A 115,343-nucleotide genomic window follows, 5' to 3' on the forward strand; every position below is an offset into this window, starting at 1 on the left:
GCCTTGGCAATCAGGTGCAGGTTCTGCTTCACGGGCAAGCGCAGATCAACCATGTCCGCAGCCTCGGGGCCCGTCACCAACTTCTCCATGTAAAACACGGCGGAGGGATCAAACATGGTGCCGCGCTCAGCCACAGCCAAAACGGCGAGAGCATTGTTGATGCCCATGGCGGTCAGCCGGGTGCCGTCAATCGGGTCAACAGCCACATCACACTCTGGTCCGGATCCGTCACCAACAACTTCACCGTTATAGAGCATGGGAGCTTCATCTTTTTCACCCTCCCCAATGACCACAACACCGTTGAAGTGGACAGTTGAAAGGAGCGAGCGCATGGCGTCCACGGCGGCACCATCGGCAAGGTTTTTTTCGCCAAAACCTACCCAGTGGCCACCTGCAATGGCGGCTGCTTCCGTTACACGGACCAGTTCCAGCGCCAGGTTGCGGTCCGGCTCATCGTCACCGACGGCCAATGATCGGGACAATTGCGAATAATCCATCTGTGCTGCTTTTTCAGCCACGTTTAAACCCCATTGTTCAGGTAGGCGCAGTTTTGCTGTGCGCTTTTGCACGCAGTCCTGGCGTTTTATTGCCTACTCAAGCAATCATAGGTGACTGCGTGAAACAAAAAGCCGTGAGGTGCGCCACAGCGCCTCCAGCGGGACGCTTTGGCTCTCCACATCTGGGAAGATGGGGAGGTGAGTGATTCCAGCCCTACCCCGCCCTTCAAGCCCACCATTGCCGCCGGAGCAGCAAAACGCGCCAATGCTTCACTGGTTGGCATGCTCTTGGCCATTTTCTCTACCATCGCCATTGTGTTGACTATTGTGTGGCTTAACCCTCAGCAAAAAGCCGAGAGCTACCGCATGGACATTGACGTCTCCGCGGTTGCCAAGCATGCCGCAGATACGGCCGGCTTTGCCCCTGTGGCCCCGCTTCTGCCCGATGGTTGGTACGCCAACTACGCTCGGTGGAACCCTGCCGGTGCAGATGGTGTGGCTTTTTGGGACGTTGGTTACGTCACGGCAAGTAACACTTTCATTGCCTTGCGCCAGTCCATCACGGCCAACCCCACGTGGACAGCAGACCAGTCTTCCAACGCCCCTATTACGGGCACTCGGGCCATCAATGGGCACGAGTGGGAAGTGCGTGATAAACCTAAAGGGGACCGCAGCTTGATCTTGAACTCCGGAGATAACACCGTCATTTTGACTGGTGCTGCGGATTTCGCCGATTTTGACTTCCTGGCCAAGGCCGCGACCGACTCGCTTAGCAACGGCAAGTAACGTCAGCAGCACGGCACCGGTTGGGGCTGGCACCACCAACCCCGCCGCCGGACCGGCACGCTCCAACTCCAGCTCCAGCATTTCAACTACGAAGGGCAACAACTCATGACCGGTGGAGAAGACGGCAACAGCACCGCAATCGCAATCGCAATGCACCCTCAAACTCCGGCGCAAGCCTGGGAGACGTTGATGGATGGCAATGCCCGGTTTGTAAGTGGCACCTCCAACCACCCCAACCAGGACGCTGCCCGGCGCACGTCACTGCTCTCCGATCAGCACCCCTTCGTCATGATCTTTGGCTGCTCAGATTCGCGCCTTGCCGCTGAAATCATCTTTGACCTTGGCTTGGGCGATGCTTTTGTGGTGCGCACGGCCGGTCATGTTGTGGACAACACCGCCCTGGGCTCATTGGAGTACGGCGTGGAATACCTGGATGTGCCGCTCATTGTGGTGCTCGGTCACGACAGCTGCGGTGCTGTCACGGCCACCAAGTCCGCCGTGGACACGGGAAAGATGCCTGCCGGCTTTGTCCGCGACCTCGTGGAGCGCATCACCCCTTCGGTGCTGGCGTCACTGCGCAAGGATCAGGGCAGTTCCGTCAATGACATGGTAGAAGAGCACGTCAAGCAGACGGCAGCCCGCCTGGTGGAAAACTCCCCCATTATCGCCAGTGCCGTTGCCCGCCAGCGCACAGCAGTGGTGGGCCTGACGTACCGCCTCAATGACGGCACGGCCGATCTTGTCTACAGCAACGGCCACATCCACGGCTAATACCCGAGCCTTAGTACCCCAGATTTAGCGCCCCCCACGCTGAGGCGGGGACGAGAGCGGCACGTACGTGACGCTCTTGTCCCCGCCTTTCGTCAATGGCTGGCCTGCGCGAATCCCCGGGTGGACACGGGCAGGGTTTTCGAACCTGGGGGCGGCGGCGATAGGGTGGATGTCATGACTGATACTGCCCCGGCCTCCGCACAAGAATTCCGTATTGAACATGACACCATGGGCGAGGTCCGGGTTCCGGCCAACGCCCTGTACAGTGCCCAGACCCAGCGCGCTGTGGAGAATTTCCCCATTTCCGGCATGACCTTGGAGTCAGCCCACATTGCAGCCTTGGCGCGCATCAAGAAGGCTGCCGCCACCACCAACGCCGAACTGGGTGTTTTGGATGCTGAGCTGGCCCGCGCCATTGAGGGCGCCGCCGATCAGGTAGCTTCCGGCACGTTTGATGGCGACTTCCCGATCGACGTCTTCCAGACCGGCTCCGGAACCTCCTCCAACATGAACATGAATGAGGTCCTGGCAACTCTGGCCAACAAGGCCCTGGCTGCTGCCGGCTCCGAAAAGGTGGTGCACCCGAACGATCACGTCAACGCCTCACAGTCCTCCAATGACGTGTTCCCCACCTCGGTCCACGTTGCGGCCACCTCCGCCCTGATCAATGATCTTGTTCCGGCCCTTGCTTACCTGGCTGAATCACTGGAGCGCAAGGCCGAGGAATTCAAGGACATCGTCAAGTCCGGCCGCACCCACTTGATGGATGCCACCCCCGTCACGCTCGGACAGGAATTCGGTGGCTACGCCGCCCAGATCCGCTACGGCATTGAACGCGTGGAGTCCGCCCTGCCCCGCGTGGCAGAGGTCCCCCTCGGCGGCACCGCGGTTGGCACGGGCATCAACACCCCCGCTGGTTTCCCGCAGCGCGTCATTGCCCTGCTCGCACAGGACACCGGCCTGCCGTTGACCGAGGCACGCAACCACTTCGAGGCACAGGCCAACCGCGACGGCCTCATTGAGGCCTCGGGCCAGCTGCGCAACATTGCGTACTCGATCATGAAGATCAATAACGATCTGCGCTGGATGGGCTCTGGCCCCAACACGGGCCTGGGCGAAATCTCCATCCCCGATCTGCAGCCCGGCTCCTCGATCATGCCCGGCAAGGTCAACCCCGTGATCTGCGAGGCCGCCATCATGGTTGCCGCCCAGGTTATTGGCAACGACACCACCATTGCGCTGTCCTCCACCAACGGCGCCTTCGAGCTGAACGTGGGCATCCCGGTCATGGCCGCGAACCTGCTGCAGTCCATCCGCTTGCTGACCAACACCTCACGTGTCATGGCGGATAAGATGATTGACGGCCTCAGTGCCAACGTTGAGCGCGCCCGCTTCCTGGCGGAGGCTTCACCGTCCATTGTGACGCCGCTGAACAAGTACATCGGCTACGAGAACGCCGCCAAGATCGCCAAGCACGCCATCAAGGAAGGCCTGACCATCCGTGAAGCCGTCCTGGCTCTGGGCTTCGTGGACCGCGGCGAACTGACCATGGACCAGCTGGATCAGGGCCTGGACGTCATGGCCATGACTCGCGCACCCAAGTAATTCCTGCACACCGCGCATTAAGTACTGCGCATTAAGCACCGCACACTCAGCACCGCCACGGAGGGACCCGCTGCACTTTACATGGAGCGGGTCCCTCCGCCGTTTCTAAAGGCCGCGGGCCTATGGCACAGCTCACCACGTATTGATTTTGCACTTTGCGGTTAATAGTGCAAACTTTTACTTTGTGACTGAAAGTGCAAAACTCTGCCAGGCCCACGGCCTGCGCGCCCGCAAACGCGAGGCAACCCGCTCCGCCATCACCAAGGCGGCGCGGATTTTTACTGCCCAGAGCGGCCTCAACGGCTTCACCATAGAGCAGTTATGTGAAGAAGTTGGGGTGTCCCGGCGGACGTTCTTCAACTATTTTCCGTCCAAGGAAGACGCCATCATCGGCTACTTGCAAGATGAATTTCCTGCAGATGCCATGGCTGTATTTCTTGCGTGCGGAAAAGCGGACAAGGACCCCGAAGGCAATCCCGCAGGTGAACCGTGGCCATTGAGCACCACCCTCGTGCAGGATTTATTTACCCTCGCCTGCGCCATGACGGAGCAAATGGACTTCTCCAGGGGACACATTCAGGATCTCCTGGCGGCCATGAAAAAAGAACCCCAGCTCATGATCAAGGTGATAGGAAGTGCCCATGCCCGTGAGCAGGAGTTCGCCGAACTGATAGCCCAACGCGAACAGCTTCCCGTAGACGATCCGATGGCGCGCATGGCAGCAGCCCTCTTCGGTACCTGTTCACAGCGTGCCAGCATGGCGTTCTTTTCCGAGGACAACACCTCCTCCTACGCCTGCCTCCTCGCCGCGAATATCACCACGGCCCAAAAACTTTTCACCTTGTCACACACCACCTTTGAAGGAAGTCCATGAGTACTGCACTCAAAGCAGGGGAACCCCTCCTGTTGACCCAAAAGAGGATCTGGATCATCTTCTCCGCGCTGATCGCCGGAATGATGCTCTCGAGTCTGGACCAAACCATTGTTTCCACCGCCATGCCCACCATTGTGGGCAAGCTCGGCGGTGTAGAGCACCAGACGTGGATCACCACCGCGTACCTGCTGGCCACCACCATTGTGATGCCCATCTACGGCAAATTGGGTGACATCCTGGGACGGCGGAACCTGTTCCTGGCCGCCATCGCCATCTTCACCCTCGCCTCCATTGGTTGCGCGTTTGCCACGGATTTCTGGGGCTTTGTGATCTTCCGCGCCATGCAGGGTTTGGGTGGTGGCGGCTTGATGATCCTCTCGCAGGCCATCATTGCAGACATTGTCCCTGCCAATGAGCGCGGCAAGTACATGGGCCCGCTGGGCGCCATCTTCGGCCTCTCCGCCGTTGCCGGTCCCCTGCTGGGCGGCTACTTTGTAGACCACCTGACCTGGGAATGGGCGTTCTACATCAACATCCCGATCGGCATTGCCGCTTTCATCGTGGCATTCTTTGCCCTGACGCTGCCCTCCAAGAAAGCCACACAGAAGATTGACTTCATGGGTGTGGTGTTCTTGTCCATCGCTACCACCTGCCTCATCTTCTTCACCGATTTCGGCGGTAAGGCCGGTGGCTGGACTTCACTAACAACGTGGAGCTGGGGCGCCGGCATGATCGCAGCCGTTGCCCTGTTCATCGTCACCGAGGCCCGGGCAGAAGATCCCATCATCCCGCTGTCCCTGTTCAAGAACCCCATCTTCTTGAACTCCACGGCCATTGGTTTTGTGCTGGGCATGGGCATGTTTGCCGCCATCGCGTTTGTGCCCACATTCTTGCAAATGTCCACGGGCACCTCCGCCGCCGTCTCCGGACTGTTGATGCTGCCCATGATGGTGGGCCTGATAGGCACCTCCATCTGGTCCGGTATCCGCATGACCAAGACCGGCAAGTACAAGGCCTTCCCCATTGCCGGTTCTCTCGTGACCATGATTGCCATGCTGTGGCTGACCACACTGTCCGCCGAGACCCCCATCTGGGTTATTTGTGCCCAGCTGTTCGTGTTCGGTGCCGGCATTGGCTTGATCATGCAGATCGTGGTCATCGTGGTACAGAACTCCGTGCCGCCTGCACAGCTGGGCACCGCAACCAGCACCAACAACTACTTCCGTGAAGTTGGTTCCGCATTGGGTGTGGCCGTTTTTGGTGCCATGTTCACCACCCGCCTGGCCGAGTCACTCACCAAGGTCTTCACCGAAGCTGGCGCGTCCCCGGAAGACGCTGGCAACTCCATGTCCAGCCTTGACCCGCAGGCGCTGCACCAACTGCCGCAGTCCATCCAGGACGGCATCATCAACGCCTATGCCGATTCCCTGGCCCCCGTGTTCTGGTACCTGGTTCCCTTCATGGCAGTGGCCTTGGTGCTGGCCATCTTCATGAAGGTTATTCCACTCTCAGACACCTCCGGCATGGTGGCCCGCGGCGAGGCCGTAGGCGGTGCCGAAGCCGAGCGTTTGGAGGCAGAGCGCACCGCGAACAAGGCTGCTTCCGGCAATCCGGCATCAGCAACGGACCCCAGCGGCACGGACACTCTCCTACTCGCCAAGGATGAGTCTGCGCAAGGCCCTGACAAACCGTAGTCCGCCCTGGCGAGGCGGGTGCCTAAGCCTCGCTAGCGCTGGAAGTGAGGTTCGCCATTGAAGGCGAGCGCCCGGTGAATACAGTCCAGATGGCCGGGGCGCAGGGGTGGGAGTGCGTCCAGGGCGAACCAGCCTACGGCGAGGGATTCGTCGTCATTGACGCAGGCCGTTCCGCTTACGTAGCGGGCAATAAACTCGATGTTCAGGAAATCACAGACATCGCCGTTGGGGAAAGTGACCGGCCCCACGGCCGCCACCCCCAGCAGGTGCTCAATCCGGGCACTCACACCGGTCTCCTCCAGTATTTCGCGCAGCATGCCGGGGCCCGGCTCCTCCCCCGGCTCCAAGATACCGGTAATGAGCGCCCAGCCACCGGTATCAGCCCTCTCGCCCAACAGCACCTGGCCGGCGTCGTCAAAAACTACGGCGCGCACCCCCGGGAGCCAGAGCGGATCATGGCCGATCTTTTCGCGGAGCTTGAGAATGAATTCCGGTGATCCCATGCGCCCAGCCTATCCCCAGGGGATGACACCGCTGAGGCAGCGGCACCTTCCATCTGGTGGCGGCTGACTCCGGAGACGGCCGCCCTGCGGGTGTGATCACCCCAAATGAGAGGACCGCTAACTGTGGCGGCGTGCGCTCAGGCAGGGAGCAGCAGCATGGTGGCCAGTGTGCCAGCGATCATGGAGGGGGCAAAGGGTATTGCCGTTTTGGCCGTGCCCTTGCGGCTCACAATCAGCAGCATGCCCCAAAGACCGCCGGCAACAAATCCAGCGGCAATCCCGAAAACAACATGTTGCCAACTCAGAAATCCCAGAAACAGGCCCAACACTCCTGCCAGTTTCACATCCCCAAAACCCATCCCGGCCGGATAGATCGCCCACAACAACCAATACAGACCAGCCATGGCCAGCGCTCCGCCGGCGGCCCGGAACGCATGCCCTGGTGCCTGAGCAGCTATGGCTGCCGTCAGCAGCAACGCCGCAACAATGGGATAGGCCGGAAGTACATAACGGTTGGGGAGGGTATGGGTGCGGATATCGATAACGCTCAGCACCAGGGCCAGCCACAGCAGATACAGGCTGGCGGCGAGAGCACAGAGCAGCGCCAGGGAGTTTCCTTCCCAGAAATCCAGCAGTCTTGTGACCATAAGCGCGATGCTACGCCATCGCCTCCTGCTGCGGGCCAAAATGGCCAGCCACGGGGCTAAGCTGTGGTTATGAGTGCCCCCACCTTCACTGCCGATGCCTTTCGACATCTTGCCCGCTCCTCCCCGTGGCGCTGGCAGAGCGTGCGCTTTGAACTGCATAGGAAGTTTCCCAGCTCCGCCTACGGTGGCTCCGGAAACTCGTGGGTGCCGCTAGCTGTGGCTGGCGCCGAAGTAAAGACTACTCCCGGCATTGATGAGCGCACGCGCGGGCTGGTCGAAGACAAAGATCCCACGTTGTCCATAAATTGCTGGGTGCGCCGTCCCGGAGCGTTGCGGGTAGAGACGTTGGAGGGGAAGTTGTTGGCCAGCACCACCAAGATCAACGAATCACGGGACTCCCTCTTTATCAGCGGAAACCGCAAACCGTGGCTGCTGCAGCCCTCACTGGTCAATCCAGTCAAAGATAGCCAAGGATTCGTGGTGCGCCGCCCCGAGGCTCGCTACGGCGAACCCGCCTATGGCTCCGGCCGGGCCGCTGCAGCCCTCGATCCGGTGGAACTGACAGGGGAACGCCCTGTTCCGTTGGAAGCACCCTTCGCCAATGTGGCTGAAATTGCGGACATCGCCGTGGTAACTCACCACGGCAGGGACGCCGTGGAAGCGGTGCTCACACCTAATTCCAGTTACCGTCCGCTCTTTGCTGACGCGCCGCTGCTGTTTCCGGGCCGCACAGCCGTCCGCATCGATCTGGAGACGGGGATTTGTGTGGCCTCCCAGTCACTCGATGGCGACAGTGCCGGGGCAGGGCACTGGATGGTGCTTCTGGGTATTGATGAGTACATGCTCGATGACCTTTTTGAAGAGGTCAGCATGGGCTTGACCGATGTCCGGGCCCACATCCCGTGGGAACTGGGCCCGGATCAGTAGCCTAGATCTCTGCCCGTTCCAGCAACTCCGTCACGAGCGCCGCAATAGGCGAGCGTTCGCTCCTAGTGAGTGTCACATGGCCAAATAGTGGATGCCCCTTGAGTGTTTCCACTACCGCCACCACGCCGTCGTGTCTGCCCACCCGCAAGTTATCCCGCTGAGCGACGTCGTGGGTGAGGACAATCTTGGATCGCTGGCCTATCCGGCTCATGACGGTCAGCAGCACATTTTTCTCCAATGACTGAGCCTCATCCACAATGACAAAGGAATCGTGGAGGGAGCGGCCTGCGCCCACGGGTTCATTTTCTCACTTTCGGAGCCCGGCAGATACCCCAGTTCCTGCCCTCCCACGGCGTATAGTGGCCGGAACACCACTACTTTGCGGTGCTCGTTCCGCATCTAACACTGCTTCCAGCCCCGCGCACAAGGCCAGGGCGCTCTTGCCGGTTCCGGCCCGCCCACCCAAAGAGACAATCCCCACCTCAGGATCCAACAGTAGGTCCAAGGCCAAGCGCTGCTCAGCGGAGCGGCCGTGCATATCTACGGTTGCTTGAAAGAATCAGGGAAGTGTTCACCGGTTGCACGTCAGCTTCGGGGATGGAGACGCCTTCATGGTTGTAAAGGCTCTGAATCTCAGCGTCCGTGGCCTGCACCTCTGCCACCCCAGTCCATCCCGAATCTGCCACGAGTTCATTGCGGTACTCCAGCCGCAGTGCCCTAGAGCAATGGTTGTGGCGAAGCCGCCATGAGCTGCGCCCAACTCATCCAAGAGCCGCAGTGCTGTGCGGGCAAAGTAGCCCAACTCGGGGTCGTGGCGCTTGCGTTCCAACTCGGCGACCACCACAATCGGCACCACCACCTGGTGCTCGGCGAAACGTGTCACCGCCCGTGGGTCCGAGAGTAAAACGGAGGTGTCAATAACGTACGTACGCAAGGCGGCCGTTGTGTGCCGGCGCTGGGATTGCTGTTCAAGGTTCATGGTTTCAACCACGTCTGCTCCAACCCTCCGGAGGGTCTAAGAACCTCCGGAAACCTCAGGGGCTCCTGGTGAGTGCCAGCTAATCCTGCCGTTGATCAGAACCGCCAGAACCAGGACGGCCACGGCAATCCACAAGGCGTTCAGATTAAGCGTCAGGTAGGCAAAGCCGCCGATGATGGAGCCTGCCGTCAGCGAGAGCCAGAGCAGGCCATAGCGCAGCCACAGCCACCGTTGCCCCCCGGTCAGTGCTGTGGCCAGATGCTGACCCATTTTCACCAACGTGCCTGTCATATAGGTCAGACCGATGCTGACCTCGCCGTCGCGCTCAAAAATGACGTTTTCAGCGCCCATGGCCAGCGCCATGATGGCCGGGGCAAGCCATCCCCCCAGCCCCAGATCAAAAAGTACGACGGCGCAGACCAGTGCCGCACTCACGTACAGCAGCACCGCCATCCGTTTACGGGACGGGACCATCCGGCGCAGGATCGAGGCACTCACCACCCCTATGAGAAACGCGGCCACCAGCCCGAAGGCGAGGGTGAAGCCCAGCCAGTTACCTTGGGCCAGTGCCGTGCCACCCCGTGTGGAGTTTCCGCTCATGAAGGAGACAAAGTAGCCGCCCAAATGAATGAATCCCACGGCATCAACAAATCCTGCGGCGCTGGAAAGGACGGCGGCAAGGAGTATCTCGGAGCGGTGATGGCTCTGCACTGCGCGCTGGCCTAGCTGCCGAAGCGCCGGCTGCGGCCCGCGTAGTCGCGCAGCGCGCGGAGGAAATCGATCTTGCGGAAGGCCGGCCAGAGCGCTTCGCAGAAGTAGAACTCGCTATAGGCGCTCTGCCACATGAGGAACCCGGAGAGGCGCTGCTCCCCCGAGGTACGGATCACCAGATCAGGATCGGGTTGGCCGCGGGTATAGAGAAATTTGGAGATGTCATCAACACTCAGAGAGTTGGCAACCTCCGCCATGGTGCGCCCCGCGGAGTCCGCGTCATGGAGGAGTTCCCGGACGGCGTCAATAATTTCACGCCGGCCACCATAGCCAATAGCCATGTTGACGTGGATGCGTTCCTGCGCCGGGACCCGTTCAGTCAGTGTGGAGAGCCGGGCGGCCAAATATTCGGGCAGTAGTTCCGGGGCGCCCATGGCGTGAACGCTAATGTCAGCGTCGGCGTCGAGTACATCCAGGGTGTTGGCGATGATGGCCATGAGCTCATCCAGCTCTTCGGGCGAGCGGCTCATATTGTCGGTGGAAAGCATATAGAGCGTGACCACCTTGATGCCGAGGTCCTGGCACCAGCCCAAAAATTCCAGAATCTTATCCGCACCGGCCTGGTGACCCTGGCTGGTGGGGGCATTGAACTGTTTGGCCCAGCGGCGGTTGCCATCGACCATGACGCCAATGTGCCCGGGCACGCTGTCCAGATCAAGAGATCTTGCCAAGCGCCGTTCATAGAAGTTGTAGAGAATCTTTGGCATCCGCATGGACGCGGTGGACAACCGCATGAGAATGCACCGGACCTTTGCGAATGATGGCCCTGCGGCCGTACGAATCTTGCTAGATCTAGATTACCCGCACGCACCGGGGAATCCTGCCAAGAAAAAGCAAAATACTTGTTACTCACCGGTAGCCCTATGGGTGCGCGGGATATGATTTTTGCCATGAGCACTCTTTCAAACACGGAACACAAGCCCTCTTGGCGCGGCTGGCTACATGCTGGAACTGCTCCGTTGGTTCTGGTGGCAGGCACCATTTTGGTGGTACTGGCACCGAGTTCCGAGGCAAAAATCACGTGCGCCATTTATGTATTTACTGGCGTACTGCTTTTTGGCACCAGTGCGCTCTATCACCTTGGCACTTGGTCTCCAAAAGCGAAGGCCACTCTTAAACGGCTCGATCACAGCAACATCATGCTGGTCATTGCCGGCTCCTACACGCCGCTGTCCTACTTGATGCTGCCCCGACCCACCGCCACGCTGTTGTTGTGGATGATTTGGATTGGCGCCATCGCCGGAGTCATCTTCCGTGTGGCCTGGGTGCGCGCCCCACGCTGGCTCTACGTCCCGATCTACGTGCTCTTGGGCATCACAGCCCTGTTTTTTCTCCCCGAATTCTGGGCAGCAGGGGTAGTACCCACGCTGCTAATTTGCCTGGGCGGGGCCATGTACATTGCCGGCGCCGTCATTTACGGGATCAAGAAGCCCAATTTCAGCCACCTCCACTTTGGCTTCCACGAGTTGTTCCATGCCCTCACTGTGGCAGCCTTCGCCACCCACTTTGTGGCAGTGGTCCTGGTGGTCTTCTCCTAGGCACCATATTCTGGGCACCGTCTTCTGGGCACCGTTACCTACCGGCCGTCTCCCCACAGCCGTCTCCGCAGTGCGCAGACGGCCGTTATTCTGCCTCGGCGCGGTGCGGGCGGCTTACGCGGTGCGGGCGGCTTACAGAAGCTGTTGGAGCTCTTCGGGGCTTTCAACGGGGCGCGCACAGACCATATTCCTGCAAACATCGGCCAGCGGGCTGCTAGCCGCGGTGCGCCCGGCCAGCAGTGGCACTGTTTGCGTGTCAACGCCATCCCCCACAGCAAGGGCCATCCCGGGCGATCCAGATAGCCATGCCTGGCGTATCAGTGCTTCCCGTAGCTCCCCAGGGGCTCCCACGATGGCTAGTTCCAACGGCCCGGCAGCTAGTGCTAGCGCGGCACCGAGCATTCCTCCGGCAGATCGAGGCGCCCGGGCGGCCAGTTCCGGAACTGTTGCCAGCATGCTCTCCGCCATGGCCCGATGCCGTGCGGATCCGGTGTATGCCGACCACGTGGTGAACGCCTCCGCCAGCAACGCCACCCCGCCTGTTGTGGCGTTGTCGAAGGGATCGGCACAACGCGATCCCTGCACCGGATGTCCGGCGGACGCAGCGCCCTGGTTGAACACCACGGAATCTACAATGAATTCCTGCTCCGCCGCCGCCACAAGTTCCCCGGAAAACTCAAACCAGCGGGTATCCCCCGTGGCCGCATACAGTGTCAAAAACCCGTTGGCGCAGGCTGCATAATCCTCCAGTAGCCCCTTGATGCCGCGGGCCACCCCGTCATGGGAAACCCGAGATAGTGTCCCATCCCAGTGGACAGAGTGCAGATATTCTCCCAGTTCCACGGCGGCCACCAGCCACGTGGGTTCCTCAAGTACCATGGCGCCTTCAGCCAGGGCACGCATGAGCATGGCATTCCAGGCCGCCACCACTTTATCGTCCCGGGCTGGCATGATCCGGGTGGCCCGGCGCCGCAGCAGGGCGGGCTTGAGCTGTTGCCATTGCTGTTGCTGGCGCCCAGTCAACGGCGCTCCAGGATGCAGCGGATGGGAATCACCGGCACCGGCGTCCGCGCTAATCCCCATGGCTTGTCCCACGGCAGCTGCCAGGTCCAGCGCGGCAGCTGAATTCTCTTCAATTTCACACGCCGCGTCCTGCAATTCCGTCATGTTCCACTGGTAGCTGGCACCCTCGTGGTGAACGCCCGAAACCACGGTGTCTGCATCCAGGGAGGACGCAAATGCGCCACCTTGCAGGCGCAGTTCCGTCAGGAGCCAGTGCACCGTGGCTGTTGCGGCCTCACGGGCTGCAGCGCCTCCCAGCGGCGCAACGGAAGGCGGGCAGGCTGCAACCCAGGAATTTTGATCTTCCAACGGCTCGCTCTCAAGCAGCCTTATCCACCGCACCAACACCTGCAGCAGCCCGGCATTGTCATACAGCATTTTCTCGTAGTGCGGTTCTGACCAGTCAGCTGTGACGCTGTACCTGGCAAAGCCGCCGCCCAACTGGTCAAACAGCGCCGAATGCACCATGGCGCCCAGTGTCCGCCCCGCCAAACCACGCGCCTGCGCGGCCGTTTGGGTTCCGGAGGCGGCCAATCTGAGCAGGAATTCAAGGCCCGGGGTGGGCGGGAACTTCGGGGCCTGACCCAGCCCGCCGTGACGCAAATCTTCGGCCGCAGCCATGGCCGCCAACGCTTTTTCGCCCGGCCCCAGCCAGTCCGGGCCCTGCCCTGTGGGAAGTTCCACGGCGTCCCGCACGTTTGTGTTCACCTGCCACAGCGGCTGGGCGAGGGTTTCGGCCAGGGACTGTGCTGTTTCTTCCACCTGGTCACGGCGCATTCGCCAGGCCTCTTCCACCGCTTCCAAAACCTGGGCAAAAGAGGGCTGACCACTGACGGGTTGGGGCGGGAAGTAGGTGCCGGCGTAGAAGGCTTTGCCCTCCGGGGTGAGGAAAACGCTCATGGGCCAGCCACCTTGGCCACTCAGTGCCTGGGTGGCGGCCATGTAGGTATCATCCACGTCGGGGCGTTCCTCACGGTCCACCTTGATGGAGACAAAATGCTGGTTCAGGTAGACGCCAATGGCGGGGTCTTCAAAGGACTCCCCCGCCATGACATGACACCAATGGCACGCGGCATAGCCCACTGAAAGAAAAATGGGTACATCACGTGCCACTGCTTCGGCAAAGGCAGCCTCGTCAAAAGGCTGCCAGGCCACTGGATTATGAGCATGCTGGCGAAGGTAAGCGCTAGGTTCACCCGCCAGCCTGTTCATAAGATCCGGCTACTTCTCGCCCGGGCCGGGGGTGTGCACGGGCCGCGGTGCGCCGCCGTCGTTCTCCTGCGTGGCATTCTCAGGAACAGAATTCTCGGGTGCACTCGCTTCGGGCACACTGTCCTTGAAGGCGTTCTGGTAGCTGGCCTTTAACATGTCAGACTCGGACATGATGGGGATGCCCAGGTACTCACTGGGGACTCCCGAGCGTTCTTCCTCCACCAGTGCACGGTAACGGACGCGGCGAACGCGTTTGACCATGTCACGGATCAAGAAAAACATGATCACCACAATGCTGAAGGTCATGACAAAGCCCAGCAGTCCCGGCGTGATTTGATCTTCGGTCAGGCCAGGGCGCAGGCCCGGCTGCGTAGGGATGGCAGGGTCAGTGTTGGCGAGCAAAATCAGTGTAAGCACAATCCGTCTTTCGTTTCATCCCCGGTGGCCAAGGTGTCAGCGGGAAACGTCCACTATCTATCGTAAGCCAGCAAAGAGGTCGTTCTCCGGCATAGTGGTTGGAACGCGGGATTCAATGAGTGAATAATCCTCCCACGGCCAGACTTTGCGTTGCATGGCCGGGCTGACGGCGAAGAAAAAGCCTTCGGGGTCCACTTGGGTGGCATGGGCACGCAAGGCGTTGTCACGGCTTTCGAAGTAGTCACCGCAGTCAATCTGTGTGGTGGTGGGGTGTTTACTGGCAGGCGGGGTATGCCCCTCAGTATCCGCTTCTAGCCAGGACGCGATCCGTTCAGCGTAGGGCGAGGCAAGGCCCGCCTCCTCCAGTGCGTAATGCAGTGAACGGAAACGCTGCGGGTTGAATGCCAGATCATAGTACAGCTTTGACGGTTCCCAGGCTGGCCCAGTCCCGGGGTACAGGGCAGGATCACCGGCGGCGTTGAAGGCCTCCACGGTTACCTTGTGCGCCATGATGTGGTCCGGGTGGGGGTAGCCACCGTTTTCATCGTAGGAGACAATCACATGCGGCCTAAAGCGACGGACCAGCCGGACCAGCGGGGCAGCGGCAATCTCCAGTGGTTTCAAGGCAAAGCAGTTGGCGGGCAGTTCCGGCAACGGTTCACCTTCGGGCAGCCCGGAATCGGCAAAGCCCAGCCATTGGTGTTTGACGCCAAGAATTTTTGCGGCCCGGGCCATCTCCATCCGGCGTGCCCCTCCCATGTCACGGGCAGAGTGCGGATCATCCTTCAGTGCCGGGTTTTGGATGTCACCACGTTCCCCGCCCGTGCAGGTGGCCACCATGACCTCAACGCCGGAGGCTACGTAGGAGGCCATCATGGCCGCGCCCTTGCTGGCTTCATCATCCGGGTGGGCATGAACGGCCAAAAGTCGTAGTGTCCCCACTTGTTCATTCATCTTGCTACTCACGTAAAAACTTCCTTCGATTCTTCGCTCACACAGGGACAACACGCGGTGGCAGAAAGAACGCTAAACTTGTCTTGGTCCAGCGCTCCATCTCTTGGGGCGGCCGGCCGCGGCAATCGCGGAACAGACACAAGTGGATGCAGTGACAAATTCTGATTCTTCAGCAGCTACCAGCCTAGCCAATCGTTACGGGACACCCAAGCGTAAGGTGTCCAAGAAAACACAAAAAATCATCATTGTTGTTGCGGCCGTGCTCGCCCTGACATGGATTTTGTGGGTCACCATTGGCGGCAACGCCGGGATCAGCAATAAAGATCTCAGCTACCATGTGGTGGATTCAACCTTGACCACTGTGGACTTCGCTGTCTCTAAAGATCGCGACGCTACAGCACAGTGCGCCATCAAGGCCATGGATGACACCTACGCCGTGGTGGGCTGGAAAGTGCTCACCATAGGACCCAACAGTAAGGACACCGGCTCCGAAAACGGCCGCACCACAATTGTCCGTGCGCAGCTACGCACTGACACTTTGGCCGTCACGGGCCTGGTGGAAAATTGCTGGATAGTGAAGTAGAAGTCACATCCCCCGCGTCAATTCTTGGGTTTATCCGCCTTATTGACTAAACTAGCTCTTATTACCATCTGCCCCGCTTGGTTGATCCCAAATTTTTACGGCGTATGGATTGCGCAACAACTGTGTTGCACAGGCATAAACGTTCAAGGGATCGGCACCGGCGGGGCCTTTGCTTTTGTACATTCAAGGAGAACTACGTGCCTACGACCCACAGTGCGCCTTCAGCATGGCTGACGCAGGAAGCCTTCGACCGCCTCCAGGCTGAACTTACCCGGCTATCTGGCCCCGGCCGCGCGGAAATTGTCAGCAAAATTGAGCAGGCCCGCCAAGAAGGGGACCTGAAGGAAAACGGCGGCTACCACGCTGCCAAGGACGAGCAGGGCAAGATCGAAGCCCGCATCCGTCAGCTCAGTGAGATGCTGCGCAATGCCCGCGTTGGCGAAGCTCCGGCTGATGATGGAGTTGTGGAGCAGGGCATGGTGGTGGTTGCCACCATCGCAGGGGACAAGACCACGTTCCTGCTCGGCAGCCGCGAAGTTGGCGCTGGCGATCTGGAAGTCTTCAGCGAGCGTTCTGCCCTCGGCGAAGCCATCATGGGTAAGCAGATTGGTGACAAGCTCAGCTACCTGGCCCCCAATGGCCGTGAGATTGCCGTGGAGATCATCTCCGCCAAGCCCTATGTAAGCTAAGGCTTCCCAGCACTAAAAATTGACCCGCAGCACACACCGAATCCGGCGTCTGCTGCGGGTCATTTTTCTGGGCTCTTGCTCACAGGGCACAAGAGCCCAGAACACTGGGGTTTAGTGAACTGGGGTTTAGTGCACCACGATGGGTTGGAAGCCTTCGGCACGCAAAGCGGTCAGGACCAGTTCACAGTGCTCATGGCCCTTGGTTTCTAGGTTGACGGTGATAGAAACATCTCCCATGGAGATGGAACCGCCCACGCGCGTGTGGTCCAAGCCTGTGACATTGGCATCATTTTCGGCAATGATCCGCGAAATGGTGGCGAGTGAACCCGGGCGGTCGTTGAGCATCATGCGTACCGTCATGAACCGCCCTGCCGCGGCGAGACCGCGCTGGATGACCTTGAGCATGAGCATGGGGTCAATGTTGCCCCCTGAAAGGACCACCACCGTGGTGCCCGGGTTTTCGATCTTGCCTTCCATCAGGGCTGCAACACCCACGGCACCCGCGGGCTCCACCACCATTTTGGAGCGTTCCAGCAAGAAGATCAGGGCCCGTGCCAGGGAGTCTTCGCTGACGGTGATGACGTCATCTACTAGTTCCCGGATGATGGAGAACGGCAGCTGACCGGGACGTCCCACGGCAATACCGTCAGCCATGGTGGAAACCTTCTTCAGCGGCACCAGGGCGTCAGCGGCTAGCGAGGGCGGGTAGGCTGCGGCGTTTTCGGCCTGCACACCAATGATCCGGATCTCCCGGCCCAGCTCTTTGGCACGCGCCTTGACGGCCACTGACACACCGGCCAACAACCCGCCGCCACCAACACCCATGATGATGGTGTCCACATTGGGCACCTGATCCAGAATTTCCAGGCCAATGGTGCCTTGTCCGGAGACCACGTCCACATTGTTGAACGGGTGCACAAAGACGGCCCCGGTCTCATTGGCGTAGCGCTCAGCCTCGGCCAGGGATTCATCCACGTTGTAGCCGTGCAGCACCACTTCGGCGCCGTGGCCGCGAGTGGCGGCCAGCTTGGGCAGGGCCACGCCCAGGGGCATGTAAACGCGGGCCTTGATGCCCAGCGCCTTGGCCGCCACAGCCACCCCCTGTGCATGGTTACCGGCCGATGCCGCAACCACGCCACGGGCACGTTCCTCTGCGGAGAGCTTCGCCATGCGCACATACGCCCCGCGCACCTTGAACGATCCGGCCCGCTGCAAATTCTCACACTTGAAAAACACCTCAGAGCCCGTCATTCGCCCCAGCGCACGCGAGCTCTCGATCGGTGTCAGGGCAATAATCTCCGCCAACAACTCCCGTGCCTCTTCTACATCTGCAAGGGTGACGGGGAGCTTGCTGCTTGCGTTCACGGTAGTTTTCTCTTTCTCTGCGAAATGGTGGTGGAGCAATTTCACTGCCTGTGACGGCGGGGAAATCTTGAAGGGTTCGTGTTGATGTTCCGCTCCGGACCCCGGGTCAGTCTCGTGATTCACCCTCAGGGAAAGCCGGGGAGGCAGCGGTGGCCGGGGTGGGCTCGGGCGGCCCGGCGGTGGGCTCACCGCCGTCGGGCACTAATTGCGGGATCCCATACTTTTGGCCAATCTCTACATCATGCTCCCAGCCTCGGTTGGCAATGTAGCGGATAAAGGAGTTAGCCACGGCCAGTAGGGGAACCGCGAACAAGGCACCCAGGATGCCGGCAACGCCGGAGCCAGCCGCCACGGCCAGGATCACGGCTACGGGGTGCAAGGACACTGCTCGGCCCATGATGAAAGGCTGCAGCAGATGGCTTTCCAGTTGCTGGACGAGCAAGACGATGCCGAGCATGATCAGGGCGTTGACCCAGCCGTTAGCCACCAGCGCCAGCAGCACAGCAACAGCACCGGTGACGAGCGCACCAACTACGGGGATGAAGGAGCCAACAAAGACCAGTACGCCCAACGGCAGTGCCAAGGGGACCTGAATGATCGCAGCACCGGCACCGATGCCTACGGCGTCCACGGCGGCCACCAATATCTGAACGCGGGCATAATTGCCCAGCGACGTCCAGCCGCGACGGGCGGCGCCGTCCACGGCGGGCCGTGCACGGCGCGGGAAGAACTTCACCACAAACGCCCAAATATCCTGCCCTTCAAGGAGGAAGAACAGCAGAATGAACAGGGTCAGCAACAGCCCCACGGAGAAGTGAGTCAGGCTACTGCCCACACCCAAGGCGCCAGAAAGGATCGCGTTGGAGTTATTCTGCAAGCTTGCCAGGGCATCGTTGAGATACTCCGTCATTTGATCGTTGCTAAGGCCCAGCGGACCGGAGTTGAGCCACTCCTGAATCTGGATCAAACCCTTAATGGCTTGCTGGCTCAGGTCACTAAAGCCCACCACCACTTGCCGACCCACTAGGAACAGCGCACCCAAAACCAGAACTACCAGACCCACCTCGGCAATGGCCACGCTGAGTCCTTGGGGGACACCAATTTGCTTGAGTTTTTTCACCAGCGGGCGCAGCAATGATGCCAAGATTGTGGCGATCATAATGGGCACGAGCAAGATCGAAACCTGGCTCAATAGCCAGATCAGCATGGCTGAAACTATGAGGACAACGGCCATCCGCCAGGACCAGGCAGCGGCCACGCGCATGCCCACCGGGACCATAGAGGTTTCATTCTGGAGAGTGCGCTCATCGTGCTGCTTTGGGGGCGTCATAATGTAATACTTCCCTATAGCGCAAAAATTGTTAAAACGGCGTCCATTTTGACCGTTCCACAAAGGCTCAAAGGACGGAGTCAACACCCCAGTTCATGGTGAATCTCTCACCGGGTGCCAGCCAGCGCAGACCTTGACCGGAGTTGAACGCATTGGCCGGACCGGTCATGGGTTCCAGTGCCACGGCAAGGGTCCGTCCCGGAAAAATACTGGTGACGTACACGTGAACATAATCCACGCTGGAATCGTGCCACAGACTTACGCTGCGCCCGTCCGGGGCAGATAGCGTGTGCCGGGCTACGCCGTGGTCCGTCACCAGGTCGGTGAAGGCAGTGTCCATCAGGGAATCCCGGACGGGCCGGCCGGCCCGCAAGTCAAAGCGCCCTGCCACGGCTTGCGTACTCGTGGGGATCATGCGCTCATTCGCTACCAAGCGAGTGGCGGCGTGCACCGTCAGGGTCAGCTCCTGCGCCGGGACATCACCCAAAGTGAAGTAAGGGTGGGCGCCCAGGACGAAAGGGGCTTTCCGGGAGGAATCGTTAATGAGGGTCTGGGCCGTCCGCAAGTTGCCATCTGCATCAAGGCAATACCGCACCTGGTGACGCATCAGAAAAGGGTAGCCATGCTGTGGATGGATAACCGCTTCCAACAGCACGTGAGTCTCGCTGACATCCAAGGCGTGGTAGCCGGTATTGCGCAACAGGCCGTGAATGGCGTTGTTGCGATCAACTTCGGTAATGTCCATCTGCTGCGTGTGGCCCTCCAGCTCCCACCGCCCACCATCAATGCGATTGGCGAAGGGGGCCAGTGTGATGCCCGCCGCGCCGGGAGCAATTTCTTCTAGCCGGTAGCTCTCCACGAGCGCCACCCCGGACTTGTCATAGGCGCGCAGACCAGCAGCCAAAGAGGTGATAATGGCGGTGGCATCCCCGCGGCGCAATGTAAATTGTGTGCCTGTGGCTGCCCGGGGGGCCGCTGATTGGCCGGTGGTGGCGTCAATAGTACTCATGCTGATTAGGTTACTGCCTTCACTATGTTAAATGTGTTTTGGACCACGAGACATACTGCGGAAACCACAACAATAATGTAATATTTTGTTTGAAACTGTTATTTTTGATCGGTGATGGAAGTAGGGCTTTTCAATGCTTGCACCAGAGCGCCAAGCGCGCATCCTCAAAGAACTGCAATTGCACGAAGCCGTTCGCGTGGCTGACATCGCGGTACTTCTAAATGTCAGCGAAATGACCATTCGCCGCGATATTGAAACCTTGGACCAGAACGGGTTGGCCCGCAAGATCCACGGTGGGGCCATGCGCTTGGCCCGGCTCAGCGCGTTAGAGCCCGGCTTTCTGCTCAACGTGGACAAGGCTCTTGATGCCAAAGTTGCCATTGCCAGTGAAGCTCTTGCGTTGGTGCAGCCTGGTATGACGCTTGCCCTGACAGGGGGCACCACCACGTATCAGCTGGCCATGGCCCTGGCAGCGGAATTGGACAGGCTGCGGAATCTGACGGTTGTCACCAACTCCCTCAAGGCCGCTGAGTTGCTGTATAACCACCAGGGCAGCTCGGATCTGAAGGTCATAGTGACAGGTGGAGAACGCACCCCCTCTGAGGCTCTTGTTGGTCCTGTGGCACGGCTTGCACTGCGCAGCATGAACACCGATATTTGCTTCATGGGCGTGCACGGTCTGGATGTGGAGCGCGGCTTGACCAGCCCCAACTGGCTCGAGGCGGAAACCAACGCCGCCTTCATTGAGGCCACCTCACGGCTGGTTCTGCTGGCTGATAGCTCCAAATTCCAGGTACGTTCACTGGCCGCCATTGCCCCCTTGTCCGCTGTTGACACCATCATCACCAACAACGATCTGAGCCCGGCCACCGTAGAACTATTCTCCGCACGGGTCAGCCATTTTTTCGCCGCACCTCAAACGGGCGCATCCTCCCACCTCCCAACCGGAAAGATCTCATGACCATCGCCACCAGTACGCGCCTTGCCGACGGCCGGGAACTCATTTACTTTGACGACGGCACTCAAGCCAAGTCTCATAAGAGCCTTGACACGCGTCCCCTTGATGCACGTTCCCAGGAGAACACGGGAGAACTGCGCTTCGACGCGCTCACAGGAGACTGGGTGGCTGTTGCCGCGCACCGGCAGACCCGCACCTATTTGCCCCCGGCCAACCAGTGCCCACTCTGCCCCACCACGGGCGAGAATCTCTCCGAGATTCCCGATTCCGCTTATGACGTGGCTGTTTTTGAAAACCGTTTCCCGTCACTGGGCCCGGCGGTGGGCAGCATTCCGGAAAGTCCTCAATGGGGCACCATGGGACGGGCCTTTGGCCGCTGCGAAGTGGTGGCCTTCACCCCCGAGCACACAGGTTCCTTTGCCGGGCTCTCCGAAGAGCGCGCCCGCACTGTTATCGATGCCTGGGCGCACCGAACAGAAGCATTGAGCGCACTGCCGGGCGTCAAGCAGGTGTTCCCCTTTGAGAACCGCGGCCAGGATATTGGTGTGACATTGCACCACCCCCATGGCCAGATCTACGCCTACTCCTACGTCCCGCCACGCAGCCAAGTCATGGCCGCTGCTGCCCGGGACTTCTATGACGCCCACAATGGTGGCGCCACGCTGCTGGGGAACATCCTCACCAACGAATCCGAGTCCGGGGAGCGCATGATCGCCCAGGGCCAACACTTCAGCGCCTACGTGCCTTTTGCCGCGCACATGCCGCTGGAAGTCCATCTGACCCCGCACCGCCATGTCCCCGACTTTGCCGCACTCAACGATGCTGAACGCGATGAATTGGCCTCCATGTATTTGGATGTTCTACGCCGTCTGGACAGCCTCTATGACTCCCCCACACCGTATATTGCCGCCTGGCACCAGGCGCCGTTGGACTCTGTGCTGCGTCCGGCCGGACGGTTCCACCTGGAACTTACTTCCCCGCGCCGGGCTGCCGACAAGCTAAAGTTCCTGGCCGGCTCCGAGGCCGCCATGGGCGCGTTCATTAACGACACCACACCCGAACAAGTTGCTGCTCTGTTGCGTAACACCCCCGGGAGTCCCACATCCAGCAGCACATCCGGGTCCCTTTCCGGCATGGTCTCCCGCACCCAGAAAGCAGGTTTGCTATGAGCCAGTCCATCGATGCCACCGCGGTAGCGGCAGCGTTCACCGAGGCCTTTGGTGGCACCCCCGACGGCGTCTGGGCGGCTCCTGGCCGGGTCAACCTCATCGGCGAGCACACCGACTACAACGAAGGTTTTGTGCTGCCGTTCGCCATTGACCGGGCCGCCGCGGTGGCCATCAAGCTCCGAACCGACAACGTGGCCCGGCTGCGCTCCAGCTATGGCGAGGCGCTCACCGTGAGTGTTATTCTTGACACCCTCTCCCATGAGACCATGCAGGGCTGGACGGCCTATCCGCTGGGCGTTGTGTGGGTCATGCGCCAGATGGGCATCACCCTTGGCGGCTTTGATCTGTTCCTGCATTCCACGGTGCCCTCGGGTGCCGGGCTGTCCTCGTCGGCCGCCATTGAATGCGCCGTGGCCACGGCCTTCAACGAGCTGGAATCTGCCGGGCTGAGCCTGAACGAACTTGTTCTGGTGGGCCAGCGCGCGGAGAACGAGGTAGTGGGAGCCCCCACCGGCATCCTTGACCAGTCCGCTTCCCTGCTGGCCACGGAAGGCCATGGCGTGTTCCTGGACTGCCGCACACAGGAGTCCAAGGCTGTGCCGTTGGATCTGGACGCGGCGAATCTGCTGATTCTGGTGGTTGATACCAAGGTCAGCCACGCACACGCCACGGGCGGATATTCTGCCCGCCGCGCCTCCTGTGAGCTGGGTGCAGAGGTGCTGGGCGTCGCCGCCCTGCGGGACGTTTCTGTCAGCGGACTGCCCGAGGCCGCGGGTCTTCTGGATGAGGAGACGTACCGCCGCGTGCGCCACATTGTCACGGAGAACCAGCGTGTGCTGGACACCATTGCTGTCCTGGGCCACGCCGGACCCGGCGCCATTGGTGACTTGCTCACCGCCAGCCATGCCTCGATGCGGGACGATTTTGAAATTTCCTGCCCTGAGCTAGACCTTGCCGTGGACACGGCACTGGCTCATGGCGCGCTGGGTGCCCGCATGACAGGCGGCGGTTTTGGCGGCTCAGCCATCGCCCTGATTCCGGCGGCCAGCGAGGCCACGGTGCGTGAGGGCGTTCTCCAGGCCTTCGCAGCGGCCGGCTTCACAGCACCTGACATCTTTGCTGTGTCTGCGGCTCCGGGCGCCCGGCGAATCGCCTAAGCGCTCAGCTCATCGTCAACACAAAGGCCGCGCCCCACAGTATGTGGGGCGCGGCCTTTGTGTTGACGCCGGACTACTTGTTCAGGTGGTCCCGGTGTGTTTGCTGTGCCTGGGCGATTTGCATCAGGATTTCCTCGGAGTCCTTGTGCTTGTCGCGGTACTTAGGCTCCATGGTGCTGATGGTCTTTTCTTCGACCATCAGCATGCTGTACACGCGCTCCCGCTCAGCGGAATCAGCCGTGTAATCCAAGTCCAGGTAGTTATCCGCATGGCGGCGGGCGTTATTGAACACCGTCTGCGCCTTGCCGGACTTGCTCACCAGCGAGGCAATGATGGTCACTGCCAGGACTCCGATGATCACGGTCAGGGACAGCCCCGTGCCGATTTCAAACACCGGGACGGCCTCGCCACCGTTGATGAACGGCAGGTTGTTCTCGTGCAGCGCGTGCAACACGAGCTTCACACCAATGAACGCCAGGATCGTAGCCAGGCCGTAGGAAAGGTAGATCAGGCGGTCCAGTAGGCCATCTAGCAGGAAGTACAGCTGGCGCAGACCCATGAGGGAGAACGCCGTGGCGGTGAAGACGATGTACACGTTCTGGGTCAGCCCGAAGATGGCCGGGATGGAATCCAAAGCGAAGAGCAGATCGGTGCCACCAATGGCCACCATGACCAGCAGCATCGGGGTAAGGACCTTTTTGCCGTCGATCTTCGTGAAGAGCTTGTCGCCGTCGTACTTTTCAGAAGTATTGAAGAGCTTCTTGGCAAGCTTGATGATGAAGTTATCAGCGTCGTCGCCGCCGCTGTCTTCTTCCTTGAGCAGGTTTCCTGCCGTGATGAGCAAGATGATGCCGAAGATGTAGAACATCCAGGACCAGGTGTTGATCAGTGCTGCGCCGGCAAAAATGAAGGCGGTGCGGGCGATCAGCGCAAAGACGATGCCGAAGAGCAGCACTTTTTGCTGGTCTTCGCGGGGAACCTTGAAGCTGGCCATGATGACCAAGAACACGAAGAGGTTATCAACGCTCAGGGCCTTTTCGGTGATGTATCCGGCGAAGTACTCCCCGCCCATGGTGACGCCACCGAAGGCAAGCACCACAACTCCGAAGACTAGGGCCAAGCCTACGTAAATGGAGGACCAGATGGCCGCTTCCTTCAACGTGGGGATGTGCGCCTTTCGGATGTGGAAGAAGTAGTCAAAGGCCAACAAGGCCAAAATGACAACAATGGTAATGCCCCAGATCAGAGGGGATACGTTCATGAGCTGCTCTCGCTAGTTTCGAACAAGGTATGTAAGTGGTTTCAGTATGTAAACAACGCCCGGTCCAAGGGGCCGGGCGTTGTCAAAAGAAGGGGTGGGAGGGGCTAGTTATTGCCTCGCAAGATGGCCAGCAGGCGCAGGATCTCCACATACAGCCACACGAGCGTGACCGTGAGGCCAAAGGCGGCCGTCCAGGAATATTTGGTGGGCACCCCACGCTGCACACCCTGCTCAATGGAGGTGAAGTCCACAATCAGCGAAAATGCTGCCAAGCCGATCGCGAACAGGCCAATGACCACGCCGAACGGGATGTTTGTTCCCGGAATGTTCATGCCATTGATACCCCAAGGGGTGGTGGTGACGTTGAAAACCATGAGGAAGAAGTTAATCATCGAGAAGAGGGCGTAGCCAGAGAGCGCGATGATGAAAAAACGCGTCATCTTCGGTGTGGCACGGACCTTCGCGTTGCGGAACAGCACCAAGGTGACAAGGAAGACGCTCAAGGTACCCAGCACGGCTTGAACAACAATGCCCGGGTAGACGCCCTCTAGCAAGCCCGAGAGGCCACCCAAGAACAAGCCCTCAAAGAGTGCGTAGGCCAAGATCAGCACCGGTGACGGTTCCTTCTTGAAGGAGTTCACCAGCCCCAGCACCAGACCAATGATCATGCCGGGCCACATGAGGGCAGGAACCATCCACCCCAGAGCAGCACCCACCAGCACCAGGGTGAGCGTGAAGACTGTCTTCATGATGACGTCGTCGTACGTCATCCGGCCGGTCTGGGACGCATTGGCTGAGGGCTTGCTGTACATGTCCTGCAACTGCTGCGCGGAGAACTGCGCCTGGGCGGACATGGTGTCAGCTCCACCGTTGACGGAGCCGCGATATCCGGCCGGCGTTTCCTTGAAGTTCTTATTGTTGGCAAATACCGGGTTTCCACCAAGTGCCATCGTGCCTGTGCCTCCAAAATAGGGGGTGAAGTAATCTTCCAACTCTACCAAGCAGGATGCGTAGACGAGACAATTTGTGCCTTTTGGACGCTATTGACAGCTCATTGCCAGTATTCGTTCACCTAACGTTTACCTAACTCACCAAAACAGCGCTCCGCTGGGCGTTGTGCCCGTCACAGTGGCCTACTTGTCGCAGGCAATGCCATCCTTGTCACGGTCAAGCGGTCCCCGGTACCCCGGTTGACCAACATGCATGGGAGCAGCACCAGCAGCCTTGGCTTCGCTGCAGTTCGCATAATAAACTGCCGCTGGCACCTCAACTAGGGGCTGAATAGGCGGGGCTTGTTGGGCCTCGGCCTCCTCAGCCGCACGCCGGGCAGCCTCATTGGCCGCGGCTGTATCTGCCGCAACCTTTTCCGCAGCGGCCTTTTTCTCAGCAGCTTCGGCAACTACCCGTGCGGCTTCATCGGCGGCCGCCTTGGCCTGCTCATCTTGCGCAGCCTTTGTGGCTGCGACGGCCGATGCTTCGGCGCTGGCCTTGGCCTCGGCGGCGCCTTCTTTAAATACCTGGAACACCACGGTCTCGCCTTCGGCCACGAGTGCCCCGGATGCCGGGTCATGACTCTCAACGGTCCAGTTCTTTGGTGACAAGATTGTTTTGCCATCAACTGTGTCAACGAATGTGGTCTCGATCCCGTGGGCTTTCATCGCTTCAACAGCTAGCTCCAGAGATTTTCCCGCGTAGTTTGGAAGGGTGAAGCCATTACTGGCAGCGGTGCCGGTTGAAGAGGCCTCATCAATGTCCTCGCCAGTTCCACAAGCACCTAGCAATCCCATCAGGACAACCAGAATAATACCGCCGCACAGCAACTTGGCTCTCTTCGCCATTTTCTTCTTCACAGTCTGTCCCCATCAAGGCTTGAGCGTTACGAGTGATCGCCGACCAACACCTCATCGCCACGGAATATCAACTTGGGTGGAAAACGCCGGCACACAGCAAGAAGAAACTGAAATACGGCGGGAGTTGGCCTTCATCACGAGCATAGGACGGTGGCTCATGTTTAGTTCAAACGCGGGGTTGCGCAGTGGAATAAAGTTCGCTGAACTCGTAACAATCCACGCATTTACTCGCGGGAGGCCACAGGTGTGCACAAGCGGTGGCGCTGACTGGTGGTACCCCAGGTCGGACTCGAACCGACACTTTACAGATTTTAAGTCTGTTGCCTCTGCCATTGGGCTACTGGGGCTGATTTACAGGAGAATTCCTTTATGCTCTCGTCAACACTACTGGATGCACTGCCCGTCAATGAAACTGCGTGTCAGAGCGAGTTGAAAGGATCGGCGTACCGGAACACTCCGTGGCTTCCGGGTTCATAGTTGGCCAGGGGTAGCCCCATGAAATGTGAACCCCAGGACTGATCAGGTGAGACGATGCCCAGAGAATCGGCAGGGACAAAACCGAAGCGGGGGAAGTACTCGGCGTGACCTAAAAGGACCATAGTCCGCTCCCCCATGGCATTCGCCGCCTCGATGCTCGCGTTCATCAACGCCGAACCAACACCTTGTTTTTGATATTGCGGCAGCACTGCAAGGGGACCCAGACCCAATGATTGCGCTTCACCGATCCAGGCACGCGTGGTGATGACATAGCCCAGAATTTCACCCCGGTCTCCCTCCGCCACCAACGACAACAGTGGCATGTATTGCCGGGCGGCAAAGAGTTCCCGCACCAGTTTGGCTTCCATGAGAGTGGGGAACACTGCCTCCAGGAGGGCGTGGATCTCAGGCCGATCCCCTGCTTGCTCACGTCGAATGATCATCAGATAAGTCTAGTGCAGTAATTTTTTGAGCCCCTTGGCGCCATGGTGCCTTGGCAGCGTCAGGCCAAGACAGCGTGAGAGTGAAAAACGGCGACCCCCGCCTAGGCCTGTTTCCAGGGTGGGAGGGGTCGCCGTCGTATGTTTCTTAGAAGTGCTGGCTACTCGGCCGTGGCTTCTTCCTTCTTTTCAACCTTGGCTTCAGCGGGCTTGGCAGCCGGAGCTTCAGAGGCCGGAGCGGCCGGAACCTCAGCGGGCTTGGCAGCGGGCTTCGGGGCCGGGGTGGCAGCCGTGACGAAGGCCTTGCGCGGGTTGTCCAGGAATTCCAGCTGAGCCAGGTCGCGGCCAGCAAACATTGCCACGAACCAGTCCATGATGACGCGGAACTTGCGCTCCACAGTGGGCATGGCCAGCCCGTGGTAGCCGCGGTGTGCCACCCAGGCCAGGGGGCCCTTGAGCTGGATGCCCATGATCTTGGCAACACCCTTCCATTCACCGAAGCCGGCAACAGCACCAAGGTTCTTGTGCTTGTAACCCTTCATCGGCTTGTTGAAGCGGCTGGCCCACAGGTTCTTGGCAAGGCGCTTGGCCTGGCGGAGAGCGTGCTGGGCATTCGGAACACAGGTGCCATCGGGCAAGCCGCCGGTGACATCCGGAACAGCCGCCACATCGCCGGCAGCCCAGGCGTTGGGGATAACACCGAATTCGCCGGTGATCTGCAGGTTGGCGTTGACGGAGACGCGGCCACGCGGCTCGATCGGGAAGTCAGTGGAGCGGACCATGGGGTTGGCCATGACTCCGGCAGTCCAGATGAGGGTATCGGCGTCAAATTCCTGGGCAACACTCTTGTCCGGCAGGTTGATGAGCTTAATGCCCTTACCTTCGGCGTTGTCCAAGGAGGTGTTCAAGAGTACTTCCATGCCGCGGCTGCGGAGGTGGTCAACAACCCAGAGTGCCTGCTTCTCGGTGACCTCGGGCATGATCCGGCCCATGGCTTCCACGAGTACAAAGCGCAGCTCGGACTGCTCTACACGGTTGTTGAGCTTGACGGCGGCGCGTGCCATGTCCTCAAGCTCGGCGATGGTCTCGATACCGGCGAAGCCGCCGCCAACTACCACGAAGGTCAAGGCGCGTGCGCGCACGGCGGGGTCGGTCTCGGTGGAGGCCTGCTCAATAAGGGACAGAACCTGGTTGCGCAGTGCAACAGCTTCTTCAATGGTCTTCAGGCCGATGCCTGATTCGGCCAGACCCTTGATGGGGAAGGTGCGGGTGACCGCGCCAGCAGCCATGACCACGTCATGGTACGGCAGCTCGAACGGTGCGCCGCCGTCAACCGGGGCAATGACAGCCGTGCGGTTTTCGTGGTCAATGCTGGTCACGGAACCCTGGATGAGTTCGGTTTCCTTCAGGTGCTTGCGGTGTGAGACAACAGCGTGACGTGCCTCGATGTTGCCACCGGCAACTTCGGGCAAGAACGGCTGGTACGTCATGTAGGGCAGGGGATCAACAAGGGTGACGATGCCACCGAACTTTGCGATCTTCTTCTGCAGGTTAAACGCCGTGTAAAGGCCGACGTAACCGCCGCCAACTACGAGGACGCGCGGACGTGCTGAAAAGGTGGGAGTGATTGCCATATCTCTATACTACATTTGTTTGTGAAAATATTCACTAGGGAGTTTTTGTGATTCTCACCGCACCCTTTCCCAAAGGCACGACGGCGGCACTAATGCTTGGGTTTGTTGCCTTGCCGAGGGCGCAAGGAGGGCTCTGGCGGGGCCTCGGATGCCGCCCCGGAGCCAGAATCGCCACCTGACCCGCCAGCTTCTCCCGCAGCTGCCACGTAAGCTGACCCGCCAGCTTCTCCCGCACGCACGCGCCGCCGTGCCAGCAACAGATGCCCGCTGCCAGCAGCCAGGATGAGCACCAAAAGCCCTGCTGATCCCAACACCAATGCCTGAGGCAGGGGGCTGCCCAATAGCTCCGGCGTGATCGCCACAGGGACGTGGGCATCGCTCAGTGTTGGTTTGGGCTGAGGCCTGGAGGTCACGGGTGTGCCGCCCTCATTGGTGGGCGCCACCACGGCGCCGCGACGGTGCACACGGATCCACTCCGAGATGCTGCCCATGGGGTTATCCGTGACCTCGGGAACATCGGCGCTCAGGGCCGCTTCGGCGTCGAGAATTCCGTAGCCATAAATGGCGTTGGGGACACCCGCCCCCTTGGGCTTGGCTGTTGAAATGATCCTGTTGATGACCTGTGCGGCGCTCATGGAAGGATATTTGGAGCGAATCAGGGCTGCGACTCCGGAGACTATAGGCGCGGCCCCACTGGTTCCATTCCAGCTGGCGTACCCGCCGCTGGGCAGCCCGCCTGCCAGGTCCTCCGCCGGGGCACTGACGCCAATGCTGATCCCCTGCGAGGAGGAATCGATGCTTGCCGTGCCGTCTCGATCGAGACCGCCCACGGCCAGGACACCCGGGATGGTGGCTGGAGCACCCACTTGTTCGCTGCCTGATTTGCGGTTGCCTGCCGCGGCCACAATGAGAACATCGTTGGCTTCTGCGTAGGCAAAGGCGTCATCCCAGCTCTGCGGCCAGGCTGTGGATGAACTGCCCAGGGACATGTTGATAATCTTGGCGCCCTGGTCCACGGCCCAGGTCACGGCTGCCGGAATCTGGTCATCAATGTTTTTTCCGGACGGGTTTTCGCTGCCCAGCCACACCGAAATGCTCAAGAGTTCAGCTTTTGGTGCCACGCCGATGACCCCGTCCGGCCCGGCCCCCACGGTAGCTTTTGCCTTGGCAGTGCTGCTGGCTTTTGGTGCAGCCTTTGATGGACTGGCGGTACTGGCGTTGTGTCCGCGGCCTCCCAGCATTGTTGCCACAAGCGTGCCGTGCTCGGGTTCGGCGCCAATGCCCTTGGTGCCTTCTTTGTTACCTTCACCGGACATGTCGATCCCGCCCACCACGGCACCTTTGAGGTCTATATGGTCCGCGTCAATGCCACTGTCGATGATGGCAACTTTCACACCCTCCCCCTGCGAGAGTTCCCACGCCTTTGCGATCCCTGACTGTTGGAGCCAGTACTCGCGGTTGCGGATGTCATCGGCGGATGCGGCGGGCGCCCCCACTACGGCCAGTGAGCCGGCCAGGGCAAGCGTTATCAGCGCGGCAGCGACAGCGCGCAACCGTGGGGCTAACTGCATGTGGGCTCGTTTCAGTAAGGAATGGATGTCAGCTTCGGGCTGCACCCAAGGCAATTCCATCCAGAATATCGTGTTCACTGGTGGTTGCCGATTCCACGCGCCCGCCGTTGAGCTCTGACACCCGGCGCAGCACCGTTCGCCAGATCAGGGCTCCGGCGCCAATGACGTCTACACGGCCCGGATGCATGAAGCCAAGCTCGGCGCGCTGGGCCCGTGTCATGGACAGCAGCGAGGTGGCCGCAGCATCCACTGTTTCCAGAGGTACTACGGCGGCATGAATCACCTCGCTTTGGTAGCTCTCCAACCCCAGGGCGTGCGCCGTGATGGTGGTGATGGACCCTGCCACACCCACCACTTGGGTGACGTTGGCAAGCGGCACCGCGGCGAGGACCTCCTGGAGTTTATCTTCGATGGCTGCCTCGGCAGCAGCAATTTCAGCCTCGGTGGGCGGGTCTGATTTCAAGTACCTTTCGGTAAATCGCACGCACCCCATGTTGGTACTCACCCCCGCCACAACACCCTTGCCGTCACCCACAACGAATTCTGTGCTGCCGCCGCCCAGATCAACAACCAGGACGCGGCTCTCCCCCAGTACTGGTAGCACGCTGACAGCGCCGGCGAAGGAGAGAGCCGCCTCTTGGTCACCACTGACAACTTCAGGTTCCAGCCCGAGCCGGGCCTTGATGCCGGCCACAAATTCGTCCCTGTTACCGGCGTCGCGGGTGGCGCTGGTGGCCACAAAACGCACCCGTTCCACGGCGTTGGCGGCGATGATGGCGGCGTAATCGTCCACGGCAGCGAAGGTGCGCACCAGTGCCTCAGGGGCCAGTAATCCGGTGACGTCAACGTCTTGTCCCAGCCGGACCACACGCATTTCACGGTGCACATCACTCAAGGACGCCCCACCCTGTGCTCCTAGGGACACATCAGCAATGAGGAGACGGATCGAATTTGTTCCACAGTCAATAGCTGCAACGCGCATCTTGATGGCCTTTCGGAAAAGCTGCGTGGACGTGCTGATTACGGGTTCTGCTGGTTTAAATGCTTGACGTGGCGGCTCAGGTCCTTGTGCGGGACGGGTGCGGCGTTGTCCCAGGCACCGGCACAGTAGCAGGACTCTGGCGTCCACCACTGGGCTACTGCGGCTAGGGCCTCGTCGCCCAGCGGGTTGACGCCGGGACCTTCGGCTAGTGCATGCCCAATGAGCACGTGAAGGCATTTGACACGGGTAGGCATGCCCCCGGCGGAGATGCCGGCAATTTCCGGCACAGGACCGGTTCCGGCGCGTTCACCAATCGCTTCGCGTGCTGCAATGTAGCTCTCATGCGCCAACTGGTAGGCGGCGGCCAGCTCCGTGTCCGTCTCCAACCGTTGGGTCATCTCGTTCATGAGACCGGCGGCTTCGAGCCGTGATGCCGCAGCCGTCAAGATGGGGTGTGTCAGGTAAAACGTGGTGGGGAACGGGATCCCGTTGCTGAGCCGGGGAGCTGTGGCTGCCACCAGCGGGTTGCCGCAGATGCAGCGGGCCGGTATTTCCACGACATCGCGCACGGGGCGGTTGAGCTGCCGGCTCAGGGTGTCCAGATCATGTGGCGTGGGGATGCGCCCATTCGAGGCGGAGCTGATGGTTTCGGGCACGGGCGGGCCTTTCCTGGAACTGTTCTCAAGCGGTGTCCGGCGACGGCCGGGGTGTTCAACCTATTATTTTAGCGTGCCGGGCGGACACCGGGCATCAGGGTGCCGCTGGCGCAGTGGGCTCAACCGCCGGGGCAGGCTGTTTGGCAGCGGGCTCCTTGGGCGTCACGGGCACCTGTTCCTTGGCGGAATTCTTGACAGCCTCCCACAGGCCAGACACCCACGGTTCCACTGTGACTTCAGTAGCTTTTTTGGCTGTTGTTGCTTCGGCCGCAGCAGACTTGGCTGCACCTACCGAGTCTTTGACTTCCTCGGTGCCGTTGGCCCCGTACACCCAGTACCCGGTTTCACCGGGCATCAGCATACTCACCCGTTCGCGGGCTTGGCGCTTGATATAGGCAGGATCATCCCAGCGTTGAAGTTCTGCAGCATAGGCGTCCTGTTGCGCCTGCCGGGAGGTAATGTCTTCTTTCAGCGTGGCAATTTCGCTGCGTTGAGTCATGAAGGTGTGCACGTTGGGAGCCAATAAGATGGTGAAAACGCCCATGGTGAGCACAAGTACCAGGATTCGCCCGGAAAATGATCTGGCCGGGACAGGGCTGGTGCCTGCCGTGTGAATCACACCGTCCTGGCGGCTGCGCCCGTTGGGCCCACTGGTGAGCTGGCGCTCACGCTTGCCACGGGGCGGGGCCGGGACCGAAGAACCTTCGGCACCAGCGCCGGAGCCGGGCGTGGCACCAGAGTCAGCTGCCGGCGTCGTGCTAGCCGACGTGGCATCAGGTTTTTCCGGGTCGTTATGAAGCCCGGATGTGAACTGTGCTTTGGGCACTGAAGGCCGTCGTGTGGCCATGCTTTCCCTACCTGCCTGCGCCGGAGATTCCCCGGCAGCAATTATTCCAACGCTCTCTCACCTTCGGGCCGTTTTATCCAAACGCTCTCTCACCTTCAGGCCGTTATATCCAAACGCTCTCTCACCTTCGGGCAACGCGTGGGTTAATCGCAGAAGGCCGCGGAAGCTGGCGAGGTGTGAATTCCACCTTAGCCAGCCCCCGCGGCCTTCGTTGCTATTTAGCCCTTGAAACGCGGGAAGGCGCTGCGGCCTGCGTAGCGTGCGGCGTCGTCGAGTTCTTCTTCGATGCGCAGGAGCTGGTTGTACTTGGCAACTCGCTCGGAGCGGGCCGGGGCACCTGTCTTGATCTGACCGGCGTTGGTGGCAACGCAAATGTCAGCAATGGTGGTGTCTTCGGTCTCACCTGAACGATGCGAGGTGATGGTGGTGTAACCGGCGCGCTGGGCCATGGACACTGCGTCCAGGGTCTCGGTGAGCGAGCCGATCTGGTTGACCTTCACCAGCAGCGAGTTGGCCGAGTTCTCAGCAATGCCGCGGGAAAGGCGCTCGGGGTTGGTGACAAAAATGTCATCGCCCACGATCTGGACCTTCTCGCCAATGGCCTCAGTCAGAGTCTTCCACCCTTCCCAGTCTTCCTCATCCAGGGGATCCTCGATGGAGACCAGCGGGTAGTCGGCAACAAGCTCAGCGTAGTAGGCGCTCATGTCCGCAGCAGTCAGTGCCTTGCCTTCGAACTGGTAAGCACCGTCCTTGAAGAACTCGGACGAGGCAACGTCCAGGGCCAGGGCCACGTCCTTGCCGGGCTCGTAGCCTGCGCGCTTGATGGCTTCCAGGATCAGGTCCAGGGCTGCACGGTTGGAGGGCAGGTTCGGTGCGAAGCCGCCCTCGTCGCCCAGACCGGTGGAGAGACCCTTTTCCTGCAGAACGGCCTTGAGGTTGTGGTAGACCTCAACGCCCCAGCGCAGACCCTCAGAGAACGTTGCTGCACCCAACGGGACAACCATGAATTCCTGGATGTCAACGTCGGAATCTGCATGTGAACCACCGTTGAGGATGTTCATCAGCGGAACCGGCAGTACGTGTGCGTTGGGTCCGCCCAAGTAGCGGTACAGCGGCAAGCCTGCGGACTCTGCAGCAGCGCTGGCCACGGCCAGGGAAACGCCCAAGATGGCGTTGGCGCCGAGCTTGGACTTGTTGGAGGTGCCGTCCAGTTCCAGCATGACGGAGTCAATCAGGCGCTGATCCGTTGCGTCCAGGCCCTCAACTTCGGGGGCAATAACTTCCAAGACAGCCTCGACTGCCTGCAAAACACCCTTGCCCTGGTAACGGTTCTTATCCCCGTCACGGAGTTCCATTGCCTCGAAGGCACCTGTGGATGCACCGGAGGGAACGCCGGCGCGGCCCATGGCGCCATCGCTGAGCAGAACCTCAACCTCTACGGTCGGGTTTCCACGGGAATCCAAGATTTCGCGTGCATGAATGGCTTCAATAAGTGCCACGTATCGCTCCTAATAGTCAGCTTTGTAGAGTAGATGTCGACCACGCTGTCGCCTCAATCCTAGCCGACGGCGTGATGGGGCACTCATTCAATACGCTCAAAGCGGGAATGTTGCTCCCGGGCGGTGCCCCATAACGAAATTTTGCGCAGGAGACTTCCCTCACCTTCGTAGCGATACATCGTTGAGTATCGCTGCCTTGGGACTGGCTACTGCCTGCTGGCGCCCTGGCTGCGCTCCTGGAATTCCTGCACGGCATGGCGCAGGGCCCTTTCGGGGTCTAGCCCCTGACCTTGCGCCGCCAGCACGACGCCGAAGAGCGCCTTTCCGAGGTCTTCTTCAGTTTCGATGGGGCTGGGTAGGGTCCCTGCGGGGACTGGCAGGGATGCCCGCCGGGCCCGCTCCACTGATTTTTGTGCCATGGCCAGCGCTGGCAAGGAGTGCGGAATTCCGGCAAAGGGGCTCCATTGCTGACTCGGGGCCGCCGTGTTCTGCCTTGAGGCGGCACGTTCCTGGGCCTTAACCCGCTCCCAGGTCTCCTCGATTTCGGCAATGGTGGCGGGAAAACTCTCCTGCAAGGTGCCGTTGGCGTGGAAGACGTGGGGACTGCGGCGAATCATTTTTTCGCTGAGCCCGTGGGCCACCATAGCCAAGTCAAATTCGCCGCATTCTTCGCCGAGGCGTGCGTGCAGCACCACTTGGAGCAAAATGTCTCCGAGTTCTCCGGAGATTTCACTGGAGTTTCCGTGCTCCAACGCCTCGATGAACTCATGTGTTTCCTCCACCAGATAGCTGGTGAGTGATTCATGAGTCAGTGCGGCCGTCCAGGGGCAGTGTTCGCGAAGTGCCTGGACCACAGCAACAAGGCGGGCCAACTCCACTTCTGTGGAGCGGGCCCGCCCGTTGTGTTCAGGCACGTAACTACTCGTCACGTCCGGCATCGCCTAGATCGGATGCGTCAAACGTTTCAAACTCCTCAGAATCTTCAAAGTCGTCCATCTCCTCCATGGCGTCCTCGAAGTGCTCAATGATGAAGTCCGCTAGCTGTTCGCGTGATTCGATGGGCAAAAACGATGCATGGACTGCGTTCAGGGTCAGTTCCAGCACCGTGTCCAGGCCGTAGCCGAAGGTTTCCACGAGCAGCCCGAACTCACCGGTCAGGCTCACGCCACTCATGAGCCGGTTGTCCGTGTTGACCGTGACGTTGAAACCCAACTGATGCAGCAGGTCAATGGGGTGCTCGGCAATGGTGGTTCCAAAAGCCGCAATGGCGCCCGTCTGCAGGTTAGAGGAGGGGCACAGCTCTAGCGGGATTTGGCGGTCACGCACCCACTGGGCCAAATCACCCAAGGTGAGCGTGCCGACGTCGTTCCCGTCCTCTTCTTGGACATCAAGGTGGATGTCCTCGGCAATGCGCACGCCGTGGCCCAGTCGCAGCGCCCGGCCATGGACCAGTGCGTCCTGGATGCTTTCCAGCCCCGCTCCCTCGCCTGCGTGCACAGTGGCAGGGAAGTTGTTCTCGGCCAAATAGGTGAAGGCCTCGGTAAAGCGGGAGGGCAGGAAACCGTTCTCGGCCCCGGCGAGGTCAAAGCCAACCACGCCGTTGTCACGGTGGCGGACAGCCAGTTGGGCAATCTCGGAGCCACGGTCGCCGTGGCGCATGGCGGTGATGATCTGGCCTACCTCAATGTATCCACCAGCCTCATCCACCGCGTCCATGCCTTCTTCAAGGCCTTCCTGGACAGCTTCCACGGCATCGTCGAGGGACAGCCCGGCGGTGAGGTGCTGCTCCGGGGCCCAGCGCACCTCGCCGTAGACCACTCCGTCTTCGGCTAAGTCTTCAACGAATTCCCGAGCGACCCGCACCAGGTCATCATGGCTCTGCATGACGGCAATGGTGTGTTCGAAGGTCTCGAGGTAGCGTTCGAGCGAACCAGAGTCAGCGGACTCGAGGAACCAGCTGCGCAGTTCCTCGGGGTCGGTAGCCGGCAATGTATGCCCGGCTTTGGCAGCCAACTCAATGATAGTTTCGGGGCGTAGACCTCCATCAAGGTGGTCATGCAGGGACACTTTGGGCAGCGATTTGAGATCGACACCCGGGAGAGAAATGCCTGTGTGTTCTGAAGTTGAGTTAGTCACAGTCCCACTCTAGGGATGCGGGGGGCCCTGCGCTAGTTTGACGGCGCTCTAGTGCCTGTTAGGCCCAGTTCCTACTTCTTCAATTTTGTTCCCCACGGGACTTAACAGCTCCTGCTGATCGGGCTCATTGATGGCGGGCACCGCAGGCGGGGCGGCCGCCGCGGGCACGGCCGGCACAGCAGGTACCACGGTTCCGGCGGGATCGGCCGCATCGGGTCCGGCAGGTCCGGGATCGGGGACAGCAGGCACAGCGCCGAGATCAGACACGGTTCCGCTCACAGCCACATCCCTGTTGAGCCCTCGCTTCTCCAAGATGCGGTGCACAAGCTTCATCGCATGGTCCACGAGGAAGCCGATGCCGATGGCAAAGACCACGGCAATGACTACACCCAGCAGCGGGTTATCGTGCACCCAGCGGCCGGCGAATGTTCCCACGGCCACGGAATAACTGGCCCACGTTAGAACCGCGATGCTGTCCAGAATCACGAATTGTCGCCACCGGAAGCGGGTGGCGCCTGCCGTGAAGTTGACAGCAATCCGCCCCACCGGGATGTAACGTGCCGTGAAGATCAAGATAGCCCCACGTTTTTCCAGTTCCTTGCCGGCCCACGCGAAGGCTTTGGCGCTGCGGGGCCAGCGCATCCACCGGAAGCGTTCCACCCCGAGCCTGCGACCCAGCCAATAGGCAATATTGTCGCCAATGATGGCACCGAAGGAGGCGCCCAGGATCAGCAGCCAAATATTGGGATACCCCTCCCGGGAGGCTATGGACGCCAGAGCTACTATGGCGGTTTCGCTGGGCAGGAACAGGAAAAACCCATCAATGAGGCAAAAGAGCGCCACAACAGGAATCACCCACCATTGAGCAGCGGAATGTTCAATGGTGACGTTGATCTGATCGATGAGGCCCAAAAAATCCACCGGGGACTTGTCCTCTCCTGTGATGGTTGCTTCCTTAAAGTTTCCCACGTTGGAGCAGCCCCTGTATCCACCCATCGGAGGATATTCCCTTGCCCCAGTCCCTCTTGAGAATGAGAGCCCTCCCCCGCGAGCATATGTCCCGGTTGCGGTGAATTTGCCTCGACCGGCATCACCCCACGGCTAACCACCAACCGCCAAACGGAGTAAAACATTCTATAGCGCAACAAAGGTGGCCCGGAAAGATTCCGGGCCACCTTTGTTGCTGGTGCAATCCCATCACCTGAGAGTGGTTGAGAGAGTGTTCCTCAAAACACCCCGTTAAGTGAGAGAGCGTTGGTAGTGGGGTTAGGCGATCCGGTCGATGATGAGCCGGTTCGCCGGGCGGGAACCTTCCGGGGCAATCGTGAACGCACCCTCGAGTGCTTCCTTGGCGCCCTGGAACTTCTCCGGAGTGTCTGTCAGCAGCGTCATCAGCGGCTCCCCTGCCCGCACCACGGCACCTGGCTTGGCATGCATACGCACCCCAGCCCCAGCCTGGACAATATCCTCCTTGCGGGCCCGTCCTGCACCCAGCCGCCACGCGGCAACCCCAACGGCCATGGCATCGAGTCCCACGAGCACGCCATCGGCCGGGGCATAAACCGTCTCCGACTCCCGAGCCACTGGCAGTGCTGCCTGCGGATCCCCGCCTTGGGCACGAATCATGCGCCGCCACACGTCCATGGCCCGTCCGTCCTTGAGCGCCGCTGCCGGATCAGCACCGTGAATGCCGGCTGCCTCCAGCATTTCCTCTGCCAGCCTGACGGTAAGTTCGACGACGTCTTCCGGACCACCGCCTGCCAGCACGTCCACGGACTCTTGGACCTCAATGGCGTTACCTGCGGTCAGACCCAAGGGTGTGGACATATCTGTCAACAGCGCCACGGTGTTAACACCTGCGTCTTTGCCCAACGCCACCATGGTCTGCGCCAGCTCACGGGCCCGCGCTTCGGTCTTCATAAACGCCCCGTTGCCCACCTTCACATCCAGCACCAACGCCGCAGTGCCTTCGGCAATCTTCTTGCTCATGATGGATGAGGCAATGAGCGGGATGGATTCAACGGTTCCGGTTACATCGCGCAGCGCATACAGTTTTTTATCCGCCGGCGCCAGGTTTCCACCGGCTGCGCAAATGACTGCGCCCACCTCGGAAAGCTGGCGCATCATGGCCTCGCGGCTCACATCTGCCCGCCAGCCGGGAATGGCTTCCAGCTTGTCCAAGGTCCCCCCGGTGTGCCCCAGCCCCCGGCCAGAGAGCTGTGGCACGGCTGCGCCAAATACGGCGACCAGAGGCGCCAGCGGCAAGGTGATTTTGTCCCCCACGCCGCCAGTTGAATGCTTGTCAGTGGTGGGCATCCGGGCCCCGGCCGGGTTGCGCAGAGCGGAGAAGTCCAGCCGCTCACCCGAGGCGATCATGGCCGCAGTCCACTGTGAAATTTCTTCCCTGTCCATGCCGTTCAGGAAAATGGCCATGTTCAGGGCAGCCATTTGTTCCTCAGCAATCTCCCCGCGCGTGTAAGCCGCAATGGTCCAGATGATCTGTGCAGGGGTGAGCTTGCCGCCATCACGTTTGGTGGCGATCACGTCAACTGCGGCGAAAGTTTCTTGGGCGTTCATGAGTGTTCCTTCAAGTTGTCGGGGCCGAAAGCGTCGGGCAGAATTTGATCCATGGTCTTGGCTCCTGAAGAAGTCATGATCTGGGTTCCCGCCGTACTGAATTCAAAGAGCAACTGCCGGCAGCGCCCGCACGGCATGAGGATCTCTCCAAATCCGTCAACGCAATAGAACTCGGTGATCAGGCCGCCGCCGCTCATCCGGGCGGCACCCACCATGGTGCATTCTGCGCAAAGAGTCAGCCCGTAGCTGGCATTTTCCACATTGCACCCGGAGACGATCCGCCCGTCCTCAAGCCTGGCCGCAGCCCCTACCGGATAGTTGGAATACGGCACATAGGCGTGGGTGAGTGCCGCGGTGGCGGCTAGGCGCAGTGGCTCCCACACGGAGCCGGCCTTCACAGCCATACCGGATGTCACAGGTACCTCAGACTTCTCAGGCATACCGCGCTACTCCTTAATATAGGGCTCGCCGTCCGCGGCCGGGGCCAGAGAACGGCCCACGAATCCGGACACGGCCAGAATGGTCAAAGCGTAGGGCAGCATCGCCAGGAACTGGCCGTCGATCGGGGTACCGGCCAGGGAGAGGATACTTTGAAGGTTCCCTGCCACACCGAACAACAGGGCTGCCAGTGCAGCACCGATGGGGTTCCAGCGGCCAAAGATCAGCGCCGCGAGGGCAATAAAGCCCAGCCCGCCGGTCATGTCCTTACTGAAACTACTCACCGCAACCAAGGTGAAGTAGGCGCCACCGATTCCTGCCACAGCGCCACCGGCCAGCACGTTGATGACCCGGGTGCGGTTGACGTTGATACCGACGGTGTCCGCCGCTTTGGGGTGCTCGCCTACCGCCCGCACGCGCAATCCCCAGCGGGTGCGGAACAGCCCGAACCACAAAGCCGCGACAAGGATCAGCATGAAGTAGCCAATGATGGACTGGCGGAACAAGGTGGGCCCAATGATGGGAATTTCAGAAAGCAGCGGGATCGGGAGGTTGGGAAGGTGAGCCGGCTGGTTGTAGATGGTGGCGCCGTCGACCTTGGTCTTCATGATTTTTTCGAAGAGGAAGCCAGTCAAACCGGACACCAGAACGTTTAGCACCACGCCAACAATGATCTGGTTCACCACATATTTGATGCTGAACAGCGCCAGCAGCACTGACACCAAAACACCGGCCACGGCGGCGGCGATGAGCCCGGCATAGGCGTTGCCTGTAATTGAGGCAACCAGTGCGGCCGTGAAGGCACCCGCCAGCAGCTGACCTTCAATGGCAATGTTGACCACTCCGGCACGTTCCGAGAGAACACCTGACATGGCGCCGAACAGGATGGGGGTGGTGATCAGCATGGCACCGGCAAACAGGCCCACCAGCGTGATGTTTTGTGTGCTGGTTCCGCCAATGATCCAAACCATCACTCCGATGACAAAAACCACGGAGAAACTTGTGATGACCCATTTGGCAATCTTGCCGGAGTCCCTGGTTTGGCGCCACGCCAGATACGTCAGGGCCACGGCGATAATGGAAACTAGGGTGCCCACGGCCTTGGCCGGAACTACCAGGTCAGGTACCTGCCACGCATCCGTATCTTGGGAGATACGGAACGTTGCCGTGCCGCTCGGTCCCAGAATAATGAAGACCACCACGGAGAACAAGGACAGTATGCCCAGCAGAATCGGCATCTTCCAGCTGCGGATGGCAACCGCGTCGGCAACCTTAGGCGTCTCACTCTTAGCAGTGATGCTCATATGTTCGCTCCTACACGGCGGGCTACCTTGATCCGGAAAATCGACCGGACCAAAGGAGGTGCGGCGATGAAGAGAACTATCAATGACTGGACCACGGCAACAATGTCAATGGAGACATCGGCATTGATGGCCATGGAAGTGCCACCGGCCTTGAATGCACCGAAGAGTATTGCGGCGAAGAAGGTCCCCCACGGTTTCGACCTGCCCAACAGGGCCACCGTGATGGCATCAAAGCCAATACTGCCGGCAATGTCTGAATCGAGGATTTTTTCGGTACCGGCCAGCTGGGTGACACCGGCCAAGCCCGCCAGGGCTCCGGAGATCAGCATGACGGTGATGTAGCCCCGAGAAACCAGCATGCCGGCCGTGCGTGCTGCCCGCGGATTTGCGCCAATGGCCCGGTACTCAAAACCGAGGGTTGAACGCTCTAACAGCCAGGAAACAACAAAGACGGCGATCACGGCCACTATCAGCCCCGCATGGATGCGGAAGTTAGGGCCCAGCAACAGCGGGAACATGGCACTTTCATGCATGCGCGGGCTGATCGGATTGGAACTGTTCGGGTCTTTGAGCTGGTTCTTGAGCAGATACAGCACCAAGGACACTGCAATGTAGTTGAGCATGATGGTGACAATGACCTCATGCGCCCCGGTGCGTGCCTTCAAGAACCCTGCGATCCCGCCCCAAACCGCTCCACCAACAGCACCAGCTACAATGACGGCCAGCAAGTGAATGCCCGGCGGCAGTTCAATCAAGAACCCTACGGCGCCAGCAAAAGTGGCACCCAAAATAATCTGGCCTTTGGCGCCAATGTTGAACAAGCCCACACGGAACGCCAAGGTCACGGCCAGTCCTGAGAGGATCAGCGGTGTGGCGAAGGTGAGGGTTTCAAAAATACCCAGCCGCCCCTTCCACGTGCGTGAGCCGGGATCATAGGTAGCACCTCGCCACAGCGCGCCATAGGCTTCTGAAACTGATGCCCAAACAGCTTTGAACGTTGCGGTGGGATCGCCAAAGAAATAACCCAAAGCGGTGGTAACACGGGCATCAGTGGCAGCGATGAGGATGCCACCAATAACAAGGGCTACCACTACTGCCAGAACAGAAATCATGGCGTTACCGCTCATAATTTCCCGTACCAGCTGGCTGCCACCCCCTTCTCGCTCCGGTTTGACGGGAGAGCCTGGGGCTCCGGGTACACCGGGTGTGCCGGGATTGCCGGGCGCTCCGGGTACTGACGTGCTGGTTGGTGTGCTGGAAGGCTCCGCGGCTTCCTCTGCAGGTTTGTTCACTTCAGGCCCGCTCATAGCTGCACCCCTTCCCCGGTTTCCCCGGTAGTTCCAGATTCTTGTTGCGATTGCATTTGTTCCGAAGCTTCTTCAGCGCTGAGCCCGGCCATCATCAAACCGAGTAGAGCGCGGCTGGATTTTCCAGGCACAATGCCCATGAGCCGGCCTGCAAAGAGCACGGCGATCCGGTCAGCGAGTTCAAGAACTTCATCTAGTTCGGTGGAGACAATGACCACCGGTGTTCCGGCATCGCGTTCTGCCACAATGCGCTTGTGCAAAAATTCGATGGAACCTACGTCAACACCGCGTGTGGGCTGTGAAGCAATGAAGAGTTTCAAAGGCCGGGACAACTCCCGTGCCAATACTACTTTTTGCTGGTTGCCACCGGAAAGCGTGTGAGCAGCATCCTGGGGTGACTGCGCCCGAATATCAAACTCTGAGACCTTATCTACAGAATTTTTGGCAATGGCGGAGCGGTTCAATGTTCCGCCACGGGAGTACGGAGCCTTTTTATAAAGGTCAAGGATCAGGTTTTCCGCGATGGAAAGTTCCCCGACCAGGCCATCATCTTGGCGGTCCTCAGGAACAAAACCGACACCGGACTCCAGCACCTGACTAACGCTTTTGCCTACCAGCTCTTTTCCGTCCAAAGTGATGGACCCCAGGACATGCTTATGTAAGCCCAGCACGGCCTGGGTCAATTCGGTCTGTCCATTGCCCTGAACCCCGGCGATCGCCAAGATCTCTCCTTGAGAGACGCTCAAGGAGAGATTATCGAGCAGCCGATGACCGGAATCGTTCATGACTGTCAAGTTGGAGACCTTGAAGGTTTCCGCACCGGGAGTAGCATCGGCTTTGTTCAACGTCAGGTTCACAGCGCGTCCCACCATCATGGCCGCCAACTCTGTAGTGGACGTATCGGGGGGCGCAGAACCAACCACCTTGCCCCGTCTAATGACGGTGATGGTGTCAGAGATCGCCTTCACCTCACGCAACTTGTGGGAAATGAAGACGATGGAGGTACCGCTGTCCCTGAGCTGTCCCATGATCTCCATGAGTTCATCAGTCTCTTGAGGGGTGAGAACGGCGGTGGGCTCATCCAGGATCAGTATCTTGGAGTTCCGTACCAGTGCCTTGATGATTTCCACCCGTTGCTGCACCCCTACGGGAAGATCTTCCACCAGCGCATCGGGATCCACATCGAAGCCAAATTGTGCGGAAATCTCACGAATCTTCCTCCGCGTATCGCCAAGATTGAGAACTCCTCCGAAGGAGGTGCTCTCCGCTCCCAATGCCACGTTCTCCGCGACAGTAAAGACCGGGACAAGCATGAAGTGCTGATGGACCATGCCGATTCCTGCCGCCATGGCGTCCGCCGGGCCGGAGAAGGAAACGGGGACATCATCAACTAAGATCTGTCCTGAGCTGGGTGAATACAGCCCGTATAAAACATTCATGAGCGTGGATTTTCCTGCACCGTTTTCACCCAGCAGACTGTGGATCTGTCCTGATTCCACCACTAGGTCGATGTGGTCATTCGCCACGAGGGTACCAAAGCTCTTGGTAATGCCCCGAAGTTCTAGTTTCAACGTTTTAGCCCGTCTGCGAAAAAATGGTCACGGCTGACAAACACGTGTGCTGGGGGCCGCCACCGGCGACCCCCAGCACACGCATCACATTACTACTTCGGGCTGGCCGCAGATTCGACCTTGATGGACCCGTCAATGATCCCCTTCTTGATGTCATCAAGTTGGGTCTTGAGGTCTGCACTGACAGCAGAGTCCAAATCGTGGAACGGGGCAAGTCCTACGCCACCGTTCTCCAGGGTGCCAATGTACGGGGTGGGGTCAAACTTGCCGTCCAAATCTTCCTTGACAACGGTCTCCACTGCTTCTCCCATGGTCTTGATGACTGAGGTTAGCAGGATCTCCTTGTAGGTGGGTGCTGTCAAGAAACCGTCGGAGTCAACCCATACCAGCTTCACATCCTTGCCGCCCTTGTTGGCGGCCAGGATGGCATCTCCTGCACCCTTGCCCAACGGACCGGCAACAGGCATGATCACGTCAGCGCCGTCGGCGATCAGGTTGTTGGTGTTCTTGGTGCCCTCTTGGACAATTTCAAAGGTGTTGGCGAACACGCCCTGCTGGGTTTTGGCGTTCCACCCCAACAGCTTCACATCCTTGCCCTGCTTCTCGTTGTAGTAGTCAACGCCCTGAGCAAAGCCATCCATGAAGATGGTGACGGTGGGGATGTTGATACCACCGAAGGTGCCTACCTTGCCGGTCTTGGAGACGCCGGCTGCAACGTAGCCAGCCATGAACGCGGCTTGGGCTGTGTTGTACACAATTGGTTTGACGTTGGGCAGATCGATGGAATTGTCATCGACGATGGCGTAGTGCAGATCCGTGTTGTCCTTGGCCGCCGTTGCGGTGGCTTCTGCCAGCAAGAATCCGACCGTCACGGTGAGGTTACAGCCAGCGCTGGCCATTGTTGCCAGGTTCGGTGCAAAGTCAGCGGTGGTGGAAGACTGAGCTTCCTTCATCTTGATGCCAAGGTCCTTAACGGATTTCTGCATTCCCTCATACGATGACTGGTTGAACGACTGATCGTCGAAACCGCCGGAGTCAGAGACAATGCAGCCAAGGAAGTCAGACGCGGCCGGGTTTTGTGAGCTCGACTCGCCACCACCGGGGGCGGGCGGAGCCTCGCCACAACCTGTCAGAAGCAGTGCCGTGGCACTCAACGCAATGGTGCCCACCAAGGCCCCGCGCTTGACAGTGTTCAAAAGCAAATTTTTCAAAGTTCCTCCATCGGTTGATCGCCGCACTGGAGGGTTGATGGACAACGCAACGCTATCAAGCCCAGCTACTAGATCAACGCTGACCTAGTGGATGAAGCAAAAGCGAATACCTTGACACACCCCAGCATTGCGGCACTACCTCATACCCTAGTGTGATTTCACAGCCAGCGGCCAGTCTCAACCATGTCCAGCCATCCATCGTTGGGTAACTGTTACACAACTGGCAAAATCCCTGCCGAGCTAAGCGGCGGTTGGCTCGCGCAGGGTCCGCAGGGCCGCGGCACACAGTACCCGGATGCCTACTGAGAGCGCCCGTTCATCAACAATGTAATCGCCCCGGTGCAGATCGTATTCCTCTCCGCCCGGAACGTGCGTGCCCAACCGCATGAGTGAGCCTGGAATGCCTTGCAGGAACCAGGCAAAATCCTCGCCGCCCATGGACTGCGGTGCCAGCACCACTGAATCATCCCCCAGTTCAGCGCGGGCAGAGGCCTCAATCAGCGCCGTCTCATGCTCTGAGTTCACCACAGGAGGGACGCCGCGCGTGTGCTCCAGATGAACGTCCACCCCGAAGGGTGCAGCACTCTGCTGGACCACCTCATCGAGCAGCTCACCTGCCGCATGCCACGCCTCACGGTCCAGACAGCGCATGGTGCCGCTCATGACACCGTGCACAGGAATGGCATTCGGAGCCGAACCAGCGTGGATCTGACCCCACACCACCGAGACACCGCTGCGCACATCCACCCTCCGGGACAGCACAGCCGGGACACTGATGGCAATCTGTGCTAGGGCGAACACCAGATCCTCGGTCAGGTGCGGGCGCGAGGTATGGCCACCGCGGCCGGTGAGCTCGATCTTGATGGTGTCCGAGGCACTGGTGATGGGCCCAATCCGGGTGCCAATCTTACCCACCTCAATACGGGGGTCACAGTGCAACGCCATGATGCGGGGAACGCCGTCCAGGGCACCCTGATCTATGCAGGACAACGCCCCTCCGGGCATGGTTTCCTCGGCAGGCTGGAAAACAATCCTGACCCGGCCACCGAGTGGGCTGTGCTCATGCATCCGTGCCAACACCAAGGCGATGCCGAGCATGGTGGCGGTGTGGAAGTCATGGCCGCAGCCGTGAGTCACCCCGTGGTTGCGGGAGGCGAAGGGCAGACCCGTTTCCTCAACGATGGGCAGTGCGTCAATATCGCCGCGCAACGCCGTGGCAATGGGTCCTTCCCCAATGTCCACAATGACCCCGGTACCGTCGAGGCGGCGGGGCGCCAACCCGGCGGACACAAGGTGTTCGAAAATTTTCTCCGTAGTGCGGAATTCTTGAAAGGATAGCTCCGGGTGGGCGTGGAGGTCCCGGCGAAACTCTAGGACTTCGGCCAGCACAGGTTCCAGCCACGGGCCTACTAATTCAGTTGCATCTGTTTCCAACGAGTAATTGCGCACACATCAAACTCTAACCACGTCAGAGCCGGGGAACCCCATTGACTTCGCCGCATTACTCCGAGCTTGAAGATCGGGAGCCCGTGGATGGGCCCACGCGCCCGAGGGCCCCGTTTTTTGGTCGCCCGCGATCAAAAAACGGGAGGGCGTGGGGACTAGAGGACGTCGGTATCTCCGCGGGCCTTGAGCCCGTCAACAGCCTTTTTTACCAGTTGCGAATGCGCCCTGGTAGTGACCAATAGTGCGTCCGGGGTATCCACAACCACCACGTCCTGGATACCGATCAGGGCAATGACACGCTTGGTATCGGTCACCACAATCCCTGTGCTGTCCTCCGTGAAGACTCGTCCGCCTTCGCCAATGACCTTGACGTTTTTATCTTCTTTAGCGCTGCTCAGGCGTGCGATCGCAGCAAAATCTCCTACGTCATCCCAGCTAAAATCACCAGGAATCACGGCCACGTCACCGGCGTCAGCAGCAGGCTCGGCCACCGCATAGTCAATAGCGATCTTGGGCAGCGTGGGCCAAACGCGGTTCTTCACGGCAATCCGGTCCGGGGTGTCCCACGCGGCCGCGATTTCCATCAGGCCTTCATAGAGGCCAGGCTCGTTGGCTTTGAGGTGGCGGAGCATCAGCTCAACCGGCGCCACAAACATGCCTGCGTTCCAGTTGTAGTCACCGCTGGCAAGGTACTCCTCGGCGATTTCCTGGCTCGGCTTTTCCACGAACTTGACCACGGTGTGCGCGCTAGGGGCACCCGCAACAATCAAGGGCTCGCCCGTGCGAATGTACCCGAACCCTGTGGAGGCATGGGTCGGTTTAATGCCGATGGTCACAATCTTGCCCGTAGCTGCGGTGTAGATAGCTTCACGCACGGCAGCCTGGAATTTTTCCACGGGGCTAATGACCTGGTCCGCGGCAAAGGAACCCATGATGGTTGTGGGGTCGCGCATGTACAAGATTGCCGCTGCCAACCCGATGGCAGCTCCTGAATCCTTGGGCTCTGTTTCCAACACCAAATTCTTGTCCAAAATTTCCGGGAGCTGGCGGCAGACCGCTTCACGGTGCGCATCTCCGGTTACCAGCAGCACCCTTTCACCACTCAATGGCTCTAAGCGGTCAAAGGTGGCGCGGATCAAGGTACTGCCACTGCCCGTCAGGTCATGGAGAAATTTCGGTGCTGCCGCCCGGGACAACGGCCAGAGCCTGGTACCAACTCCGCCAGCGGGAATCACGGCGTAAAACCGATCTAAGGGGTCGGTTGAGGCCGGTGTGGGGTCAACCAAATTTTGCGTATTCATCATGACCACCATAATCGATGCGTTTCAAATAGAGCCTTCTGACGCCGTGCAAACACACCGGCGAGGGCGAAAGACCCACCCACGGTAGTAGAAGACGGTAATGCCGGTTGTGCCGGGTGGTGGCACAAGCGGATGCCGGGCTGTTGTAGCCGGGCCCACCGCAGCCGTAGCTGACAGTGGTAGCCGGAGGTAAATGAAGGCAATTAAAGTCGGCACGAGGCCTGCCTTCTTCACCCAATTCTCCCAAATTGCAACGCCGTTGTGATTTGATGCATAGAGCAAGGAGTACCTAAGTTGAATATGCTGTTAGCTAAGCCTAAATTTAGGCTCAAGTATGAGTGCTCACGCCGTGTGCGTTTCCCCGCGTGGAACCACGCCAGCGCAACGGTGACGCAGGGAAGGTTTATTCAGTGCCGACAAAACCAGCTGGCACTCTGTACCGCGGCCGAGAAGGCATGTGGTCATGGGTGGGACACCGTATTACCGGTGTAGTGATTTTTATTTTCTTGTTGGTGCACGTTCTCGACACCTCTTTGGTGAGGGTTTCCCCTGAGGCGTACACCGCAGTCATTGGGGCGTATAAAAACCCCATTATGGGTTTGGGTGAAGCGGCTCTTGTCGCAGCAATTGTGTTCCACGCCTTCAACGGCCTGCGCATTATTGCCATCGATTTTTGGAAAAAGGGACCCAAGTACCAGCGTCAGATGCTCTGGGGCGTACTCGCTCTGTGGGCTGTGACGATGATTCCGTTCCTGATCCGTCACCTCACCATTGTCTTCTCCAATTTCTTCGGAGGGAACTAAATTGAGTACAAACTCCATCGCGTCCCCGCGCTCCAACAGCGCGCAGTCGCCCAAGTACAAGCGCAACAAGGCATCGCATTCGAGCTTTGAAATGTTCGCGTGGCTGTTCATGCGCCTCTCCGGTGTGGTCCTGATCGTTCTGATCTTCGGTCACCTCTTCGTCAACCTCATGTTGGGCGAAGGCATTCATGCGATCGACTTCGGGTTTGTTGCCGGCAAGTGGTCCGATCCGTTCTGGCAGATCTGGGACCTGGCCATGCTGTGGCTTGCCATGCTGCACGGCACCAACGGTGTGCGCACCATCATCAACGATTACGCTGAGCGCAATGGCACTCGGATGACTCTCAAGACGATCCTGTATGTGGCTAGCGCCGTCATCATCGTCTTGGGCACCCTGGTCATCTTCACTTTTGATCCCTGCCCTCCCGGCGCGGTCATCGACCTCCCGTCCTTCTGCCCCGTTCCTTAGTTTTAGGAACGTCCCCTTCCCGGGGCGGCAAGAAGTGAACACCAGTTTTTAGTGCAGTACAGAGAGAAAGAGCATCCAGTATGCAGGTCCACAAATACGACGTTGTAATCGTCGGGGCCGGTGGCGCAGGAATGCGTGCCGCCATTGAATCCGGACAGCGCGCCCACACCGCCGTCCTGACCAAGCTCTACCCCACTCGCTCCCACACAGGTGCGGCCCAGGGCGGCATGTGTGCAGCACTTGCCAACGTGGAAGAGGACAACTGGGAGTGGCACACCTTTGACACCGTCAAGGGTGGGGACTACCTGGTAGACCAGGACGCTGCGGAGGTCATGGCCAAGGAAGCCATTGACGCCGTGATCGACCTGGAAAAGATGGGTCTGCCGTTCAACCGCACACCCGAAGGCCGCATTGACCAGCGCCGGTTCGGCGGTCACACTCGCGACCACGGCAAGGCTCCTGTCCGCCGCGCCTGCTATGCAGCAGACCGCACCGGTCACATGATCTTGCAGACCCTGTACCAAAACTGTGTCAAGCACAACGTTGAGTTCTACAACGAGTACTACGTTTTGGATCTGCTGACGGTTGATGAGGAAGCCACCCGCGAGGACGGCACCGTCTACCTGCAGAAGAAAATTGCTGGCGTGGTCTCCTATGACCTGGCCACAGGCGAATTGCACATCTTCCAGGCCAAGTCAGTGATTCTGGCAACCGGCGGCGCAGGCAAGGTCTTCAAGACCACCTCCAACGCCCACACCCTGACCGGCGACGGCATGGGCATCGCGTTCCGCAAGGGCATCCCGCTGGAGGACATGGAGTTCTTCCAGTTCCACCCGACAGGCCTTGCCGGTTTGGGCATCCTGCTCTCCGAAGCCGCCCGCGGCGAGGGCGCAATCTTGCGCAACTCCGAGGGTGAGCGCTTCATGGAGCGTTACGCCCCCACCATCAAGGACCTGGCCCCGCGTGACATAGTTGCCCGGTCCATGGCCAACGAAGTTCGTGAAGGCCGCGGTTGTGGCCCGAACAAGGACTACGTTCTCCTTGATTTGACCCACCTGGAACCGGCTCACATCGACGCCAAGCTCCCGGACATCACCGAGTTCGCCCGCACCTACCTGGGTGTGGAACCGTACACGGAGCCTGTTCCCGTGTTCCCCACGGCCCACTACGCCATGGGCGGTGTTCCTACGAACATCACCACCGAGGTTCTGCAGGATAATGACACCATCATCCCGGGCTTGTACGCAGCCGGTGAAGTGGCCTGCGTTTCGGTCCACGGCTCCAACCGTTTGGGCACCAACTCGCTGCTGGATATCAACGTGTTCGGCAAGCGCGCAGGTGTAGCTGCTGCCGAATACGCCAAGGGTGCCGATTGGGTTGAGCTGCCGCAGAACCCGGAAGCTGACACCCGCGCATTGCTGGACCACATACGGACCTCCGACGGCGGCGAAAAGGTAGCTGCGATCCGCAAGGAACTGCAGGACACCATGGACGCCAACATGCAGGTGTTCCGCACCGCCGATTCGCTGAATCAGGTTCTTGGCGATATTGCCGGCTTCGAAGAACGTTATTCCCGCATCACCGTCCAGGACAAGGGCAAGCGCTTCAACCTTGACTTACTTGAGGCTGTTGAGCTGGGCTTCTTGCTGGAACTGGCCAAGGTCATGACGGTTGCTGCCCTGCACCGTCAAGAGTCACGCGGCGGTCACTACCGCGAGGACTTCCCGGACCGTGATGATGAGAATTTCATGAAGCACTCCATGGCTTATCTTGATTCCGGTGTCACGGCAGATAGCTCCAAGGAGCACATTGCTGGTATCCGTTTGGAGACCAAGCCTGTTGTTGTTACCCGTTACCAGCCCATGGTGAGGAAGTACTAATGAGCGCCGTAGAAGCTGAATTGCCGGAGCCGGCATCAAAGATTGAACTGCCTGTCCACCTCGGTGGCGGCGGAGAAATCCCAACTTTTGACGTCACCTTGCGTGTGCGTCGCTACGACCCCGAATTTTCGGAAGAGTCAAAGTGGGAAGACTTCACCATGACCATGTACGGCACCGACCGTGTGTTGGATGCCCTGCACAAGGTCAAGTGGGAGCAGGACGGCTCGCTGTCCTTCCGCCGTTCCTGTGCGCACGGCGTGTGCGGTTCCGATGCCATGCGCATCAACGGCCGTAACCGTCTGGCCTGCAAGACCCTGCTGAAAGACCTGGACACGTCCAAGCCCATCACGGTTGAGCCCATCAAGGGCCTGCCCGTTGAGAAGGACTTGATTGTGGATATGGAACCGTTCTTCCAGTCCTTCCGTGAGGTCATGCCCTTCCTGGTCAACCGCGACCACGCCCCCACCAAGGAACGTCTGCAGTCCGCTGAGGAACGCGCGCGTTTTGACGACACCACCAAGTGCATCCTGTGCGCCGCGTGCACGTCTTCTTGCCCCGTCTTCTGGACCGATGGCCAGTACTTCGGCCCGGCAGCCATTGTGAACGCGCACCGCTTCATCTTTGACTCCCGTGACGACGCAGGAGATATGCGTCTGGAGATCCTCAATGACAAGGAAGGTGTGTGGCGTTGCCGCACCACCTTCAACTGCACCGAAGCATGCCCGCGCGGTATCCAGGTCACCCAGGCCATTGCCGAGGTCAAGCAGGCAATCCTGGCCCGCCAGATCTAGTAGTTGCCGAACTACAAAGCGCCGCTCCCCTTGTGGGGGCGGCGCTTTTGTGTTTCCTGTACTTCTTACCCCCATTTCCCACAGTACGACGCCGGGAGGTGGGCTCACGCTGGCAAAGGTGAGCCCGCGCCGTCGTACTTGCGCTGACACTAGCGGGAGGTGGCCTCGAGTTCATCCAGGGCCTCGGCAATGTCATCGCGGGACTTGATGTTCAACTTCTGATAGATCTTCACGGCATGGGTTTCAGCGGTTCGTTTGGAGATAACAAGCTTCTTTGTGATCTGGCTATTGCTGTAGCCCAAGGCCAGGAGAAAGGCGAGCTGCTGTTCACGTGGCGTGAGAATTTGCAGCGGGGTTGCTGGCACAAAAAGTCCGCGGCGCGCCAACAGTCTGGCTGCATCCCCGCGGCTGGGAACACCGCCGGCAACAATGTGCTCACAGCTTGCCAAAAGTGGGGCCGCTAGCGGCGCGTCCATGCCGCGGGCCAGCCCCCGCGCTCTGTCAAGCTGCTCGGGGGTGAGCCCTCCGCCCGCACAGCACGCCAGAAGGTGCAGCGCCCGCAACTCCATGAGCGCAAAGTCGAAGGTCCCAGCCAGCTCAATGAGCGCCAGTGCCTCCGCTTCTTCGCCTCCGTTAGGCGCATACATTGCCGCGAGGAGCAGCGCATAGCGGGAGGGTAGTTCCAGTAGGCGGCTCTCACCCGTGGTGCGGTTGAGTAGTTGCTGACGCACTTGGGCGGAGGCCACGTGGTTGCCGTTGGCGGCATGGGCCAACGCAAGGGTTGCCAGGAGCATGCCCTCAGAGCCGGTACCGGAAAAGTCCTCCAGTTCAGCACAGGCCAAGGTCAGGTTCTGTGCTGCCGCCGGCCATTCACCATTCATGGACGCCAGCAGTCCCTGGCCAAAAGCCACAAGAGTCTTGCGTATCTGCACGTGTCCGGGGTTGCGTGAAATGGCAGTGTTCATCAGCCCGTAAATGAACGAGGCTTCGCGGACGTTACCGGTGAGCATGTCAGAAAGGCACCAGGCGCCAATAATTTCACCGGCCGCAAGGGGGTACTTGCTCATGGATCTCACAGCATGTGTCATTTGTGTTCGGGCGAGGGCGCGTGCCTGTTTTGCCTCCCCGCGCTGACCCAAAGAGATGATGCTGGTAGATGCCAGCGGAAGAAAATGCGGTGTTGAGCGGGTGGCCTTGTGGGTTTCGCTTTGCACACGGGCGGATTCCAACATGTTGCCGCCGTAGCTCAGGTGAATTCCCCGGGAGGCGCGGAGGCGAATTTTTGCAGCCTGAACGGGCAATTTGGAGGAACTTAGAAGTTCTTCTGCCCAGTCCAGGACCTTCAACGCATCCTCCCATCGGCCCTGCTGAAGTACATACGCATCAGCTAGCACCGTTGCCAGATCGGCGGCCAAGGCGTTGCGTTGCTCTCCGTCGGGGAGGTACACCACAGTATTTTGGGCACGCTGAGCATCGGCGGAAACGGCCTCCGGATTGTTGCTGAAGCGCTGCGCTTCAATCCGGCTGATGAATGCCTGGGCTCGGAGCGTGGCAGGCGCCCCGGCATGGCGCAGGATCAAGGTGGCCGTGCGGATACGGAAGGCATAGTCGGTGAGCATGCGCCCGTATCCGAAGGCTTCCGCCAACAACCACATAGGTACCTCAGTGCCCGCATCCAGCGCCCACCCCACCACCGTGAGTAACTCGGAAATGTCCCCCGTCCAGACATATTGTGCTGCTTGCGACCCTGATGCTTGTGGCACTGCTGCTTGTGGCCTTGCCGGTGCCACCCCCTGAGGGGCTTGCTGGGCGTAGCGGGCCATGGCGGCCGTGTAGAGGGCGAGGTAATGGTTTCTGCATTGGGCCGGGCTCAGCAGACCTTCCATGGCCTCACCAAAAATGGGGTGCGTGAGTGAAACGATTCGCCCTAGGTTTGCCGAGTTGTTGGATAGTCTGATGAGTCCGGATTCAGCCAGCGTCTCAAGAGCATCCAGGCTCACTTGCCGGCCAAGTAAGTCCAGCGGCACAGGAGCACACAGCGCCACTATCTCAAAGGCGGCTCTTTGCTCCGCTGAGAGCTGTTCAATTTCAACGCGGAGAATATCAGCTAGTGAGGTGCCTGCCGGCAGTTCTCCTGCCCATACCCACAGCCCCTGCCGCATTTGCAGTTGCTCAGAGGTTTTGAGCACACGGAGAAGTTCGTGCAGAAACAGAGCATTCCCGCCGGTCATTTGGTGCAACTTTTCAACGGTTTCCACCGCAAAGGCCCGATCAGGGAGAATGTTGGCGGCAAACTCACCCGTCTCGCTCAGTGAGAGCTCAGGGACGTCAATGCGCCGCAGAGTTCCGTCCCGCCATGCCCGGACAAGTGTCCCGGACGGGCCAGGAATGCTCCGACACGTGAGGATCACCCGGACATCGGTGCGGGAGAGGAGGTATTCCAGAACCGCTTCACTCATCTGGTCCAGTAGCGGCACATCATCAATGTGGATGATCAGACGCCCGGCTTTTGCGCCGGCCCGGCCTTCAAGCCCTGCGAGGTGGTCCAGGCAGGACTGGATGATATATTCACCCACACGCTCCGGGCGCTGAGTATCAAGGTGGTTCTCTTCTGAGAACACCGAGTCAAATACGGCCAGAGGGGTGCGTCGCGTTGCCTCCGTCGCGGCAAAAGCCATCACCTGCAGCCCTGGAGTCTGACTGCACAGCTTCTCAAGTGAATGGACAGCCAGCGAGGTCTTACCCACTCCCCCTGCGCCTACCAGAAGCAGGTTTGAGCCGGGCCGTCCAATATCTGAAACCACCTGCTCCACAAGCTGCTTACGGCCCAGAAACTCGCGCCGTCGCAGCGCCGAGTGCCGCAAGCTCATTCTTGACATATGCAATTATTCCATCCGGTGAAATACTGGCCGACTTAGGCAAAACGGATACTCTCGCGTTCATGATGAAGCCCGCTGTATTGCTTGCACATCCCACACTCAGATACGGGGCTTTTGAATGCCTTCGATTACTTCACTTCATACTAGTTCAGAGCTACCAAGCATTGACAAGAGATGACGGCGGACCAGGAACTAACGGGCACCCTTGCGGGGGCGCAGATCTGCCGCCAAAACAGCCGCAATAGCCGCCGAGATTAAGTACACCTGGCTGAGAAGGAAGAACCAGACAAACAAACCCAGGATCACGGCAAAGGGTGCCAAAAGTCTGTTATTGGTGATTCCGTTCAGGAGCAGGGCGCTGAAAAACCGCAGGACGGTGGCGCCTGCACCGGAAAACAGGGCCGCCAGTATCAGGACCCGACCCCGCATGCGCACCCTGGAGGCGATGCTGAACATGACCATGGCTACGGCCACATCCAAGATGAGCATCAAGGCGATCGAGCTAAATCGTGCCACCGCACCGGTCAAGAACGAGCCTATTCCCAGTAATTCGCTCACGCTGCCCATAGCTGCCGTGCTCAGCAAACCAAGGATGCTGGTCAGCACCAGTGCCACGGCCAGCACGAGGAGGGTCCCGCCGTCGCGCATTTTGGAAAGGACCGGGTTGGTCCGGTCCCTGGCCAAGCCCAGAATGGACCGGATGCCTTCACGCAGGCCGTTGATCCAGCCCATGGCGGTAACTAACAAGGCGGCCAAAGACACCAGCAGTGTCGCTCCGAAGCCGCCAGTGCCCAGGAGCTGATCTGGCGTGGCCAGCCCTCCAGCACCGGTGTCGATGAGCCCGGGCGTGCTCTCGGCAACCAGCTCGATCACGGCGTCGCGCAAAACATCATTGCCGGCCGCGAATATGCCAAAGATGGCGAACCCGGCAACCAGCATGGCACCGACGGAGAAGAACATCAGGTAGGCGTTGCCTGCGGCGAGGAGGGGGCCGCGGCGGCGCGTGTACAAGTTCCATACCCGGACCACAAAGCTCTGCCCCGCCCAAGCGTTGAGCCACTGAAACAGTGTGCTCAGCTGTGCAAACTGGTTCCCGCTGGCACGCGCCTTCCGAAAGGATTCGCGTTTCTGCACGGTCCACGCCGCGAGGCCAACGCGGTCCAAGGGGCTGGGCGGGGGCTTCTCCGGGGCGGCCAGGGGGCGTTTGGCAGCTATACCCGGTGCCACAAATCCCGGAAAATGTCCTGAAAGCTGGGCACGGCTAGGTTCTGGAAGTTCCTCCAAGAATCAGCTCCTCGCGCAGCGCCCAGCTACCGTCAATGAAGTTATAGAGCCCAATGCTGGCCACCTCAAAGTCCGCTTCAAAGCCTGCCATCTCGGCCTTGGCCTTAGCCATGGTGGCCTCGGACAGATCGTGGGCAATGGTCAGATGCGGGTGAAATTCAAATTCAAGCAAATGCTCCAGAGGACCCTGTAGCAGCTTGGTGTGCAACTCGGCACAATCTTCAGCGCCCATCTCAACGTTGAGGAATACCACGGAAGAGATGGGTTCAAAGGTCCCGGTACCCCGTAAAGAAAGATGGAACGGAGCATAGTCTGCGGCAATTCGGCGCACATGTTCTGCCGCCGCAGCCCACGATTCCTTAGTCCGCCCTGACACCAAAGTGATGTGGGCAGGCACAACAGGCATTTCCGGACCAGCATACTCGGCACGCTTGTGCGCTAAGTCCGCGGTCAGGGACGCGGGCAAGGAAATGATCACACCTAAACTATCGGCGTGCGGTGCCAGTGAACCACCGCTCTGCCCAATGCCCGGCACTACTATCCAACCGCCCCGAGCGGAGGCAGGAAACCTACCTTGGCGTAGACGTCAGCGAGGGTTACCGAGGCAATCTCGCGTGCCTTGGCCGCACCCTTTGCCAGTAACGCATCCAGCTCCGCAGGATCGTCAAGCAACTCCAGCGTGCGTGCACGGATGGGCTCCAGCCGTGCCACAACTGCCTCGGCAACATCAACCTTCAAATGACCGTACATTTTGCCTTCGTACTCAGTCACCAGCGTGTCCACTGATTTGTCCGTCAACGTGGAGAGGATTTCTAGGAGATTGGTGACTCCAGGCTTGGATTCGCGGTCGTGGGCGATCACCGTGTCCGCGTCGGTGACGGCGGACTTGATGCGCTTGGCAGTGACCTTGGGATCATCGAGTAAATTGATCAGACCGTTGGGGCCAGAGGCGGACTTGGACATTTTGGCACTCGGATTTTGCAGGTCATAAATGCGTGCACCCTCCTTCTGAATGAAGGCCTCGGGAACCACGAATGTCTCGCCAAAACGGTAATTGAATCGCTTGGCCAAGTCCCGTGCCAGCTCAACATGCTGACGCTGATCATCACCCACCGGCACCCCCTCGGGACGGTACAGCAGAATATCTGCAGCCATCAACACGGGGTAGGTGAAGAGGCCCACGCTGGCAACATCGGCCCCACCCTTGGCGGACTTATCCTTGAACTGGGTCATGCGCGACGCCTCACCGAAGCCGGTGATGCAGTTCAAAACCCACGCCAGTTGGGCATGTTCGGGAACATGTGATTGGACAAACAGGGTCGATTTTTCAACGTCGATCCCGCCGGCAATGTACTGTGCCGCCGTCTTACGGGTGCGGGCCCGCAGTTCTGCCGGGTCCTGCTCCACAGTGATGGCATGCATGTCAGGGATGAAGAACAGGGTCTGGTATTCGTCTTGGGTTTTTACCCAGTTGACGAGTGCTCCGAGGTAATTGCCAAGGTGCAGACTGTCGCCTGAGGGCTGCATGCCGGACAAGACGCGCGGGCGTTGGGTACTCTCACTCATGATGATTGATTCGTCCTTTAGAACTTGTAATCGACAACAAGCGGGGCATGGTCAGAGAAGCGCTCCTCGTAAGAGGCTGCCCGGTCCACCACACAGCTCTGAGCCTTCGCCGCTAAGCCTGGCGTGGCGGCATGGTAATCGATGCGCCATCCGGTGTCATTGGTGAAGGCCTGCCCTCGGTTGGACCACCAGGTGTAGGGTCCGTCTACTTCGCCAGCCAGCTCGCGTGCAACGTCCTTCCAACCAATTTCCTCGCCAAAGAACCTGTCAAAGTAAGCGCGTTCCTCGGGCAGGAACCCGGAGCGCTTGACATTGCCCTTCCAGTTCTTGATGTCTAGGGTTTTGTGACCAACGTTGAGATCGCCCACCACCAGGGCATGATCGCTCGCAGCAGCAAGTTGCGGCAGGCGCCCGATCATGGTGTCCAGGAAACGGAATTTGTCTTCTTGCTTAATGGTGCCAACCTCGCCGGAGTGGACGTAGGCGCTCACCACGGTCAGGGTCTGCGGCGTGCCATCGGATCCGTTGATCACATAGTCGGCCTCGACCCAGCGACCGGTGGTGGCAAAGTATTCCTCGCCAATACCAATGCGCGTGGCAACGGGTTCCAGAACATCCTTGCGGGTGGCGATCAAGACCCCGGCACGGCCCTTCGCCTCAGCCTCAGCATGGAGTACGTGCCATTCCTCGCCCAGGAAACCCTCAACAATGGCATCTGGTGCGCGGACCTCTTGCAGGCACAGAATATGCACATCTCGCTCGGCAAGCCAGGGGCCCATGCCGTTCTTGTAGGCGGCCCTGATGCCGTTGACGTTGACGCTTGCGATCCTCAATTGACCGTTTTCGATACCGTTGCTCACTTGTTCCACCTTACCTGCAGCTACCCGCAGATCCTTGTTGTGCCACCCCGGTGCTATTAGTCGATGATGACGCCGCTGACGGGCTCCTCACCGTCTCCGCTCTGAGCCGGACGGGTGGCGTTCCGGGGGTTTTCGCCTTGGCGTTCCGCGTTCTTCTTGAGCATGGCCGCATCCATTTTGGCTTCCTGCTCTTCCCAATTCGGGTTGATCATGCCCCGGCCGTTGGTGGCGGTGATGTCAATGGTGTCCAGCGCACGGGCCACCATTTCAGGGTCCTTGCCCAAGTATTCGTTGACGACGCCAATCTGCACGCTGATGATTTTGAAGGAATGATCCAGCTTCATTTCACGCGCCTTCTGCGCCGAGCGTGAGCCGGAGTCCTGCGAGACCAGGTGAGTGCCGCCGTCGGACGGGGCATTGGCGCTGTTTTGCTGCGCCATCTGAGCCTGTGCCAGTGCTACCTGCCGGGCGCCAAACGCTGCAGCTTTGTGTACCCCGATGTAGACGGCGGTGGAGAGCACCAGCCAGCCCAAGGCAATCGCGGCGATGACCCAACCGAGCACGGTGAAGTTGTTAGCTGCCATCACCACGGCAACGAGGAACACGATCGCCAGCACAATGGTGCCGAGGCCTGTGAATTTGCTGGGTTTCGACATTTTGCCAGATACAGGAGAAGTCATGGTTCCATTCTCTCAAATCCCGCGGACACTCCAGACCGCCTTCCACCAGCGGCGAACGCGGGTGCGGCCACCAGGGCGTTCACCGCTCCCAGCCCCGCTAACCTTCCGCGCCCGTCCCCCACATCCGCGCCCGTAAGACCGGTAGCGGATGTGGGGGACGGTAGCGGATGTGGGTGCTCCTCTTGCCTGGAGTTAACTTGTGCGCCACCACGGCAGTCTGACGTTGGGCAACTTGTTCACTGGCGCCGCCCCAGCACTCCCGCCGTGCGCTGAGCAACCGGATCCTGGACCTACTTAAACGGGTTCCAGGGCGCATCAGGGGCCAACACTGACAATCCGCCCCGCAACAGCAGGAAGCCCACAATACCCACCACCCATAGCAGCGTCTCCCCCGCAATTTTTCCCAACGTGGCGCGGACCCGCTGCAACAACGGATCCAGCCGGCGTCCTAAGAGCACACGCAGCAGCACAAGAACCAGTGCCGGGATCAGCATGAGCAAACAATAGATGGCAAGCACCGCAATTTCTCCAGGCAGCGCCAGCGTTGAGTTGGATAGGAACCTAATGGCCACCAAGTACGGAAGCATGGTGGGTAGTTCCAACAATCCTGCCAATAGCGCCAAGCCGACAATGCCGCCCGGGCTAAGCAGGGCCTTGGACAACCTCTTGTGCCATTTGATTTCGGCGCCTGCAACAGCAGCGCCGGTGCCCGTCCCGGCGGTGCCAGTCCCGGCAACGCCAGCAGACGAGTCCGCTGAGACGATGGCCCGCTGCTTCTCCCTCTTCGCCGGGTTCGGCGCCAACGCATACGCCAGCATGCCTGCCCCACCCAACAGCATGACCCACTGGATCACTGGGAGCTGTTCCAATGATCCACCGTTCAAACCGTTGAGCGCCCACTCAAGACCGCTGAGCATGGCGATTCCAATCAACAAATAAAAGAACGCCAGCACACCAAGGTACAGCAGGATCCGTGGAAGAATCCGGCGGGCTTCGGGGCGTAAGAGCAGCCAGAGCGGGATCAGCAATGTTCCTATGCTGGTGCTGTCAATAAGGGCCAATACGGCAAGTTGGGCATAGATGGCAATAGTCATGCTTCCAGCGTGCCCACGCCCTTCCCGCACCGCGTCGGCCAGGGGAACCACAACCTGTCATACCTTCGTCGCATGAATGCCGTGTTTGGCTTGCTGCGCCCGCTGTGGCACGGAACACTGGTGGCATGGTCCAATCCCCCGCAGCCACCCGTCCACTGCCGCTGTTGCGGCGCTTGGGTGGCAGATTCATGAGTCTTGACGTGCGCAATATTGGCAACATCAAGATCGAGGATATGGCCCTGTCCGGTGGCTACTTTGCTATTTTTTGGCTCCTGGAGGCGGTCAACCTCACCGCTTTCGGCAGCCTCAAGGTCGAAGCTTTCGCGTCCGCTTGGCCAGCCATTGCCGTGCTGGGCTGCGCGGGTGTATTGTTCCGCAGGACCTCCCCCACTGCCATGGCATGGATGTGTGGCACCGCAGCCGTGGGCTTGCTCCTGGCTGGTCAGGCCGGGGCGTTTTTGCTGATGTTCGAGCTCTTCTTCTCCTTGGTCCTCTTTGGGACTGCACGGGCCTCAGCGCTTGCATCACACGCCGCATGGGTTCTCTCCGCGCTATCTGTGGCGGGCGCCTTCGCTCTCTTCCGGGATGCCGGAATTGCCGTTGCCGCCGGCTTCATCGCCGTCCTCACTCTCCTGACCCCAGCGGAGTGGGCCGGGAACTTGCGCAAAGCCAATCAGCTTGCGGACAGTGAATCCGCCCGCGCCGATGCCGTCCAGGAGGCGTCCCGGCAACGCCTGCTGGCCGAACGCAACGCCCATGATTTAGCCCTGGAGCATGAAAGAGCGCATCTGGCGCGGGAGCTCCACGACGTCATCTCCGCCCGGCTCTGCGCCATTGCACTGCAGTCCGGGGCTGCGCTCCATGGCGCCCCAGAGGGATCGGGCCGCGTTCTCCTGCACCAAATCCGCGGTGAAAGTGTTGCCGGCCTGGAAGAACTGAACACCATGATCCGGCTCCTGCATACCAGAGAGGTTTCCGAGTCCCCGGGCAGGCTTGCTGATCTCGAATCTCTCACCGAGTCCCGCCGCGCTGCCGGGCTTGAGGTACATCTGGACAATGCCATGGACGACGGCGGACATCACCTACCGCTGTCCGTGCAGACCGCGGTGTACCGCATAGTGTCCGAGTCCCTAATCAACGCTGCCAAACATGCCCCGGGTCAGCCGGTGGATATTTCCCTTGCCGCCAGTGGTCCGGGGGAAGAGCTTGTGGTGAGCGTGCGGAACCTGCTTCCGAGTGATCCCAGCGGTGCCCCCACAGGAACAGGAACCGGCATCCCAAGCATGCATTTCCGTGCCACGCATGCCGGCGGAATGCTGAGAACCGGCCCCGAGGAGGAACACTGGGTGGTCCGTCTGCGGCTTCCGCACCAGCCCCAGGACAGCACCGATCCCAACGAAGGAGCGCGTGCATGAGCCTGCCCCGCTCCCCCGCCCCCATCACAGTGCTGATAGTTGATGACCACGCAGCCATCAGGCTCGGCATGCGCATGGTGGTAAACACTTCCCCGGACATGGAGGTAGTGGGCGAGGCCGGTGACGGTGCAACGGCACTTAGCATGGCACGGGCCCTGCGTCCGGACGTGGTGCTCATGGATTTGCGCATGCCCGGCATGGACGGCATCGAGGCCACCAAAACCATCACCGAGGAAAGGCTCGCCAGCGTCCTGGTGCTGACCACCTTTGACCACGACGCGCAACTATTTGGCGCGCTCCGGGCCGGTGCCTGCGGGTTCCTGCTCAAAACAGCCGAACCGGAAGCGATCACGGCAGCCATACGCCGGGTGCATGGTGGAGATCAGGTCATTGCCCCAGAGGTAACGGCCCGGATTGTGGCCGCAGCGTTGTCGGGCAAGCAGGCGCCGGTGCCGGATCCTGCCCCTGTTCCGGGCCTGGCGGAGCTGACGGAGCGCGAACGGGAGGTGTTTGCCGCCCTCGGCGAGGGCCTGAGCAACCACGTGATCGGGCGCCGTCTGGGAATCTCCGAGGCCACCGTAAAAACCCACGTCTCGCGGGTGCTCTCCAAGCTGGGCCTGGCGTCGCGGGTGCAGGCGGCGCTGCTGCACAAGTAGCAGCCCATCGCGCTCCCTTGCCGCCGGCCAACTTCGGGTCCATCATGGGGGAACGGAGCACAGAGGGCTCGCGCCTGGGTCAACAGGCACTGCGCCGCTCTCATGGGGCGGTTGCTGGGGAAAAGGAGAACGTCATGGGAGCAATAAGGAAACCCACCCGGTGCAGCATTGCGCCACCGGATTTGTTGGGCAGGTTAGCTGTGGAGGGAACACCTGAGCAGCGTGAAGCGGCCACCTGTGCACTGGCCACCTCCGCGGCCATGCGGTCCCAGCGGGCCGTGATGGGCCAGCTGGGCCGGCGGTTGAACATCCGCACCGGGTCCCTGGCAGGCGCCACCTTGGAGACGGGCGAACGGCTGAGCGTCTACGACAACCAGACACAAGGCCGGCAGTTCCTGCCCGGCGTTTTGGTGCGCGGCTGGGAGGCGCCTGCCGTGGTGGACACGTCAGTCAACCAGGCCTATGACGGCAGCAACGCCACCTATGAGTTCTACCGCGACCAGTTTGGCCGCAGCTCACTGGACGGGGTTGGCATGGAACTCGTCTCCACGGTCCACTACGGTGTCGGATTCGACAATGCTTTCTGGGACGGTTCGCAAATGGTGTATGGCGACGGCAGCGGGCGGATCTTCAAGATCGGCGCCCTGACCAGTGCCATCGACGTGATCGCCCACGAACTCACGCATGGTGTCACCGAGTTCACTGCCGGGCTCGTCTACAGCAAACAGTCGGGCGCACTGAATGAATCCTTCTCCGACGTTTTTGGTTCCCTGGTCAAGCAGCATAGCCTCAACCAGACGGCGGCAGAGGCCAGCTGGCTGATTGGCGAAGGAATCTTGGTCCCCGAACTGGGGGCGGCACTGCGTTCCATGATTCACCCCGGCACCGCCTACTCCGGGGACCGGCAGCCCGGGAACATGGCAGATTACGTGAACCTGCCGGACAACAACGATCCACGCAACGACAACGGTGGGGTGCACATCAACTCCGGCATTCCCAACCGTGCCTTCGCGCTGGCAGCAATTGCCTTGGGCGGACACGCCTGGGAAAAGGCCGGCCGGATCTGGTACGAGGTCCTGACTACCAGGCTGCGCCCCACTACACAATTTGATGCAGCCGCCCACGCCACCATTGATGTAGCGGGGATGATCTTCGGAGAGGCTGAGCAAGTTGCCGTCCACAACGCGTGGAAAGAAGTTGGAGTACTCTCATGAAATTGACCATCATCCGGGCCGGCGGCATTGCCGGAATCGTGGCCCGGACAGAGCTGGACCAGCAGGCCCTGCCGAAATCGGCGGCGAAGGACTTTGCCGGGGAAGTCAGCAGAGCTAGGCTCTCCGACCAGCCGCCACCTCCTCCCGATGTGCCAAGGCCCGACACCCAGTTATACGAACTCAATCTGGAATGGACTGGGCGCGAGGTCACGGCGCGCTATACGGATGACAGCCTCCCTGAGGACGTCCGGCTGCTCGTGGCCTGGGTGGACAGCCGTCCGGAGAGGGTGGAATCGATCGAGTTGTAATCCCGCGCCTAGTGCGCCACCGAGCCCTCCAACGCAGAAGGGAAGCTCCACGCCGGAACGTGCGTTCCGTCGTCGAGCTTCCCTTGGCAGCAACTACTCCTAGGCGCGCTCTGCGGCCTCCACTACGTTGGCCAGCAGCATGGCGCGGGTCATGGGACCCACACCTCCCGGGTTCGGGGAGATCCAGCTGGCTACCGAAGCAGCGCCGGGCTCCACGTCCCCGGTGACAACTGCCTTGCCGTTACCGTCATCTACGCGGGACACGCCAACGTCCAGGACAATGGCTCCAGGCTTCAAATCAGCGGCCTTGATCATGTGCGGGACACCGGCGGCGGCAACCACCACGTCAGCCTCGCGCAGCTCGGCAGCAAGGTCCTTGGTTCCCGTGTGCGCCAGAACCACTGTGGCGTTGATGTCGCGGCGGGTCAGCAGCAAGCCCATGGGCCGGCCAATGGTCACGCCGCGGCCAACAACCAGAACACGTTTGCCGTTCAGTGAAATGCCGTGGCGTTCCAGCAACACAATGCAGCCCTTGGGCGTGCATGGCAGCGGGGAGACCATGGGCCGGTTCACGTTCGCAACTAGGCGCCCCAAGTTCATGGGGTGCAGGCCGTCGGCGTCTTTGGCCGGGTCGATGGCTTCCAGCACCACGTCCTGATCAATATGGCCAGGCAGTGGCAACTGCACAATGTAACCGGTGCAGGAGGGGTCCTCGTTGAGCTGGCGGACCGCTGCCAGAACCTCGTCCTGGGTGGCTGTCTCGGGCAGGTCAATACGAATGGACTTGATGCCCACTTGCGCACAATCCTTGTGCTTTCCGCCCACGTACCACTGCGAGCCCGGATCCGAGCCAACAAGGATGGTACCCAGGCCCGGGGTGACCCCGCGTGCGGCGAGGGCCGCTACGCGTTCGGTCAGCTCGGCTTTGATGGCAGCGGCTGTGGCCTTGCCATCAAGAATCTGAGCAGTGGCCATTTTTACCATTCTTCCTGACCGGGGTACAGCGGGAAGTTCGCGGTGAGGGCCTTGACACGGGCGCTCAGTGCCTGAACATCGGCACCACCCTTGAGTGCTGAGGCGATGATCTCGCCAACTTCGGTGAACTCCGGTGCGCCAAAGCCACGGGTGGCCAGCGCCGGGGTGCCAATGCGCAGGCCGGAGGTGACCATCGGCGGGCGCGGGTCAAACGGAACAGCATTGCGGTTCACGGTGATGCCAACGCTGTGCAGGAGGTCCTCAGCCTGCTGGCCGTCCAGGACGGAGTTGCGCAGGTCAACCAGCACCAGGTGCACATCGGTGCCGCCAGTCAAAACGGAAACTCCTGCCTCGGCAACGTCAGGAGCGTTCAGGCGCTCAGCAATGATCTTTGCACCCTCCAAAACGCGGGCCTGGCGTTCGGCGAATTCTTCGCCTGCGGCAACCTTGAAAGCCACAGCCTTGGCGGCGATGACGTGCATGAGCGGGCCGCCCTGCTGTCCCGGGAAGACGGCGGAGTTGAGCTTCTTGGCCCATTCCTTCTTTGCAAGGATCACACCGGAGCGCGGACCGGAAAGGGTCTTGTGCACAGTGGAGGTGACCACGTCGGAGTACGGCACCGGGCTCGGGTGCAGGCCAGCGGCAACGAGTCCGGCGAAGTGAGCCATATCGGTCCACAGCAGGGCCCCCACTTCATCAGCGATGGAGCGGAAGGCTGCGAAGTCCAGCTGGCGCGGGTAAGCGGACCAGCCGGCGATGATGACCTGCGGCTTCTCGGCGATGGCCTGGGCGCGCAGCTTATCCATGTCAATGCGGAAGGTATCGGGCTCAACTTCGTACGCGGCAACTTCGTAGAGCTTGCCGGAGAAGTTCAGCTTCATGCCGTGTGTCAGGTGCCCGCCGTGAGCCAGGGACAGACCCATGATCTTATCCCCGGGCTTGATCATGGCAGCTAGCGCAGCGGCGTTCGCCTGGGCACCGGAGTGCGGCTGAACGTTGGCGTACTCGGCACCGAACAGGGCCTTCACACGCTCAATAGCCAGGTTCTCTGCCACGTCAACAGCTTCACAGCCGCCGTAGTAGCGCCGGCCCGGGTAACCCTCGGCGTACTTGTTGGTCAACACGGAGCCCTGGGCTTCAAGAACGGCGCGGGGTGCGAAGTTTTCGCTGGCGATCATTTCCAGCGTGTCACGCTGGCGGGCGAGCTCGTCCTTCAGAACGGCGGCAATCTCCGGGTCAAGCTCGGAGAGCGGGGCGTTGGTAACGGACTGGGTGGGTGAAAAAGACACTACAGACTCCTGAATTCTCAGCACGAAAAACTCTTCTTGAAAAGGTTATCGCCAAACACCGCGGTATTAGGCTTTTCGTGACCTTGCGTCCCAGGCGTACGATCGCATTGGTCTTGATTCGTGCTGCTCCCCGGTGGTGTCCCACCTCATCGCCAGTCGCAACTCCTCAATAGTAATACAGAGCCCCCATGGGACGGTAACGTTGGTAGGGTGACTGATTTAATTGCGCCCTCTTCGACTCCTGCCTCCACGCATGGCTACGTGCTGACCCTTTCTTGCGCTGACCAGCCCGGCATTGTCCATGCCGTTTCTGGTTCCCTCTTGGATGCTGGTTGTAATATCACCGACTCTCAGCAATACGGAAACCCGGATACTGGCACCTTTTTCATGCGTGTTGCGGTGGAAACTACGACGTCGTTTTCCAAGCTCCGCGAGCACCTCCAGATGGTGGCGGATCGCTTTGAGCTCAAGTGGACCCTGCACCGTGCCGGTGCCCCCATCCGCACCCTGATCATGGCATCCAAGGCAGCGCACTGCCTCAATGACCTGTTGTTCCTGCAGCGCTCAGGCACCCTTCCGGTTGAAATTCCGGCCATTGTCTCCAACCACAAGGACCTGGAACCGCTCGCCGAGTTCTACGGCATCCCCTTCTATTACATTCCCGTCACCCCCGAGACCAAGGCCAGCGCCGAGGAGGCTCTCCTCGAGCTGGTGGCCGAACTCGGTGTTGAACTTGTTGTTCTGGCCCGCTACATGCAGGTCCTTTCAGATGATCTCTGCCAGCGCCTGGCCGGCAAGGCCATCAACATCCACCACTCCTTCCTCCCCTCCTTCAAGGGCGCCAAGCCGTACCACCAGGCTCACGCGCGGGGGGTCAAGATCATTGGCGCCACGGCTCACTACGTCACGGCCGTGCTGGATGAGGGTCCCATCATTGAGCAGGAAGTTATCCGTGTAGACCACGGCCACTCGGTAGAGAAGTTCGTCTCCATGGGCCGCGCGGTGGAGGCTCGCACCTTGGCGCAGGCCGTCCAGTGGCACGCCGAACACCGGGTCCTGCTGGATGGTCACCGCACAGTGGTCTTCGACTGAGCCTTTGATCTGTCGCTCCCCGCAGCCCTCACTGCTGGCTGCGCGCTGTTCCAGAGGCCGGGATCAGGGGTGAACCAGCTCAATTCCCACCCAGGAGATACCGGTGACCAGCACGGTTGAGGCCGCGGCCAAGATGAACGGACGCGCGCCAACCTTGATCAGGCTGCGGATTTTAACCCCGCAGCCTAGGGCGAACATCGCTGCGGAGAGCAGGCTTGTTTGTAACAACGAGCCGGCATGTAGAACGTCCGCTGGTATTACCAGTGTGGAACGCAACAGGACCATGGCCAAGAATCCGAGAATAAACATCGGAACTATGGGGGGACGTTTTTCACCGGGTTTGCCATAACCGGCACGCCGTTGACGCACGCTGAGCACGGCCATAACCGGCGCCAGCATCAGTACCCGCGCCAATTTGACGATCACAGCAGCCCCCAGCGCCCCTCCCCCAATAATGCCTCCGGCAGCAACCACCTGGGCAATCTCATGGATTGAAGCTCCGGCCCACATGCCGTTGAGTTCCGCACTCATACCCAGCGCCTGCCCTAGCAGTGGGATGAAGGGAATCATGAGCGAGCCGAAGATGACCACCAGTGCCACCGCGGTGACAACATCCTCCTCCTCGGAGTCAACCACCCCCTCAGCCCCGGCCACGGCGGCTGCTCCACATATGGAGAAGCCGCAGGCAATGAGCAGCACCTGGGCCCGGCGCATCTTCAGCGCCGTGCCCAGCAACACCGTACCCAGAATGCCTCCAGCAACAATGGCAACAATGACAAGGAGCATCGGAGCGCCTAGCGCGAAGATGTCTGCGAGCGCCAACGCCAAGCCCAGGAACACGATGCCCCACCGGAGTAATTTCTTAGCTGAGAAGTCCAGCCCAGGCGCCAATACAGCCGGCAACCGGAGAGCGTTTGTCATGAGAATGCCCAGCACAATGGCGATGACGAGCGGACTGGCGCCGGAGAAGAGAGAATTTATGGCCATAGACACGGCTGCGGCCCCGGCACAAAGCGCTAATCCTGGCCCGTAGGACCTCACTAACGGCAGACGGGGCAGGAGCTTTCTTGTTTCAACAGTTGTTTGTGGGGCCCCAAGGTGGGCTTTAGTACGTGGAGTGGAGAACATATCTCCATGCTTTCAAGGACGGGGCAACCCCGGTAGACGGCACTTTCACATCACGCTATATGCTTTTGATATGAGCGATGACTGGCCGAATCTGCAAGTACTGGAACTCTTTGTTGCCGTGGTTGATACGGGCAGTGTGGGTGCAGGGGCGCGGAAGGCGGGTATGGCTCAGCCCAACGCCAGCCGTGCCGTGGCCGAGCTGGAAACCAGGCTCAAAACCTCCCTTCTAGAACGCAGCCCTCGGGGATCGGTTCCCACCGAGGCCGGCCTGGCTCTGGCTGATCATGCAAGGGAACTGCTGGATGCTGCCCAGAGTTTCACGGGCTGGCTGCGCTCCAGCCCCACTGGCGGGCGCGAAGACATCCGCGTGGGTGCCAGCATGACCATCGCCGAAACTCTCCTGCCGGCCTGGTTGGCGGAAGTCCGACGGCGCCGGCCAACCTTACGCGTTGACGTGCACGTGCTGAACTCTTCACAAGTACTCCATGAAGTCCAGCAAGGGGCCCTCCACGTGGGCTTCGTGGAGACTCCGAACGTCCCGGTGCGGGTCAATGCCATGGTGGTCCAAGAAGATCAGTTGCTGGTAGTGGTCCCGCCCAATCACCGCTGGGCCCACCACACCGGCAAAATCTCCTTGGCGGAATTAGCTCGCACACCCTTGGTTGTCAGGGAGCCCGGCTCGGGAACCCGCGAAGCGTTACAGGAGCTTTTTGCTGGCCTGCCCATGGCCGAGCCTGCGCAGGTGTTGGGCAGCAACGCAGCCGTCCGGGTGGCTGTCCTCTCCGGCGCCGGCCCCGCCGCCCTGAGCGCACTTGCACTTCACGAGCAGTTGGAGAGCGGGGCCCTACTGCGGGTCCCCTTTGAAGGCCAGGGCATCAGCCGCCCGCTGACAGCGGTGTGGTCCGGGGCGCAACGGCTTTTCGGAGCCGCAGCGGATCTTGTTGCCGTCGCCGCCGCCCAAGAAGGCCCGCACTGAATCCACTACTGAGGAATCCTATGGCTAGGCTGGTGGCATGCAAACACGTATTTTGGGAAGAACAAACCGCACCGTATCCGCCGTCGGGCTTGGGACATGGCAGCTGGGGGCAGATTGGGGCAATATCAGCGAGGCCGACGCCTTGGAGGTGCTTGGCGCTGGTGCCGATGCTGGCGTGAGCTTCTTTGACACCGCAGATGTCTACGGCGACGGCCGCAGCGAACAGGTGATTGGTAAATTTCTGCGCTCACGCGGACCGCAGCACGGCATCACTGTTGCCACCAAGATGGGCCGACGTATGGACCAGATTCCAGAAAACTATGTTTTGGCGAACTTCCGCGCATGGACGGACCGGTCCCGCAAGAATCTTGGCACGGACACCCTGGATCTGGTGCAGCTACATTGCCCTCCCACCGCGGTGGTGAGTTCGGATGAGATTTATGACGCGCTAGATACCCTCGTTGCCGAGGGCGCCATAGCCAGTTATGGGCTGAGCGTGGAAACCTGCCAGCAGGCTCTGGAGGCGATTGCCCGCCCCCACGTGGCCACCGTCCAAATCATCCTGAACGCGTTCCGGCTCAAGCCCCTCGAAGCAGTGCTGCCCTCCGCCCAGAAGGCTGGCGTGGGCATTATTGCGCGCGTGCCGCTGGCCAGCGGGCTACTGTCCGGAAAGTACACCGCCACCACCACATTCGCCGCCGACGACCACCGCAACTACAACCGCGACGGCAGTCATTTTGATGTGGGCGAAACCTTCTCCGGCGTTGACTATGCGCGGGGGCTTGAAGCAGCCACACGTTTTGCAGAACTCGCAGCCACGGCAGGGACCACCCCAGCACAGGCCGCGCTTGCCTGGGTGGCCCAGCTCGAGGGCGTATCTACGGTAATCCCTGGCGCCCGCTCCACGGACCAAGCCCAGGCCAATGCTGCTGCCGGATCCTTGCAACAGCTAGGCGCGGCCTTCAATACTGAGGTAGCCGCCATCTACAATTCATTACTACGAGCCGACATCCACCCACGCTGGTAACCCCCGGCCACTGAATAGTCACCACAACCCCCGAAGATTGGACAAATCATGAACCAACTCATTGCCCTTGACGGCAACACGCCCGACGTCCACGAAAGTGCCTTCGTGGCCCACACCGCCGTCATCATCGGGGCCGCATCGCTGGGCGCGGATTCCAGTGCGTTCTACGGTGTTGTGATGCGCGGGGATACCAACTCAATCACTGTGGGTGAGGGAACAAATCTGCAGGACAACGTGGTGTTGCACGCTGATCCTGGCTTTCCTACCAGCGTGGGCAATGGTGTCAGTGTGGGCCACAGCGCAGTGATCCACGGCTGCACGGTTGAGGACGACTGCCTCATCGGTATGAGCGCCACCATCATGAATGGTGCCATCATTGGTGCCGGATCACTTGTGGCAGGTGGAGCTGTGGTGCTTGAAGGCGCCATTATTCCGCCCGGCTCACTCGTAGCGGGGGTTCCTGCCAAGGTTCGCCGTGAGTTGAGCGCTGAAGAGCTCGAACATGTCCGTGAGAACGCACGTAACTATGCGGTATTGGCCCGCAAGCACAAGGCCCTCCAGAGCGAATAAGCGCACGCATGGCATCAGCACGTCTTGCACAAAACCAAACAAATTCCTGCACGTCGGGAACAAGAACGTGCCTAAACTCCCTGAATTGCAGACAGTGTGCGCCAAGAAAGCTGGCGCTGAATTACCCACTTATTCGCCCAAAAGCTCACGCTACACATTTGGGCTTAACGGTGAATCCTCAATCTCTGTGAATTGCGTTAATAAGTTGACCTCAAGAGCTTATGTGATGCACGCTACTATGTATGACTGACCATCTCCCCCTCACATCACCACAGGATCCCAAACCCGGCTCCCAGTCCGCGCTGCGGCATCGCAATGAACAGCTCATTGTCGCAACTCTGCGTGAGCTCGGTCCCCTCCCCCAGGCTGAGCTTGCTCGGACCACGGGTCTGTCCACAGCAACGGTCTCCAACATCGTCAAGTCCATGTGCGCAGAAGGGCTCGCCCACACCAGCCCTACCACCAGCTCGGGGCGACGCGCCCTGGCGGTTTCGCTGCTGGAGTCCCCCCACGTTGTTGTGGGCATTGATTTTGGCCGCAGCCACGTTCGGATCGTTCTAGCCAGCGCGGACCACCAGGTAAGAGCGGAAAAATCAGCACCCCTGCCAGTGGGGCATCTGGCCACCGAAAGCATCGCCACGGCCGCCACCATGCTGGCGGATGCCCTGGCGGAATCCGGAATCTCCCGCAGTGATGTCATGGGCGCTGGGATCGGGGTTCCGGGCCCCATTGACCACCGCACCGGAACCGTCATCCGTGGCGCCATCTTGCCCGAGTGGGTGGGCGTGAATATTGTGGCCCGTCTCGAAGAAGCCCTCGGCATGCCAGTATTTGCCGATAATGACGCAAACTTGGGCGCCCTGGCCCAAGTGACATGGGGTGAGCACAGCGCCGTCCGAGACCTAGTGTTCTTGAAGATCGGCAGCGGCATAGGTGCAGGCCTGATCCTCAACGGCGCCCCCTACTACGGACACACCGGCATCACCGGTGAAATTGGGCACGCCACCATCTTTGACCAAGGCCTGGTGTGCCGCTGCGGCAACCGCGGCTGCCTGGAAACCGTTGCCTCTACAGCGCTCATGATTGAACTCCTCAGCCGTGGGGAACCCCGCCCCCTCACCGTGCAGGACATCATTGCCCGCGCTACATCCGGGGATGCGGCGGCGCTTCGAGTCATTGACGACGCCGGCATGGCCGTGGGCCGGGCTGTGGCCAACGTGGCCAACATGATCAACCCGGAGATCATTGTGGTGGGCGGCCCACTCGCAGCCTTGGGCCACATCCTGCTCGATCCCATCCGGCGCGGACTGACAAGGCACGCCGTTCCCGCTATTGGCGAGGCAACCACCGTCGTCATGTCTTCCCTCGGCGATCGGGCCGAGGTGCTGGGTGCCGTTTCGCTGGCCCTAAACCACACCCGCAAGCACTAATACGCCCAAATAAGCACCAGCCAGCGCAGCATTCATGGTGGGAGGAGACAAAACGGGCTACTGTTACCAATCCGTTGCGTTAAATAATTGACTACAACAAGTGATGCAGGTAACTTTTGGGGAGCGGGTATTTAACCACCCACAAGATCATCATTTTCGAACAATTATTCACGGAGGAAAATATGCGACGTCGTCTATCGTTGCTTGCCGGAGTTGCAGCGCTGGGTCTGACCCTTGCAGGCTGCGGCGGAGGCGGCGACACACCCAGTGACAACGGCAACGCCAAGGATGCAACCGGCAAGGTTGGCGTCTTCACTTGGTGGGCTGATGGTTCTGAAAAGGCTGGCCTGGATGCCCTCGTTGGCGTGTTCAACAAGGACTTCCCGAACGTCACCTTTGACAACCTGGCTGTTGCTGGCGGCGCCGGTTCACAGGCTAAGAGCGTTCTGGCTGCCCAGTTGAAGGCTGGCAACCCGCCGGATTCCTTCCAGGCCCACGCAGGTGCCGAACTGCAGGACTACATCGATGCTGACCAGCTCGAAGACCTCAGCAGCTTCTACAAGGACAACGACCTTTCGTCGCAGTTCCCCAAGGACCTGGTTGACCGCCTGACCGTTGACGGCAAGATCTACTCCGTGCCCTCCAACATCCACCGCGCCAACGTGGTGTGGGCCAATGTTGAGGTCCTGAAGAAGGCCGGCATTGATCCGGAAAAGCCGGCTGAGAACCTTGACGGCTGGTTCGCAGACATGGACAAGATCAAAGCCACCGGGGTCATCCCGCTGGCAGTGGCTGGTTCCTGGACCCAGGTCCAGCTGTTTGAGAACGTCCTGCTCTCCAGCTTGGGTGTTGACGGCTACAACGGCCTCTGGGACGGAAAGACCGATTGGAAGAGCGCCGAAGTAACCACGGCCATCAAGGCCTACGAGAAGGCACTTTCCTACACCAACACAGACCGTGACTCACTTAGCGACTGGGCTCCGGCAACGCAGCTGGTCCAGGACGGCGCAGCGGCGTACAACGTCATGGGTGACTGGGCCGAAGCCAAGTTCGCTCAGGACGGCGATAAGTCCGGCGTCGATTACACCTACTTCCCTACCCCGGGAACCGCAGGCGTTTTTGACTTCCTGGCTGACTCCTTCACCCTCCCCAAGGGCGCCCCGAACCCGGCCGGCGCCAAGGCGTGGCTGACCACCATCGGCTCGGCTGAAGGCCAGACCGCGTTCAACAAGGTCAAGGGATCCATCCCGGCCAACACCACGGCAAAGACCGATGACTTCTCTGAGTACCAGAAGAGCGCCATCAAGGACTTCAGCCAGGACAAGATCGTTTCCTCCTTGGCTCACGGTGCAGCAGTGCCCGTTGCCTGGTTGAACGATCTGAGCACAGCTGTGAGCAAGTTTGGCGGCGACAAGAATGTTGATGGATTGCAGAGCTCCGCTGCAGCCATTGCGGCGAAGTTCGCCAAGTAATAACCACAGTGAGGTTGGGGGCGGCCGTGACTACCAAGTTGCGCCGCCCCCAAACCATGTGGTCCCGAATTTCTTCGGAAGGAGGCAAACTATGTTAAAGCGCGCAAAAACATGGGGCCCCAGCGTATTGCTGCTGGCCCCCACCATCATCCTCGTTGGCGTATTCGTCTACTGGCTCATCATTGAAAACTTCCGAGTCAGCCTGACCAACCAACACACCGCCAAACCGAGCAATAAGTATGTTGGTTTTGAGAACTACACCAACCTCTTGGCGGACCCCAACTTCCAGCACTCCCTATGGAACCTGCTGATCCTGACAGTTGTCTTCCTCGGCGGCACCCTCATTTTCGGCTTTTTGTGGGCCTGGATCCTGGAACAGCCGGCCAAGGGCGAAGGCTTCTTCCGCTCTGTCTACCTGTTCCCCATGTCAGTTTCCTTCATCGCCTCCGGCGTTGTGTGGCGCTGGCTGCTTTCCAGCCTGCAAACGTCCCAGCTTGGTGGTGAACGCACCACCGGCCTGAACCGCCTCTTGGACAGCGTGGGCCTGGGCGCCCTGCAAAACGACTGGTGGTCCAACCCCACCTGGGGTATCGCCGCTATTGCCGTCCCCGCCATCTGGCAGCTCTCCGGCTACGTCATGGCCCTTTTCTTGGCCGGTTTCCGCGGCATCCCGGACGAGCTGCGAGAAGCGGCCCGGATTGATGGCTGCACCGAATGGAAGCTGTACCGCCACGTGATCTTCCCGCAGTTGAGCCCCGTGATGCTCTCCGCCGTGATCATCATCGGCCACATGTCACTGAAGCTCTTTGACCTGATTCGCGCCATTGTTCCGGACGCCAACACCTACGACGTCCAGGTGCCCGCCACCATGATGTGGGTCAAATACATTGGCAGCGACTACGCCGATGCAGCAGCGATCGGAACCATCCTGTTGGTTCTGGTGGCCCTGGTTGTCATCCCCTACCTCTGGTACACCTCACGGATGGAGAAGCGCTAATGGCCACCGCCACAGTGAATAATAAAAACCGCGCGCGTTCCGCCCAGGACATGGCCTCCGACGCAAAACGCACCACCAAGCGCCGCATCAACCGGACCTTGAAGTACGCACTGCTGATCTTCTTCGTCATCATGGTCCTGCTGCCCGCCTATGTTTTGTTCATCACCAGTTTCAAGGGCACCGCCGACGCCGATCCCTCGCGCGCCTGGTACCTCCCCCAGGTGTGGGAAACAGGAGGCTGGGTCAAGGCCTGGACCACCCTGGCACCGTCACTGGGCCGCACCGTCATGCTGGTGGTCCCCTCCGCCATCATCTCCTCCTTCTTGGGCTCCATCAACGGCTATGTACTCTCCAAGTGGAAGTTCCCCGGGGCCAACATCATCTTCACGTTGATCTTGTTCGGCATGTTCATTCCGTACCAGGCCGTGATGATCCCGTTGACGCAGTTGGTCAGCGATCTCGGCGTTCCTCAGGGCATCCCGTCCCTGATGCTTTTGCACATTGTGTATGGCATCCCGATCTGTACGCTGATCTTCCGCAACTACTACGCCTCCGTGCCCGATGAACTGATCGAGGCCGCCCGCATGGATGGGGCCGGAATTCTACGCACTTATGGCTCAGTCATCTTGCCGGTGTCAGCGCCGGGCTTTGTGGTAGTGCTGATCTGGCAGTTCACGTCCGCCTGGAACGATTACCTCTTTGCCGCGTTCTTCTCCTCCGGCCGCAACGGCCCGGTCACGATCGCACTGTCCTTCCTGGCCGGCGGTCAGCTCACCGACTACGCCGCCTCCATGGCCGGGGCACTCATCGCCTCCGTCCCCACGCTCATTGTCTACATCCTGTTGGGCAAGTACTTTGTGGGCGGCCTGATGAGCGGTTCCGTCAAGGGCTAAACCAGCGTCCTGAGGCTGGCCAACAGCGAAAGGCCCCTCCCGCCGTCGTATATTTCCAAAAGGAAGTACGACGCCGGGAGGGGCCTTTTGCATGTCATCCCACCTGCCTATGAGGTTGCTCAGTTGCGTTTCTTGGGACGGCTGGCGATGGCCAGCAACGCTATCAAGGCGATACCTGCACCGAGCTGCGCCAACAGCCTCCCCCACGTCATGCCAGCGTTGAAGGCGTCAGAGCCGTGTGGGGCGGTGAGCCAGCTGATGGCTGTGATGCCGAGGCTGGTAATGATCAGCGTAGCGACGACCAGCACTATCACCCTGCGACCAACGCTCATGCGGTACCAAATCATCCTCATGGAGTAACTGTTTCTTTTCGGGCCGCTTCTTGGCGGGCAACTATTTCGGTAATCCAGATCGGCGCATAGGGTGAGGTGCAGTTGGGCGGTGTGGGATAGTCTTTGAGCACTTCGAGGCGTTCGCCGATAGCTAGTGCACGCTCGCGCAGCTCTGGGTTTTCAATGCCAATCTGGGCCAGCGCCGTGTTCATGGCCCATTGCAGGCGCGACGGGGCCGTTTTCATCTGCGCCTCAATGATCTCCAGCAGTTCCGGCAGGTTCAGCCCGTCCGGCTTTTTCACGATCAGTTCACTCGTCAGTGCCCAACCGGAGGCGGCCACAATAGGGTCGGGATCGGCAAACCAGGCCTGCCGCAACTCTTCCGTGTGGACGCTTTTCTTCACCACGTAGTTAATGAACCAGTCGTTGACCTTGGGTACGGATGCTTCCCGAACCATGGTTTCCAGCTCCTTGACGGTGAACGCCTTGGGCCGGCAGATCAGCAGGGCCAGCAGACGGGCTGCCGTGTTGCCCGTCTGCCACAATTCGCGGGACAGCTCGGGCTGGGTTTTCAGCGCTTTCGCGATGGTGCGCAAGGTGCCAAGGTTCACGCCGTGATCGTCCCCGCGGGATTCATTGATGGCCCGTGCTTGAGGATTCTCCAGCGCAGCGAGCTCCTGCAGCAACTGCTCAGCGGTAAGCTGTTCCACGGTATTGCCTTTCTTTGATCCATAGTCTCAAGCGTAATAGCAGAGGCCCACACCGTGGCCCGTCATGTTCCCCGCCCTACACCTGGCAACTGGCAGAATTGGCGCATGAGCATCCAACGATTCGTCGGCCGTCCCGACTGGTACACAACGTTCAATCCCGAGACCCTCACCGCAACCGGTGATGCCCTGCGCTGGGGAGTTGTCGCCACCGGAAACATTGCCCGCACCGTGACTGCCGATTTGGCACTTCTGGAGGACGCCGTCCTGCACGCCGTCAGTTCCCGCGGAGTAGGCAGCGCGGCCGGTTTTGCCACCGACTTCGGCTTCGCTACGTACTATTATGACGGCGGAGAGCACGGCACCGCCGCGGCTGGATACCTACAACTGGTGCAGGACCCGGACGTGGATGTTGTCTACATCGCCACCCCGCACGCCCAGCACTATGACATCGCCAAGGCTGCTTTGGAGCACGGCAAGCATGTTCTGTGTGAGAAGGCGTTGACCATCACCGCAGCTGAAGCACGGGCACTCATTGAGTTGGCCAGGGAACGGCAGCTGTTCCTCATGGAGGCTGTGTGGGCACGGTTTGTTCCCGGCTTCCAGCGGGCGTTGGAGATCCTGGAATCCGGAGAGATCGGCCAAGTGAAGTGGGTGCGGGCCGATCTTGGTTTCCCTGCCCCGATGGATGACAGCGCCCGCATCTGGGCGCCAGCTGACGGTGGCGGGGCGCTCTTGGACATCAGCGTCTACCCCCTGTTGTGGGCGTGGGGCACGCTGGGCGCCCCGGAGGCCGTGCATGCCACGGCGGAGTTGACTGCCTTGGGTGTGGATGCGCAAAACTCTCTGGCCCTGAGCTACGCCAACGGCGCCCAAGCCCAGCTGATGAGCTACCTTGGCTCGCATGGTCCCCGGGCCGCAGCAATTTCCGGGACCTTGGGGTTCATCGAAACCATTGGTTCGGTCAATAACCCCAAGGGATTGCGGATCGGTGTGGGCTGGGAAGAGGAGCGCGAAGAGTATTTTGAGCACCCCGGCAGCGGATACACGTACCAGCTGCGCGAGGTAACCCGCTGCATCCAGGCCGGGCTAACTGAAAGTGCCACCATGCCTTTGGCTGACTCCTTGGCCATCATGGCACTCTTCGATAACGCTCGGGAACAAATTGGTGTCAGCTACCCCAACGATTCCCGCACGGACCTCTAGCCCCACCCCACCGGCCCGCCTCTCATCCACGAACGCTCTCCCATCAATGGTTGAAAAATCAGGAACGCTATCTCACAAAGTGGGATAGCGTTGCTGAAAAACTCGCCATTGCTGAGAGAGCGTTTGTAACAAGCGGCTCGAAGGGAGGCAACCCATCCTTGGAAGTGGGGGTGGAAGTGGGGCTGGAAGTTGGTCAGCCTACTCCTAGGTAGGCTTCCTTGATCGCCGGGTTGGCCAGCAGTTCCTTTCCGGTGCCACTGTGCGTGATCTCCCCTGTCTCCAGGACAAAGCCTCGGTGGGCGCGCGCAAGCGCCTGATTGGCGTTCTGCTCCACCAGTAGCACTGTGGTCCCCTGGGAGTTAATCTCCGTGATGATCTTGAAGATCTGCCGGATGAACTGCGGTGCCAACCCCATGGACGGCTCGTCAAGGAGCAGCAATTTGGGGTGGGACATCAAGGCCCGGCCAATGGCAAGCATCTGCTGCTCGCCACCACTCATGGTGCCGCCAAACTGCTTTTCACGCTCCTTCAACCGGGGAAACAAGGTGAAAACCCGTTCCAGATCCTCCCCGACCTTGCTTCGATCCTTCCGGCCAAAGGTTCCCATATCCAAGTTCTCCAGGACAGTCATGGCAGGGAAGATGCCCCGCCCTTCCGGAGCCTGGGAGATACCCTGGACAACCCTGATATGGGCTTTCATTTTGGTGATGTCCTCACCCATGAACTTAATGGTTCCGTGCGTGGGGTTCAACAATCCGGAAATGGTCTTCATGGTGGTGGTCTTGCCCGCACCGTTGGCACCAATCAGGGAAACAATCTCCCCCTCATCCACGGTGAAGGACATGTCATGGATGGCCTGAATGCGCCCGTAATGGACGGAGACGTTCTCGAGCTCAAGCAAAGTCATCTTCGGGCTCCCCTAGATAGGCGGAAATAACGCGTGGGTCTTCACGGATGTCATGCGGTTTGCCATCGGCGATCTTCTTCCCGAACTCCAGCACCACAATCCTGTCCGTGACCCCCATGACCAATTTCATATCATGCTCAATCAGCAACACCGTATAGCCATCGTCGCGGATGGTACGGATCAGCGCCATGAGTTCTTCTTTTTCTGCAGGGTTAAATCCTGCGGCTGGCTCATCCAGGCACAGCACTTTGGGATCCGTGGCCAGCGCCCGGGCAATTTCGAGGCGCCGCTGGCTGCCGTAGGGCAAATGCCGCGACAACGTGGCTGCCTGATGGCCAATGCCCACAAAGTCAAGCAGTGCCATTCCCCGTTCAATGGCGTTGTGCTCCTCACGGACGTGCCGCGGCAGGCGCAGCAAGGCACCCACCACACTGGTCTTGTGCCGGGCATCCAAGCCCACCACCACATTTTCCAGAGCCGTCATCTCACCAAAGAGGCGGATGTTCTGGAACGTTCGGGCCAGCCCTGCACGGGTGATCTTGTGCTGTTTCATCCCATTGAGCAGGCGTCCTTCCAGAAGGACCTCCCCACTGGTGGGCTTGTAAACACCCGTCATAGCGTTGAAACAGGTAGTTTTCCCGGCACCGTTGGGCCCAATCAGCCCCAGAATTTCGCCACGTTTGATGGTGAAGCTGACATCATCCATGGCCACAAGGCCACCGAATTTCATGGTCAGGTTTTTGACCTCCACCAGATCCTCGCCGATCCCAACGGCGAAGTCCCTTTCCGGCGCCACCATCTCGGCAGTTTCAAGAACTACCCCACCTGCCGCCAGCGCAGCCGCGTCAACGGAGCCTGTGGGCTCTGGTGTTGCACTCATGCTTGCTCCCCTTCTGCTCTGTGTGCTGGCGTGGACGACGACGTATGCGCCCCTCCCCCTGTACCGGAACCTCCGGCGGCGCTGGGATTAGCGGACCCTCGGCGGCGCACAGCAGCATAGGCCGCGGTCCCGTAAGCCAGCAGCCGCTGCCTGGCTGGCAGCAAGCCTTGGGAGCGGTAAATCATGATGACCACCAGAGCCAGGCCAAAGATCAGGAACTTGTACTCAGCGATAGCAGTGAACCTCAAAGGAATGTAAGCCACCAGCGCGCCACCCAGGATTGCGCCAACCTTGTTGCCCGAGCCGCCCAAAACCACAGCGGCAACGAACAGGATGGAGGTGACGACGTCGAACTTTTGGTTGTTCACGAAGCCCACCTGGCCACCCATGAGCGAACCGGCCAAACCACCCACACCGGCACCGAGCGCAAACGCCCACACCTTGTACTTGAAGGTGGGAACGCCCATGGTTTCTGCTGCGTCCTCATCTTCGCGGATGGCAATCCAAGCACGGCCCACACGGCTGCGTTCAAGGTTGCCCACCAAGAACAACACGATGATCAAGATGACAAGTGTGAGCCAGTACCACGGGGTGCCATTGGAGTTTGCAAAGATGGGGATGCCATCAGCGCCAATGCCCGGGGGATGGCCCACATTCTGGAAACCTGGCTGACCCTTCATGGCCGGAATGAGAGTGGCCAGGATGCGGACAATCTCACCAAAACCTAGGGTCACAATGGCCAGGTAGTCCCCTCGCAGGCGCAGCGTGGGTAGACCCAGCAGCACGCCCACAAACATGGAGACGGCAATAGCCACCGGGATGGTCCAGAGGTACGGGATCTTGATGAACGCCGAATCCGGGCTGGTCAGCATGGCCGCCGTGTAGGAGCCCACGGCGAAGAAGGCAATGTAGCCCAGATCCAGCAAACCGGCGTAGCCGATCACAATGTTCAGACCCACTGCCACGAGGGCGAAGATGGCCATGGCCTGGCAGGCCAAGGGCCAGTCGTTGCCGGGCTCGGTGGTGATCAGTGGCGGGTTGATCACGGGGAGCAGGAATGCCAGAATCACCACCGGGATCAGGATCAGCCACTGCTTTTGTCGGGGCATTTCACGCCAACGGTCACTCCAGCTACCAAACTTGCGGTTGGGCCGGGGAACGGCACCGCTGGAACCCGGGGGAACCCCCGCAGATTCCATGTTGGCAGTTTTTTGCTCGGATTTGGCTGTTGAGAACGGCTTGGGTCCGTCAACCATGCTCATGCCTTGCTCCTTCCCAATGAGGTGCCCAGAATTCCTTCGGGTCGGAACAACAGCACCAGGACGAGCACCATGAATGCCACCACGTCAGTCCATTGCGAGTTACCCAACAGGATTTGCCCGTAGTTACCAATCAAGCCCAGCAGCAGACCACCAAGCAGTGCACCACGGACGTTGCCAATGCCGCCCAGAACAGCAGCCGCGAAGGCTTTGATGCCGAGAATGAACCCACCGTTGTAAACTACGCCGGAGGGAATTTTCATGACATAGAACAGTGCAGCGGCACCAGCTAGAATCCCGCCAATAACAAAGGTGGTGATAATGATCTTTTCCTTGTTGACGCCCATCAGCGTAGCCGTGTCAGGATCCTGTGCCACCGCACGGATACCGCGGCCGGTTCTGGATTTACTGATGAAACGCTCTGTCACAACCATCATGATCACGGCTGCTGTGACGATCAAGATCTGGTCCGAGTAGATGATGGTGCCGAAGACCTGAAAAACTGGTTTTGTTTGGAACATGGTCAGTGCCTGCTCTGGAACGGGACCACGCCACAGGAAAATCAAGTACTGGATGGTGAAGGAAGCACCAATGGCTGTGATCAGGAAGACCAAGCGGGGCGCGTTGCGTTTGCGCAGCGGTCTATAGGCCAGCCGCTCCAAGAGAAATGCTGTCAGGGCGGAGGCCACAATGGCCGCTATCAGCGCCAAGAGTAGATTCAAGATGATGGCTCCAACGCCCAAATTGGGGGCAGAGGGGCCAAAACCCAGGAAACTCAGGGTGAAGAAAACCGCGTAGCAACCCATGATGAATACTTCGGAGTGGGCGAAGTTAATGAGGTTCAGAACACCGTAAACCAAGGTGTAGCCGAGGGCCACGAGGGCGTAAATGGAGCCGAATGTCAGCCCATCAAAGGTGGCTGACCAGAAGTTCTGCCCCAGCGAAACAAAATCAAGAGTAATCCAGTCGTTGGACACAGGCGCGGCCATGAGGATAGTTGGAATCATAGGATTGTCCGTTTCTTGCGGGGTGCCGTGATCGGTTGCCTCCACGGTCCCTGGAAACCGCGGAGGTGGGCTGATGAGAAAATTGCATGAACAATGCTGTGGGCCGGTTTTACCCAACCCACAGCATCCTCACTTTGCAGAATTACTCCCCGATGGGACCAATGGGAACGATCTTGCCGTTCTCCACCTTGTAACCGTAAACAGTCGGAGCCTGCAGCTCGCCCTTGTCATTCCACTTGTAGTGCTTGCTCAAACCATCAGCATCGTAGTTCTTCACCCAGTCCAGCAGACTTGCCCGGTCTTGGTTGCCTGCATCAATGCCAGCTAACAGAACTGTGGTGGCGTCGTAGCCCTCAATGGAATACGTGCCCGGATCCATGTTTGTCAATGACTTGTACGCCTTGGCGAACGAAGGGATCAACTCACCCGGAATGCAAGGGCAGGTGAAGAAGGCGTTCTTCGAAGCATCACCTGCCTGCTTGATGAACTGGTCATCCTTCAAACCGTCCGGACCAACAAATGTCCCCGTGTAGCCCTTGGCCACCAACTGCTGATCAAATGGCGCACCCTCAGCGTAGTAACCGGAATAGAAGACTGCGTCTGCGTTGGAGTTCATGATCTTGGAGATCGTGGCCGAGAAGTCTTTCTGACCCTGGGTGACCTTGTCGGTGCCAATCAGGGCATCCCCCAAAGCATCCGAGGTGGTCTTGCCCAAACCAATTCCGTATTCGGAGTCATCTTGGACCAGATAAACCTTTTTAGCTCCAAGCTTGCCCGTCATGAACTTCGCTGCTGCCGGTCCCTGGACTGCGTCATTGCCTAGGCCGCGGAAGAACGTTGTCCAGCCGTTCTCGGTCAGACCAGGGTTGGTAGCTGCCGGGGTGATGTGGACCATCTTGACTTGTTCGAAGATATTACCTGTTGCTTTGGACTCACCGGAGAACGGCAACCCAACAACACCAATAATGCTCTCTTCCTTGGTGGCCTGCGTGACGGGGCCGGTGGCCTTATTCGGGTCCCCTTCAGTATCAAACTTCTTGAACGCTACCTGGCAGTCCGGGTTGGCCGCATTGTGCTCATTGATGGCGAGCTGAATACCTTGGAAAATGTTGATGCCAAGTTGTGCGTTGGCGCCCGTCTGTGCGCCAATATAGGCCAAGGTGGTGGTGGCTGGGCATTTGGCCTTGCCATCCCCTGCCGGCAGAACGGCATTCTTGGGTGTTTCAATGGAGGTCAGCGCGGGAATATCAACGGCCGAGCTACTGCCTGCAGCCGAGGAACTTCCGCCCTCCGGTGCAGCCTGATTGGCGCAGCCGCTAAGCAGCAGCCCCATGGTGGCCACCGTCGCCAACGTTGTCATAACTTTCTTGCGATTCATGTATTCGCCTTCCGGGTGCGCATCATCAGCCGTGCAACGCCGTCGTTACACGTAGCCAATGGCTCAGTGACTCGACCCTACTCCGCAGTACGTGATCTACGACACATTACTGCGTAAAGATCTGATAACGGATCTTTTATTGCGCCATAAAGGCACGACGGCGCGTCCCCGGCAAGAATCTCACACTGCCCAAAAACAAAAAACCCGCCTCCAAAAGAAGCGGGTTGATTGCTGTGACAGCGGTTCTCGAGCCAATCGAACCACGGTGGCCTAGCCAGCCAGTGGTTTAGCCAGCCAGTGTTGAGATGGCGGCATTCAGAAGGGCCGAGGGGCGCATGATAGCGGCAACCTTGGCTGAATCGGGGCGGTAGTAGCCACCCAGATCAACGGCGGTTCCCTGCACGGCGGCGAGTTCGGCGATGATGGCGTCCTCGTTGGCGCTTAGCTCAGTTGCCACTGCGGCGAAAGCTGCAGCCAGCTCGGCGTCCACGCTCTGGCTCGCCAGTTCCTGCGCCCAGAACTTGGCCAGGTAGAAGTGGCTGCCACGGTTGTCGAGTTGGCCAACCTTGCGCTTTGGGGACTTGTCCTGAAGCAGGAACGTGCCGGTGGCGCGGTCCAGGGTGTCGGCCAGGATCTGTGCGCGGGCGTTGCCTTCGGTCACCGCGAGGTGCTCGAAGCTGACGGCCAGAGCCAAGAATTCTCCGAGTGAATCCCAGCGCAGGTGGTTTTCCTTTACGAGCTGCGAGACGTGCTTGGGAGCAGAGCCACCGGCACCGGTCTCGAACAGGCCACCGCCAGCGATCAGCGGAACAACGGAGAGCATCTTGGCGCTGGTGCCCAATTCCAGGATCGGGAACAGGTCTGTCAGGTAATCGCGGAGTACGTTACCGGTGACGGAGATGGTGTCTTCGCCGCGTCGGATGCGCTCCAGGGTGAAGGTGGTTGCCTTCTCGGGTGACATGATCTGGATGTCCAGGCCATCGGTGTCGTGGTCCTTCAAGTACTCGTTGACCTTCACGATCAGGTTGGAATCATGCGCGCGGGTCTCATCCAGCCAGAACACGGCGGGAGTTGCGGAGGCTCGGGCGCGGGTGACGGCCAGCTTGACCCAGTCGCGGACAGGGATGTCCTTGACCTGGCAGGCACGCCAAATATCACCGGCGTCAACGTTGTGCGCGATCAGCACGTCGCCGGCTGCGTTGACGATCTGCACGGTGCCGGCTTCGCTGAGCTCAAAGGTCTTGTCATGGCTGCCGTATTCCTCGGCCGCCTGAGCCATGAGGCCCACGTTGGGAACCGTGCCCATGGTGGTGGGATCGAAGGCGCCGTGTGCGCGGCAATCCTCGATCGTGGCCTGGTATACCCCGGCGTAGCTGCTGTCAGGCAGAACAGCCAAGGTGTCATGCTCGGCGCCGTCGGCACCCCACATGTGGCCGGAGGTACGGATCATGGCGGGCATGGAGGCGTCAACAATCACGTCCGAGGGCACGTGCAGGTTAGTGATGCCCTTGTCGGAATCGACCATGGCCAGGGCCGGGCCGTTCTCGTAGCCGCTCTTGATGGCAGCCTCAACACCGGCGCGAACGTCCTGCGGCAGATCAGCTAGGCCGTTCAGGATGGATGCCAAGCCGTTGTTCGGGCTCAGGCCGGCAGCAGCAAGCGCTGCACCGTAGTTGGCGAACAGTTCCGGGAAGTAAGCCTTCACAACATGACCGAAGATGATCGGGTCGGAGACCTTCATCATGGTGGCCTTGAGGTGAGCCGAGAGCAGGATGCCCTCTTCCTTGGCGCGCGCTACCTGTGCTGCCAAGAACTCATCCAGTGCTGCGGCGCTCATGAGAGTACCGTCAACAATTTCGTTGGCGAGGACCGGGAAGGAGTTCTTCAGCACGGTGGTAGTGCCGTCGGCTGCCACGAACTGAATCTTGATCGAGTCATCAGCTTCGATCACAACGGACTTCTCGTTGTGGCGGAAATCGCCCGCATCCATGGTGGCAACGTTGGTCTTGGAGTCTGCGCTCCAGGCACCCATGCTGTGCGGGTTGGCCTTGGCGTAGTTCTTGACCGAGAGGGGCGCACGGCGGTCGGAGTTACCTTCGCGCAACACCGGGTTAACGGCGCTGCCCTTGATCTTGTCGTAACGGGCGCGAATGTCTTTTTCTTCATCCGTGGAGGGGTCATCCGGGTAGCTGGGGAGGGCGAAGCCCTGGCCCTGCAGCTCGGCAATGGCGGCTTTTAGCTGCGGGATGGAGGCGCTGATGTTGGGCAGCTTGATAATGTTGGCGTCCGGGCTCTTAGCCAATGCGCCCAGTTCTGCTAGAGCGTCTTCGATGCGCTGGTCTTCGGCGAGGTAGTCGCCGAAGACAGAGATGATGCGACCGGACAAGGAGATGTCGCGAGTCTCCACATCAACACCTGCCGTGGAGGCGAACGCCTCAACGATCGGCAGGAGTGAGTACGTGGCCAACATGGGCGCTTCGTCTGTCAGGGTGTAGATGATTTTGGCCATGGGTGAGCGCTCTCCTACGAAAATTCAGTGGATTACTTAAGAATCTAGTGTGATTTCTTTCCGTATCTAACTTACCCGAGACAGTGCGTTTGCCCGCTATCGGCGCCTTTTGGTGACTGCACACGGATAATTCACCCCGCCCCTAAAGACCGTAGTCACCGCGTGAGGTGAGGCTCATCTACTGTGCGCAGCGGCTCACTTGAGGCTACTTTGGGAACATGGAACTTATAGGGAAACTCGCAACCGCCATCAACGCTCAAATTACGCTGGAAATCCAGGCCTCGGTGGTTTACCGCCAACTCGCCATTGAAATGGATGTGCTTGATTTGCCCGGCATCTCCGGCTGGTTCTTGGCTCAGTCAGCCGAGGAATTAGTGCATGCACAAAAGTTCACCAACCATATGACAGACCGTAACGCCTCCCCCAAGATTGGTGATATTACGGCCCCCAACGTCACCACCACCACGGTACTGGAGGCTTTCGAAGCGTCCCTGGCGCACGAGCAGAAGGTCTCCGAATCCATCCGCAACCTTTACCGCCTGGCCATGGCTGAAGGTGATATTGATTCAATCCCGCTGCTGAACTGGTTCGTTGAGGAGCAGTTGGAAGAGGAAGCCAGCGTCGGTGAGATCATTGGCCGCGTCAAGTTGATCGGCACAGATGGCAACGGTCTGCTGCGGCTAGATGCAGAGCTGGGCTCTCGCAAAGAGGCCAGCGAATAGCCCTCCCCCTGAACCAGCCGTGAGCTTTGGCGGCTTAGAAGTACTCAAAGCAGCTCAAAGCAGCCAAAGCTCACGGATCGAATTACGCACGGATCAAATAGCAGCGTTTTAAGGTTCTAGCGCTGCCACATCTTAATCACAATTCCCACCAGCAAGGCCAGGAACACCAGCGAGCCAGCGCCAATGATCAGCGTGGCTAAAACGCCCGGCTCCCACAGCCATGCAAGGCCCATGGGTTAGTGGAAGAAGTGCCGGGCACCGGTGAAGTACATGGTGATCCCGGCAGCGTTAGCCGCTTCAATCACTTCTCCGTCGCGCACTGACCCGCCGGGCTGGACTACGGCGCGGACACCGGCGTCGAGCAGGATTTGCAAACCGTCGGCGAACGGGAAGAACGCGTCGGAGGAGGCTACCGCGCCGATGGAGCGCTGGGCCGAAGCACCCTCGCCACCTGAGGCACCGCCGGCGCCGTCAACATCGGATTCCACCGTTACGCCCAGTGTGTTGGCACGCTCAACGGCCAGTTTGCAGGAGTCCACGCGGTTGACCTGGCCCATGCCAATGCCCACTGCGGCTCCGTTGTTGGCGAGCAGAATGGCGTTGGACTTGGCTGCACGCACTGCGGTCCAGGCGAACTTCAAATCAGCCAGGGTCCCGGCATCGGCCGGGGCGCCTGCGGCGAGTGTCCAGTTGGCGGTGTCATCGCCCTCGGCGTCAACCCTGTCGCTCATCTGCACCAGCATGCCGCCGGAAACCTGGCGAACCTCTGCCGGGTAGCGGCCGTACCCTTCGGGCAGGGCCAGCAGGCGGATGTTCTTCTTGGCCGAAAGGATCTCCACTGCTTCGGGCTCGAAGTCCGGGGCAATAACAACCTCGGTGAAAATACCGGCCACGGTGCGGGCCATGGCCGCGGTGACGGTGCGGTTGGCCGCAATCACACCACCGAATGCTGAGAGCGGATCGCAGGCGTGAGCCTTGGCGTGGGCATCGGCAATGGGATCCACGGCGTCCGGGGAGGCAACGGCCACACCGCACGGGTTGGCGTGCTTGATAACGGCCACAGCCGGTACGTCAAAATCAAACGCGGCACGCAGGGCGGCGTCAGCGTCAACAAAGTTGTTGTAGCTCATGGCCTTGCCGTGCAGCTGGTCCGCCTGGGCAATGCCGGCAGGTGCAGCCTTGTCCACATACAGCGCGGCCTGCTGGTGCGGGTTTTCACCGTAGCGCAGCACCTCTGAACGCTCCAGGGAGTAGCCGGCGTAGGCGGGCCAATCGATGACGCCGTCCCCGTCCGCATCCAGGAACTGGGCCGAGGTCCAGGCAGCAACAGCGTTGTCATAAGCGGCGGTGTGGGAAAAGGCTGCGGCGGCCAGGCGCTGGCGTGCGGCGAGCGTGAAGCCACCTTCCTGCGCTGCGGCAATGACGGCGCCGTAGCGGGCGGGGTCAACCACAACAGCAACAGACGGGTGGTTCTTCGCGGCGGCGCGGACCATGGAGGGCCCGCCAATATCAATCTGCTCAACAACGGCGTCCTGTCCGGCACCAGAATTGACGGTGTCCACGAACGGGTACAGGTTCACTACCACCAGATCGAAGGGCTCAATGTTCATCTCTTCGAGCTGGTGCACGTGGTCCGGCAAGCGGCGGTCAGCCAGGATGCCTGCGTGGATCAGCGGGTGCAGGGTCTTCACACGGCCGTCCAAGCATTCTTGGAAGCCTGTCACCTCTGAAACTTCAGTCACGGGCACACCGGCTGCGGCGATTCTTGAGGCAGTAGACCCGGTGGAAACAATGGCTACACCGGCGGCGTGCAGGCCCTGGGCCAACTCCTCCAGACCGGTCTTGTCGTAGACCGAGATCAATGCCCGGCGGATGGGAACACGGTTAAGGGGAACGCTGGTCACGTTGAAATCTCCGTAGGTGGCTCGATGATGGCGACACATAAAGTTTAGGCCACGTAAGCGCCGGTAGGATCTCAATCATGACTTCCAGTGATCTGCTCACCGCACCGGCCCCCGCTCAAACCTCCCCCGCAGGACTCACCCCTGCTGTAGAAGGGCAGTTGCCCGAGGACCTTAACCGCCTGATCAACTCGGTTATCCTCCCCGGTTTTGTTGGCACAACCGTGCCACAGTGGCTGGAACGGGCGCTCGAGAACGGTTTGGCCGGCGTGGTCTATTTTGGCCACAACATTGATCCGGACTCCCCGAAGCAGGTCTCTGCGCTCTCTGCCGCCATCCGCGCAGCCAACCCGAACGCTGTGATCGGTGTGGATGAAGAAGGCGGCAATGTCACCCGCCTGCAGTCCCGTGACGGCTCCACCATCCCCGGGGCGGCGGCGTTGGGAGCACTCAACGAACTCAGTACAACGGAGGCGGCGGGCCGCGCCATTGGCCAGCTCTGCCGCGACGCAGGCATCAACTTGACCATTGCACCGGTGGCTGATGTGAACACTAACCCGCTCAACCCTGTCATCGGCGTGCGCGCGTTTGGCGCCGATACCGCCTTGGTCAGCGCGCATACTGCCGCTGCCGTCCGCGGTATCCAGGAACTGCGTGTGGCTGCCTGCGCCAAGCACTTCCCCGGTCACGGGGACACTGTTGCAGATTCCCACATGGACGCCGCCCGTGTGGATTTGACCATGGCGGAAATGGCCCAGTTCCACCTGCCGCCATTCCGTGCCGCCGTGGAGGCCGGTGTGGCGTCCATGATGAGCGCACACATCATCATCCCTGAGTTGGGCGAGGCCCCGGCAACTCTGACTCCGGCGGCGAGCGCTCTGCTGCGTGGGATGGGGTTCGACGGCGTGTTGATCACCGACGCGCTGGACATGGCTGCCGTGCGTGTAACGGTGGGCCCGGGCGAGGGCGGCGTGCTGGCGCTCCTGGCCGGCAACGATCTGCTCTGCGTGGGCAACCCGCTCAACGCCTACACCACGGGACGCGATGATGAGTCCTGCTATACCGAGGTCTTTGACGCCCTGCACGCCGCAGCGGTCTCAGGACGGCTGCCTGTGGACATCCTGCGCCGTGCGGCCGGACGCGTTCAGGCCCTGGCGCAGTGGTCTGCCGGGGAGGTTGCCGCGGACAAGCACGACGCCGTTGACTGGGTTTCCGTCGCTGCCCGCGCCACCCGCACGGACTCGCTAGGCTCCGGCTCGCTGGGCAAGACACCGGTGCTCGCCGGCTCCGGTGTGCTCACCTTGGTGGATGCGCGCACGGGTCACAACATGGCGGCCGGTCCCACCGAGAACTTCCTGGCCACGGCGCTGCACCACTACGCCGTGACCGCAGTGAACGCCACCGAGCTCTCCAGCGCTGAACTGGAAGTGGCGCTGATGCAGGCCCGGGGAGCTGTGCTGGTTCTTGTTGATTCACTTGAATCTGCGGAGCAGGCACAAACTCTGGAACTGGTCTTCGCCACGGCTCCGCAGGCGGTGTGCGTCAACGCCGGGTTGGCACCGGCTGAGCCCACCCTGTTCCCCGCCCTCCATGCCCACGGTTTTAGCCGCGTCACTGCCGAAGCCGTGGTCCGCGTTCTGGAAACCGTTTAACCCCGCGGCTGCCCTAGGCCCTCTGCACTAACCGCCCTCCCGCAAGGAAGAACACCGTGAGCACCCCTGAGAACACCTTCGACGCCGTCCGCGCTGAGATTGGCCAGCTCGTCACCGAAGCCAGCAACCCGAAGTACCCGGATCTGGCCGCTCTCTCCACCCAGGAGCTTGTAGCGGCCATGAATAGTGAAGACGCGATGGTTCCGGCCGCGATAGAAAAGGCCCACCACGTCATCTCCTCCATCATTGATGAGGTTGCTGCGCGCATGGCCCGCGGCGGGCGTCTGATCTACGTTGGTGCTGGCACGCCCGGACGCATGGGTATTCTGGATGCCAGCGAATGTCCGCCCACCTTCGGCACCGACCCCTCCCTGGTGGTAGGTGTCATTGCTGGCGGTAGTGCAGCCGTAAACCAGGCCGTTGAAAATGCCGAGGACAGCGAAGAGGGCGGAGCCGCGGACATGGCAGCCCTGAAACTGACCGCCAACGATTCCGTTGTGGGTATGGCCGCCTCCGGCCGCACCCCCTACGTCATCGCCGCCATCCGAGCCGCACGCGCAGAGGGCGCATACACCGTGGGATTCGCCTGCAACAATGGCTCCCCCCTCGGTGCCGCGGCCCACACCGCCTTGGAGATCGAGGTGGGTCCGGAATTCTTGGCTGGTTCCACCCGGCTGAAGTCCGGAACCTGCCAAAAGCTGGTGTTGAACATGATCAGCACCATCACCATGGTCCGTCTCGGCAAGACCTATAAAAACGTCATGGTGGACTTGCGCGCCACCAATGCCAAGCTCCATGCACGCAGCGAGCGGACCCTGATGCACGTCACCGGCGCCGATGCTGCCACAGCCTCAGCTGCCCTCACCGCGGCCCATGGTCATGTGAAGGCTGCGATCCTCTCGATCATGACGGGCCTGCCCGCAGATCAGGCCCTCTCCCTGCTGGCAAAGAATGCCGGTTTCTTACCAGCCGCCATCGAGGCCGGCAACCAGTAAGCACTTCTTCTCTCAGCATCCCTTTCACCACCCGAGTCCGATTGGAGGCACCCACCATGAGCCCCTCTCACCCCCACTTCGCAACGGAGCTGCGCAGCCGGCTCCAACGCCTGCTCGAGGCAAGCGTCAGGGACGGGGTGGCACCCGCAGTGGCCTGCGCCGTCGTACTCCATCAAGGCAGCGGAAATGACAGCGGCGGAGCGGGCGGGATTGAACTGCCCGTCCTGACAGCGGGCCAAGCCACCCGCGGCACCTTCTTTGATCTGGCCTCGGTCACGAAACTGTTCACCACGGCCACGGTGCTAGCCCTTGTCAATGATGGGCGGCTGGCTCTGGATGCGCCCATTGGCCGGCATCTTCGCGCTTATGCGGCCGGGGAAAAGTCCACGGTGACGCTGCGGCATCTGCTCACCCACACCTCGGGCCTGCCGGCGCAGTGGCGGGGCTGGCACACAGCGATATCAGACGGGAACGGATTTCAGCGCAAGGAACTCATTGCGGATCTGCTGACCACGCCGCTCACCGCCCCGCCGGGGACCCGGTACGAGTATTCCTGCGCCGGATTCAACACGATCATGGTACTGGCCGAGCGGGTGACAAAAACCCCGTGGGCACAGTTGGTGAAAGAGCGGGTCCTGTACCAGCTGCCCACCCACGGCATCACCGGAAGTCCGCGCATTGAGCAATGCGCCCCCACCGAGTATCAACCGGAGCTGGGACGCGGGCTGGTGCGCGGGATTGTGCATGACGAGGCGGCGTGGTCTTTGGCCGGGCTCAGCGGCAACGCGGGCATGTTTGCCACAGCAGACGGGCTGCGCGTGTTCGGCTCCGCCTTGCTGAACGGCCTGCCCGGCATCCTCTCCCCCGGATTGGCCGCCGAAATGTGGCGGGATCAGCTGCCCGGAATACTCGCAGAGCACTTCAAGGTAGCCGGTCCCGGTTTCGGCCAGGGTCTGGGCCTGCGCATCAACGAGCAGCCGTGGATGGGGGCTGCGGGTACGCAGGCTCGCGGGCATACTGGATTCACCGGCACCTCCCTCCTGGTGGATCAGGAGGCGGGGTTGCTGATCTCCCTGCTCAGCAACCGGGTCAACCCCAGCCGGGACGGCTCAGATGCAACGGTGCTGCGCCAGGCTGTGTCCGAGCTCGTCTACTCTTTTGCCCAGTGATTCGAAAGGCACCATGAATTCCACCACCGAGCTCTTAACCGGCGACCGTGTAGTGCAGGAGCTGCCATGGAAGTGGCGCGTGCAGGGCAGTATTTTCCTTATCGGCGGGCTCGGCTTCATGTTCGATGCCTGGGATGTCACCCTCAATGGCTTCTTGATTCCGCTATTGTCCAAGGAATGGGGACTCAGCACCGGGCAAGCGGCGTGGATTGGCACAGCCAACCTGATCGGCATGGCCGTGGGTGCCTTCGCCTGGGGATCCATCGCGGACATCATTGGGCGCAAGAAGGCGTTCACCCTAACTCTGCTGATTTTCTCGGTGTTCACGGTACTGGGCGCTTTCTCGAATGAGATTGTGCTGTTTTGCGTGTTCCGTTTCATGGCCGGATTTGGATTGGGCGGCTGCATCCCCGTGGACTATGCACTGGTAGGCGAGTTCACCCCGCGCAAGCACCGGGGCCGGGTACTGACGGCCATGGACGCCTGGTGGCCCATCGGCGCTTCCCTGTGCGGCGTGGTTTCTGCTCTGTTGATGGCATGGTTTGGCGACTGGCGCTTCCTGATGCTGATCATGGTGTTGCCGGCACTACTGGTGTTCTGGGTACGTACGGGCATCCCGGAATCACCGCTGTTTCTGGTGCGCGCCGGACGTCCGGCGGAGGCGAAGGCCGTCATTGATTCCTTGATCAAGCGGACCGGGGCCACAGTGGGCCCGTGGGTTTTGCCTGACCCGGCCGCTGCTCCAAAGCTTTCCTTGGGCAAGGTCACGGATCAGCTGGCCGGGCTGTGGCGCTTCAACTGGCGCATCACCGGCGTTGCGTGGTCACTATTCCTGACAATTTTGCTGGTGTACTACGGCGCGCTGACATGGATGCCCTCAATTTTGGTGTCCACAGGATACGCGGAAAACAAGGCGTTCATGGCCACCGCTTCCATGACGGGCATTGGCCTGCTCGGTGTGGTGGCGGCCGCCCTGCTCGTGGAGCGGCTGGGGCGCAAGTGGATCCTTGCCATTACGGGACCGCTGGCCGCACTCTCGCTGGTAATTTTTGCGCTGGTACTGGATGCGCCCGTGGCCTCTGCGATCTGGCTGTTGGTGTTTGGTTTTGTCATCCAGGTGGCCATACCCGTTCTTTACACCTACGTTTCGGAACTGTACCCAACCCATCTTCGCGCCACCGGATTTGGCTGGGCCTCCACCATTTCACGAGTGGGCGCCGGGCTGGTGCCGTTGATCTTCGGGTCTATTCTGTGGCCGGTGCTGGGCCTACCTCTGACGTTCGCCCTGACCGGTGGGCTGGTGCTGCTGGCAGTGATCTGGATGGCCTTCTCAGCTCCGGAGACCAGGGGCGCAGCACTGGACTAAGCCGCGCAGCGGCGAAAGCCTCCCCTGCGGCGAATTCCCCTCCCTGAGTTCATTCCCTCCCTAGGTTCAGGGATCTTCAGCATTCCCTCACTTTGACCCGGTATTCTAGTGGCAACCGTGCATTCCCACTGAGTAAGGATCACCATGAGCGCGTTGCTTCCCACTGTTTTCTCCACTGCCGGACTGCTTGGCGGTTACCAGATAGCTAGGGCCACGAAGAACCGGCAGCTGGGCGGCGCCGTTCTGGCGGTGGCAGGTGCCGCGGCTTTCCTGGGCTGGAAGAAAAACGGTGGGACGGGAACCGCCACGGCCTTGACCGCCACTTACGTGCTGGCTTTTGGCGCCTCCCACCCTCTGGCCAAGAAGATGGGTTCCTGGCCTGCCGTGTACACGGTTACAGCTGCAACGGCTGTTGCCTCCCTGGTCTTTGGCCGCAGCAAGAAATAACGCCCCCTGTCCAGGGCATAGCAGCCGCGAGCAATAAACCTTAGATTCCACAAAGGCCGTACACTTTTTAGGTACAACCGCCTCTAAGCGGTGATCTTCAAACGAAAAGGATCCTATGGATCTCGCAGCCGATACCACCGGCTTCCTCTCGAGCATCTGGGTCTACCTGCTGGGCGGCGGATTCGTCATGGTCTCAGCCCTCATCCCGCCGGTCCCCAGTACCACTGTGTTCGTTGCCTTGGGCGCCGTGGCGGAGCTCGACGGCGGACCCCGAGCACTTCCGCTGGTGCTGGCCATGCTGACCGGGGCAGTTGCCGGAGACTTGCTGACCTATTGGCTCACCAAATTGATGGGCGCCACACGGTGGGGTAGCGCTAGCGGGCCGCGGCGTGACCGGGCCGTGGAGGCAGCTACGCGCAGGCTCCGGAGCCGCCCGTACATGTTCATGCTGACCTCACGCTTCATTCCACTGGGCAGGCTCTCCTCCAATATTGCCGCGATAGCGGCCAAGTACCCGTTGCGTTCTTTCACGGCTTTTTCGGCGGTCTCTGGCATCATCTGGTCACTGTACTCGGTGGGGATCGGCATGCTCACCCAGCAGTGGCCCGAGATCTCAACCCAACTTGCCGTGGTCTTGGCGATCGTCTTTTCCTTGATCCTTGGCTGGTTGATTGGCAAAGTCTCCAGCTGGTTACTGGACCGTAAGAACGCCAAGGATGCTCCCAGCTTGGCTCCCTAAGAACCTCTTACAGGCAATGGCTACTTCATCAACCCGGGCCGGAGGCGCGGGCCAGCTTGGGGGCCAGCTTGCGCGGACGCAGATCTAGGCGCGGGCCAGGTCTGCGAGCACCTGTATGAGCAGCTCGCGCTCGGCCACTTTGATGCGCTCGTGCAGTGAATCTTCGGTGTCTTCCGGCAGGATTGCCACGGGGGTTTGGGCAATGATGGGGCCGGTATCCACACCCGCGTCCGCGAAGTGCACGGTACAGCCCGTCACTTTAACGCCGTAGGCCATGGCATCGCGGACCCCGTGGGCACCTGGGAATGACGGCAGTAGGGCAGGGTGGGTGTTGACGTAGCGGCCCTCAAAAGCGTTGATGAACCCGGGTGCCACAATGCGCATGAAGCCGCTGGAAATCACGTAATCGGGCGTATAAGAAGCCACCTTCTCCAAAAGCGCGGCGTCCCATTCGGTGCGGGCAGAGTAGTCCTTGAAGTTGACCACAAAAGTTTCCAGTCCGGCGGAAGCGGAACGTTCCACGCCGAGGGTGCCGGGCCTGTCCGCGCCCACTGCCGCAATCTCTAGGGGCAGGCTGCCATTGGCGACTGCGTCAATGACAGATTGCAGATTTGAACCGGTTCCGGATACTAAGACAACTATGCGCATGCCCTCAATTTTAGGGGCACGGCGCGGGCTAGCCCTATTCGGTGCCAGCGTGGCGGCGCTGGGGCAGACCCATGGACGGGTGGTCCCCTTCCAGCCAGGGTCCTGCCAGGGAACCGATGATGACACCAGCTGCTATTTCAGCCCCTACCCACAGGGCGGCAGTCAGCGGATCCGGACCCAGCTGGGAGAACCGCCCGATCCCGGCGGAGCCTTGTGAGATCCAGAAAAGGATGCCGCAAACAATCGCGGAAACGGTACCTATCACTGCACCGAGAAAGATGGTGGAGGCGGGCAGTGAGAGCCAGCGCTGGCGTACCTTCAAGGAGAGCCACTCATCAAAATGGTTTTCACCGGCCCGGACAAACCACCAACCACCCAAGAGGCCGGCCAGGACGGGGATGATGAGGGCGGCAAAGCCCCATCCCAGCTCACCGGTAGGCAAGGCCGCCAGCAAGGGAATGGGCGGCACCGGGGCCACGCTGGTGCCCAGGGGTGAAACTGTGGAACCAACACCCAAGGAGAATCCGTCGCCCCCGGCCCATGCCAACGTCCAGATCGCCAGGTTGGGCATGAATCCTAATTGGGCCAGCGTCAAGGCAGCGCCTCCCACAGCACCGGGCCGTAACGCCTGATAGACGGCAACAATGTCACTCCACCTCGCCAAGAGGTTGATGGTCAGTAATAAGGCTGAGAGTGAGAGGGCGGCCATGGACGCCACAAAACCGGCTCTGATCACCGAGGCCACATACGATCCTGCCCAGCGCTGATCTTGGCTCGTCTTGGAAATCCAGTGTGCAGCATTGACACCAATGAGCCTGCCCCATGATCCGGCCTCTAGCCTGGATCCGATGATGAGCCCGGCTCCTGCAGGAATGAGTGGCACCAACATGCTGGGAATGAGGCTTACGCTGATTTCCGGTGAGCTGCAAACAAATCCGGTGGCCAGTCCAGCTGCAGCGTAGACAGCGAGGGCACTGAATACCGGCTGCCAGAGTTGGTCGGTGTAGGAGGCGCGAGCCAAACGCCCGCCTGCCCGCCAGGAAAGCAGGAAAGGAATCAGGGCCAAACCGAGTGGCAGCAGAGTAAAGGTCCCAGTCTCTACTGAGGCCGAGCTGGGGCCATTGGTCATGGTCAGGTGCAAGGGCACACCGTGGCCCAGTAACCAGATCTGGCCTGCAAACTGGGCTACCGCTGAGGCGTCCCGTTGCGCAAAGCCGCCCGCCAACCAGGTGGCTGCCACCGGAACGGCCACGATCAGCGCGGAGATGACGAACATTTGTGCAGCTTCAAAGGCCCCCTGCAGCCAGAGCGGCATGGGTATTCCGTGGCGTTTTCGCTTGTCCGCTTTGCTGTTCATCGTCTTCAATGGTGCCACATGGCGGGCGGATACCTAGTTAGCGGCACTGGGTTGGCTGGCAAAAAGTGTTCAGTGCATCCTCACTTTGTCTGGGGAACCCGGCCCTACACCCTGGGACCCTACACCCTGGGACCCTACGCCCTAGGACCCACCAGCTGGGGGCCGGTTCACGTTCCGCTCCTTAAACACAAATAAGGCCCGGGATAAACCGGACCTTATTTGTTCAAGCCCTAAAGGCTAAAGAAAAATGCGGTTACCCGCAAATGTTCTTTAGAATTAGATAGCCTGGATGTTGACTGCCTGAGGACCCTTGGGACCCTGCTCAACATCGAAGGAAACCTTCTGGTTCTCTTCGAGGGAGCGGTAGCCTGAGGAGTTGATCGCGGAGTAGTGCGCGAAAACGTCCTGGGACTGGTCATCGGGAGAGATGAAGCCGAAGCCTTTTTCAGCGTTGAACCACTTGACGGTACCTGTTGCCATTATTTCTATTTCCTTCTGAAGTTGGAGATTCCGCCCGACCTTCGGGCCTCCGTGTACGGTGTAAGTCCGCTTCTCCAGAAAAGCGACGTCTTCCCCGAAAGGATGGCGTCGCTTCAACTACAAAAAACGCAACACTACAACTACGTCCAAGTATACATACCTATTACCCAAAAGCCACTAAGAGCTGAGAGGTGTGTCACTTAGCGCCTTGGGGCGGGCCGCAAATATTCGCAAATCGTTGATTTTCCGGGAAGAAATAGGCCTTCTTCCGTGACGCGGCACTCATTGTTCACTTCGTCTTCACTTGTCATGTTCGTGAAATATTGATCTGGCTGCCAATCTTTGTGGCCAAACAGAGCACCTTGGCCACACACTGCGCCGGCACCCGGCTACTAGTGCCGGCACCCGTATAGTGGGCCCGAGGATAGTGAAGCCATCACTTGGCTGATGTTGAGAACAGTGAGGGGGATCAGATGCGCAGTTTCAGCTCGCGAGTCCCCGGAACATTCCCGGCACTCTTGATTGCTCTCCTCCTGGCACTGGGCACCATGACACTGGTGGTCATAGGCTGCACCGGTGCCCAAGCATCGCCTGGCATGCAAACAATTGCAGTGACCCCCGCAGCAGAGCAACAGATCACAGCAGCCACCACTGCTGCCCTTAATACCCATTCCTCGCGCACCAGAGATGTGCTCCATGCGGTTAATCAGCTCTCCCCAGAATGTAAACCCAGGCACAAGAAGGTTCGCCTGGAAAGCCATGCGGTCTCCCCCAACCTGGTTCAGTTGCAATCACCTCGCGGATCTTTTGGCTCCCCTCTACCCCACCGCCTCCTCGTGGACGGTGCTGCCCAGCAGTTCCTCGGACGGATACCGGCGGCTTTGAGCCATCTGGATCTCGGGATCGTAAGAACGTAGACAAAGGTGCGCCAACTCCTACGCCAGCATTAATGCCAGCGGCGGGTGTACGGCGTTGAGCCTGTCCTAATATTTTCCCGTGGCGCACTGCCACCGGGCACACTTTCCAGTGCCTGCGAATGTGCGCTGCTGATACGATCCTGAAAGTTTTTTAGATGAATACCCAAAAGACGAGCACCAAAAAGACCCGGAATGTTGTTTTAGCGCTGGTGTTGGGCGCCGTTGTTATCTTGGCAATAGTTTTTGCCGGCGCCGCGGCCAATGAGAACCGCCTAAAACCGGCAGGTACTGGCTCCAACGCGCTTGGCGAATCAAACCTGCCAGCCGCCGAGCAGGCCCCTGACGTCAAGCTTGAGCGGCGCATTTCCGGCGATCCGATGGCGCTGGGCGCCGTGGATGCCCCGGTAGTCATGATCGAATATTCGGATTACCGCTGCCCGTTCTGTGGTGTCTACGCACGCAAGACCCAGCCGGAAATCATCCAGAAGTATGTTGATTCGGGGCAATTGCGTATTGAATGGCGTGATTTGCCGGTGCTGGGTGAGGCGTCGGTGAATGCGGCCGTTGCTGCCCGCGCCGCAGGTGAGCAGGGCTTGTTCTGGGAGTTCAACCAGACCGTTTACGCCGGCGCCCCGGAAAAAGGCAAGGCCGAACTCAGCGAAGCAGAGCTACTGAAGTTCGCGCAGAAGGCAGGGGTGCCTGATCTGGCAAAGTTCTCCGCGGATAGCAAAAGCCCCGAGTTGTTGGCCCTGGTCAAGGCCGATCTATCCGAAGGAACGGCGCTGGGCCTGAACAGCACCCCTACCTTTGTCATCAATAATGAGGCGATCCCCGGCGCCCAACCCATGGAGGTCTTCTCCGAAGTGATTGACGCCGCCCTAGCCAAGGCCAAGTAGCCGTGGATATTGGCTATACGGGAGCGTTTCTCGGCGGGATACTGACCCTGCTGAGCCCTTGTTCTGTCATGCTCCTGCCAGCGTTCTTCGCTTACGCCTTCGCCAGCCCTACAAAGCTGCTGGGGCGCACAGCACTGTTTTATGCCGGTTTGCTAACAACACTGGTCCCGCTGGGGCTATTGGCAGGACTGCTCGGTTCACTCGTTCTTCAGAACCGGACGGCGCTGATTAGCGTTGCGGCCGGAGTAGTTATTATGATCGGCATCCTCCAGCTGGTGGGGGTGGAATTTCCCGGGCTAAGCCGGCGCGCTGGTGCTGACGGGACCTCAGCGGTATCCGTTTTTGTGCTGGGCTCGGTCTACGGCGTGGCCGGGGTCTGTGCCGGTCCCATCCTTGGCTCGGTGCTGGCGGTGGCCGCGACGGGCGGAAATCCGCTCTATGGCGGGATTATGCTGGCAATTTTTGCCCTCGGCATGGCCTTGCCGCTGCTGCTACTGTCACTGCTGTGGACGCGCCTGGGGCTCGGCACACGGGGCTGGCTGAAACCGCGCCGCTTCAGGATTGGCCCGTGGGAAAACTCCATCTGGATGGCAATCTCGGGCCTGTTGTCAATAGGAATCGGTGTGCTGCTTCTGGCTACGCAGGGCACCTCCTCACTAGGTGGTGTGCTGACCATTGACGCCCAGTTCGAGGCTGAGTCCGCGGTGGTGAGCTTTGCCGCGGGTATCTCCAATATGTGGTTTGCAGGGGCGGCATTAGTACTCTTGTTGCTCGCAGGCGGACTCTATTGGTGGCGGTCTCGGCGGGCGGAAAGTGCCGCGAGCCCGGCTCCGGCACAGGAGCGCCCATGATGATCACCGTTGCGGGGAACCTGCGCACGTGGCCGCTGCGGCGCTGGCTCACCGGGGCGGCAGTGGCGGCGCTGGTTTACGTTCTTGTTGCCATCCCCACGGTGTTGATCCCCAATACCTTCTTTAGCCGCGAGATCCCGCCAACCTGGTGGTCTTACACGGCCCTGGGCATCAGCTCTCTACTGACAGGGCTGCTGGTGGCCACCTATGTTGCCTCCCCCATACCCCGTACGGGCGCCACCAATAAGTCCGGCGTCTTCGCATCGTTGCTGACGTTCTTCGCCGTGGGCTGCCCTGTGTGCAACAAGCTGGTGCTGCTGGCTCTGGGCTCTTCTGGGGCTATAACGTTCTTTGAACCCCTCCAGCCGGTCCTGGCTCTGCTCTCTCTTGGCCTGCTCCTCTGTGCCTTGTTGCGCCGGATCTCGCAGGAGAATGCGTGCACGGTGCCGGTCCCAGCGTAAGTCGGGGTTCCCGGCGTCGTGCTTGGTAGTGAAGTACGACGCCGGGAATCTCCTTGCGCTGGGTGAGCCAGGGGTAGGTACGTAGGCAACAGCGTCAGCGTGGCCTGACATCACCATTCCCTGAGCTCTCAAGCGGATCAGGTCCAGGGGCTGTGATGCACACCTCTGAAGTGGCTTGACAGTTCGCCGTCAGTGCGGTGCAATATATTGCATGCTGCACATTGATCTTGCAGAACCTTCAAGCCGTACTTTTCCTCATAGAAAGTTCATCCACCATGGCAATCACAGACTTTGAGCGCTACCCCTTGACCTTCGGCCCCAGCCCCATCCATGAGCTGCCACGCTTGAGTGAGCACTTGGGTGGCGCGAAGATCTGGGCCAAGCGAGAGGATGTGAACAGTGGCCTGGCCTTCGGAGGCAACAAGACCCGCAAGCTGGAGTACATTGTCCCGGACGCCATTGCCCAGGGAGCGGACACGCTTGTCTCCATTGGCGGGTACCAATCCAACCACACCCGCCAAGTTGCAGCCGTCGCTGCAAAGCTAGGCATGAAAGCCCGCCTCGTTCAGGAGAATTGGGTTGACTGGGCCGATCCCCTCAGCGACCGGGTCGGTAACATCCTGCTCTCCCGCATCATGGGTGCCGAGGTTACTTTGGACAATGCCGGCTTCGACATCGGCATCCGTTCCAGTTGGGAACAAGCCATTGCTGAGGTTGAAGAAGCAGGCGGTAAGCCGTACGCCATCCCGGCAGGTGCCTCCGAGCACCACTTAGGCGGGCTGGGCTTCGCCAACTGGGCCTATGAAGTGGAGCAGCAGGAAAAGGACCTTGGCGTCTTCTTCGACACCATTATTGTCTGCACCGTCACCGGTTCCACCCATGCCGGGATGATCGCCGGGTTCGCCGGCCAGGACAAGCCCCGCCGGGTCATCGGCATCGACGCCTCTGCCACGATCGAAAAGACCCGTGCACAGGTGGCCCGGATCGCCCGGCATACGGCAGAGTTGATCGGTTTGGGCCGGGAACTGCGCGATGACGAAATCACAGTCCTTGAGGGCTGGGCTGGGGATTATTACGGCATCCCGGTTGAATCAACCATGGAAGCCATCCGCCTCTCCGGCTCTCTCGAGGCCATGATTATTGACCCCGTGTATGAGGGCAAGTCCATGGCCGGGCTCATTGATCTGGTCAAGAGCAAGGACATTCCCGAGACCAGCAATGTTCTCTACGCCCACCTCGGTGGCCAGCTCGCACTGAACGCTTACAGCGGACTCTTTCGCTAAGTCAATCCAGCAGGTGGAACTCCGGGCTCGCAAGGGTCCGGAGTTCGGCTAGGCCCGCTCCAGAATTCCGGCTAGATCAGCCGACGCCGGGAGGTTGCCGTAGTTGAAGGAGCGCTCAAGCCCCAGCCGGGAGAACACAAACGCCTCAGATACGCTGGCCGGGGCGAAACGGATAAGCAAGGACGCCTGGAGCGCGAGCGCCATCTTCTCAACGATGTTGCGGGCTTGCCCGGCGAAGTTCAAGGGGGCCAGGCGGAGAGGCGCAAGTTCTTCCTTGAGCCGGGCCATAAAATCATCGAACACCGGGTGCGCCCCCGATGCCAGCCATAACTCGGCCAAGAACGCATCAACGGAATCCGGCTCCGTCCCCATGGCCCGCAAAACATCAAGGGCAATGACGTTGCCGGTGCCCTCCCAAATGGCCATGACCGGCTGCTCCCGGTAGCGCATGGCGAGGGGGAAGTCCTCAATGTATCCGTTGCCGCCCAAACATTCCATGGCTTCATAGGCGTGATTGGGTCCGCGCTTGCACACCCAATATTTGGTGACCGCAGTAGCAAGGCGGCGGAAGGCGCTCTCGGTTGGTCCGGCGTCGTAATCATAGGCGCGGGCCAAACGCATGCTGACAACGGTGGCAGCCTCGGACTCCAGCGCTAGGTCCGCTAGAACATTACTCATGGCGGGCTGGTCGATGAGCTTGGCTCCAAAGGCCTGCCGGTGCCGTCCATGCCAGAGAGCCTCGGCCACGGATTGGCGCATCCCGGCGGCGGTGCCCAGAATGCAGTCAAGCCGGGTGCGTCCCACCATGCCCATGATGGCGCGTACGCCGCGGCCGGGCTCACTGATCCGCCAGCCGTGGGTGTTTGAAAACTCCACCTCGCTGGAGGCATTGGATCGGTTTCCCAGCTTGTCCTTGAGCCTCTGCATCATGAAGGTGTTGCGTTCACCATCCGGGAGCACGCGCGCAACAAGGAAGCAGCCTAGGCCGGCATCCTCCTGTGCAAGAACCAAGAAGGCGTCAGACATGGGGGCGGAGCAGAACCATTTGTGGCCGGTGAGCAGATGGTGTTCGCCCTCCTGCACGGCGCGGGTGGTGTTAGCGCGAACGTCCGAGCCGCCTTGCTTCTCCGTCATGGTCATGCCGAAGAGCGCACCTGGCTTACCGTGCTGCAGCGCCGGTGAATAGTTGCGCGAGTAGAGCCGGGGCAACCATTCTTGCGCCAGTTCGGGTGCCAGCTGGAGGGTATCGACGGCGGCATGACTCATGGAAATGGGGCAGGCGTGGCCCGGTTCCACCTGCGCGAACAGCATGAACTGCGCAGCTCTGTGAGCATTGGCGCCCACCCCGGGCTTTTGCCATGCGGAGGTGTGGGCGCCGGCAGCCACCGCGGCACAGATGATCCGGTGGTAGGAGGGGTGGTACTCCACCTCGTCGATCCGCTGCCCATACTTACTGTGGGTGTGCAGGATGGGCGGGTTTTTGTGGGCCAGCCGGGCGTCGTCCTGGAACTGCGCTGAACCTACGACGGCGCCACTAGCTTCCAGCGTTGCCTCGCCTTCCGCTTCACCCACCGCTTGACCGACCGTGCGAAGATACTCCCGGAGCGGAATGTTCGCGGTGTACTCGTTGAGGTCCACACGCGGCGGCGGCTGGTTGGTAACACGGTGAGTTATATAAGGTCCGGACGTGATGCCGGCGTCATTGGCGGTCATGGCTTCAGGCTACGCCCTCCCGTCAAGGTCCACCGTGGCGTGGTTCCGGGCTCAGGGGTTGGCCTCAGTGACTGACCGATGCACAGGCCGCGTCCAAAAACTCCGCCACTTCACGCGGCCGCGAGAGCAGTGGGGCATGGCTGGAGGCAACCTCGGTGATGGCGGCCCCCATACGTTCCGCCATTTCTCGTTGCAGCACCGGCGGAACACAAAGATCCTCTGCGGAAACCCAGTAGTGCGACGGCAGATCCAACCACGCTGGCGAGCCAACTTTTACCCGGTCCAGGCCTATCCTCACCATCCGCTGGGTGGCCGCGGCGACGGCTACGTCTTCCGGGAGCGCATCGGCTGCCAGCACGTCCCCAAAATAATCCCTGTCTATATAGGTGTACTCCCCCGCAACCACCACATGCGCCGAGATGAGACTGCCAGGATACTTGCGCGAAAGCCCACTCACGGACTCCCCCTCCGCCGGTGCGAACGCAGCGATGTACGCGAGCGCCTTCACGGCTTCAACCCCGCGGGCGGCTTCGCCTATGACTGCCCCACCGTAGGACCAGCCCACCAGCAGCGCCGGCCCCTCTACAGTGGCAAGGGTCCGGCGGACGGAGGCAACGTCGTCGTCGAAGGTCTCAAGGGAAAGCTGGGCGGCGACAGGGGTGTGGCCCATGGCGCGCAACTCCGTAATGACCTTTGCCCAGCTGGATCCGTCCGACCACAACCCATGCACCAAAACTATGTTCGCCATCACGCACCTCTTCCTTGAGTTGCCCCCAAGATATCAAAGGGTATCCCCCGCCTGCACAAGGTGAGCTAGCGTTCGTCGAAAAGCCCCCAAAGGTGAGCTAGCGTCGGTAGGAGGGCGGGTCAGGTGCAGAGGAACACGCCGGCACGGTAACCGTAGTCGGCTTCCAAGGTGTCCACCCCGTTCGGGTTGTGGCCCGTCAGAGCTTCCTGGATGACCTCCGGCGGCGCCGGGAACTCCGCATTGAGATGACGCAGCGCCCACGCGTTGGACGTGAAGGCCCATTCGAACACCAGCAACGCCCCAATCACGGCAGCCCACGTCAGCACATGAGCCGCCGTCCACGGGATCTCCCGGTTCAGTGGCGCCATCACCATGGAGTGAGTGCTGAGCATGGCAAATCCAGCCGCGAAGAAGCCGGCAAAAACGGCGGCTTCAGTGGCTCCGAAGGAGACACCCGAGCGGATGAACCAACGGCTGCGCAGCATGAACTGCCAGTAGATAGCCGCATTAATTATGGTCAGTACCGTATAAAGCCACAGTGCAGCCAGCGTCCACCACGGCACATCCTGAACCATAGGCGGGACCAACAGCGTCCCTATCAGTGCCAATACTGCGATCAAATTCGGTGGGATGCCAATAAGTATGCGGGTCCGGCGGGCGGCCCTCGGCGTGGCTGCGTCGCTGGCCGCCGTCTCATCAGCCATCCACTGCGGCAGCCTCTTCAAAGCCGGGGCCGAACTCCCAGACTCAGCTACCCCACTCACAGTGGCAAGGTTCACGGCTGCGCCCGCCTGCGCAATGCCGGCGCGCGCTCCGGCAACTGTACCGTCCGGTTCCGTGCCGGGCCGGGCCACCAAATCCTCTTCGGAGGCGTGCACACCCGGCACCGGAAGATCGGTGAAGTGTGCAAATTTCTGCCCCACATAGCGGCGTTCAAGCAGGATCCGTTCCTGAACAAAGGGACGTTCGGGGTCAACCCACACGTCAAACTCATTGCCTATGGCCGGCGCCCACACCGTGTAGTCAAAGAAACGAATCCTTGAAGTCTCCATCCTGCCTTGAATCAGGTATTCCACATCCACGTGGAACATGGCTCGGTTGTCCAGAAGAAATTTCTCGTTCGTCACAGCCACTACCGTGCCTACGGTGTGTTGGCCGCTGGCAATGATATCCCAATGAATTCGGTGTTCTTCTCTGGCCTTGAGCCACATAATCCGCGCCAGCCGTAGGACCTTGACACTCCAAACCAGCAAGGGCAGAGACAGCCCAATCAGCAGCAACATCTCCAACCAATCACCCGAGACTGCACGAATGATCGCCGCCGCCACGGTCCCCAGAAACAGTCCTACCAGCACCGATGCTTGGGCGATTCGCCGGCCCCGCTCCGGGACCACGGCGCGCCCAGCGTGCGCTGAAACTACTTTGATGTCCCCATAGCCCAGCACGTGCATGACGTCTTTGCCGATCTCATGCCCGATCCGGACAGCTCCCACCACACCAATGACAAAGAGGAGGGCCGGCAGGAAGTGACTAACGTCTTCAAAGACGCGGCTCATCTTGACAGGCGAGAAGAAGCCCAACATGGACACTGCCAGCGCCCACAGGAACACCACCAGGGCGCAGGCGCGCCACGTCTTCACCACGTAGCCAGCCCACACCACGGGGGACGTGGGCACGGGAACGGTTTTTGCCCCTAGCACGGCTCGGGACATGGGATACGCCACGGCTCCCCCCTCCAGTTGGCTGAACTTTCATTGTGCCCATGGGCGCCGGTGATGTCGAGTTCGGTCAGAGCTCGGCGAGTCGCCAGGTCCTGTCCTCGCCCGCGCCCCAGACGCCGTTGCGGTGGCTGCGATGGCGTCCTGCAAATGTGACAGCTGACCTGCCGGATCCCGGTACCAGCTCAACCACCACACACGGAACATGCTCCAGCCCAGTCCGGCGAGCACCGATTTGCGCAGCCGGTCCCGATTTCCTCAAGACCATCCGCCCATCCCTATATCTCGCCACCCGAATATCATCCTTCACCCATCGGAATCAATAGGATTCCGGACCAAACCCCGTTTATACCCCCACAGGACTCAAAATAAGCGCGAACTTGGGTCTAGTAGGAGGCCGCGACCTTGCAACTATCCGCGAGTCAAGGTTTGGCTCTTCCTACTCACTTCTACGCAAGTCTTCTGCGCAAGTTCAGGCTCTATCTGGCTTCATTTTCACCACAGCGGGTCGGGGAAGTTGGTCACGCGGCTTAGCGGCCAAAAACCACGGCCATTGACCTTAAGGCTAGTTGCAGCTCCCCTGAAGCGAGTCAGCTTGTTCAGACTGCTAGCCTACTACCAGCGCGTCACAGATGACGCTTCAAATGGAAGGCTTCAATGGTGCAAATTCTCCCTTTGGCCCACACTGCCGTGGGCGAAGTTCCGGAATTGCTGGAGTTTCTCTCACAAGCAGGAATCTCCTTGGCACCCCATGTGGCTGCAGCTTTGGTCACAGACCTAGCCTCAGACATTGAAGCTGTACTTGAGGTGGCTAGAGCCCTCACCCCCTCCCAGCTTTCCGGCCACTCTGCACTCCCAGACCCGCTGCCTTTGATGCCAGGGCTAAGGGCGCGGATAGGTGCCGCCGGTGACGAGCTCGACGCCGAAGACCGAGCAGGCCTGCTGGCTGCGGCAATCTGTGTCGAGGACCGCACCGACGTGCTTCTGGAACAGCAGCACGTCACCATGAGCGAACTCATAGCCAGCCGGCGGGGCACCCATCTGCTCTTCGTGGCAGGACATTTTTCCTTTGTTGACCCCCGCATGCGTATATGGGTCCATGGTTCGGCAACCCTAGCCGAACGGACAAACGCCCACATCGAGATGCAGCGCGCTTACACCGCCATGGGGGATATGGACAAAGCGATCTGGCACGAGTCACTGGCGACCCTTGAGGGTGATAACTTACTTGTCCCATCGCTGCTGCGCCTCTCTCGCAAAGCGAACGCGGCTAACAATGCAGTCTGGGCGCATGCCATTGCCCGCGAAGCTGCCAGTCATGCCGTGGGTGCTGAATTATTTCAAGCACAGCTATGCGCTGGTGAGGCCGCGCTCAACCTTGGGCAAGTGGGCGACGCCGCCACTTGGCTTGGTGGAGCCTTGTCATCTCCGGATGTGTTGGTGGCTGCCCGGGCACTGCCGGCATTCATTCACGCCGAGTCGCTCTTGGCAGGGGAGGCGCCCACCGTGGCCCTAGCTCGCTACAGTGAAGCCTTCCTCAGCCGAGCCCAGGCCCTGGATGCGGCGGGGTTCGCTACCGTTGCCCGCCAGGTTGCCAAGGCCACTGGGTTGGCAGCCGGGCTGTGCGCGGCACGGGGCATGCTCGAGGAGGCCGAGGGGCTATTAACCATGGCTGAGCGGCTTGTGGAAGTTCACAAGATTGACGGGCTGCCACTCTGCGCAGCACGGCTCTGGTGCGCGAACTTTGGCGGACCCACCATTGAGCCGGAATACGCCTGCCGGTGCCGCGGGTGCCTTGACGGCCTGCCTGATAATTCCGGTGCGCGCGTGGTTATGGAGGCGTTGACGCTAGGACTTGATGACGATCCCTACGCGGGTCTGCGCTTACTAAAAGAGGGTCCAGAAGCCGGTCGGTCTATGACGGTAAGTAACCGAGGCGGTGGGCTGCAATGGGCACCAACACCGCTGGGACTTGCTTACGGGGCAGTCGTGGCAGCGTTACTTCAGCTATGGCTCGGAGATGTCTCACGAGCAGCAGCCGAACTAGGGCGAGCGGCCGCGTCCGTGCCCGTGGGCCTGCCATTTTTCGGCCTCGGTGTTATCGTAGCCCGGCGACTTGACGTGCTCACCACCGGGCAAGTGGGCACCGTGGCCCATGCCATGGAAGCTAGCTATCCGGCCGGTAGCTCTGCCTTCATTCGCACCGGTGATCTCATGGACCGGACGTTGAGTGCATATCTGGATGGCCGGATCGAAGAAGCCTCCACTTTGGGCAGACTGGCTGCTGAACGCTCGTTGCGTGGTGCCGCGTCGCCACTGCATGTCCCTGGCTTTGATGAGATGACACCGCACCAGAGTGAAGCGGGTAGTGCTGGGGCCAGGGTGCACGATGATGGCATCAACGGACCACAGATGCCATCTGGCCACCGCCGGGCCAGCTCCGCCCGCATGGCTCTTTGCGCCACCAGCGCCTCCCGTTTTGCCAAGGACTATGAATACGCAGAGAGAGTCAGCGTGACGCTGCGGTCCCAATATGAACGGGCCCGCACGGAATTCGTCATTGGCCGGACATGTCTAGAACACGGTACGCCCGGCGTTGCCCGGGAACACCTCGTGGTGGCTGCCGATCTCTTCCGGGAAATCGGTGCCCTGGCGTGGCTGCGCTGCGTAGAAAACACTCTCAGCAATATGCCGGAGCCGCCAAGCCACCTCGATGCCCCTACGTTGGAACCGGATATACCCACGGAGACGGTGACCATCAGCGCCGCAGCTGCACCGCGGGTAGCCGCGGGCTCGAAGGAAGCTTTGGCACACTCCAGCGGCCCTCAAGGAGGATCTTTGGCATCAGCTAAGTCCGTGAACGTGCGCGGGGACGGACCTCTGCAACGCTTCCGCCAAGCGTGGGGTGAACAGCTGACCGAGAGGGAAATGGAAGTAGCCATGTTGGTTGTTGATGGTGCGTCAAACAGGCAAGTTGCGGCACAGTTGCATGTTTCTGTACGCACGGTGGAAGTTCACGTGGGCCGCATCTTTGCCAAGCTCAGCGTCCGTTCCCGTGTGGAACTAAGCGTGTTGGCGCACCGTATGGGCAGCGAATGGATACCTGCTTGTACGTAGTGACACCTATGCGTGTTTGTGCTGATGTGCGGTGGCCATGGCCATGGATAGCCTTGGGCCAGCAAGCGTAGGAGCTTACTTCCTGCGCTGCAGCGGTCTCATTCGCACAGCAGAACAGGAAATTCATGCAGACACCAACATTGCCAAGATGGCGGCACCGCAGTGCCGCCATCGTGACGGGGTTCGCCCTCGTTGCCTCAATAGGCATAACGACCCAGGTGGCTTATGCCTCCCCCTCTGGGACCACCACAACTAAGGCGTGCGCCACTCCGTGGGCCCCGGCCAGCTCGTACAGTTCAAACGCAGTGGTCTCCCACCAGAGCGTGAACTACTCTGCCAAGTGGTGGACCCAGAACAACGTCCCGGGCTCTGATCCTTGGGGCCCGTGGACTAGTCAGGGCACATGCGGCACCGTAACCGATCCGACGCCTACGCCTACGCCTACGCCGACGCCAACCGCGGTTCCGACCACAACTCCCACTGCTGTTCCGACAGCAACCCCAACCACGCCGCCACCCACAACTCCTGCGGCCGGAACCCCTTGGACATCAAACCCGGATGAGAAGTGCCGGCCCGACGGCCTGTACCAAACCCCCGGCGTCAATGTGCCGTATTGCTCCGTCTATGACGAAGCTGGCAGGGAACTCCTTCCCAATGGACTAGAACAACGCGTGATCGGCTATTTCACCAGCTGGCGCACCGGTGAGAACGGCGCCCCACGCTACCTCGCCAGTGACATCCCGTGGAAGAAACTCAGCCACATCAACTACGCCTTTGCCCACATTGACAAGAACAACAAAGTCTCCGTAGGTGCAGAGACACCCGGTAATGCGGCCACTGACCTGACGTGGCCCGGTGTTGCTGGCGCAGAGATGGACCCAACGTTGCCTTACAAGGGGCACTTGAACCAGCTGAAGAAGTTCAAGAAGGAAAACCCTGGAGTGAAAACTCTGGTTTCAGTTGGTGGTTGGGCCGAGACCGGTGGTTACTTCGCTGCTGATGGCACTCGTGTTGGGGATGGCGGCTTCTATACGTTGACCGAATCCCAAGCAAAGATCGATACCTTCTCCGATTCAGCCGTGGAATTCATCCGCAAGTATGGCTTTAGTGGTGTGGATATCGATTACGAATACGCCACTAGCAACTCCAAAGCGGGTAACCCGGATGACTTTGCTATCTCGGAGCCTCGCCGAGCCGTGCTCTTTGAGAACTACATGAAGCTAATGAAGACTCTGCGCGAAAAACTGGACAAAGCCAGCGTTGCTGATGGCACTTACTACCAGCTCACAGTTGCCGCTCCGGCCTCGGGCTGGCTGTTGCGTGGCATGGAAGCGCATCAGGTTGTTAAATACTTGGACTTCGTTAACATGATGAGCTATGACTTGCACGGCGCATGGAATAACTTCGTGGGCGGCAACGCGGCGCTCTTCGACGATGGCAAAGATCCAGAGCTCGCCGCTGGTGGCGTGTACAACGCCTATAAGGGCATCGGCTACTTGAACTCTGACTGGGCATACCACTACTTCCGCGGCGCAATGCCAGCTGGTCGCATCAACCTAGGAGTGCCTTTCTACACTCGCGGCTGGACTAACGTACAGGGCGGAACCAATGGCCTCTACGGTAGCTCCGTGTTGGCCGACCAGAACAAGTGCGCTCCCGGAACCGGGCCTAAAGCCGGCGGAAACTCCAAGTGTGGTGACGGTGCCGGGGGCATCGACAACCTGTGGCATGACAGCGATCCGATGGGTGGCGAATTGGCCGCCGGGGCTAACCCAATATGGCATGTGCTGAACCTGCAAAAGGGTGTTGTGGGCGATTACGCGGCTTCCTATGGTTCACCGACGGGTGCTCTCAAGGGCACTTACACACGCCATTTTGATAACGTCACCAAAAATGAGTGGTGGTGGAATGACACCACAAAGACATTCCTTAGCGGCGACGCCGATCAGGCGATCCAAGCCAAGGCAGACTACGTGGCAGATAAGGGCCTGGGCGGGGTCATGATTTGGGAGCTCGCCGGTGACTACGAGTACAACGCCAGCAAGGGCCAGTACGAGATGGGCTCCACACTGGTAAATAAAATCCATTCAACCCTGTCCGCGTCCAAACCCTATGGGGCCACCAAGGCCAACGTGAAGATGCCCACCAACGCCATTGACCTTGGTGTTGAACTGAAAAACTTCGCCTTGGGTGACAACAACTACCCCATCAACCCAGAAGCGCACTTCACGAATAACTCCAAAACCACCATCCCGGCCGGTGCAACTATCACCTTTGACAGTGCAACAAGCGATACGGGTGAGATGAAGGAACAGAGCGGCTGGTCTATCACAAAGGATTCCAGCGATCACACCGGCAGTAACGTCGGCGGGCTCAAGGGTGACTTCCATACCTACACCATCAAGGTACCCGCCGGGGGCATTGCGCCCGGCGCTACCGTCAGTACCAAGCTGGCATGGACGCTACCTACCTCGATGATTTCCAACTTCCGGGTCAGTATTGGTTCAGAACAGTATGCTCTCCTGACCGATTACCCTCGTGGCGTGAGCGTGGTGGAGCCCTCCGCGGGCACTGGCGGCGGCAACGGCGCGGGCCCGGTTGAGAGCTGTAATGGTGCTGTTACATGGTCCGCTGCAGCGGTCTACACCGGCGGGGCTGTTGTAGCTCACGCAGGCTCCAGTTATAAGGCCAAGTGGTGGACCCAGGGTGAAGTCCCCGGTTCCGGCGCTGCCAACGCTTGGGGTTCTCCCATCCTGTGCGGCAAGTGAGGCCTTTCCTGCTGACACGGGAAACGTAACACCACAGATCGTGAGCATCTAACACAAAGACGGCGGGATTCTTCGGAATCTCGCCGCCTTTATGTCCATGAGTGGGGGGAAAAGTAGAGGAAAAGAAAAAATTCCTGCCATCACGGCAATCTAAGTATTACTACTTAGATCAATGTCAGCGGGAAAAGTATGTGGATCATGCTGATGTGACATGCGCCACCGACGAATAGCGTTGTTCCTGGACGACGGTGCGATACGCGCACCTCACTGTTCAAAGGACTGCTCATGTCAGAAAAAATCAAACGGCCCAGACGCCTTACTAAGCTGTGGGCTGCTGTAGCGGCGGGCACCATGGTTGCCGGATTGGCAGGGGGCGTGGGTGCCCTCGGTGCCAATGCTGCACCGCCCAACACCGCGGCCGATGCCCCCCTCACTTCAACGGTCAACGGCTACCGCAACGTTGGCTACTTTGCACAATGGGGAGTGTATGGACGCGCATTCCAGGCAAAGCAGCTAGACGTCTCCGGTACAGCCAAAAACCTCACTCACATCAACTACTCTTTCGGTAACATCAACAACCAGACATTGACCTGTTTTATGGCCAATAAGGCGCAGGGAACCGGTCCCAACGGCTCCGATGGAGCCGGCGATGCTTGGGCAGACTTCGGCATGGGTTATGCGGCCGACAAGTCCGTCTCAGGCAAGGCTGATACTTGGGATCAGCCTTTGGCTGGTTCATTCAACCAGCTCAAGCAGTTGAAGGCTAAAAACCCCAAACTCAAAGTCATGATCTCTTTGGGCGGCTGGACCTGGTCCAAGAACTTCTCCAAGGCCGCAGCCACTGAGCAGTCCCGCCAGAAGCTGGTTTCCAGCTGCATTGACCTATACATCAAGGGCAACCTGCCAAACTTCGAAGGTCGCGGCGGCGCTGGTGCGGCGGCCGGGATTTTTGACGGCATTGACATTGACTGGGAATGGCCGGGCACAAACTCCGGTCTAGAAGGCAACGGTGTAGACACCGTCAATGATCGTGCAAATTTCAAGGCTCTACTGGCGGAGTTCCGTAAGCAGCTTGACGCTTACGGCTCAACGAATAATAAGAAGTACGTCCTGAGCGCCTTCCTGCCTGCTAATCCTGCGGACATCGATGCAGGTGGCTGGGATGACCCTGCCAACTTCAAGTCCTTGGACTTTGGCAGTATCCAGGGCTATGACTTGCACGGTGCGTGGAACCCCACGCTCACCGGTCACCAGGCCAATCTGTATGACGACCCCGCGGATCCTCGCGAGCCGAGCAAGAAATTCAGTGCCGATAAGGCCGTGAAAAAGTACCTTGCAGCTGGCATTGACCCGAAGCAGCTGGGACTAGGGCTAGCAGCCTACGGCCGCGGCTGGACAGGTGCAAAGAACGTTTCCCCTTGGGGCCCTGCCACTGATGGCGCTCCCGGCACTTACGAAAAGGCCAATGAGGACTACGACAAGCTAAAGACGCTTGGCACGGACCACTACGACGCCGCAACCGGATCTGCGTGGCGCTATGACGGCACCCAGTGGTGGAGTTATGACAACATTGCCACCACTAAGCAAAAAACTGACTACATTGTCAGCAAGGGACTTGGCGGCGGCATGTGGTGGGAGCTCTCTGGCGACCGCAACGGTGAGCTGGTAGGCGCAATGTCTGATAAGTTCCGCGCTGCAGCGCCGGGTCCTGTCACTGAAGCAGCACCCCCGTCCACGACGAACCCCACTCCTACTCCTACACCTACACCGACCACTGCTCCGACTCCCACTCCTACCCCGACCACCACTCCGACAGTCACTCCCACAACACCGCCCACAACTCCGCCCACCGGGTCAGGCTGTGCCGCTCCTTGGAGCGCAACAGCGACCTATCTCGGCGGTTCCAAGGTGTCCCATGGCGGCATCAGTTACAAGGCCAAATGGTGGACCCTAAATGAGAAGCCCGGCGCTTCACAGTGGGGACCTTGGGAAGCCACAGGAGCCTGCAACTAGGGCATATCTCCTCATGCGGCGCAACAGTTGATTACGGTCGGCAGTACGGCTGTTAAGCCTTAGCGTGTGGAAAGTTTTGAAAGAAGTACGTTTATCCCTCATGCCCGGTTCCGGGCAGGTCTTAGACCTCCCGGAACCGGGCTGATCGATGTTAAAGGCATCCCTGGGGAGTGATTGCCCTCCGCATCCTCAAACGCGAGCCTATCTAGGGCAAAGTCCCAAGACATCTTCAACGCTGGTGCAGGCGTTTACACACGCTCAGGATCTGAGTTTCATTCGTATCAGCTACCGTGGCCACATGCATTTACTGGCTGACGGGCACGCCCAACGCCGCGGCACTGGATCAGTGATCTCGGGTGCTGGAAATTCAGTAGCTTGTGGCGACGCTCCAGGGCCAGCAGGCCCTCACGCCAGGCCTTCATTTGGCTTTTCCGCTTACTCAGCTGCATCCCTGCCGGCATCGTGTCCACCGCCGTCGGCTCACCATCCACCCGCTGCCCACGCACTAATCACTCGCCGGGGCGCAAAAAGCCCCGTCCTTGCAACCAAAAGGCAGAAAGAACGGGGCTTTGCGGTGTGGCGAGCCAAGCTACTCGGGCCACAGGCACCACAAAAAATCAGCCAACGTGGGCTTAACTACAGGCGCATATCACCGGTTTCAATGTAGCGCTGGTGCCAGGACAGGGCCTCGCCCATCAGGTGCGGGGTGTGCTTGCCGTACGAATCCCTTGAGGCGCGGGCAAAGTAGTCCTCGAGCATGGGCTTGTAGTCCGGGTGCGCACACTTTTCGGTGATGACGCGGGCGCGCTGCTTCGGCGCCAAACCACGCAGGTCAGCCAGGCCCTGTTCGGTGATGATAAGCATGGTGTCATGCTCAGTGTGGTCCACGTGGCTGGCCATGGGAACAATGCCGGAGATCTTTCCGCCCTTGGCAGTGGAAGGGGACATGAACGCACCCAAGTAGCCGTTGCGGGCGAAATCGCCGGAGCCGCCAATGCCGTTCATGACGTGTGAGCCAACAACGTGGGTGGAGTTTACGTTGCCGTAAATGTCCGCTTCGATCATGCCGTTCAGGGCAATACAGCCCAGGCGGCGGATCAATTCGGGGTGGTTGGAAATCTCCTGGGTGCGGAAAACAATGCGCTCACGGTAGAAGTCGACGTTGCGGTTGAACTCCTCAATGCCAGCCTCGGAGAGGGAGAAGGAGGTGGCCGAGGCGAACGCCAGGGTGCCGTCCTTGATCAGCTCAAGCATTCCGTCCTGGATCACTTCGGTGTAAGCCTTCAAACCGCGGTATCCACCACGGGACAGTCCTGCCAGCACAGCGTTGGCAATGTTACCCACGCCAGACTGCAGCGGCAGCAGCTTATCCGTCAGGCGTCCGGTCTTGATCTCCCCGTCCAGGAAGTCCAGCAGGTGTGAGGCAATCTGGGTGGAGGCCTCA

General features: G+C 60.1%; 102 protein-coding genes, 1 tRNA gene, 1 pseudogene and 1 riboswitch (2 of these 105 running past the window's edge). Of the genes and pseudogenes, 44 read left to right on the forward strand and 60 right to left on the reverse strand.

The window, feature by feature from the left end; all coding sequences use genetic code 11:
* Window positions 1-497: the 5' portion of a class II fructose-bisphosphatase gene (gene glpX, locus RY113_RS08190; protein ID WP_110104929.1), read on the reverse strand. Its footprint begins 520 nt before the window's first position; 497 of the gene's 1,017 nt are visible here — the first part of the coding sequence; its start codon is at window positions 495-497; its stop codon lies beyond the left edge, outside the window.
* A gap of 198 nt (window positions 498-695) precedes the next feature.
* Here glpX and RY113_RS08195 point away from each other — a divergent pair, with 198 nt between their 5' ends.
* From RY113_RS08195 to RY113_RS08215, 5 genes are all read left to right on the forward strand, one after another.
* On the forward strand, window positions 696-1,283 hold the full coding sequence (locus tag RY113_RS08195) for a DUF4245 domain-containing protein (RefSeq protein WP_315914193.1): 588 nt from the start codon (window positions 696-698) through the stop codon (window positions 1,281-1,283).
* Between the two features lie 105 nt (window positions 1,284-1,388).
* Entirely contained in the window at window positions 1,389-2,054 is a 666-nt protein-coding gene (locus RY113_RS08200; protein WP_281268032.1) for a carbonic anhydrase, read from the forward strand.
* A 174-nt stretch (window positions 2,055-2,228) separates the two neighbouring features.
* Window positions 2,229-3,659, forward strand: a complete 1,431-nt coding sequence (locus tag RY113_RS08205) for a class II fumarate hydratase (protein ID WP_110104652.1) — start codon at window positions 2,229-2,231, stop codon at window positions 3,657-3,659.
* A gap of 184 nt (window positions 3,660-3,843) precedes the next feature.
* Window positions 3,844-4,533 (forward strand): TetR family transcriptional regulator, encoded by a 690-nt coding sequence (locus RY113_RS08210; protein ID WP_315914194.1) that lies wholly within the window; start codon window positions 3,844-3,846, stop codon window positions 4,531-4,533.
* Complete coding sequence (locus tag RY113_RS08215) at window positions 4,530-6,227, forward strand: MDR family MFS transporter (protein ID WP_315914195.1); 1,698 nt, start codon at window positions 4,530-4,532, stop codon at window positions 6,225-6,227. The genes RY113_RS08210 and RY113_RS08215 overlap by 4 nt, the downstream gene beginning before the upstream one ends.
* A 32-nt stretch (window positions 6,228-6,259) precedes the next feature.
* Here RY113_RS08215 and RY113_RS08220 read toward each other — a convergent pair whose 3' ends face one another.
* Window positions 6,260-6,730, reverse strand: coding sequence for an NUDIX domain-containing protein (locus RY113_RS08220; RefSeq protein ID WP_110104654.1), 471 nt, complete (start codon window positions 6,728-6,730; stop codon window positions 6,260-6,262).
* A 137-nt stretch (window positions 6,731-6,867) separates the two neighbouring features.
* Entirely contained in the window at window positions 6,868-7,377 is a 510-nt protein-coding gene (locus tag RY113_RS08225) for an A24 family peptidase (protein ID WP_315914196.1), read from the reverse strand.
* Window positions 7,378-7,446: 69 nt separating this feature from the next.
* Between RY113_RS08225 and RY113_RS08230 the strand changes: the two genes are divergently transcribed.
* On the forward strand, window positions 7,447-8,304 hold the full coding sequence (locus RY113_RS08230; RefSeq protein ID WP_315914197.1) for a hypothetical protein: 858 nt from the start codon (window positions 7,447-7,449) through the stop codon (window positions 8,302-8,304).
* Window position 8,305: 1 nt separating this feature from the next.
* On the opposite strand, the pseudogene RY113_RS08235 reads toward RY113_RS08230, so the two are convergent.
* From RY113_RS08235 to RY113_RS08245, 3 genes and pseudogenes are all read right to left on the reverse strand, one after another.
* A pseudogene (locus RY113_RS08235) lies at window positions 8,306-9,283 on the reverse strand (PhoH family protein).
* A 36-nt stretch (window positions 9,284-9,319) separates the two neighbouring features.
* The gene (locus RY113_RS08240) at window positions 9,320-9,994 is read right to left on the reverse strand and encodes a YoaK family protein (protein ID WP_110104657.1); all 675 of its coding nucleotides are present in this window, start codon (window positions 9,992-9,994) and stop codon (window positions 9,320-9,322) included.
* An 11-nt stretch (window positions 9,995-10,005) separates the two neighbouring features.
* Complete coding sequence (locus RY113_RS08245; RefSeq protein WP_110104932.1) at window positions 10,006-10,767, reverse strand: isoprenyl transferase; 762 nt, start codon at window positions 10,765-10,767, stop codon at window positions 10,006-10,008.
* 177 nt (window positions 10,768-10,944) lie between these two features.
* On the opposite strand from RY113_RS08245, the gene RY113_RS08250 reads away from it, so the two are divergent.
* Window positions 10,945-11,592, forward strand: a complete 648-nt coding sequence (locus RY113_RS08250; RefSeq protein ID WP_315914198.1) for a hemolysin III family protein — start codon at window positions 10,945-10,947, stop codon at window positions 11,590-11,592.
* 132 nt (window positions 11,593-11,724) lie between these two features.
* Here the strand turns inward: RY113_RS08250 and RY113_RS08255 are convergent, their stop codons facing one another.
* From RY113_RS08255 to mca, 3 genes are read right to left on the reverse strand one after another with little or no spacing between them, the layout of a single operon-like run.
* Window positions 11,725-13,866 (reverse strand): thioredoxin domain-containing protein, encoded by a 2,142-nt coding sequence (locus RY113_RS08255; protein WP_315914199.1) that lies wholly within the window; start codon window positions 13,864-13,866, stop codon window positions 11,725-11,727.
* A gap of 9 nt (window positions 13,867-13,875) precedes the next feature.
* Window positions 13,876-14,283, reverse strand: coding sequence for a hypothetical protein (locus RY113_RS08260; protein WP_315914200.1), 408 nt, complete (start codon window positions 14,281-14,283; stop codon window positions 13,876-13,878).
* A 57-nt stretch (window positions 14,284-14,340) separates the two neighbouring features.
* A complete protein-coding gene (mca, locus tag RY113_RS08265) occupies window positions 14,341-15,237 on the reverse strand; it encodes a mycothiol conjugate amidase Mca (RefSeq protein ID WP_315914369.1) in 897 nt (298 codons plus the stop codon).
* Between the two features lie 151 nt (window positions 15,238-15,388).
* On the opposite strand from mca, the gene RY113_RS08270 reads away from it, so the two are divergent.
* Window positions 15,389-15,820: a DUF4307 domain-containing protein gene (locus RY113_RS08270; protein WP_170120869.1), complete on the forward strand. Its 432-nt coding sequence runs from the start codon at window positions 15,389-15,391 to the stop codon at window positions 15,818-15,820.
* Window positions 15,821-16,017: 197 nt separating this feature from the next.
* Window positions 16,018-16,509, forward strand: a complete 492-nt coding sequence (gene greA, locus RY113_RS08275; protein ID WP_110104662.1) for a transcription elongation factor GreA — start codon at window positions 16,018-16,020, stop codon at window positions 16,507-16,509.
* Window positions 16,510-16,635: 126 nt separating this feature from the next.
* On the opposite strand, the gene ilvA is transcribed toward greA, so the two are convergent.
* From ilvA to RY113_RS08290, 3 genes are all read right to left on the reverse strand, one after another.
* Complete coding sequence (ilvA, locus tag RY113_RS08280) at window positions 16,636-17,874, reverse strand: threonine ammonia-lyase (protein WP_110104663.1); 1,239 nt, start codon at window positions 17,872-17,874, stop codon at window positions 16,636-16,638.
* Between the two features lie 106 nt (window positions 17,875-17,980).
* Window positions 17,981-19,204 (reverse strand): AI-2E family transporter, encoded by a 1,224-nt coding sequence (locus RY113_RS08285; RefSeq protein ID WP_315914201.1) that lies wholly within the window; start codon window positions 19,202-19,204, stop codon window positions 17,981-17,983.
* Between the two features lie 67 nt (window positions 19,205-19,271).
* Entirely contained in the window at window positions 19,272-20,213 is a 942-nt protein-coding gene (locus RY113_RS08290; protein ID WP_315914202.1) for an aldose 1-epimerase family protein, read from the reverse strand.
* Between the two features lie 133 nt (window positions 20,214-20,346).
* Between RY113_RS08290 and RY113_RS08295 the strand changes: the two genes are divergently transcribed.
* The 3 genes from RY113_RS08295 to galK are packed head-to-tail and all read left to right on the forward strand — an operon-like array spanning window position 20,347 to window position 23,497.
* On the forward strand, window positions 20,347-21,174 hold the full coding sequence (locus RY113_RS08295; RefSeq protein WP_110104666.1) for a DeoR/GlpR family DNA-binding transcription regulator: 828 nt from the start codon (window positions 20,347-20,349) through the stop codon (window positions 21,172-21,174).
* Window positions 21,171-22,340: a galactose-1-phosphate uridylyltransferase gene (gene galT, locus RY113_RS08300; RefSeq protein WP_315914203.1), complete on the forward strand. Its 1,170-nt coding sequence runs from the start codon at window positions 21,171-21,173 to the stop codon at window positions 22,338-22,340. The genes RY113_RS08295 and galT overlap by 4 nt, the downstream gene beginning before the upstream one ends.
* Window positions 22,337-23,497 carry a galactokinase gene (gene galK, locus RY113_RS08305; protein WP_315914204.1) on the forward strand — a complete coding sequence of 387 codons (1,161 nt, stop codon included), beginning with the start codon at window positions 22,337-22,339 and terminating at the stop codon, window positions 23,495-23,497. Before galT ends, galK begins: the two co-directional genes overlap by 4 nt.
* Window positions 23,498-23,570: 73 nt before the next feature.
* Here galK and RY113_RS08310 read toward each other — a convergent pair whose 3' ends face one another.
* The 22 genes from RY113_RS08310 to RY113_RS08415 form a co-directional block, all read right to left on the reverse strand.
* Window positions 23,571-24,758 (reverse strand): TerC family protein, encoded by a 1,188-nt coding sequence (locus RY113_RS08310; protein WP_110104669.1) that lies wholly within the window; start codon window positions 24,756-24,758, stop codon window positions 23,571-23,573.
* A gap of 104 nt (window positions 24,759-24,862) precedes the next feature.
* On the reverse strand, window positions 24,863-25,708 hold the full coding sequence (locus RY113_RS08315; protein ID WP_110104670.1) for a Bax inhibitor-1/YccA family protein: 846 nt from the start codon (window positions 25,706-25,708) through the stop codon (window positions 24,863-24,865).
* A gap of 183 nt (window positions 25,709-25,891) precedes the next feature.
* Window positions 25,892-26,596 (reverse strand): excalibur calcium-binding domain-containing protein, encoded by a 705-nt coding sequence (locus tag RY113_RS08320; RefSeq protein WP_315914205.1) that lies wholly within the window; start codon window positions 26,594-26,596, stop codon window positions 25,892-25,894.
* A gap of 283 nt (window positions 26,597-26,879) precedes the next feature.
* Window positions 26,880-26,955 (reverse strand) — tRNA-Leu (locus RY113_RS08325).
* A 72-nt stretch (window positions 26,956-27,027) separates the two neighbouring features.
* Window positions 27,028-27,528: an N-acetyltransferase gene (locus tag RY113_RS08330; protein ID WP_315914206.1), complete on the reverse strand. Its 501-nt coding sequence runs from the start codon at window positions 27,526-27,528 to the stop codon at window positions 27,028-27,030.
* Between the two features lie 158 nt (window positions 27,529-27,686).
* Entirely contained in the window at window positions 27,687-29,159 is a 1,473-nt protein-coding gene (locus RY113_RS08335) for an NAD(P)/FAD-dependent oxidoreductase (RefSeq protein WP_315914207.1), read from the reverse strand.
* A gap of 89 nt (window positions 29,160-29,248) precedes the next feature.
* The gene (locus tag RY113_RS08340) at window positions 29,249-30,730 is read right to left on the reverse strand and encodes a S8 family serine peptidase (RefSeq protein WP_315914371.1); all 1,482 of its coding nucleotides are present in this window, start codon (window positions 30,728-30,730) and stop codon (window positions 29,249-29,251) included.
* Window positions 30,731-30,758: 28 nt separating this feature from the next.
* Entirely contained in the window at window positions 30,759-31,712 is a 954-nt protein-coding gene (locus RY113_RS08345; protein ID WP_110104673.1) for a Ppx/GppA phosphatase family protein, read from the reverse strand.
* Between the two features lie 38 nt (window positions 31,713-31,750).
* Window positions 31,751-32,368 (reverse strand): DUF501 domain-containing protein, encoded by a 618-nt coding sequence (locus RY113_RS08350; protein ID WP_315914208.1) that lies wholly within the window; start codon window positions 32,366-32,368, stop codon window positions 31,751-31,753.
* A gap of 94 nt (window positions 32,369-32,462) precedes the next feature.
* A complete protein-coding gene (locus tag RY113_RS08355; protein ID WP_315914209.1) occupies window positions 32,463-33,215 on the reverse strand; it encodes a septum formation initiator family protein in 753 nt (250 codons plus the stop codon).
* A 218-nt stretch (window positions 33,216-33,433) separates the two neighbouring features.
* Window positions 33,434-34,714: a phosphopyruvate hydratase gene (gene eno / locus RY113_RS08360; RefSeq protein ID WP_110104676.1), complete on the reverse strand. Its 1,281-nt coding sequence runs from the start codon at window positions 34,712-34,714 to the stop codon at window positions 33,434-33,436.
* A 206-nt stretch (window positions 34,715-34,920) separates the two neighbouring features.
* The gene (locus RY113_RS08365) at window positions 34,921-35,628 is read right to left on the reverse strand and encodes a MazG nucleotide pyrophosphohydrolase domain-containing protein (protein WP_315914210.1); all 708 of its coding nucleotides are present in this window, start codon (window positions 35,626-35,628) and stop codon (window positions 34,921-34,923) included.
* 4 nt (window positions 35,629-35,632) lie between these two features.
* Window positions 35,633-36,850, reverse strand: coding sequence for an adenosine deaminase (locus RY113_RS08370; RefSeq protein ID WP_245932011.1), 1,218 nt, complete (start codon window positions 36,848-36,850; stop codon window positions 35,633-35,635).
* 48 nt (window positions 36,851-36,898) lie between these two features.
* Window positions 36,899-37,819, reverse strand: a complete 921-nt coding sequence (locus RY113_RS08375; protein WP_315914211.1) for a DedA family protein — start codon at window positions 37,817-37,819, stop codon at window positions 36,899-36,901.
* Window positions 37,820-38,116: 297 nt separating this feature from the next.
* Window positions 38,117-39,427, reverse strand: a complete 1,311-nt coding sequence (locus tag RY113_RS08380) for a thymidine phosphorylase (RefSeq protein ID WP_315914212.1) — start codon at window positions 39,425-39,427, stop codon at window positions 38,117-38,119.
* A complete protein-coding gene (locus tag RY113_RS08385) occupies window positions 39,424-39,867 on the reverse strand; it encodes a cytidine deaminase (protein WP_396334225.1) in 444 nt (147 codons plus the stop codon). The genes RY113_RS08380 and RY113_RS08385 overlap by 4 nt, the downstream gene beginning before the upstream one ends.
* A gap of 6 nt (window positions 39,868-39,873) precedes the next feature.
* Complete coding sequence (locus RY113_RS08390) at window positions 39,874-41,169, reverse strand: ABC transporter permease (RefSeq protein WP_315914213.1); 1,296 nt, start codon at window positions 41,167-41,169, stop codon at window positions 39,874-39,876.
* A complete protein-coding gene (locus RY113_RS08395; RefSeq protein ID WP_110104680.1) occupies window positions 41,166-42,476 on the reverse strand; it encodes an ABC transporter permease in 1,311 nt (436 codons plus the stop codon). Before RY113_RS08395 ends, RY113_RS08390 begins: the two co-directional genes overlap by 4 nt.
* Window positions 42,473-44,047 carry an ABC transporter ATP-binding protein gene (locus RY113_RS08400; protein ID WP_315914214.1) on the reverse strand — a complete coding sequence of 525 codons (1,575 nt, stop codon included), beginning with the start codon at window positions 44,045-44,047 and terminating at the stop codon, window positions 42,473-42,475. The genes RY113_RS08395 and RY113_RS08400 overlap by 4 nt, the downstream gene beginning before the upstream one ends.
* Window positions 44,048-44,139: 92 nt before the next feature.
* Window positions 44,140-45,258, reverse strand: coding sequence for a BMP family protein (locus RY113_RS08405; protein WP_396334226.1), 1,119 nt, complete (start codon window positions 45,256-45,258; stop codon window positions 44,140-44,142).
* A gap of 240 nt (window positions 45,259-45,498) precedes the next feature.
* Entirely contained in the window at window positions 45,499-46,707 is a 1,209-nt protein-coding gene (locus tag RY113_RS08410; protein WP_315914215.1) for an amidohydrolase, read from the reverse strand.
* 152 nt (window positions 46,708-46,859) lie between these two features.
* Entirely contained in the window at window positions 46,860-48,005 is a 1,146-nt protein-coding gene (locus tag RY113_RS08415; RefSeq protein WP_315914374.1) for a sugar phosphate nucleotidyltransferase, read from the reverse strand.
* 410 nt (window positions 48,006-48,415) lie between these two features.
* On the opposite strand from RY113_RS08415, the gene sdhC reads away from it, so the two are divergent.
* The 4 genes from sdhC (at window position 48,416) to RY113_RS08435 (ending at window position 51,948) form a co-directional block, all read left to right on the forward strand.
* Window positions 48,416-48,808 carry a succinate dehydrogenase, cytochrome b556 subunit gene (gene sdhC / locus RY113_RS08420; protein ID WP_110104939.1) on the forward strand — a complete coding sequence of 131 codons (393 nt, stop codon included), beginning with the start codon at window positions 48,416-48,418 and terminating at the stop codon, window positions 48,806-48,808.
* A gap of 1 nt (window position 48,809) precedes the next feature.
* Window positions 48,810-49,277, forward strand: coding sequence for a succinate dehydrogenase hydrophobic membrane anchor subunit (locus tag RY113_RS08425; RefSeq protein ID WP_110104684.1), 468 nt, complete (start codon window positions 48,810-48,812; stop codon window positions 49,275-49,277).
* Between the two features lie 80 nt (window positions 49,278-49,357).
* The gene (gene sdhA, locus RY113_RS08430) at window positions 49,358-51,157 is read left to right on the forward strand and encodes a succinate dehydrogenase flavoprotein subunit (protein ID WP_315914216.1); all 1,800 of its coding nucleotides are present in this window, start codon (window positions 49,358-49,360) and stop codon (window positions 51,155-51,157) included.
* Window positions 51,157-51,948: a succinate dehydrogenase iron-sulfur subunit gene (locus tag RY113_RS08435; RefSeq protein WP_110104686.1), complete on the forward strand. Its 792-nt coding sequence runs from the start codon at window positions 51,157-51,159 to the stop codon at window positions 51,946-51,948. Before sdhA ends, RY113_RS08435 begins: the two co-directional genes overlap by 1 nt.
* A gap of 149 nt (window positions 51,949-52,097) precedes the next feature.
* Here the strand turns inward: RY113_RS08435 and RY113_RS08440 are convergent, their stop codons facing one another.
* From RY113_RS08440 to RY113_RS08470, 7 genes are all read right to left on the reverse strand, one after another.
* A complete protein-coding gene (locus tag RY113_RS08440) occupies window positions 52,098-54,827 on the reverse strand; it encodes a LuxR C-terminal-related transcriptional regulator (RefSeq protein WP_315914217.1) in 2,730 nt (909 codons plus the stop codon).
* Between the two features lie 192 nt (window positions 54,828-55,019).
* Window positions 55,020-56,111 (reverse strand): YhjD/YihY/BrkB family envelope integrity protein, encoded by a 1,092-nt coding sequence (locus RY113_RS08445; RefSeq protein WP_315914218.1) that lies wholly within the window; start codon window positions 56,109-56,111, stop codon window positions 55,020-55,022.
* On the reverse strand, window positions 56,089-56,589 hold the full coding sequence (locus tag RY113_RS08450) for a 2'-5' RNA ligase family protein (RefSeq protein WP_315914219.1): 501 nt from the start codon (window positions 56,587-56,589) through the stop codon (window positions 56,089-56,091). Before RY113_RS08450 ends, RY113_RS08445 begins: the two co-directional genes overlap by 23 nt.
* Window positions 56,590-56,648: 59 nt before the next feature.
* Window positions 56,649-57,677, reverse strand: coding sequence for a tryptophan--tRNA ligase (gene trpS, locus RY113_RS08455; protein ID WP_315914220.1), 1,029 nt, complete (start codon window positions 57,675-57,677; stop codon window positions 56,649-56,651).
* Between the two features lie 17 nt (window positions 57,678-57,694).
* Window positions 57,695-58,546: an exodeoxyribonuclease III gene (locus tag RY113_RS08460; RefSeq protein ID WP_373366672.1), complete on the reverse strand. Its 852-nt coding sequence runs from the start codon at window positions 58,544-58,546 to the stop codon at window positions 57,695-57,697.
* Between the two features lie 47 nt (window positions 58,547-58,593).
* On the reverse strand, window positions 58,594-59,217 hold the full coding sequence (locus RY113_RS08465; protein ID WP_146212967.1) for a hypothetical protein: 624 nt from the start codon (window positions 59,215-59,217) through the stop codon (window positions 58,594-58,596).
* A gap of 290 nt (window positions 59,218-59,507) precedes the next feature.
* Complete coding sequence (locus RY113_RS08470) at window positions 59,508-60,311, reverse strand: GAP family protein (RefSeq protein WP_315914221.1); 804 nt, start codon at window positions 60,309-60,311, stop codon at window positions 59,508-59,510.
* A gap of 125 nt (window positions 60,312-60,436) precedes the next feature.
* Between RY113_RS08470 and RY113_RS08475 the strand changes: the two genes are divergently transcribed.
* The 4 genes from RY113_RS08475 (at window position 60,437) to RY113_RS08490 (ending at window position 63,904) form a co-directional block, all read left to right on the forward strand.
* On the forward strand, window positions 60,437-61,726 hold the full coding sequence (locus RY113_RS08475) for a sensor histidine kinase (protein WP_146212968.1): 1,290 nt from the start codon (window positions 60,437-60,439) through the stop codon (window positions 61,724-61,726).
* Entirely contained in the window at window positions 61,723-62,382 is a 660-nt protein-coding gene (locus RY113_RS08480) for a response regulator transcription factor (protein WP_110104694.1), read from the forward strand. The genes RY113_RS08475 and RY113_RS08480 overlap by 4 nt, the downstream gene beginning before the upstream one ends.
* A 134-nt stretch (window positions 62,383-62,516) precedes the next feature.
* On the forward strand, window positions 62,517-63,596 hold the full coding sequence (locus tag RY113_RS08485; RefSeq protein WP_315914222.1) for a M4 family metallopeptidase: 1,080 nt from the start codon (window positions 62,517-62,519) through the stop codon (window positions 63,594-63,596).
* The gene (locus RY113_RS08490) at window positions 63,593-63,904 is read left to right on the forward strand and encodes a protealysin inhibitor emfourin (protein WP_110104696.1); all 312 of its coding nucleotides are present in this window, start codon (window positions 63,593-63,595) and stop codon (window positions 63,902-63,904) included. Before RY113_RS08485 ends, RY113_RS08490 begins: the two co-directional genes overlap by 4 nt.
* A 99-nt stretch (window positions 63,905-64,003) precedes the next feature.
* On the opposite strand, the gene RY113_RS08495 is transcribed toward RY113_RS08490, so the two are convergent.
* Window positions 64,004-64,879 carry a bifunctional methylenetetrahydrofolate dehydrogenase/methenyltetrahydrofolate cyclohydrolase gene (locus tag RY113_RS08495; RefSeq protein ID WP_373366671.1) on the reverse strand — a complete coding sequence of 292 codons (876 nt, stop codon included), beginning with the start codon at window positions 64,877-64,879 and terminating at the stop codon, window positions 64,004-64,006.
* A 2-nt stretch (window positions 64,880-64,881) separates the two neighbouring features.
* Window positions 64,882-66,168: a serine hydroxymethyltransferase gene (glyA, locus tag RY113_RS08500; protein WP_110104698.1), complete on the reverse strand. Its 1,287-nt coding sequence runs from the start codon at window positions 66,166-66,168 to the stop codon at window positions 64,882-64,884.
* Window positions 66,169-66,249: 81 nt separating this feature from the next.
* Window positions 66,250-66,338, reverse strand: a riboswitch (ZMP/ZTP riboswitch).
* Window positions 66,339-66,378: 40 nt separating this feature from the next.
* On the opposite strand from glyA, the gene purU reads away from it, so the two are divergent.
* Entirely contained in the window at window positions 66,379-67,260 is an 882-nt protein-coding gene (gene purU / locus RY113_RS08505) for a formyltetrahydrofolate deformylase (RefSeq protein ID WP_245932013.1), read from the forward strand.
* Window positions 67,261-67,323: 63 nt separating this feature from the next.
* On the opposite strand, the gene RY113_RS08510 is transcribed toward purU, so the two are convergent.
* Complete coding sequence (locus RY113_RS08510) at window positions 67,324-68,388, reverse strand: YeiH family protein (RefSeq protein WP_396334227.1); 1,065 nt, start codon at window positions 68,386-68,388, stop codon at window positions 67,324-67,326.
* A gap of 70 nt (window positions 68,389-68,458) precedes the next feature.
* On the opposite strand from RY113_RS08510, the gene RY113_RS08515 reads away from it, so the two are divergent.
* The 7 genes from RY113_RS08515 (at window position 68,459) to RY113_RS08545 (ending at window position 75,753) form a co-directional block, all read left to right on the forward strand.
* Entirely contained in the window at window positions 68,459-69,364 is a 906-nt protein-coding gene (locus tag RY113_RS08515) for a LysR family transcriptional regulator (RefSeq protein WP_315914223.1), read from the forward strand.
* 37 nt (window positions 69,365-69,401) lie between these two features.
* The gene (locus RY113_RS08520; RefSeq protein WP_315914224.1) at window positions 69,402-70,391 is read left to right on the forward strand and encodes an aldo/keto reductase; all 990 of its coding nucleotides are present in this window, start codon (window positions 69,402-69,404) and stop codon (window positions 70,389-70,391) included.
* Window positions 70,392-70,439: 48 nt separating this feature from the next.
* Window positions 70,440-70,961, forward strand: coding sequence for a gamma carbonic anhydrase family protein (locus RY113_RS08525; protein ID WP_315914225.1), 522 nt, complete (start codon window positions 70,440-70,442; stop codon window positions 70,959-70,961).
* 242 nt (window positions 70,962-71,203) lie between these two features.
* A complete protein-coding gene (locus tag RY113_RS08530) occupies window positions 71,204-72,391 on the forward strand; it encodes an ROK family transcriptional regulator (protein WP_110104703.1) in 1,188 nt (395 codons plus the stop codon).
* Between the two features lie 182 nt (window positions 72,392-72,573).
* The gene (locus tag RY113_RS08535; RefSeq protein WP_110104704.1) at window positions 72,574-73,863 is read left to right on the forward strand and encodes an ABC transporter substrate-binding protein; all 1,290 of its coding nucleotides are present in this window, start codon (window positions 72,574-72,576) and stop codon (window positions 73,861-73,863) included.
* A gap of 91 nt (window positions 73,864-73,954) precedes the next feature.
* Window positions 73,955-74,860, forward strand: coding sequence for a sugar ABC transporter permease (locus RY113_RS08540; RefSeq protein ID WP_315914226.1), 906 nt, complete (start codon window positions 73,955-73,957; stop codon window positions 74,858-74,860).
* A complete protein-coding gene (locus RY113_RS08545) occupies window positions 74,860-75,753 on the forward strand; it encodes a carbohydrate ABC transporter permease (RefSeq protein WP_110104706.1) in 894 nt (297 codons plus the stop codon). The genes RY113_RS08540 and RY113_RS08545 overlap by 1 nt, the downstream gene beginning before the upstream one ends.
* A gap of 119 nt (window positions 75,754-75,872) precedes the next feature.
* Here RY113_RS08545 and RY113_RS08550 read toward each other — a convergent pair whose 3' ends face one another.
* Both RY113_RS08550 and RY113_RS08555 read right to left on the reverse strand, forming a co-directional pair.
* Complete coding sequence (locus tag RY113_RS08550; protein WP_146212969.1) at window positions 75,873-76,106, reverse strand: hypothetical protein; 234 nt, start codon at window positions 76,104-76,106, stop codon at window positions 75,873-75,875.
* Window positions 76,103-76,795: a DNA alkylation repair protein gene (locus RY113_RS08555; RefSeq protein WP_315914227.1), complete on the reverse strand. Its 693-nt coding sequence runs from the start codon at window positions 76,793-76,795 to the stop codon at window positions 76,103-76,105. Before RY113_RS08555 ends, RY113_RS08550 begins: the two co-directional genes overlap by 4 nt.
* A gap of 105 nt (window positions 76,796-76,900) precedes the next feature.
* On the opposite strand from RY113_RS08555, the gene RY113_RS08560 reads away from it, so the two are divergent.
* A complete protein-coding gene (locus tag RY113_RS08560; protein WP_315914228.1) occupies window positions 76,901-77,998 on the forward strand; it encodes a Gfo/Idh/MocA family oxidoreductase in 1,098 nt (365 codons plus the stop codon).
* Window positions 77,999-78,191: 193 nt separating this feature from the next.
* On the opposite strand, the gene RY113_RS08565 is transcribed toward RY113_RS08560, so the two are convergent.
* From RY113_RS08565 to RY113_RS08590, 6 genes are all read right to left on the reverse strand, one after another.
* Complete coding sequence (locus RY113_RS08565) at window positions 78,192-78,899, reverse strand: ABC transporter ATP-binding protein (RefSeq protein WP_354212739.1); 708 nt, start codon at window positions 78,897-78,899, stop codon at window positions 78,192-78,194.
* Window positions 78,892-79,785, reverse strand: a complete 894-nt coding sequence (locus tag RY113_RS08570; RefSeq protein ID WP_110104711.1) for an ABC transporter ATP-binding protein — start codon at window positions 79,783-79,785, stop codon at window positions 78,892-78,894. Before RY113_RS08570 ends, RY113_RS08565 begins: the two co-directional genes overlap by 8 nt.
* Window positions 79,782-81,047 (reverse strand): branched-chain amino acid ABC transporter permease, encoded by a 1,266-nt coding sequence (locus RY113_RS08575; RefSeq protein ID WP_315914229.1) that lies wholly within the window; start codon window positions 81,045-81,047, stop codon window positions 79,782-79,784. Before RY113_RS08575 ends, RY113_RS08570 begins: the two co-directional genes overlap by 4 nt.
* Window positions 81,044-82,033, reverse strand: coding sequence for a branched-chain amino acid ABC transporter permease (locus RY113_RS08580; protein ID WP_396334228.1), 990 nt, complete (start codon window positions 82,031-82,033; stop codon window positions 81,044-81,046). Before RY113_RS08580 ends, RY113_RS08575 begins: the two co-directional genes overlap by 4 nt.
* Window positions 82,034-82,193: 160 nt before the next feature.
* On the reverse strand, window positions 82,194-83,429 hold the full coding sequence (locus RY113_RS08585; RefSeq protein ID WP_110104713.1) for a branched-chain amino acid ABC transporter substrate-binding protein: 1,236 nt from the start codon (window positions 83,427-83,429) through the stop codon (window positions 82,194-82,196).
* A gap of 286 nt (window positions 83,430-83,715) precedes the next feature.
* Window positions 83,716-85,938, reverse strand: a complete 2,223-nt coding sequence (locus RY113_RS08590) for an NADP-dependent isocitrate dehydrogenase (protein WP_315914230.1) — start codon at window positions 85,936-85,938, stop codon at window positions 83,716-83,718.
* A gap of 218 nt (window positions 85,939-86,156) precedes the next feature.
* On the opposite strand from RY113_RS08590, the gene RY113_RS08595 reads away from it, so the two are divergent.
* Window positions 86,157-86,660: a ferritin gene (locus RY113_RS08595; protein ID WP_110104715.1), complete on the forward strand. Its 504-nt coding sequence runs from the start codon at window positions 86,157-86,159 to the stop codon at window positions 86,658-86,660.
* A 236-nt stretch (window positions 86,661-86,896) separates the two neighbouring features.
* On the opposite strand, the gene purH is transcribed toward RY113_RS08595, so the two are convergent.
* Window positions 86,897-88,564, reverse strand: coding sequence for a bifunctional phosphoribosylaminoimidazolecarboxamide formyltransferase/IMP cyclohydrolase (gene purH, locus RY113_RS08600; RefSeq protein WP_179442365.1), 1,668 nt, complete (start codon window positions 88,562-88,564; stop codon window positions 86,897-86,899).
* Window positions 88,565-88,641: 77 nt separating this feature from the next.
* Here purH and RY113_RS08605 point away from each other — a divergent pair, with 77 nt between their 5' ends.
* From RY113_RS08605 to RY113_RS08630, 6 genes are all read left to right on the forward strand, one after another.
* A complete protein-coding gene (locus RY113_RS08605; protein ID WP_315914231.1) occupies window positions 88,642-90,213 on the forward strand; it encodes a glycoside hydrolase family 3 N-terminal domain-containing protein in 1,572 nt (523 codons plus the stop codon).
* A 56-nt stretch (window positions 90,214-90,269) separates the two neighbouring features.
* Window positions 90,270-91,208: an N-acetylmuramic acid 6-phosphate etherase gene (gene murQ / locus RY113_RS08610; RefSeq protein WP_110104718.1), complete on the forward strand. Its 939-nt coding sequence runs from the start codon at window positions 90,270-90,272 to the stop codon at window positions 91,206-91,208.
* A 56-nt stretch (window positions 91,209-91,264) separates the two neighbouring features.
* Complete coding sequence (locus RY113_RS08615) at window positions 91,265-92,377, forward strand: serine hydrolase domain-containing protein (RefSeq protein WP_315914232.1); 1,113 nt, start codon at window positions 91,265-91,267, stop codon at window positions 92,375-92,377.
* A 13-nt stretch (window positions 92,378-92,390) separates the two neighbouring features.
* A complete protein-coding gene (locus RY113_RS08620) occupies window positions 92,391-93,743 on the forward strand; it encodes an MFS transporter (protein ID WP_315914233.1) in 1,353 nt (450 codons plus the stop codon).
* A gap of 144 nt (window positions 93,744-93,887) precedes the next feature.
* Entirely contained in the window at window positions 93,888-94,190 is a 303-nt protein-coding gene (locus RY113_RS08625; protein WP_315914234.1) for a hypothetical protein, read from the forward strand.
* A gap of 115 nt (window positions 94,191-94,305) precedes the next feature.
* On the forward strand, window positions 94,306-94,929 hold the full coding sequence (locus RY113_RS08630) for a DedA family protein (RefSeq protein ID WP_110104722.1): 624 nt from the start codon (window positions 94,306-94,308) through the stop codon (window positions 94,927-94,929).
* Between the two features lie 84 nt (window positions 94,930-95,013).
* On the opposite strand, the gene purN is transcribed toward RY113_RS08630, so the two are convergent.
* The 3 genes from purN to RY113_RS08645 all read right to left on the reverse strand — a co-directional run bounded on the left by purN (window position 95,014) and on the right by RY113_RS08645 (window position 97,414).
* Window positions 95,014-95,577, reverse strand: a complete 564-nt coding sequence (gene purN / locus RY113_RS08635; protein WP_315914235.1) for a phosphoribosylglycinamide formyltransferase — start codon at window positions 95,575-95,577, stop codon at window positions 95,014-95,016.
* Between the two features lie 34 nt (window positions 95,578-95,611).
* Window positions 95,612-96,934: a DUF6350 family protein gene (locus tag RY113_RS08640; RefSeq protein ID WP_315914236.1), complete on the reverse strand. Its 1,323-nt coding sequence runs from the start codon at window positions 96,932-96,934 to the stop codon at window positions 95,612-95,614.
* Between the two features lie 276 nt (window positions 96,935-97,210).
* Entirely contained in the window at window positions 97,211-97,414 is a 204-nt protein-coding gene (locus RY113_RS08645; protein ID WP_038467205.1) for a cold-shock protein, read from the reverse strand.
* Window positions 97,415-97,887: 473 nt separating this feature from the next.
* Between RY113_RS08645 and RY113_RS08650 the strand changes: the two genes are divergently transcribed.
* The 5 genes from RY113_RS08650 to RY113_RS08670 all read left to right on the forward strand — a co-directional run bounded on the left by RY113_RS08650 (window position 97,888) and on the right by RY113_RS08670 (window position 101,822).
* Window positions 97,888-98,331 carry a hypothetical protein gene (locus RY113_RS08650; protein WP_315914237.1) on the forward strand — a complete coding sequence of 148 codons (444 nt, stop codon included), beginning with the start codon at window positions 97,888-97,890 and terminating at the stop codon, window positions 98,329-98,331.
* Between the two features lie 155 nt (window positions 98,332-98,486).
* Window positions 98,487-99,227, forward strand: coding sequence for a DsbA family protein (locus tag RY113_RS08655; RefSeq protein ID WP_315914238.1), 741 nt, complete (start codon window positions 98,487-98,489; stop codon window positions 99,225-99,227).
* 2 nt (window positions 99,228-99,229) lie between these two features.
* Window positions 99,230-100,078 (forward strand): cytochrome c biogenesis CcdA family protein, encoded by an 849-nt coding sequence (locus RY113_RS08660; protein WP_315914239.1) that lies wholly within the window; start codon window positions 99,230-99,232, stop codon window positions 100,076-100,078.
* Complete coding sequence (locus RY113_RS08665; RefSeq protein ID WP_315914240.1) at window positions 100,075-100,539, forward strand: hypothetical protein; 465 nt, start codon at window positions 100,075-100,077, stop codon at window positions 100,537-100,539. The genes RY113_RS08660 and RY113_RS08665 overlap by 4 nt, the downstream gene beginning before the upstream one ends.
* 275 nt (window positions 100,540-100,814) lie before the next feature.
* Window positions 100,815-101,822 (forward strand): 1-aminocyclopropane-1-carboxylate deaminase, encoded by a 1,008-nt coding sequence (locus RY113_RS08670; protein ID WP_315914241.1) that lies wholly within the window; start codon window positions 100,815-100,817, stop codon window positions 101,820-101,822.
* 48 nt (window positions 101,823-101,870) lie between these two features.
* On the opposite strand, the gene RY113_RS08675 is transcribed toward RY113_RS08670, so the two are convergent.
* From RY113_RS08675 to RY113_RS08685, 3 genes are all read right to left on the reverse strand, one after another.
* Window positions 101,871-103,535 (reverse strand): acyl-CoA dehydrogenase family protein, encoded by a 1,665-nt coding sequence (locus tag RY113_RS08675; protein WP_315914242.1) that lies wholly within the window; start codon window positions 103,533-103,535, stop codon window positions 101,871-101,873.
* Between the two features lie 64 nt (window positions 103,536-103,599).
* Window positions 103,600-104,283, reverse strand: a complete 684-nt coding sequence (locus RY113_RS08680) for an alpha/beta hydrolase (RefSeq protein ID WP_315914377.1) — start codon at window positions 104,281-104,283, stop codon at window positions 103,600-103,602.
* Between the two features lie 119 nt (window positions 104,284-104,402).
* Window positions 104,403-106,007, reverse strand: a complete 1,605-nt coding sequence (locus tag RY113_RS08685; protein WP_315914243.1) for a hypothetical protein — start codon at window positions 106,005-106,007, stop codon at window positions 104,403-104,405.
* A 651-nt stretch (window positions 106,008-106,658) separates the two neighbouring features.
* On the opposite strand from RY113_RS08685, the gene RY113_RS08690 reads away from it, so the two are divergent.
* The 3 genes from RY113_RS08690 (at window position 106,659) to RY113_RS08700 (ending at window position 113,899) form a co-directional block, all read left to right on the forward strand.
* Window positions 106,659-109,118, forward strand: coding sequence for a helix-turn-helix transcriptional regulator (locus RY113_RS08690; RefSeq protein ID WP_315914244.1), 2,460 nt, complete (start codon window positions 106,659-106,661; stop codon window positions 109,116-109,118).
* A gap of 125 nt (window positions 109,119-109,243) precedes the next feature.
* The gene (locus RY113_RS08695) at window positions 109,244-111,886 is read left to right on the forward strand and encodes a glycosyl hydrolase family 18 protein (RefSeq protein WP_315914245.1); all 2,643 of its coding nucleotides are present in this window, start codon (window positions 109,244-109,246) and stop codon (window positions 111,884-111,886) included.
* A 285-nt stretch (window positions 111,887-112,171) separates the two neighbouring features.
* Window positions 112,172-113,899 (forward strand): glycosyl hydrolase family 18 protein, encoded by a 1,728-nt coding sequence (locus tag RY113_RS08700; RefSeq protein WP_315914246.1) that lies wholly within the window; start codon window positions 112,172-112,174, stop codon window positions 113,897-113,899.
* A gap of 636 nt (window positions 113,900-114,535) precedes the next feature.
* Here the strand turns inward: RY113_RS08700 and RY113_RS08705 are convergent.
* A protein-coding gene (locus RY113_RS08705; protein WP_211315077.1) for an acetyl-CoA hydrolase/transferase family protein crosses the window boundary here: on the reverse strand, window positions 114,536-115,343 show its 3' portion. 704 nt of this gene lie beyond the right edge of the window; only the last 808 of its 1,512 coding nucleotides appear in the window; its start codon lies off the right edge, out of view; it ends in the stop codon at window positions 114,536-114,538.

This window comes from Arthrobacter sp. lap29, from assembly GCF_032458965.1.
GTDB lineage: Bacteria > Actinomycetota > Actinomycetes > Actinomycetales > Micrococcaceae > Specibacter > Specibacter psychrochitiniphilus.

Coding starts and splice junctions, on each gene's coding strand:
- purN (WP_315914235.1), bottom strand. CDS start 95,577: ATGCGCATAGTTGTCTTAGTATCCGGAACCGGTTCAAATCTGCAATCT.
- RY113_RS08315 (WP_110104670.1), bottom strand. CDS start 25,708: ATGGCACTTGGTGGAAACCCGGTATTTGCCAACAATAAGAACTTCAAG.
- RY113_RS08515 (WP_315914223.1), top strand. CDS start 68,459: ATGAGCGATGACTGGCCGAATCTGCAAGTACTGGAACTCTTTGTTGCC.
- RY113_RS08510 (WP_396334227.1), bottom strand. CDS start 68,388: ATGTTCTCCACTCCACGTACTAAAGCCCACCTTGGGGCCCCACAAACA.
- mca (WP_315914369.1), bottom strand. CDS start 15,237: ATGAATGAACAAGTGGGGACACTACGACTTTTGGCCGTTCATGCCCAC.
- RY113_RS08290 (WP_315914202.1), bottom strand. CDS start 20,213: ATGAGTACTATTGACGCCACCACCGGCCAATCAGCGGCCCCCCGGGCA.
- RY113_RS08560 (WP_315914228.1), top strand. CDS start 76,901: ATGAGCATCCAACGATTCGTCGGCCGTCCCGACTGGTACACAACGTTC.
- RY113_RS08615 (WP_315914232.1), top strand. CDS start 91,265: ATGAGCCCCTCTCACCCCCACTTCGCAACGGAGCTGCGCAGCCGGCTC.
- RY113_RS08355 (WP_315914209.1), bottom strand. CDS start 33,215: ATGGCCACACGACGGCCTTCAGTGCCCAAAGCACAGTTCACATCCGGG.
- RY113_RS08230 (WP_315914197.1), top strand. CDS start 7,447: ATGAGTGCCCCCACCTTCACTGCCGATGCCTTTCGACATCTTGCCCGC.
- RY113_RS08205 (WP_110104652.1), top strand. CDS start 2,229: ATGACTGATACTGCCCCGGCCTCCGCACAAGAATTCCGTATTGAACAT.
- RY113_RS08475 (WP_146212968.1), top strand. CDS start 60,437: ATGGTCCAATCCCCCGCAGCCACCCGTCCACTGCCGCTGTTGCGGCGC.
- RY113_RS08625 (WP_315914234.1), top strand. CDS start 93,888: ATGAGCGCGTTGCTTCCCACTGTTTTCTCCACTGCCGGACTGCTTGGC.
- RY113_RS08550 (WP_146212969.1), bottom strand. CDS start 76,106: ATGAGGATGATTTGGTACCGCATGAGCGTTGGTCGCAGGGTGATAGTG.
- galK (WP_315914204.1), top strand. CDS start 22,337: ATGAGCCAGTCCATCGATGCCACCGCGGTAGCGGCAGCGTTCACCGAG.
- RY113_RS08700 (WP_315914246.1), top strand. CDS start 112,172: ATGTCAGAAAAAATCAAACGGCCCAGACGCCTTACTAAGCTGTGGGCT.
- RY113_RS08530 (WP_110104703.1), top strand. CDS start 71,204: ATGACTGACCATCTCCCCCTCACATCACCACAGGATCCCAAACCCGGC.
- galT (WP_315914203.1), top strand. CDS start 21,171: ATGACCATCGCCACCAGTACGCGCCTTGCCGACGGCCGGGAACTCATT.
- RY113_RS08495 (WP_373366671.1), bottom strand. CDS start 64,879: ATGGCCACTGCTCAGATTCTTGATGGCAAGGCCACAGCCGCTGCCATC.
- RY113_RS08345 (WP_110104673.1), bottom strand. CDS start 31,712: ATGCGCGTTGCAGCTATTGACTGTGGAACAAATTCGATCCGTCTCCTC.
- RY113_RS08250 (WP_315914198.1), top strand. CDS start 10,945: ATGAGCACTCTTTCAAACACGGAACACAAGCCCTCTTGGCGCGGCTGG.
- RY113_RS08680 (WP_315914377.1), bottom strand. CDS start 104,283: ATGGCGAACATAGTTTTGGTGCATGGGTTGTGGTCGGACGGATCCAGC.
- RY113_RS08225 (WP_315914196.1), bottom strand. CDS start 7,377: ATGGTCACAAGACTGCTGGATTTCTGGGAAGGAAACTCCCTGGCGCTG.
- RY113_RS08580 (WP_396334228.1), bottom strand. CDS start 82,033: ATGGCCGCGCCTGTGTCCAACGACTGGATTACTCTTGATTTTGTTTCG.
- RY113_RS08340 (WP_315914371.1), bottom strand. CDS start 30,730: ATGCAGTTAGCCCCACGGTTGCGCGCTGTCGCTGCCGCGCTGATAACG.
- RY113_RS08215 (WP_315914195.1), top strand. CDS start 4,530: ATGAGTACTGCACTCAAAGCAGGGGAACCCCTCCTGTTGACCCAAAAG.
- RY113_RS08595 (WP_110104715.1), top strand. CDS start 86,157: ATGGAACTTATAGGGAAACTCGCAACCGCCATCAACGCTCAAATTACG.
- RY113_RS08390 (WP_315914213.1), bottom strand. CDS start 41,169: ATGAGCATCACTGCTAAGAGTGAGACGCCTAAGGTTGCCGACGCGGTT.
- RY113_RS08525 (WP_315914225.1), top strand. CDS start 70,440: ATGAACCAACTCATTGCCCTTGACGGCAACACGCCCGACGTCCACGAA.
- RY113_RS08630 (WP_110104722.1), top strand. CDS start 94,306: ATGGATCTCGCAGCCGATACCACCGGCTTCCTCTCGAGCATCTGGGTC.
- RY113_RS08485 (WP_315914222.1), top strand. CDS start 62,517: ATGGGAGCAATAAGGAAACCCACCCGGTGCAGCATTGCGCCACCGGAT.
- trpS (WP_315914220.1), bottom strand. CDS start 57,677: ATGAGTGAGAGTACCCAACGCCCGCGCGTCTTGTCCGGCATGCAGCCC.
- RY113_RS08620 (WP_315914233.1), top strand. CDS start 92,391: ATGAATTCCACCACCGAGCTCTTAACCGGCGACCGTGTAGTGCAGGAG.
- RY113_RS08590 (WP_315914230.1), bottom strand. CDS start 85,938: ATGGCCAAAATCATCTACACCCTGACAGACGAAGCGCCCATGTTGGCC.
- RY113_RS08655 (WP_315914238.1), top strand. CDS start 98,487: ATGAATACCCAAAAGACGAGCACCAAAAAGACCCGGAATGTTGTTTTA.
- RY113_RS08465 (WP_146212967.1), bottom strand. CDS start 59,217: ATGACTTCTCCTGTATCTGGCAAAATGTCGAAACCCAGCAAATTCACA.
- RY113_RS08695 (WP_315914245.1), top strand. CDS start 109,244: ATGCAGACACCAACATTGCCAAGATGGCGGCACCGCAGTGCCGCCATC.
- RY113_RS08535 (WP_110104704.1), top strand. CDS start 72,574: ATGCGACGTCGTCTATCGTTGCTTGCCGGAGTTGCAGCGCTGGGTCTG.
- RY113_RS08690 (WP_315914244.1), top strand. CDS start 106,659: ATGGTGCAAATTCTCCCTTTGGCCCACACTGCCGTGGGCGAAGTTCCG.
- RY113_RS08520 (WP_315914224.1), top strand. CDS start 69,402: ATGCAAACACGTATTTTGGGAAGAACAAACCGCACCGTATCCGCCGTC.
- RY113_RS08650 (WP_315914237.1), top strand. CDS start 97,888: ATGCGCAGTTTCAGCTCGCGAGTCCCCGGAACATTCCCGGCACTCTTG.
- RY113_RS08470 (WP_315914221.1), bottom strand. CDS start 60,311: ATGACTATTGCCATCTATGCCCAACTTGCCGTATTGGCCCTTATTGAC.
- RY113_RS08395 (WP_110104680.1), bottom strand. CDS start 42,476: ATGAGCGGGCCTGAAGTGAACAAACCTGCAGAGGAAGCCGCGGAGCCT.
- RY113_RS08415 (WP_315914374.1), bottom strand. CDS start 48,005: ATGAATACGCAAAATTTGGTTGACCCCACACCGGCCTCAACCGACCCC.
- RY113_RS08670 (WP_315914241.1), top strand. CDS start 100,815: ATGGCAATCACAGACTTTGAGCGCTACCCCTTGACCTTCGGCCCCAGC.
- RY113_RS08435 (WP_110104686.1), top strand. CDS start 51,157: ATGAGCGCCGTAGAAGCTGAATTGCCGGAGCCGGCATCAAAGATTGAA.
- RY113_RS08310 (WP_110104669.1), bottom strand. CDS start 24,758: ATGAACGTATCCCCTCTGATCTGGGGCATTACCATTGTTGTCATTTTG.
- RY113_RS08640 (WP_315914236.1), bottom strand. CDS start 96,934: ATGAACAGCAAAGCGGACAAGCGAAAACGCCACGGAATACCCATGCCG.
- RY113_RS08540 (WP_315914226.1), top strand. CDS start 73,955: ATGTTAAAGCGCGCAAAAACATGGGGCCCCAGCGTATTGCTGCTGGCC.
- RY113_RS08480 (WP_110104694.1), top strand. CDS start 61,723: ATGAGCCTGCCCCGCTCCCCCGCCCCCATCACAGTGCTGATAGTTGAT.
- RY113_RS08220 (WP_110104654.1), bottom strand. CDS start 6,730: ATGGGATCACCGGAATTCATTCTCAAGCTCCGCGAAAAGATCGGCCAT.
- RY113_RS08440 (WP_315914217.1), bottom strand. CDS start 54,827: ATGTCAAGAATGAGCTTGCGGCACTCGGCGCTGCGACGGCGCGAGTTT.
- RY113_RS08380 (WP_315914212.1), bottom strand. CDS start 39,427: ATGAACGCCCAAGAAACTTTCGCCGCAGTTGACGTGATCGCCACCAAA.
- RY113_RS08245 (WP_110104932.1), bottom strand. CDS start 10,767: ATGCGGATGCCAAAGATTCTCTACAACTTCTATGAACGGCGCTTGGCA.
- RY113_RS08330 (WP_315914206.1), bottom strand. CDS start 27,528: ATGATCATTCGACGTGAGCAAGCAGGGGATCGGCCTGAGATCCACGCC.
- RY113_RS08285 (WP_315914201.1), bottom strand. CDS start 19,204: ATGACGCCCCCAAAGCAGCACGATGAGCGCACTCTCCAGAATGAAACC.
- RY113_RS08575 (WP_315914229.1), bottom strand. CDS start 81,047: ATGAGCATGGTTGACGGACCCAAGCCGTTCTCAACAGCCAAATCCGAG.
- RY113_RS08490 (WP_110104696.1), top strand. CDS start 63,593: ATGAAATTGACCATCATCCGGGCCGGCGGCATTGCCGGAATCGTGGCC.
- RY113_RS08385 (WP_396334225.1), bottom strand. CDS start 39,867: ATGCCTGAGAAGTCTGAGGTACCTGTGACATCCGGTATGGCTGTGAAG.
- RY113_RS08605 (WP_315914231.1), top strand. CDS start 88,642: ATGACTTCCAGTGATCTGCTCACCGCACCGGCCCCCGCTCAAACCTCC.
- RY113_RS08675 (WP_315914242.1), bottom strand. CDS start 103,535: ATGACCGCCAATGACGCCGGCATCACGTCCGGACCTTATATAACTCAC.
- RY113_RS08200 (WP_281268032.1), top strand. CDS start 1,389: ATGACCGGTGGAGAAGACGGCAACAGCACCGCAATCGCAATCGCAATG.
- RY113_RS08335 (WP_315914207.1), bottom strand. CDS start 29,159: ATGGCAATCACTCCCACCTTTTCAGCACGTCCGCGCGTCCTCGTAGTT.
- sdhA (WP_315914216.1), top strand. CDS start 49,358: ATGCAGGTCCACAAATACGACGTTGTAATCGTCGGGGCCGGTGGCGCA.
- RY113_RS08295 (WP_110104666.1), top strand. CDS start 20,347: ATGCTTGCACCAGAGCGCCAAGCGCGCATCCTCAAAGAACTGCAATTG.
- RY113_RS08645 (WP_038467205.1), bottom strand. CDS start 97,414: ATGGCAACAGGTACCGTCAAGTGGTTCAACGCTGAAAAAGGCTTCGGC.
- RY113_RS08570 (WP_110104711.1), bottom strand. CDS start 79,785: ATGAGTGCAACACCAGAGCCCACAGGCTCCGTTGACGCGGCTGCGCTG.
- RY113_RS08585 (WP_110104713.1), bottom strand. CDS start 83,429: ATGAATCGCAAGAAAGTTATGACAACGTTGGCGACGGTGGCCACCATG.
- RY113_RS08665 (WP_315914240.1), top strand. CDS start 100,075: ATGATGATCACCGTTGCGGGGAACCTGCGCACGTGGCCGCTGCGGCGC.
- RY113_RS08255 (WP_315914199.1), bottom strand. CDS start 13,866: ATGAACAGGCTGGCGGGTGAACCTAGCGCTTACCTTCGCCAGCATGCT.
- RY113_RS08545 (WP_110104706.1), top strand. CDS start 74,860: ATGGCCACCGCCACAGTGAATAATAAAAACCGCGCGCGTTCCGCCCAG.
- RY113_RS08320 (WP_315914205.1), bottom strand. CDS start 26,596: ATGGCGAAGAGAGCCAAGTTGCTGTGCGGCGGTATTATTCTGGTTGTC.